Below are 80,956 nucleotides of genomic sequence, written 5' to 3' on the forward strand. Positions count from 1 at the left end.
GTTGAGCGACCATGATGACAACTCACCTCGTATCTATGATTCTATCAGCAGGATAACATTGGTGTGAGTGGTTAATTCAACCATTGTGCACTAGTCACAATTAATTTTTTGGGTAAAGTGGAGTGGAATATTTTTCGAAAAGAAATAAATGATTTTCTATCTAGTCTCGGCGTAAGGGAAGATAAGTTAATAGGACCTTTTTTTATAAAACCTAAAATTTTAGAGGATCAAAGCGTTTTTGACCAAACTTTTAAAAATAAATTACTCATGTACCTTTATGAAGATGTAGAAAAATATGCTTCCGGCAAAGTATTTTCTGATAATGTTTCAAGATTTTCTGACCTCCTAAAAATGTATGAAAAAGGGATTAACATCTTTGATTCAGTATTTGAAATCAAGAACGAAGCATTATATGATAGGTTAAATATAGCAGAAGAATCGGAGGAATATCGTTCATAAATTATAGAGAAGGTGTTTGATATGGGCCCTATTTATATAAAGGAGCTTCTTCCTTATACAATGAGAGAACTACAAGCCAAGTTAAATGTAACTGAAAGTGATTTAAAAAGAATAATAGCTAATTTGATGGAGAAGAACATTATAGATAGAAAAAATATGATATATGTTTTTAAATATGTAGGTTTGATCGAATCTTTCGGTAGAGTCATGTTTGTTTATCCAAAATACATTGGACATATAAATGAAAATCAAGCTGTCCAGTTAATTCGTTTATTCAGAGAGTATTCTCGAAGTGAAAAGTTAGAACATGAAGAATTTGAAACTTTAGGCATCCAAAGAACAAGTGGTCAATCATCTAACCTAATACCACTTATAGATTTCTTCATACAAGACTATTTAGAAAGCGGCTTATATAGTAATGATATAACCATACATGAACTAAACGGGGTAAACGAAATTGATTGGGAAAAAACTGTTAATGAAAGCACAGCTTATAAAGTTGGAAATCAATTTGTTCACTTAGATTATTATTCTATTGATAGGATGCAGGATACTTATGATCTTATTACAAAGATGCATAAGATTATACTAGCTGAATGCTCTGACTATCTAATAAAAACAGGTCTCAATTATTTTTTAGGATACTCAAAGATTGTATTTGATGATTATAACCAGTCTATAGAATTAGATGAAGTAGCAATAACAGCACTTGATAATGAACTGAATAATCAGTTCAATGATAGAAATATTACCCTTTTAAAAAACATGATTACTTATATTAGTCGAAGAAACTATGTAAGTCCTAATGATAACGTTAGCTTTTTTGGGACGAAACATTTTCATAAGATCTGGGAAAAAGTTTGCATTTATATTTTTACAAACATGCCTCAATTATACAAGGAAATTGATAGGCCAATATGGGAAGACAACCTTGGCAATAAGTTATCAGCAAGATCCTTATCTCCTGATATAATAACCGAAGCAAATATAGGCAGTGATACTTTCTTTTTATTGTTGGATGCAAAATACTACAATATATCATTTAACGAAAACAATTTTGAGAATAAAAACCCTAAATTGGAGGATATCACGAAACAATATCTATATGATTTAGCACTTGAAGACTATTACAAGAGAATGGAGTACAATAATAAAATAAATGCTTTTTTGGTTCCAAACGAAAGCGAAGAGTTTAAGTTACTCGGTAAAGTGTATATAAACTTTCTTAAACAATTACCGCTGAAGGATATATTGATTGTTAGCTTACCTGCTGAAATCGTGTATAAATATTACATTTTTAAAAGAAAATTATCAAACGAAATAATCAGTGAACTATTTATAGACGGATATCCAAGTTAACGACATTTTTTCTTCCAGATTTAACTAGCACTGTGGCGAACTTTTTGGATTCCCGTGATAATTATACGAAGTGCCTACTTTGAGAAATCTAATGGTTTCCACTAATGGGGGAGTGGGGTCCTTAAATTTACATTTTATTTCAATATTAACTTTTCTTCAGTGAAATAAAGTTCTGCTGCATGGACTTCTTCACCCATGATAACTTCCCAAATAATTTTATAATAGTCAAGTTGATCTTGGTAAAAAGCTTCGAGCTTTTCTTTTTCCTCCTCTTTTTCATACCTGTCCGTTTTGTAATCAATAATCTTCCACCCGTCTTCAGTCAAATACACTAAGTCTATATATCCCTTCAATCGCTTATTAGTTTGATCACTTCCAAATAGATCTGAATACCCTTCATCGTGAGGTGTTAGTTCCAAATTAAACGGCCATTCTGTATAAACAGCTTGAGCATTTTGTAATTCATGGTAAACTGTTGAATTTTGAAATTGTTCTACTATCTTAAATGCCTGTTTGATTTGTTTTTCTGTAAAACCTTGTTGATGTGCCAGGTTGGGAATGAATCTTTGCACATTCCGTCCCTTAACGACTTGCTCCAACACTTGGTGAATAAACGTCCCCCGTTCCGTTCCTCCTCCTTCTTCCCTTGCAATGGCTGGAAGAGGTTGCTCTTTATCTTTTGTTGGCGACCACTCTTCTGTGATTAATTCACGCATTGCTTTATCCGCATCGTGTTCGTTGTTTCTGGCATTTTCAATGCGCTGTTTGTGAATAATAGTATTTGTTCTGACTTCACTTTGGGTTGGCTCCTGCAAATGAAATATCTCTGTTTCTTGTATATCCAATAACGGCTGCCAACAATTTTTACTGTTATCACTCGAAGAGGAAATAATAAGCATTCGCTCTGCTCGTGTAGCAGCTACATAAAGAAGCCTGAATTCTTCTTTATCTTGAAAGGTTATCTCTTCTGATTTCGCCTCAGCCCAGTTCAAAGGACGACCAATGGTCTTTTTTTGATAAGGACCGTGTGGTTTTTCAAACAAAACATAACCTTCCGCTGCCTGATTTTTTCTTTGAATGTGGACATTGATCTTATCTTCATTATTCTGATAACCGCTAGGATTGGCTAGAAAAACAACGGGCGCTTCCAACCCTTTTGCTTTATGAACATTCATCACACGGACAGCGTCTTTCTCTACGTTTTGCTCGAGCGATCGTTGTTTTTGTTCCAGCCATGTTTTGTACCACGTCTCACCTTCGGATAGAGTAGAAAATGACTGCTCTGCAAGTGTTTCAATTAAATGATCGTACCCTTGCTTAGCTTCTTTTCCCCTATGATTTAAAGCTATATGACGAAGCATGCCTAAATCTTTAATGACATGAATCATAGCGACTGCAACAGAGGTGCGTCGAGCTATTTTTTGGTAGGTATGTAATTGTGCCAATGATTCTTCCAAATCGTTTTTTCCCGCCAATGGCGAATCGCTGTAGCTAAAGAAACCTCCGCCGGCATGCTTCCATTCATAAAGGTCGACATCAGAGACCCCAAAGTAGACATTTTTAAGTGCAGCTGTGGTTGCTCTTTCGTCATTGCCGTCCGCGATGGCTTCAAAAACAGAAGCCAAATCTTTAAATTCCGGAATATCCTTACAATATATTTCCCCGCTTACGTTGACGGGAATGTTGTGTTGTTCAAGGATCGCAGCGTATTTAGTGAGTGGTTTATTATATCTTTGCAAAATCAATATATCTTCGAACTTATAACCTTCATTTAGCAAATGCTTAATATGGAAAGCGATTTGTTCAGCATCATTTTCTTCTACCACAGCCGTGGTTTTATTATGGGCAACTTCCGAGATATATACGCCTTGCATCGCTCCATCTTCACCGTTGTTAACGGGGTTCAGGGGCTGAAAAGCAGCCTGGTATTTATCAGGCTCGGAAGGAAAGACGTTTTCCAACCAACGGTTAAGTGGCGTTGTCACTTCCGAAATCGTTCGGAAATTGGTAGTGAAAGTCAGAACCGCACCACCATAAGAATGGATTTTCTTTTTCACTTCAAGGTACATGTCTATATCAGCTCGCCGAAATCGATAAATGGATTGTTTAGGATCACCGACAATGAATAGAGCCCCATTTCTGGGACGACATTGTCGCCAGTCATTCATTGAGGGATCTTCAGCGGTTAACAAAAACATGATCTCTGCCTGGATAGGGTCGGTATCCTGAAATTCATCTACGAATAGAAAACGATATTTTCTTTGTAAGTCGATGCGCACATGCACGTGAGATTGTAACAGTTTTTTCGTTTTTAAAAGTAAATCTTGATAGTTCAACATAGCTTTTTTTTGCTTCGCTCGTTCATACCACTCCATAGCTCCTTGTAAAAACGTGAGGATATGAAAATGGGTGTACTCGTGCCATTGTTGTAAAACAAGTTCAATTTCTTCTGTTTTTAAGTTTTGGAACTGATCTTTAAAATATTTAGCATCCTCTTTGGTATGCCAATTTTTATGAGTAACTTTTATCTGTTTTTGAAAACCTTCAAGAGCAAGGATTTTATCCGCATCAGACTCTACTACGTTGCCAGCCATTAGTATTTGTGAAATGATTTCTTCAAGTGGATCTGCTTTCTTCCGATCGGTTCTCAGCATCTTTTCAGCTTCTCTACATAGGGTTATTGTACGATTCCACACTTCCTCAATGTTAGGTGGATTTATTCGCGCTGCCTTCCACTCTACTTCCGGATAGCGAACCAGTTCCTGAAGATTCGGGTAAAGATCCGACATGGATAGCCCTAAGCTTTGGAGAAAGTGATAGTATTCAGGGTATCTTAGCCGTTGTTCATGATAATAATCAACCCATGCCTCGTAAAGAATCTCTTCATCCTCTGATTCCTCGATTTCCCGAAAAGCAAGATCCACACCTGCTTCGATTGGACGTTCTCTAAGTAGACGTGCACAAAACGAATGCACCGTTCCTATGAAGCATTCCTCTATCTTTCCAAGGGCTTGGCGACACCTATCTCTTTCTATTGATGGCGCCTCACTCTCCCTTTCCTTACGCTCTAATATATGTCGAAAACGAAACCGCAGTTCGTCTGCAGCTTTTTTGGTGAAAGTGATAGCAGTAATATTCTCAACGTTCGCTTTTCCGGAAGTAATGAGGGCTGCCATTCGTTCCAACATGCTTGTCGTCTTCCCGGAACCTGCCCCAGCTTCTATAAGCATGTTTCTGTCCAAGTCGCTAACGATTATTTCTCGTTCCGATGCATCCATGAGTTCATTAATCAATGCTTCTCACCCCATTAAAAGCTTCGGTTCCCAGCGAACCCCCGTTTTGTCTTTTCTGATTGAGCATATCATTAGAATACTGTGTGCGTTTACAAACATCCGTAAAATCACAGTAAGTACAGTCCATCTTATCATCAGTCATAAAGAATTCTCCGTATTTAATGATATCAAGCAAACGGTTTAAGACACGGTCGCCTCTCTCTTCATAGTTGTGATTCACTTCATGAATGGCTATTGAACCATAACCCCGGTCGCTGGGGAAATAATATCCCGTTTCAACAACCGGCTGCTCGAATGTCCCCGTATCTTTGAGAGCTTTCATATACAAATAATGCTGTAACATCCTCCCTCCATGAAAAGGTTTATTCGAAGAATAACGACTGGACGGCTTTCCGGTCTTATAATCCAATACTCGTAATTCTTGTTCTCCGCTTTCCTCTATGCGATCAATCTTGCCCCGCAGTTGGAGTGCAGCATCTCCTGAAAGGTTAATACTGGCTAAAGAATCTTCAAACCCAAATTCGTATTCTACTTCTTGTACTCTATGAGCATCATTTTCCTGTTCATTCTGATAAAAAATCCGACAGGATCGTAATATTTTTTGCTTCGTTTCCTCATATATGTGCTCACTCGGCGGGGGGTTCTCTTCTTTCCAGACAGCCAATTCTTTTTCTGCATAGCTTTCAAATTCCTTTAATGTCATAGGGTTTTTACGGTGCATTGCTTCTCTTCCATAATGCTCGTACAACTTATGTAACAACGTTCCCCTTTCCGCTTCATCAAGCCAATTTTCTGGATCGTAGTCTCTCATTTCTTTTTTTCGAAGGTTTAGGACCTTATCGAAAAAGTAGGCATAGGGGCATTTACCGAGAAGCTCCAGGCTACCAGCCGACATTACCAGGTCATGATTCAAACGAGGATCGTAAACACCCTCTGCAATCGGCACATATCCTTCATATTCGGTTATTTTTTCCTCTTGTCTTGCCCTTCGATATTCGTCTTTTGGCATTTCCAGCTGATACAGATTTTTCGCATCCTCCGCAAGTTGTACGCCCCGACCCTTCTCTAAAGATTGACGCCATACATCTTCTTCTGTCCAGTTTTCTTCCGACAACCCATCAATGATCGGTAAAACTTTTTCTATTTCTGTTAAAGACGCCCTGGTTTGATCATATACTTTTCGAAAAGCCTGTATAAAAAATGATGATGGGAAAACCGAACGGTTAGCCATGATGTCAAAAGCTGTGTAACTTATGGATAACCGTTTTCCTTCCTGTTGTACGATGAGTTGGGTCAGCCAAAACCATTGTTCTTTCATTTTATCCCCGGATGCAAGTAGTCTTCGTTCCATTGCCCTTCTTTCCTTATCAAGAAGTAAGGGATCTTCTCGCACCTGACTGGGCGCTCTGTCTTGCGCCATACCGAAAATATGAACGTTCTTCTTTGGAACAAAAACCCCTTTGGACAAAGGTGCAAGATGGATCCTGTTGGGTTTAGAGCCAGTGGCTACTACGCGCAGTTGGCCAAGAGATTCTGTAATGCGTTCGAACATGTCGTTCAAGGATAGATGGCTTGCACTGAATATACTTATCTGTTCGAAATACTCGAATATTTTTTGCTGCGCGGCTTCATCAACCGGACTTTCTATAACACTGTATTTTTGCATGAAATTTGTCAGCTTACGAAGCAGATCAGGAAGATCCAGGTTTTCCTCTGATACCGGAAGGTAACGGAAAAATGAACGCACCAAACGCCTCGTTTCTCGAATCCGTTCAATTTGTTTTTCTTCTGTCGTTTCGTTCAAGAGTTGGCTCAACTTTTTCTCATATTGAAAGCTTTCCCAACGAATATCTGCTCTTTCTATGTATTTAGCTATTATCTGCGGGTTCTCCACATCAAGAAGATTTTCTCTTAGTAGAGCGCACAACTTACTTGCACTGTAACGGCTTTGTGCCCATTTAATGAGTCCTTGTAATAATCTCCCCGGTTTACTGTTGAGAACCGGGACTCCATTCGCACACGTAAAGGGGATATTTTTTTCCTCCAAAACGCGTTGAATCGCTGGCTCATAAGAACCATCATCCGGGTATAGCCAAGCTGTTTCTTCAAGTGTAAATGTATTACGATGAATCTGGTGAAAAGCTTCCTGAATCTCCAATTCTTTTGTAGTGCTTCGATATAAGTATGCGTCCATTTGCATGGGGTTATCTCTCCAAAAATTTATCCAAGGGGAGCTTTCTTCCCATTTTATGTATTCATGTAAGGAGCTTGGTATTTCCAAGTTAGCTATCTGGTATAGTGGTAATCCCTCCAGGTTCTCTACCGGAAGCCTCTCTACAAATTGCATTCCCAAGTAACTGAGTGTGAGAGTCGGTGCTAGACAATAAGTGTTCTCTTCCGGTTCAATAACTGGAATGCTTTCTTTATATAACCGAGCTTCGTCAAACCATTCGTGTTCAACCAATGTTTCTTCATAGGCTTGGAGCAATTGCTGAATATCCATTGCTTTTTCTTTAGATACAAATGCGTTAAATGGAAAATGATTGCTCTCCCATCCGTCCAGACGCAAGTTACTAATCATTTGTTGCATAGCATCGATAAAACCATGAGTCACATCAGTGTTTTTAAAATAAAGAAATTTATTATCCAATTTCCTCTCAACCACTATTTTTTCCACCAGAGATTGATTAGCTGGAACAGAAAGCACTTCAAAAGAAGTATCTCTGTATAAAAGTAACAGTTCCAGAGCTATATCATAGACTCGTTTCACTTGATAGTTAATGTTTCGTTGATGTTGAACCCCTATACATGCTAATAACGAATCGGCTTCCGTAAACGAATTAACGAGAAGAGTATTAACCTGAGGAATTTGAACCATAGAAAGACCACTCCTATTACGTGTTCTTCATTTATTTTATTCAATAAAGAAATATTTTACAACTGGTATCTTTGTATTTCGTATCCAATGATTCACCAGTCGTCCGCCTCTCCAACAACAATAGTAACGCTTAAGCGATCATTGGAATCTTGATCTGTGAAACGAAAAAAGTCATAATTATCTTTATCCAATTTTTGTGACATCCCATTTTGTTTTAGATATTTCGTAAGCTGCTCGCCTGAATAATTTTCTATGCCTTTTGCCGAAAAAGAATAGGTGATAAATGTGTAACCATCTTCTGCCCAGACGTCAGCCCTAATATACCGTCCATCATCAAGATAAGTTGTTTGCTTACCCAGAGTAATTGAGTCATCCCAATCTGCAAAGGGCTCATACGATTGATTTTTCTCCATTTCTTTTTGCACATCTACCTTAGAAGCATCAGCTGTATTAACAATGCTATGATAATGCTGATAACTATCAGTAATTTCTGTCAGTCCATCTATAGAGAAATAAATTTTATCATTTCCAATGGTTGAAACAACAATCGGCATACCTTTAAATAATAAAGTTGTTTCAATTGAGGCAGCGTTGTCTATAAAATAGCCATTTTCATCTTTTTCATTAAAGCCAAAGGAATGATTGTCCAAAAAATCAACTATTTCATGAACATTATAGGTTTTAGGAAAGAGTAAGGCAATCATCAGATAATTCTTTCCTGATTCCAGAATTGATACAAAATAATCATCAATTTTAATGGATTCCACTTTGAACTTATCAAATATCGATTCGTAATCATCAATTAAGCAATACTCAAAGTAATCATCAAATTCCCATAACTTATTTTCTTTTTCAATTGAAGAATTCTTCATTCGTAAATCTTTGATATTAATCACTTTCATAATACCTACCTCCCTTTATTTTTTCATCTACACGATCGACCAATTCATGCAAATCTCAAGGCATCGATTTTTGCCTTCTTTACTTAGCCGTCAACCACGCCGGCAAATCTTCTGGCCTGCTCGTTCGGCACTGTTCCTGCCATAATTCGTCGAGTTCCTCTTCGTAGATCCGTTCAAAAATCCGTTTGCGCCGTAAAAGTAGCCCGCTAATGAACCGCGCAAACGGCCGGTTTTTTTCATAAATATCGCGCCTTTAAACGCCTGCACAATTGAATGTACAATGGCTTCTTCCGTGAGATCGGCATCGGTATTGATATATTTATATGCGTATACCGCGCGACCCCAGAGTTTATAAATGTCCTTAGCATCATAAAACGGTTTAGCCTCTGTGACGAAAAGGGGAGGTACATGAGCCGGGATGAAAGAAGCGTCTAATTTTTCATTCGCAACGGCTTTACGTGTATTACGAATGGGTTCTTTTTTCTCTGAAAGAGAGCTTGCTTCAAAAGACAAAGCTTCGTTATCTTTTTGCTTGGCCTGAACGTTTGCTGCATCAGTATTTTCCGGGTTTGATCGATGGTTCATTTCCGACGGCTCAGCCGATAGATCAACGATGACAAATACGTTATGGCCGTACCCGCCGCGCACCTTCCCGCGCTGTCTCATCGTGCGATAAACGTCGATCATCTGCCGCTCTTTAAGCACACGAATGATCCGCTTGACCGTTGAGGACGAAACGCCAACTTGCGCGGCAATGACATCATATTTTAAAAAAGCCACACCGATCGTTTTCACCGCATGACGAGCAATCAATTTGAAAACAGCGACGGCGTTTTCCGTTAATTCGTGTGAATTAGCGTATAAGTGCTTACGAATCGCCCTGTTAAGTTCGTCTACATTCGTGAATGGCGACAGCGATTTGTATGAACAGAGATCGGCATTGCTGAGAATTGGATGCATCATATAGCCCCCTATTTTTTTCTTCTCAATAGAAATATCGACGCTTTCGAAACAAAAAAGGGGGGGTTATATATAACACCAGGGTATGTACAGATGCTAAAAATAAACAAACTTTTCATAAAACATTCTTTACAATTGTAAATTTTTAAACCATAATAAAAGTAAACATGAGTTTCACTCACCGCATATGCGCGTGCGTGAAACTTGCATCGATTGGCAGGAACTCTTCGCACAAGCGAAAGCGTCCTGCTTTCTTTGTTAAAAAGATGCGTTAGCTTTCTTTGACAGTTCGTTTTTGACTCACACTTAGTATGACTTATTGTTATTGTCTAAATGACAAATTTATGTATCATAACTAAATATCTATTTCTATATATTTAAAAAGCTATCCTGCTATGGGATAGCTTTATTTGCGTTGTATATTTGTATTTTTGATATAATTTATAACCAAATCCCTAAGGATTAATGTTATACTACAATCACAACAGATTTGTGCTCGGGGTGCCGTTCACCTGCCTTTTTCCCATCTTCTTATGGGTGAAAGGAGGTGATCGCTTATGACAGTATATGAAGCGCTGATGCTTTGCACAGCAATTTCTACACTTGTCTATTTCATTGCCAAAAAAGAAGACAATGAAAAAAAGAAGTGACACCCCCGAGCGGCACAAGCTTAGAGGGGTAGTCACCTTACCGAGGTGAACTGCACTTTAAGTGAGTGCAAGTTCTGTTTGGCCGTTGGTGTAGCACCACCAACGGTCTTTTTCAGTTTATTCTTCCTTTGGTGATATTATACTACGCACAGGAGTCAAAAGTAAACATTCTTATTGTGAATTGCAGCACCATTTATGGCAGGAACTTTTCGCACAAGGTGTACGGGTCTGATTATATGTACACGTAATGTTTCAATTCCTCCATGACTTCTTTGATAAAAAAATATAATCACTCAACTGTCATTATAGCTGCCAAGGGGATAACTCCTGTCAGGGAACATTAAGTCTTTTTGTTTTTTCTTCTTACCGGAATTCTCAACAACGAGGGAGTATATGCAGGGAAGCAATATAGAGGAATCAATATTAAATAATAGAATTTTATCTCCAAGCCACTAGAAAACAATGGTATACTACAATCACAACAGAATGTGCTCGGGGTGCAGTTCACCTTCCTTTCTTCCCATCTCTTATGGGTGAGAGGAGGTGAACACTTATGACAGTGTATGAAGCGCTGATGCTCTGCACAGCTATTTCGACGCTCGTCTATTTCATTGCAAAAAAAAGAACAATGAAAAAAAGTGACACCCCCGAGCAGGACAAGCTTGAAGGGGTGGTCACCTTTCCCGGTGAACTGCACTTTAAGTGAGTACAAGTTCTGTTTGGCCGTTGGCGTTCCCACACCAACGGTCTTTTCAGTTTATTCTTCCCTTTGGTGATATTATACTACGCACAGAAGTCAAAAGTAAACATTCTTATTGTGAAAAAATTAAGTTGGGGGCGCTTTTCCAAACGAACTGAGCTGAGCACATGGTAGATCCTGTAACTCCGGTCAAGTACATTAACCTTTGCTTTCCCGGTATTTCGGAAAATATCCCAAAATAAACGCAATACCCGAGAAAACGGCAGCTAAAATAATGGTTGGCTGCGTTAACCATTCGCTACTCTGAATCATCAATTGACCATCTCCAATGACTAAACCAATCATTTGCAACATGATCATAATGAATGCAAGGGTTAGAGAGGACACCAAGCTAATGGTAAACAGTCTTTCCAATATCTTTTGCATTTTCATCACCTTCCTTACTGACCTGGTATTGGCAATATACCCATAGCAATCAACCAGCCGATTAAAATAACCGGTAAGGCATAATAGAGTATAAGCCGTACAAATATCAATTCAGGCTTCGCTCCAACGATTCCAGATGCAATATAAATAGAACCGGATGCCGGCGGCATTTGCGCTGAAGTGGATGCAAAAGTCAGTACAACGACAGCCGAAATTAAAGGCGAAAAGCCAGCCGCTACTAATATTTCATAAGAAACCAATCCTACCGCGGTTAAAGTACCGGTTGAAGTCAATGGACCTGCGATTATTGTAATTCCTATACCTAAGATAAAGACTGTCAACCAAGCGGGTGTGTTCACAGTATCCATGATTTGGGCAATATTATCCGATAACCCCAATTGCGTTAATACTTCACTTGAGGCAACCGCGAAAAATATTAAGGCACCAATGGTCGTAAAACGTGGAATTGATTTTCTGATAAATGCCGAGAATTCATGGGGTGATTTTGGTAAAGATTTTCTTCCAATTATAAAGGCAAGGATAATCATTAATGTAGGAATCCACATCACGATATCAATACTATCTAAGGCCTCTTCACCAAGGGTTGGAATTCCACTCAGCCAATCTGCTAAAGGACCAATCGTAATAACTAAAGGAATAATTGCCCCGACATAAAGGAGCAGAGACGTCCATCCGTTCTTGAATGATACACTTAAAGGCGACAAGGATTCTGAAGTGAACGCTTTTATATTTTGTTTTTTTACAAAGAATCCAATCACTATTAAACGATGCAGAAGCTGATATGCACCTGCGACTAATAAAGCTAAAAAGTATTCTCCAGTGGAAACTGCCGCGGCCACAGGCGCAAACCCTAATACGATAAACATTGAGGTCGTTGGCGGGAAAGCAGAAGCCAATCCACCGTTCCCTACCATCGTCATCGCCGCATTGTCTTTTTTCCACTTACTTCGAAGCATCCATGGTCCTGTAATAGAGCCTGTAGCTGCAGTGTTTCCAGAGTCTCCGCCTGATAAAGTCCCTAATGCAGTGGACCCTAACATATCCATAATCGCCGGTGCCCCGGGAAGTTTTCCTACTAATGAATTTAAAATAGCTAATAGCCGATCGACAATTCCAAATTTGTCAATCACATAAGCCATAAACACAAAGGCAATAGCAGCATACAAAACGGAAAATGTAGATGCAAACGTAAGTCCTTGAAAAAATAAGGATGGTGCTTCTAATCCTCCCAATGGAACAATGGCCAGAAATCCGACTAAGGCTCCTTCACCTAAGTTTCTTCTTAATTTGACGCTCCAAATAATTAATGCGCTTACAAAAATGATCAGAGCAATAATCCCCATAATTCCCCTCCTTTTTTTCAGATTTTATCAAGTACTATTGGACGTTCGTATGACAGATTTCCAATCTCGTGGAGCTTCGCCATTAAATTGATTTTTTAAATTCTTATTCGAAAGAGCTGCTAACTTATTGCGTGTTGCTTCTGTCATAAGTGGTTCTTGATTGTGGGAATTTATAAAGTCTATGACATTATCCATTTCTTTTACCCGTCGTTCAGCGTGTAGTACATTCCCCGTAATTAATCTATTCATTATTTTTTCGAAGGGTTCTTTATCCATTGTTTTTGCGATCGATTCCAATATAGTGTCTTCTAACTGATTTAACTCTGCTATTTCCATAACTTCATGTAAGAGCGTTGATAATCCTTTTGTAAAAATACTTCGTATGAATTTTATATTTGTAGCATCCCCAATATTTTTACTAACGAATGTAAGATTCATGCCAAGGTCATTACCCCAATGAGCAAATTCCTCGGCTTTGTAACCGCTCACGTTTGTAAAAACTTTGTGTTGCCCTTCCTTTAACGGCCCCATAATGGCTCCGTCAATAAACGATTGAATTCCCTTTTCCATCATCCCTGTACTAATCTTCTGCTTAGTAGCCGCACTAGCTGTGGAGAGATCCACATAAAAAGTTTTATTGTTTAAATGTGACCACACTGTTTCCCACGCTTCAACTGCATAGGAAGCCGGTACCGCGACGAACAATACGTCAAGGGGTTTTTGTACAACTTTTCTAGTGTCATCAAACAAAGTAGTGTGTGTTTCTTCCGCTCGTTGGATGGTTTCTTTTCTATCAAATAAGGGATCATAAACATAAATCTTGTGATTTTGCTGGTGATTGAAGCCTTTTGACATTTCATATCCAACTTCTCCAAATCCTATAAAACCAATATTCATTTCCAAACCTCTTTTCTTTTCATCTGAGCATTACAAATTATATTTTTCCATTTTCTGTTGTAACCAATCGGGTTCAATTGTTCCAATCATTTCGTCCTCTTTCGAATATGATTGGATTTTTTGTAAACGGGCTTTTTCATATTCTAATTTTTTTTCTGCCTTCTCTAAGGTGCTTTCCACAACAGATTCAGGTATAACCACTACGCCATCCTCATCTGCTACCAAATAGTCATTGGGGGAAACAACCACTCCACCACAAGAAATGGTTTCATCAAATAATCCAGGACCCTCTTTAGTTGGGCCGGCTGATACGAAACCTTTTGCATAGATTTGAATATCCATTTCTCCAAGGTCTTTTTTATCTCGCACAAGCCCATCGATAACAATGCCCTTTAAGCCCAACTTCTGTGCAGCGCCAGCCATTAGTTCCCCTAAATAAGCTGCCTCCGTATGTCCCTTCCCATCGACTACAAGGATGTCCCCAGGGGCTGATTTATAAATAGCATGATGTAAAAATAAATTATCGCCCGGGTGCAAAAAAACCGTTCGTACTTGACCCACCAATGGCTCTTTGAAATTTACGGGTTTTACGTTATAATCCATCCCGTTACTGGCATCAATAACATCAGCATAGACTGTAGAGCCAATTTTTTTCATTCTTTCTAGCAAATGATGTTTCCACTGTCGATTCATAATAACCACCTTAGTAATTTTTATTACTTTTTATTTTAAGTAGTAAATTTTATTACTGTTACATTATCACCTAACAGATATTTTGTAAACCCTTACAACATATTTATTTTCGAGACATAAAAAAACACCTTCAAAGGTGATTTGAAAGTGTTTCTACATGCCCTGCATTATAAGTTTAGTCACTATGATAGGGTTTGTTATGATGATAGTTAATATTTGTTAATATTTTATTTACCTCATTTAAGCGTTGCTTTGTTTTTTCGGATCCTTTTATAGCTGTTGCGTTAATGAGATAGTCAGCCACTACCATTGCTGTTATAGGGGAATTATGAAACGCGAGACTGTTCGAATCACATGGCAAAATAATATCTGCATCCTCCACAATAGGCGCAGAATAATTATCTGTAATCGCTACAATTTGTACCCCCTGTGCCTTTGCTGTTTTTACAAAATCAATGATCCGTTTCGCATACCGCGGAAAACTAGTGGCAATGATTAAGTCTGTGGATTCCATGGAAATAACGTCATCGACCCAATCACTTGAATCTGCCATAATCAGCTTGCAATTCCCTAATGTTCGATTCAAACCATGAGTCAAATATTGGCCTACCGGAAGACCGCTTCGCACACTGGTGCAAAAGATCTGTCTAGCTGAAATAATGTTTTGGGTTACCTTATCAAGTTGTTCTCTGGATATTTGTTCCGTCATTTGTTGAACCTGATTAATATGGTGATTTATTGTGTTCATCCACAGGTCATCTTTTTCAATATTTTTTAAGTTACTCTCAAGACGAGTGTGCGGAGCTGTTTGACTCCTTAGAATCTCCTGCAACCCTTTTTGAAACTCGGAATATCCCGAGTAACCCAAATTAAATGCCAGTCTCATTATTGTAGTCGTGCTAGTGCCGACGTGAAGAGCTAATTGATCAACGGTGAAAAAGGCCACTTCATAAGGGTTTTTTAAAATATAATCTGCGACACTTCTTTGAGCAGTGGTTAGACCTGATATATTTTCTTTTATATTCGTGATGGGATTATCCATTTTTATTACTCCAACTGTGTCGATAATAATATCAAACAAAGGCGCCCGAGATGCAGTCAGGTGTGAATTACTAATGCTTTGCACAGCAATCTCGTCGCTTGGCTATTTCATTCCCAAAAAAAGATAATGAAAAAAGTGACAACCCCCGAGCAACGTTTTGAGCTTGAAGGGGTAGTCACCTTATCTAGATGAACTGCACCTTAAGTGAGTACAAGTTCTGTTGGGATCGATGATGTAGTCACACCAACGGTCTTTTTAAATTTGTTCTTCCCTTTCGATAGTATACTACGCACAGAGAGTAATGTGCAAGGCGCTTCTCATGCCCCGAACTCATTTTTCACACATCGATTCATGGAAATACCTTATTCAAGGTCACTACAAAACCCGGGAAAGACTCACATTCGAAAGCTGCAGGCTAATTTTCTCGTGTTTTAATCGGATGATGTTAGCTATACTCTTTCATTAAAATTTTAATAATTTTAAATCTTAAAAGCAGGATCAGAGTCTATTGTATTTGCAGCCATTCTGCAACAAATTGTTCAAAAAGATGGGCCATATTGAAGACAAACGGGATCATCGTACGATCGCCGCCGGTATGATGTGCGCCGATATGCTCCAGAAAAAAGTGGCATAAGGCGTGCATCGGAGCGTAATCCTGGTTTAGGCGATTATAAGTTCTTCCTGTACAGGTTTCAGCACTCACTGGAACCAAAATTGCCGCATCTTTGATACCACGATAAGCACGGCGCACCGTCTGCAAAGACGATTCCCGACATATCCCGCTTTGCATAATTTTATATAACGTCCATATAAGGATCTGGTTATCCTCGACGTCTGCCTCGTGCTCCTCGTATTGACTGCGAAGGTTGACGTGCCGGACATTCCGCATCTGGTGCTGTACGTCCATTTTCCCGCGCAAAAAAGGACCCTCGTCGCTTTTTTGCATATATCTCCGATATAATCCTTTTCGCGAGCGTCTGGATACGAGTTTCGCCAAATGGACGGCTAACCGCTCAAACACCTGTTGAACCGTTTTGCTTTGGATTGATCCTTCCAGAAAGTGAAAGCTTTTGAGCTGATACGCGTACTCCAGCATTTTAAACAGGTTGGTTAGAGGGACTTTCGAGCGAAGCTGAATCCCTTCATCTTTGGATAGCGGCAGATAGCCGACCCGTCCTTCTGGTGTATTTTATCCCCATATGTGCTCCAAATGTTTTCTCCGGTAGCATAGGGCATATTGTCAAAATAATCCGGATCGTACTCCGTGAGTTGATACCATTGCATAATCTACACCTGCAGTCTATTTTTCACTTGCTCCCCCCGGAAGATTTCCATTTTCTCCGGCCGGTCAAAGAAGCATTCTTCGAGATAAGGTTCAATTTCCATTTGCCAGATATCTTCCAATTCCTCATCCAGGTTTTCCAATAGAAAAAAAGAAATACCGACGTCAAGATTGGAATCGCCAATCTCTCGATTGATCGCCTCTAAGGTGGAAATAAGTCCCTCGACATCCGTGTTTGTACTCTGATGATAGTTTCGATCGTAGCCACCGGGAAACTTGTACCAAATCCATTCCCGTTTCTGACTGCAAGTCTTCGATGGTATATTGCCGATTCAATTCATGATCAATAATGCCATTCTGCAGTAAATACCCTCTCTTACTCGGCGCAGAATCTCATAATTCGGCCGCAAAGGCAGAAAAGCAAAGCGTCGACGCAGGGCATGGTCCATTAATGCGATCGAGCGGTCTGCCGTATTCATCGTCCCGATGATGCGTACATTGTTGGGAATGCTGAGTATACCGCCGCCTGCCAATGGCACCTCTTGATCCCGGTATTCCAGCAAATACATCAGTTCACCAAACACACGAGATAGATTGGCGCGATTAATCTCATCAATGATCAGGACACATTCGCCCTGTTTTCTTCTCGCCCTTTGGCAAAACTCCAGGAAACGGCCTTCCTGAAGTGGATAATCCAGCATCCCGTCCCTTTGTTGCGGGCGAATGGAAGTCTTCATATTTCTGAAACAGTGGGATTCGAATTTCACCTGAAGGATACAAACCTAAAATTATCCAATTGCAAAAATTAACGTGTAGCCCATCCATATTTCTTCTATAAGTGATCGCTAAACGCTCATCATCCTGGTTTTCAACGCCCAGCTTTTTAAATACATCAGCAACAAAGTCAAAAGCCCATTCCGCTTCGCTTTTATTGGAAAATGTTTCGGAAAATGGAAATGCCAAAGCGGCATCCGAGTTTGTTTGTACCCACGTATATAAGAAATAATCCAGTTCCAGGAAATCTTCCATATGTAAGTCTGCTTTTAATTGCTGCATGTATTGTTGAAACTCTTCCCCATTACCGGCTTCCTGCTTTAACAGGCGATAGGCTTCTTTTGATTTTTCATTGAAAATCATGAATGCCCTAGGATGAAAAACCATGACCAACCCTGTGGCAATATTAGGCCCGAAGCCTTTGATTTCTTGAATATTTTTGGCCTTTTCCTCAGGTGTATATTCTTCCGATGTCAAGATATCCAAAGCTGTACGGATCAATTCGATTTTCTCATTTTCATTCTTAATCATCGGAGCGAATACTCGTGTACCTGACCCCCACATCGAGTTTCCCTTATAGACCAAGGTATCGTTCTGAAGCGCGTCTTCCAATTTGTTAATCGTAGCAGAATTTTTTAGTTGATAGACATCGATCTTTTCATCATCGGATAAATAAGCATGCCCGAGCGGCCACACTTCCCGATTAAATGTCTGCACATCCATCTCTTCCGGATGGGATAACAGCTTTTGTAATTGTTCCGACCGAAAGCGCCTGATATTCAGGATCAACCGATACAACCGATCATTTTTAAACGCTTGCTCGTGTTCGCGAAGCTTCCCCACAGCATTCACTAGTGATCCCCCTCTTCCTTTTTTCCTATATTGTAAAGGATGCTAACTGTTAAAAACAGCAGCGTCTATTGTAACCGCCAAAGTGACAACTTCTGTCAGGGAACATCAATTCTTTGCAATTCGACCAATATATCAAAAATAGACTCCACGCGAATGGAGTCTATTTTCCTAAAATTACTATAGGGGTATATGCGTTCCCTGTTTTTCGTGTTATAATGCTAGCAGTACCCTGATTCCAGCAGTGACACCCGCCTTGCGAGAGGCAGGTGAAGATATCCATTCTTTACACAATAGCGATAAAAACACTAGGTTAGGGCGCCTTAAAGACAAACGGGCCAAGCGTTCTCGCAAATGGAGAAAAGCTGGCCGTTGTCTGTCCTTTTGCATCGATGTGATCCTTAGGCTATTGATGATTAGTCACATCATGCGATAAATCTCTCATTTTGGGTTCTTCCTGTGATGACCGATGCTTGCATACAGCCCTAACTGTCAGCAAGTAGTCACTGGGGGTAACTTGGGTTCAGTTCTCAGGTTGAGCCCTCTTTTTTATTTTATGCCGATTTCAATTTAAGATATATTAGAAAACTTGGCTTTTCGCCAAGCTTTTCTGGCGAAAAGCCTTAGTTGCACTTATGCAGGTAAGAAAGTTGTTTTATACTTTCTTACCTGCCAAAGAAAACGTCCAGCTCCCTAAAACCGGACGTTTTTTATTGGTGTTTCCCTTGCGAAAGGGTAGGTGAATAACACCAATACACAATAGCACCGAGACACTAACTCGGCTCAACCATCTATACTCTTATTATATGCCTTTATTTGTGTTAATGCAAGGTCAGGTGCTGTGATATCTTTTATTTTGAGGTCATTTCGTTTATTTTCATCCGTTCTTATTTTTCCCCACTTAACTCGACCAAAATTTTTGCCTGTGATTTATCGTTGCTCAATGCTTAAAAACCTTTTTCCACAACATCATCCAGCTGGATATGGTCCGTGATGATGCCTTGTGGCTGTCCTCCCTGGTGTATAATCTGAAACAACAAATCTAGCCGCACACATTAATTTTATACCCTAAATTATTAAATTCGACATATAAGTGCAGTTCTTATTACATATATTATAAATCTAAAAGCCGTCCCTAGACTTCCTCTTCTAACGAACGACTATATGGGATAGGTACATCCGGAATCGCCATGCGTTTAATGGGGCACGACGGCACTCCTCCTCGCTTTACGTGAAAGTTAGCTTATTAAAAATGTCCGAAGTAGTATCTACTTCGGACAAATGGAGATCTATATTTAACGTGAATCGGTATAATAAGAAAGCCCAATGGCACCTTCCCCGGTATGGGTGCTGATGATGGGAGTCGTCGTTTGAATCATGATGTCCTTAAATCGGCTTTCTTGTGTGGCTGCGTTTTTGAGTTTATGGGCAAGATCGGACGCATTGGCGTGGGAAATGCTGATACCTTTAACTTTTCGATCCTCTGAATCTTGTTTAAAATATTTCATAAGTGTCTGGATCATTTGCGATTGTGTTCGGACTTTGGCCACTGGTGTATACACCCCTTCTTCCAGTGCCGCTATGGGCTTTAGCTTCAGGAGTGAACCTAGCAGAGCTTTTCCTTTGCCGATCCGCCCTCCTTTCACAAGGTTATCAAACGTTTCAACAACGACGTATAAGCGTGAATTTTGTTTGATGGTTTTCAAGCGATCTAATATGTCATCAATTGAGGCCTCAGCCGCAGCCATTTTAGCAGCTTCAACAACTTGGAAACCTAGTGCTGACGAAATATACATGGAATCGACTACAGTCACCTCTGCATTCGCCTCTTCTGCTGCCATACGGGCTGTTTCATATGTGCCGCTCAAGGTGGAAGCGAGGTGGATCGATAAAACGTGTTCGCCATGTTTCCCCAACTCTTCATACTTTGCGATCAGTTCCCCAACTGCCGGTTGAGACGTTTTCGGAAGATTGCTGGATTGAGCCATCTCGGTAATAAAATCATCCGGTGTGATATCGACCTGGTCAACAAATGTCTTACCGTCAATGTGTATGGATAATGGCACGACATGGATGGAATATTCATCTAAAACATCTTCGGATAAGTCTGTCGTTGAGTCTGTGACAATTTTTATTTTTTCCATATATACGCTCCAATCGATTCTAAGCGTATCATTAATCGCGCCAAGATTAAAGAACGTAGTCATCTGGCTTCCAGGCCGGCAAAAGTAATGGAAAATCACATCCGATGTGACCCCCATTACTCACTTTTTCACAAATTAATAATGATCCTCAGCGGCCATTGCAATTTCTTTCGTTTCATGCACGGTACCGAAAGGGTGCTCGGGCGGCGCGTAGATCGAGTAAAGCTTCAGTGGCCTATTCCCCACGTTGGTGAGATTATGCCATTTGCCCGCGGGGACCATAATGGCATAATCAGCATATACTCTTCTTTCAAAATCCAGATGATCTTCACGATCTCCCATTTGTACAAGCCCTTGACCTGCTTCAATCCGTAAAAATTGATCATGGTCATGGTGCACTTCTAGACCAATGTCATCTCCGACATCGATACTCATTAGAGTCACCTGTAAATATTCACCCGTCCATAAAGCGGTGCGAAAGTTATGATTTTGTTTGGCAGCTTCTTCGATGTTAACGACAAACGGCTGTGAACCATGATCTTTTGGCTGTTCCTTTTTTCCATACGAATGTCTAGGCATATAAGCTGGTGAATACGTGCCATAAGCATAGGGATAAATCGTTGGGATTGGAAGATAGTACAACTTGCTCATTCCCTTCATCATTTTAAAATTACCCTATGCAAATACCCAGGGAATGTTCAGGATTATATGGACTGCACCGAATAGCCCTTAATTTTGTCCGAATGAATGTTCAGTTTTTACCAATCATCTAGTTGCTTTGTCCATATTCGCCTGTTTCACCCCAACAATGTGGGCTGGGTGCTACACTATGACTCTCCTATTCTTTAATAAACCATTTTTTATTTTACAGGACATGTTATGATAAAATAAACCTTTTTCAGGGGAGTTTGCAGTATGGACCAATGGTACAAAATCGACAATGCGGGGAAGGTTTTTCACGCGGTTTCTAATCCCGCGAACTCTTCTGTGTTTCGAATTGCGATGATCATGAAAACAACGGTTGAAGAAGACAAGCTCCAAAACGCGCTGGATGATGTGATGAAGCGGCTGCCGATGTTCGCGGTCAAGCTTGGAAAGGGGATTTTCTGGGACTTTCTCGTAGAAAATGATAAAAAGCTGTTCGTACAAAAAGAAACGCATTATCCTTGTGCACCGATTGATCCGATTGAAACGAATGGCTTCTTATTCCGGGTGATCTATTACAAAAAACGAATCGCGGTTGAATTCTTTCATTCTGTCACTGACGGCACGGGAGCCCTTGCATTTCTCAAAGCACTCGTTTACCGCTATTTGCGCGAACAACAGGTTCAGATCGAAAATGACGGCTCGATTCTTGATATTGAGGATCAACCGAGCACTTACGAACTGGATGACAGCTATTATAATTATAAATCCACTCATACGGTTAAAAAGCCGCGCGAAGGTCATGCATTCCAAATGAAAGGGACACAGACCGAAGAGACGACAGTCGTTCATGGCGTCATGAGCGCAGGCGATATTAGTAAAGCCGCAAAGGCCCATGGCGTAAGTATAACCGCTTATATTACGTCGATATTGATCGTGGCTATTTATCATGAAAAATTGCTCTATCGTTCACGAAAAGAAAACATTAAAATCGCGATCCCTGTTAATTTACGGCAAATGTTTCCGTCAAAATCACTCCGAAATTTTTTCGCTGTCATAAACGTAGGGATACACGTCGAGGAACAGACCACGCTCGCGGACATCATTAAAGACATCTCGAAACAGTTGCAAAATAAGGCAGAGAAAGAAGCCTTGCAACTCGGCTTAAACCATCATGTAAAATTACAAACGATGCTCACCGCACGTTTTGTACCAAATTTTATAAAATACTACGCCATCCGCTATGGGTATAAAAACTATGGTGAACGCACGAAGACGATGACACTCACCAATTTAGGCAACGTGCAATTGCCGCCACAAATGATGCCTCACATTGAACGTATGGAAATGGTCATGTATCCAACGAAAAAAAGCCCGGTGAACGGCGGCATTTGTTCCATCAATGATCAATTTGTCATTTCATTTGCAAGAACGATCGAAGAAGCCGACGTTATTCGTTCATTCTTCCAGGAGCTTACAAAAACAGCAGGCATTGACATTGAAGTGTATGCCAATGACGGAGGGTGATGCCATATGCATCGATGCTCGAACTGCAGCGTGTGGACTGCCCACCAGTATTGTCCGCTATGTAAACGCCAACTAACTGCAGAAAAAACAGCCCTGGAGACGTACCCACCCTATCACTCGGACGCCAAGCGCCGTAACCTAAAACAGCGAGTGTTCTTGTTTATTGCGATTTTAATCATTAGTTCAAGTCTACTCATTAATTTGCTCACGACACCGGATCAGCTTTGGGTGTTTTACATCGTGGGCCCGGTTTTATATGCCCTGTTATTCATTAACCATACAATCCTTTCAAAAGCACATGCCGGATCAAAAATAATCTTTCAGGTTCTCGCCCTTTCGGCGATGCTCGTCGTGATCGACGTTACGGCCGGGGCGACACGTTGGTCCGTCCATTATGTGATCCCTTTTCTCGTGATTCTGGCGACATTGACGGTTACGATCATCATATTACGCAAGCCGATGAAATGGAGAGAGTACCTCGGATATATGATGACGATGATCATCCTCGGTTTTTTGCCTGTCCTTTTGTTTTTAAGTGCCTTATCCTACGTCTTGTGGCCAGGTGCAGCAACCGCACTGTATGCACTGTTAACATTCATCGGCATGGTATTGTTTGCGAATAAAACGATGAAAAACGAAATCGTACGACGGTTTCATTTTTAAAAAGGGGGAATCGCCCAGTTTATCGGCGAAATCTTAAATATATCGCGAACTCGCAATTTTATGATGAACGTTTATTCGGACAAAAACGGAGCTGATCAGTAAAGATTAGTCCGTATGGGAGGATCATTCGGACACACCCGGGAGCGATCGGGCATGAAAATGTCCGAAAGGAGCGTTCATTCGGACAAATCGAGTGGACAAAATTTCAAAAATTGGCCGTAAAAAAGCGCCCTTACACGAGGAATGCCCTTGACCCGATGCACTCTGCAAGGGCTGAGCTTCGAAAAATAAAAGAAGAGCGTTATCTTATTTAAGATAAGCACCCTCCTCGGTACCTTAATGCTCGTTATCGTCATGATCGTCCATGAGGTCACTTTCGTGCTCAATGTCGTCTTCATCAAACGTGTCTATCTCTTCCTGATCGACGTCACCGACGACGATAGAGTGGACAGGCATCGAATGCAAGCCGCGGGCCGTCACATGGGGTTGTACAAGATAAATGCCGTCATCGTCAAATGTATAGTCGGCACTGTATACGCCGCCATCTTCCGTTTCATTTTCGATCATGTCACTGTCTTCCTTGCTTCCATCTTCCCAGACTTCAAAAACAACTTCGTCCGCATCCGTAACCGCCTCATCCTCTTGGGTTACTTCTGTCTCCAGCGTGTGATCGCCTGTATCCATTTCTTCGGGCATGGTCACTTCTACGTCGATGGGTTCGGTCGAACCCGGATCCCCTGCAGATTGATCTTCTTCTGCTCCGCAGGCGGCCGCGAGGAAAATTAACAGACCGCTGCCAAGCATTTTTATTTTCATACCGGAAATCTCTCCTTTTTTAAATCGTTCTTTTGAAAACCCAAAGGTTTTGGACAAAAAAGGCTGCTTGTTTTCCACCGAGCTTGATGATTTCTTTTGCGTCTTTTCTATACTCTTCGTTTGCCTTAACCTTGTCATCTGATAAATAAAGTGCGTATAACCCTTTCTTTATCAATAGATGAAATTTCTCATCGGGTAATCCTTTCAATCTTTTTGTCGCTTCATGATCGATATATTTAAATCTCTCAAGCATATCTTTTTTATTTTCATAGTATGCAACAAAATTCATTTCATTCTCCCGGCGATCTTCTTCCTGATCGATAAAATAATCAAGCATAATATGCAAACCCTGGACCCACGGGAAATAGGTTTCTTTAATACGTTTGGACTCTTCTTTCGTTCTCGCGCCACTTGCCGCATAGGCCGCGAGGCAGTACAAAGCAAGGGTTGAAGCAACGGCACAGGAAAACTCGTACCAGCGCATGCCCGGGACCAGATCCTTGTTGTCGCTGTAGTACTTGAATAATAAATCTTCGCGACGGTCTTCGTCTACATGTTTATAAACCTGGAAATCTATATAGTATTGGGATACTTCTTTCATATCCTCTTTCATGGCAGAGAAACCCGGAAACTTAACAATGGCCTCTCGACAGCTCGTAACCATTTTTTCAAGGTATCCATCGTCTGCAAAGCCCGGTCTGTATTGGTAATAGTTGCCGAGCTGGCCCCTGGGTTCCAGGCTGTCCAGTAACGCCTGGTGGATGGAACGAAAATCATCAGGGTTGCGCGCATCGTTTTTATCACAAAGGGTGTCCAAATAATCACAGATGGATTGATAAGCGACCATAAATTTAATGTAAGCATCCTGGTTATCCCCGGCCAGCAAGGCTAATATGCTTCCGCCTTCACAATGGAATGTTTTATCGCTGACCGTCCATGTCGCCTGTTCACGGATTTCCTTATCTTTTATGTCCTCTCCTTCTCTTTTCCAGAATTCAAGTTGTTGACGTGCTTTTGGCAGCGTTTCCTTTTTTGCTCTTTGTATAATCTTTACTGGGTTTGCAGGTATAGATTTAGGCAATATTTACACGACCTTTTCTTTTTCTGCATTAACCTTAACATAGAGTGGATGGCATATTTCACGATGACTAATATATTCACACAAAGTTCACTGGCTAGTGCGAGTTGGCCCAAATTGGAATAATCGACACGGCTCAGGGCAGAGTAAGCAATAACGGGGTGAACTTTGTGAACTGGAAAAAATGGCTGCTACGGTCAGGCATCGTAGGAATAGTTGTTGCTGCCTTATCCATCGGTTTGTTATATAACTTTCAGGAGCGAATCATCTTTCAGCAGCCATCGATGAGTCACGCGGAAGCAGAAAAAGTAACCGATCGCTACGATCATGTGAAAGAAATAACTTTTCAGAGCGAGGGCGGCGAATGGTTACATGGCTGGTTGCTGGATCCGGAAAAAGGGGAGAGCGAGGCAAAGCGGCTGCTCATTTTTTATGGCGGCAACAACGGGGAGCTCTCCAGGGAAATTCGGAAGATGTCCAGGTATCTTCAAGACTGGTCGGTGCTGCTCGTAAATTATCGAGGGTACGGTATGAGTGAGGGCAGCCCCGGAGAAGAGGCATTGTATGCCGACGCGCTTATGATTTACGATGAGCTCCAGGATCAACTGGAAGGTGAAATCACGTCTACCTTTCTCATGGGCCGCAGCCTCGGGACCGCCGTAGCTACAAAAGTAGCCAGCGAGCGCCAGGTAGATGGTCTGGTTCTCATCTCCCCGTTTGATACGTTGACGGAGGTGGCTCGCCTTCATCTTCCGTTCTTGCCGGTTTCATGGATTTTGCGTCATCATTTTGACTCCCAGGCCCATATCGGTAACACTTCAGTGCCGCTTTTAGTGATCACAGGTGAAGATGACCAGATTGTCCCCGCGGAACGATCGCAGGCGTTGTTTGCCGACTATAAAGGGCCTAAGCAATACGAAATACTTACTGACAGAGACCACAAAAATCTTCATATGGATGATCGTTTCTGGCCTGCGATCCAACAATTTTTAGACTCGGAATAGGAAAAGCAGCAAAAACCTATCAAGGTTTATTTTCCCAGCACCCCTTTTATGACCAAGTTGGTCAAGTTCGGCACCATCTCAAACGAATAAGTCATTTCCACCCGCTCCAGTCGTTTATGGGCATCCATCCCATATGGGCCGATATTAATGACCGGCACGTTGATATCACGGATATCCTGATATTGCACATAATGCTTCGTGCCCCATCCGGGATTATTGTTCTCGATGGCTTCAATACCGGCATCATCGTCACTTAACGCGATAAAACTGGCATCCGAAATATACGGGAAAAAGTTCCGCACAGCAATCGGGCGCTCGTATAGGGGCTGAACAGATTTGACCGCAAAGTCAAGGGCATCGATAAGATGTCGCTCATCTTCCGTTTTTCCCGTTAATTCAATCCGCGGCGAGTATAGAGATGAATAGAAAAGAATGATGGCGGGACTTTTATCTTCCATCCATGCCCACGCTTCCTCGACGACGCGCGCAGCAAACATGCGTGTGTCCAATGAGTCATCATGCAATAATGACTGCTTAAAATCATCCATATGGCGAATAAATGGATCGCCATGTGCTTCAATCAGTAGTTCCTCCATTTCCTCATACAGAAAAACACGCGGTTGCCACGGTATTGTTTTGTAAGGCTGCCGGCTGATTTCGCAGAATGCCCGGTATTTTTCCGCAAATGTATCAAGCGCATTTGTAAAAGCGATATGCGCTTGCCCCTTCAGTTTTTCCAATACCTCTTTCGGCGACCAGGAATGGATGAAAAAATTGTAATAAACATAGGCGGATAATGCCGTTTGCACGGTATAGCTCGGTTTCAGGTCTGTCTGCTTTAATGATACCGGCGGGGTGGTTATCTCCCCCAAAGCTTCATTACAAAGCTCCGGATTATAGCTGATTTGCCTGGTCAGTTCCGCCGCGATAAAGTTGGGATCAAGTCCGTCAAACGCATCCCCGACATGCGTCTCGGCACCGGTTATCAAAAAGGATGGCAGGAGTTTACCGGCCGCTCCTTTATATATGTAACGTTTCTCATCTCCCTCGGATCGCGGTGAGACAAAATCACTGTTCACAGCAGCGACATAATCAAAATGATGTGTTTCTTTCCAGCTTTTCAACGTTTTGAGAGCGGAGAGAATCCCATGGGAGCCGTCCTCCTCATCACACTCGGCGACAAATACGAGGTTTCCTTCCAATTCTTCGGGATGCGCGGCGTAATATTTCAACAGATAGAGATGACTGGCGAGACCGCTTTTCATATCGAGGGCACCCCTGCCGAACAACCAGTCTCCGGATTGCAACTGCTCGCTCACGGAAGTCGGGATATCTTCTTTTTGCAAATGCTCCATCCATTCATCCGGCATAAATGCATAGTCGTGTAATTGATTAAAATCATCGACGCCGACCGTATCCATATGCCCCATCAGGATAACGGTCCGATGGCTCTCACACTTCGTCCCTTTCACAAAAGCCAGGACATTATACCGCTCCAACTCATCATTCGTCGTCTGCTCAATCGTCACTTGAGACGGATTGTCTGTAAAATAAGGAAAAGAAGAAAGCAACGTATACAACGAATGGGCCATCACCTTTTCCCCTTCTGTTTTAACAATACTTTGGATAGCGACGAGCTGCTTCGTCAAGGCAAGGACTTCTTCGCGACTATCCATCATTTCAGCTTGTGAGCGCATTTCGTGACCCCCTACTATTGATTCCATACGATTCTATTATATACACCTCACTCCGCAAGCATCCACCTCGGCACATTTTCCTCGTCCATGTCTTCGAAAAGTTTCTGCCATGCGTGCTCGATTTAAAAATGCGACACCTACCGCTCTTACTGCGTAGCGGGATATCAGTTTGAACACCGCCACCGTGGTTTCAGTCAATGCATGCGAATGAGCGTACAAGTGTACACGAATGGCATAGTTAAGCTCATCTGTGTTTGCAAACGGCGACAGCGCTTGCTATGTACAAAGATCGGCATTGCTAAAGATTGGATTCATGAAAAAAGCCCCGCCCCCTATTTTTTTTCTCGTTATAAATATCGAGCGTTTGAGAAAAAAGGGGGCGGGAACGAATATTTTTAAAGTATCCAGCCCAGGGGGCCATCCTCATTGATCAAATCCATGATCGCATAGACCGAGATGGGAAAATACGGTATGCCATATACATAGGGCATAAGTTCATATAAGTCAAAATAAATAACAAGGGTTTTGTCTGCTACATAAAACGGCTGCTCTGTAGTGATCCCTTCATACGGTCCCAGAATATGTTCGAACCAACCTCGTTCCTCCAATTGTGCCTGGATGATGGCATTCAGCCTCGGAATAAAATCCACACCTGGCGCAAATAACTCCGTAAGAGTGTACGCCCTTCCCGTTCGCGAATCAAACGTCAACGCCCGTTCTACCGTCATGCCGTGTGCGCCGCCGGCAAACGAATACACAGTATGAGTCAAACTCAATACATGCCGTTGATTGTTTTTCAGATCAAAGCCACCCGTTAGTTCTGAAACACCGTCGCCATATCCCTGATCATAAAGCAGCTGCTGCACCTGTTGCTGGATGGCGACATTCATACCAGCCTCTGCCTGCGGATTCGTCCAACCGGCCACCTCTGCATAATACATATCCACCCATGGTTGCAGGATATGCCAGGGCACAATCCCTACCGGTAAAGCCGAAACATTCACATTATCACTCTCCCTTAATGTATACATATGAGCCGGCAACGTAAAACAGACATACAGAGCTGTGATGCGAAATTGGTGGTTGTCATCTTGCATATTTATCATTGAAATATACAAGCGTATCAACTGAAACCCGCAACGCTTTGGCTAACAGGAAAATCGAATAGACCTCCGTTTCTCCCGGAAAGCCCCTTTCCTCAAAAGCTTGCAATGTTTCCAGATCCAGTTCTGCTAAATCGGCCAGTTCTTCGCGTGTCATTTTTAACGCCAACCGAAAATCCTTGATCATGAAAAAAGCCCCCCTTGAAGTATTCGTGTTGATTTTGCCGTTTCTGAGTTGTCTTATCATCTATTCTAAAGCTCAAAGTGACAACTACTGTCAGCGAACAACAATTCTTTCTTTACAGAGGGAAAAAATCGAATAAAGTTGAGCATATTAAATGTCCGATGGGTACTCCCCACCGGACACTTCTTTTGCAAAGTCAATTTTTCGTAAAAACAAAACAACCTCCCTGCTAATGTTTAGCAAGGAGGCTGCTATTGGGTTATTAATCCAAAACTGTTACTTCAACGTCTTGCCGACCGAAGTTCATTGCTTCGTCTTGAGTAGGAACATGAAGGTCGATTTTTTCGCCATTGATCGCTCCACCAGTATCGGCAGCAACGGCTTCACCATAGCCTTCAACATGAACGGTGGATCCGAGAGGAATAACATTAGGGTCAACGGCTACAACGTTTGCGTTGCGATCATTGTTAAGATCTTTGCCTGTGGCTGTTACCCCCGAGCACCCGTCACAATCTGCCGTGTAGGCTGTTGCTTCCATTGTAAAGCTATCGCCTTCCGCTTCGGAAGTAGAACCTTCGGAACCTGTGCCTTCTTCAGCTCCTGATTGTTCTTCAGTGCCTTGTTCTTCGGTTGCTGCTTCTTCTTCAGTTCCTTCTTCAGCCGTTTCGTTATTTCCATCGGAACTACCGGTAGATTCGCTGGCAACTATGTTATCAAGGGCTTCTTGCGTTGCAGGGCCTGCCACACCATAGAAGTTGCCGGCCGGAGAAGAAATCCCGTTATCCAGTTGAAAGTCCTGAACGGCACTTAACGTTCTTGGCCCAAAGGTATGCCCCGTTGAACCATTAAAATAACCCAGTTCCTTTAACGTGACCTGAAGCTCGTTGACATCGTCACTTACATCTCCACTCATCATTTGATATGATTCAGTGAAGGAAGCGTCTGCCGCGTTTGGCGCTGAAAGCATACCGACTGTACCTACTGCTGCTACTACGCTTAAGATATATTTTCTCATAAAAGATTCATTCACCCATCTGTATGATGAAGTAAATGGTCACCTCCGTAATTATTATTTGTTCCAAGTCTAGATTGTAGCTGCAGTCATTTAAGCTTTCAACAGCTTTAATCGTTTTGTTGTCAAGGTGTAATATCAGACTTGTGTCCCGGATGCCGGGAAATAAATAATAAATATATGGAAATGACTATCAAAAGCGTACAAACATGTTCTATGTCGATATAAAGATAGCGATAACTGTAATATTTTTGTAACTATTATAAAATGGGAATATGCTACTTCCTTAAATCTTTAAGGGTAGTATATCGGCGAATTTGGCCCCAATTCCCAACCGAAAAATACCCATACGAACAAGAGCAACGACCAGGCGATCATAAAGAAAATCGAGAACGGCAGCATCACGGAAATGAGCGTCCCGATGCCCATTTTGCGGTCATATTGCTGGGCAAAGGCAATAATGACGGCAAAATAGGTCATCAGCGGCGTGATGATATTCGTCGTCGAATCCGCCACGCGATAAGTAGCCTGGGTGATTTCCGGGGAGAAGCCGATCTGCATCATAATCGGCACGAAAACCGGTGCCAACATTGCCCATTTAGCAGAGGCACTACCGACGAACAGGTTGATGAAGGCCGTGACCAACAGGAAGCCGATGAGAACCGGGAAGCCACCCAGATCGAGATTATTCAGGAATTCACCGCCGTAAATGCCGAGAATCAAGCCTAAGTTGGTTTCGTCAAAGTAAGCGATAAATTGCCCGGCGGTAAAAGCAAGCACGATGAACATCGCCATGGAGGCCATTGTATCGGACATTTGCCTCACCACATCGGCATCGTTTCGCGTTTCTTTCGTAACAATGCCGTAGACGAGACCGGGGATGAAAAATAAAATAAGTAAAACGACGACGAGCGATTCCATAAACGGGGATTCTACGATCGCTTGCGGTTCTTCCCCGCGCATCGGCCCCCATTCCGGTACGACGAGTAAACTCATTAAGCCGGCTGCGATGAGCACAGACACGACCGCCCACATAATGCCTCTTTTCTCCGTGGCGGTGATCTGCTCAAGCTCTCCTCTAAATTCACCATCCCAGGCACCAAGCCGGGGTTCTACAATTTTTTCCGACACCCACGTGCCGACAATCGTCAATAAAAATGTCGAAACGATGATAAACCAATAGTTCATTGCGATGTTCATCGTTTCCGCGTATTCCGGATCAATCGTTGCCGCTGCGTCCCGCGTCAGTTCAGCAAGCATCGGATCCGTGGCCGACAGTAACAAATTGGCGCTAAAGCCGCCGGAAACCCCGGCAAAAGCGGTCGCCAAACCTGCGAGAGGATGACGGTTGAGCGCGGAATAAATCAGCGCCCCTAACGGTGGAAGCACGACATAACCCGCGTCGGAAGCGACGCTGGACATAATGGCCGCGAACACCAGCCCCGCTGTAATCAGACGATTGGGAATGGCAAGGACGAACCCGCGCAAACAGGCACTGATCAGCCCACTCTGTTCGCATACGCCGATCCCGAGCATCGTCGCCAGCACGACGCCGAGCGGAGCGAAGCCGATGAAATTATCGACCATACTCGTGAATATGTACTCGATCCCCTCGCCGGAAAGCAAATTCAAGACCTCCAGCGTCTCGCCCGGTTCCGCGGGATCTTCCACGCTTATATCAAAACTGGCGACAATCGCGGAAACAATGATGACGATAACCGCCAAAATCGCGAATAGTGTAACCGGATGGGGCAACCTGTTGCCTGTTTTTTCGATAAAATCAAGAAAGCGTTGGAAAAATCCTTTTTTTTCCGCCGTTTCTGCCATACGAATGACCTCCTGTTTTTGGTATTGTTACCAAAATAGGCCTTTCTATGTATGGCCGAATCGGGGTTTGGTTGATAAATCAAAGCATAAAAAAAGCTGACCTCAATTAATCGTTTGAAATCAGCAGATCTTCGTGCATTAATTAACGGTCGCCTTGAACCTATGGATTTCCATGTCGTGCTTGGCGACTTGACTGCGCAAATAGTCAATATCGATATTTTGGCTTCTTGATTCTTTTAACAGCTCTTTGTGCAGTTGCTGGGATTCTTCATGGCGCTGGCGGTTCAATTGCTGTTCTTCGGCGAATCCAGTTTCCAGCTTGTAATGCGATTCTATCTCTCTACCATTCATTATACTACGATGATCTTTCGTTACGTGACATCCTCCGCCAACCACGGCAACAGCCCTTCCTGATAGCCGGCTTTTTTCTTTTCCTGCAGGTCACGAACGACCGGCAAAAGCGCATCGCTGGTCACATTCAATAGTTTTGCCAGACGTTCCTCCTCCAGATCATTATCCGATCGGGATTGATGATACGACTGCACATCCATTCGCCACAAGCGCGCATGACGAGGGTAACGTGCGAGCAGTCTGTTAGCCATAACGACACCTTCGGGATCAATATCGCCGGCATAAAAAAGCGTGACACCGGCATCCACCAGCATGTCCATCAATTTTAACGCCGCCAGCTTAAATTGTCCGTGGGTGCAAATAAGCGGCGCGTCGGGAACGGCATCGAGAAGGCTCGAGTAGACACCGGAATTTTCCACGACCCAGACGCGATCCCCTCTTGCCGGATAAACAGCGTTCACCTGCTGCAATTCACGAAGAGGAACATTGAGCACCGAACGCGTTTCCACTGCTGCCTGCCAGAGAGGATGAACCGATTCCCCGACCTCTGCCAGCAGATTCGCAACCGTGACATCGTTGGTAATGTCATCCCGTAGTAAATAAAAAGATTCCAGAAGCGTTGTGGCCTCTTCACTGCCATGAATGGCAGATACCCCGCTCTTCACTTGCAGGGCGTGCATAAATAGCTTTCCCGTATCATGATGCAAATCAAGGGTGTGCGGATCGCCACTCACCTTCTGACTAAATACCGGCAACCGGATCGGTTCTACGGGTAGCGCCCGGATCGCTTCATGTAGAACCGGCACCAACGCTGGCAACCTTCCACTTTCAAGCAAGCGGTATATCCAATGGGTATCCGGACCGCGTTCGCGTAAATAATCGAACCAGAACGCGAGGGCCGGATACTGCTCTTGCCACTGGGCAAGCGTGCGCTCCTCGGATGCACGCTTTTGTTCGTGGCTTTCTTTTTTGGAGATGATTTTCTCACCGTAATACGCTTCCAGCAACTCACGAACGGCTATGCCCACAAAACGCGTATCGGCCAGTTTCTTTTCAAAGCGAAGGAGAGAGACTTTCTTTTTTTGCAAAAGAACTTCTTTCGTACTACCAAAAAAAGCGGCAATCTCCGCGAGTTCGTCGTCTTTGAAATCGGTAATATCGACAGACCCGCCGACGCGTCCGAGGGATTCCATTTTTTTGCGAAAAAGAGGAAAGAGCCGTCGAAAACCGCTCTTTCCGCGAAAATGGGTTAAGGCTTCCTCGATCATCTGTTACACCTCGACCGGCTCAGGCATTTGCATAGCAATTTTTTCTCCATTCCAGCGATAACGAACCGTCGTTACGAAATCGGCATTTTTCGCCCGCAGCAGTTCATAAATGGACAAAGACGGCACAGTATCATAGTCACCCCAGAGCACCTGCGAGTTCATAATGTAATCGAACCCGAGCTGTTCAACGACTTCAAACATTTCCCGGATATTGTTCTCATCCACACCGGCAAAGGCCTCGTCCAGCGAAATGATGTAAGGCGCTTGCGCGGACGCTTCCTGGTAACGGGAATAACAAGCTGTTAACAGGGGAATGTACATCGCCAATGCTTTTTCGCCGCCGCTAAATTTATAAAATTGGTTATCGGAGAGTTCCCGAACCGGTTCGTTCGTGCGTTGAAAATAAATTTTAAACGAGAACCACTTTCGGTAATCCAGTACTTCTTTAAGGACTTGCAAAAGGGTTTCTCCATCCCCTTCGTCCTGAATCTGTTGTTTCGCACGAGTGATTTTCGAACGGAAATGATTGGTAATACGTTCCAAATCTTCATCTTTGAGCAGCGCTGCATCTTGTTTTAAATAATGAACAAGGTCCCTTGTGTCCATCTCATCCTCTGATTCCGCCGTTCGCGGCTTCCACTTGATCGAAAAAGTAAGGCCGGAGGAGATATCGCGGCTGCCCATGATTTTGTTCATTTCCTGCGTCCATGTCTCTGCGCGGCGAATGCGGCTGCGCAGCTTCATGCCGACAGACTTGAATAGGATCTCTTCGTATAGTTCTTTATCCGCTTCATTTAACACATCTTGCTGACGTTCCTGTTCTTCTTTTACAAATGCTTCCACGGTATACGGGCTCACGAACTGCCCGCGCATATATAATTCAATCATGCGCCGTTCCGATTTTCTCTTCCACGTCGCGAGCAACGTCTGCTCCTGCTCCGCATGGTAAGCCGCCAATGCTTCGGGAAGGTCTTCGGCTACCGTGTAATCCTTCATGCGATATTCCATTAGATCCGTTTGTTGCTCATGAAACTGGTTGGTTAATTGTCGTTCAAACGTAGCGGCATTTTGGTCTTTCACGAGCGTGCCATACTGTTTCATCGTCTCCGACACAAGCTCGTCGAGAGATTGCGGGCCATCCTGGCCAAAAACAAACCCGCGTTTCCATTCCTTTTCAACAGTCGACTGCCACAGATCCCGCAACTGTGTCGTGAACGCGATGTCTCGTTCTTTGTCCCGGATCTCTTTATCGCCATTTTCCGCATGTACGCGCTTGGCGGGCACGTCTTGCTTTTTCTCATCGAGCCTCGCGCGCACTTCCCGCAAACGCGTTTGCACTTGTTGGATTTCCGCGCGTAAATCCTTAACACCTGCGGATGCGAGCTGCGTCTCCAGTTGTTCAATATTCAGGCGAATGGCCCTGAGCTCTGCGTCTTCGTGATTGTACTCCCCTTTTAACTCATCGACGTCTGCCTGCAATTCTTCAAGTCGCTCATTCAGCTCCAACAGTCGCTCGCCCGATCTTTGTTTACGGTCATGCAAGCGCTGGAGCGTGAGGAGACCCTGGGTGTAGGTCGTCATGTCTTCTTTGGCACGGCGGTAGATGTTCCAATCCGCTTGCAGATTTATATCCCTTGTCTTCTCTTCGACTTCCTGCTTTTTCACCCGTAATTCCCGGTCCAGTCTTTTCGATGTCTCCACTAACCGCTCGACGCGCTGATTCATTTGACTGAGGTTCGCTCTCGTCGTCTCGAGTTGGCGCCAAATGTCCCGCATGTCATTGTCTTCCGGAAACCTTTGCAAGTTTGCTTCCAACGCTTCGATACGCTCTTGCGAAGCCATCTTCTTTTGCTCCACGCGTTCGCGTTCCACTTCGACATTCGCGATTTCCTGCTTGAGTTGCTCGATTTGTTCTTCACGATACCTTGCACGAGCCGTACGGCCCACATAACGAACGCTATCAAGGGGGCGTGCGTGTCCTTTCAACAACCCGAGCCGGTAACTGCCATCCAGGTCAAACACAGCTCCTTCTCCCCCTTCGTTGCCGACGACGATGCTTCGCAAAGCATCATCCACCGTTTCCGCACGCAACGAGCTTTCGGCAGGCAGCTCCGGACGAAGGTAATCGGCAAGGGTCGGCATCATCCATTGCGGCTGCGGCACGAGTACACGGTCATGGATCAGTGATAGATCGTTCGTCTCTGTCACCAATGCGTCCAACAAACCGGCGTCAATGAGCGCGGATTCAATCCGAATCCGTGTATCTTCCGGAACATCGTCCAAAAATTCAACGGAAGCATACAGAGACTCAAAAGCAATGCCTTTCTCCTTCAGTTGCCGGCGAGCTTCGATTGTCGCCTCCTGCGTGTCCGGCTCGGGATCCTTCTTCGTTTTCCAGTCGTTTAACGCGTCTTCAAGCTGGGCTTTTTGTTTATCCAGCTCCCCAAGCTCCACTTGACGCTCGGCGACGAGCGTTTTTTGTTCGCTTGTCAATTGCTCGGTTAACGCGCGAAAAGGGGTACGTACATCCTCGTAATTGCTGTTGTCGTATAAGTGATAAATCATGCGCGTTGACTGCTGAAATGCAGCTTCTCCGCCCGCTTCCAGAATTTCGGAGGCCTCGAGCCAGGCGCGGATCGCTTCCACCGTTGCAGCTCTTCCAATGAGTATTCGGCGAAAGTTGCATCTTCCTGCAAATGGGCGTGAATCTCTTCGGCAAACAAAAATTGCCGCATCCGCTCGTGCTGTATATAACAATAACGCAAAATTACGCGATAACTCGAAGCCTTCTCGGCAGCCAGATATGTCGCTTCTTTTACTCGTTTTTTGACACTGTCCTGCATGGTGGAGGGCCTCCTCCTGCCTTTTCCTGTGACTTGATTGTAACATGTTTAGGAGATTAATAGAAAAAAATCGGAGGATGTCGAAGGTACAGGGCTGAAGTGCTATATTTTAGGGAGGTGCTCCATTGCCACACCCCCTAATCAAATAGTGGTTTAAGAGACCCCTTCCAACTTTGCAGCTTGGGCTAAATGACGGTGCAAACTTTTAGGCATCCGGAGATGAAGATGGTCGCTGAAATTTTCATCCTCTATTGGTTCTGGAATGGGCTCACCCTCATCCAACATGTCTTCAATAAACCCTTCTCTATTTCCCTACTGCTGCTTTTTACTTTTCGGATCCTTCGCCGACAGCTTCGCGTACATATCTTCGCCGTACTCGGTTTGCAAATCCCTGGTCGATCGCTCCTGCTGCTCCTCATCCTCGGGCGGAGCGGAAGTGGATTGATTCTCCTCATCTGCGGACGGTTGATTAAAAAACTGTCGCCTCATATACATATGATAGAAAATTTCCGCTGCCGTGAGCACGATCGCGGTAAAAAATGAGGCAAAGCCTAACGCCATCGGCGCCTCAATGAACCAGGCACCAAGGAGCCACACCCCCGCCCAGGCGATGAAAAAGTCAGCGATCGCGGCGGTTACATCTTTAATTCCCGGCAGGATGAAAACATCGCCCAAAAAGGAAATGACCGTCAAGACAACACTTATGGCTAAAACGTTCGCAAATTCGACCCCGAAAAATCCACCTAGAACGATCCAAATGATGCCAAGCATCATGATAAATTTTATCCCTATTCCTGCAAGATACTTCATGGCGTCCTCCTTCTTTGCTGATATAGCGCTTATTTTTTCCTCATTTTTTGTCTTTATCCATGGATTGAATCGTGGTTTTAAATGGAATCTTTTCGGGTATACACTCATGATGAACTGATGAAAAGGAGTCGATGTTATGCGCAACTATACGAAGCACTACATTAATGGCGAATGGGTAGAATCGACCGGCTCAGAAACGATGGATGTGATTAACCCGGCTACCGAAGAACCGGCGGGACGCATCAGCCTCGGCACCCAGGAAGATCTGGACCGCGCGGTCAAGGCAGCGCGTGCCGCTTTCCCTTCATTTTCAACAACCTCGAAAGCATATCGGGTGGAATTGCTTGAAAATATCGCCAAAGAATACGAAAAGCGCAAAGATGGCCTTATCGACGCCATAACGGAGGAATTAGGTTCACCTCGGGGCATGACCGAAAATGTCCATTACAAAATGGGCCTCGTTCACTTTCAAACTGCTGCTGAGCAGCTTAAAGATTTTGAATTTAACGAAAGACGCGGTGACACCCTGATTAAAAAAGAACCGATCGGGGTCAGCGGACTCATTACCCCGTGGAACTTCCCGACGAATCAAACGTCGACCAAGCTGGCAAGCGCATTCGCGGCCGGAAGCCCGGTCGTCCTTAAACCGGCGGAACTCACACCGTTTGCTGCCGTTATTTTAGCAGAAATTTTTGAAGCGGCCGATGTTCCCAAAGGAGTCTTTAACCTCGTTAACGGCACGGGCGAAACGATCGGCAACGGTATCAGCTCCCACCCGGACATCGATTTTGTTTCCTTCACCGGTTCCGGAGCCGTCGGCCAAAAAATCTCCGAGAATGCCGCGAAAAATGTGAAGAAAGTCGCGCTTGAACTCGGCGGGAAATCCCCAATGGTGATTCTCGATGACGCCGATGTGAAAAAGGCAGCCAAGGCAGCGGTCAACAACGTGGTTATGAATTCAGGGCAAGTATGTAGCGCCGCCACGCGCACGCTGGTCCCCAATTCGATGCACGATGACTTCATTGCAGCCGTACAGGAAGTATTGCCCGGCTATCCCGTCGGCGATCCCAATGGCCCCAATATGATGGGACCGCTTGTCGCCGAGAAACAATGGGATCGTGTCCAGGGCTATATTGAAAAAGGTGTCGAGGAAGGCGCGACCCTCGTTGCCGGCGGCACAGGCAAACCGGAAGGTCTGGAAAAGGGCTATTACGTCAAGCCTACCGTTTTTACCGATGTCGATAACGACATGGTCATTGCCCAGGAAGAAATTTTCGGTCCGGTGATGTCGGTGATTCGATACGAAGGCCTTGACGAAGCCGTCGACACAGCCAACGACACCATCTACGGCCTGGCCGGCTACGTATTCGGCGAAGACGAAGAAAAGCTGCAGGATGTCGCTTCCCGCCTGCAGGCCGGTCGCATCACCGTCAACAATGCGAAAGCAGACTTCACCGCGCCATTCGGCGGTTACAAACAGTCCGGTGTCGGTCGCGAATGGGGCGATTACGGCATTGAAGAATATCTCGAAGTTAAAACCGTGCTGGGAATGCCTTCCTGAACAACCGCATAAAGAAAACTTGCCTAACCTGGGGTTGGGCAAGTTTTTGCTTTTAGCAGATACAAAAGTATAACTTTCTTATCATGCATAAGTGCAATTAAGGCTTTCGCCAGGCTTGGCGATAAAGTTTTCTTTATTACAAGGATAGAGGTGAATCGATGTTAGACAAACTGCGCAACCCTTTCAGGAAAAAGCGTTGTCATTTTTGTAAAATGTCTACCCCATACATGCGCGACTATTACGATGAACACGATAACAGAGTAGTCGTCTGTGAGAAATGTTTAGAGTATGCCGAAAGACGGGCATTCAGAAGAATATAAGGAGGAATGGGAATGATCAGCCAAGACGAGATGCACACGCTGAAAAAGCGACTGCTGGAAATGAAACAAGATATAGAAACGCAATTCGAACACGCCGACCGCCCTGAAGAAACCGGCGAACTGTCCCAATCAGACAATCACCCCGGCGATCAGGCGACCGAACTCCACGAACAGCAAAAAAACGTCGCTCTCCACAATCAGTCACGGCAGCAACTGGCCGATATCCACCATGCTTTACAAGCCATCGAGGATGGCCATTATGGACGTTGTGAAGTGTGTGACGAACCGATCCCCTATGAACGGCTGGAACTGGTTCCGGAAACGATGCGATGCGTCAGGCACGCCGATCAGGAAGCGACTGACACCGAGCGACCGGCAGAAGAAGATTCTCTGGATGCTTCGTTACAAGAGAAAAATTTCGATCGCGCGAATACGTGGGAAACGGCAAGCGAGCACGGCACCTCGCGCTCGCCGTCAGATATGTAAACGAAGCGGAGCCCCTCTTTTGGAAGGGCTCCGCTTATTGCTTTATTTAGAACGAAATCACGCCGAATCCCAAGAGCACGACGATCACAAGCGTAACGACAACGAGGGTGAAACTGACGGCCGCGCTTTCGCCCCGCTTCGTTTTGCCGAGCGCCATCTCCATGAAACCGATGAGAAGAAGCGCCAAAATGCCTTTGACCACAAACATAGCCGGAAAGCCTAATTCAAATAACAGCCCAACGCCGGATACGATCATGATGAGATAAAAAATGCCAAGAATGATGCGCAAAATTCTTCCGCCTGTATTCTTGCCTGCCCTGTATAGGAAAAAAGCGATCAGAAACAGTATCGGCAAAAAAGCCCACGATCCTTGGTGTGAGGCGAATAACATATCGTACATGTGTCTCGTTCATCCTTTCTAATAGATCTCCAGGTTCTTATACCCTATCCATGCCCATGTTACACGAGATTTCTCCATTAGGATAGGAAAGTTTTGTGAACGCCGTATGAACAATGGGTATTTAAGGGCACGGTTGGGACGCAGCCCCCTCCAGAGTGCCTCAAATTGGGCATTTTTTCCATTTTGATGAACGCGGCGCTCTGCACAGCTATTAAAGAAAACTTGGCTTATCGCCAAGCATGGCGAAAGCCTTAGTTGCACTTATGCAAGATAAGAAACCATCATGGCGGCTGAGCATACCGCCACCATCTATCATGAAAACAACTGATTTAGCGCAAAAAGTATAATCGTGACATATGTTGGTTATACTGATTGGTTTGCGCTGCTCCAATAATGGTTGTTTTCATACAAAAGTTTTATACTTTTTTATCTGCCAAAAAAAGAACAAGCCCTGACAGCCTGTTCTTCTTAGCGCCCTATTCATTTTCCGTCAACTGTCGCAAATCCTCCATAATCGGCTCGGTGTCGACTTCGAGGCCATCATAACGTTGAATGACCTGGCCACTGTCATCCACTAGAAAAATATCGGTGGAATGGATGATATCCTCGTCATCGTCAGCCGGTGCGACCACACTGTGAAATGTACTTTCGGCAAATTCCTCTACCTCGCCGAGACTATAGCCGGTGAGAAAGTTCCAGTTCGAATAATCTGCCTCGTATTGATCCCCGTATTCTTTTAGTATTTCCGGTGAGTCATACTCGGGATCGACCGTAAATGAAACAAGGTTGGCAGCAATGTCTTCTGTGGCCAGATCCTCTTGCAACTGGGACATATTCGGGGTCATTAAATTACAGACCGTCGGACAACGTGTAAAAATCATGTTAACGAGCGTATACTCCCCTTCCAGGTCCTCATTCGTCACCACCTCATCGGATTGATTCGTGTAGGAAAAATCATGAAGATCCAGGCCGTATGCCTGCAAGTCTTCCCCGTTCTCCGCCGAAGTGTTACTCACATTATCGAACCACCCACACCCTGAAAGTGCGAAAAGCAGGACGAAACCGCCCATCAACAACCATTTTTTTGTTCGCAAAAGATTTCCCCCTTCCTTATTCACCTACTCTGAGGAATATGCAAAAGCTTGGCAACTATGTCCAATGGGGATAAAAAAATACCGCTGTCAATGTTTTCTTCCGACAGCGGTTCAGACGGTTATTTTAATGCTTCCTTGAGGTCAGCTTCAATCTTTTCCGGATGCGTGCGTGGCGAGTAACGATATAATACCGTTCCTTCACGACCGACGAGAAATTTTGTAAAATTCCATTTGATGTTATTTGAGCCTAAGCCTTTCGTTTCCTGTGTAAGATGCGCAAATAAGGGATCAACGTCTTCGCCGCGCACCTCCGTTTTTTTAAACAATGGAAAAGTCACGCCGTATTTTTCCTGTAAATGATCGGGAATGTCTTCATCGGCCAGCGGTTCCTGGTTCATGAACTGATTGCTCGGGAACCCTAACACATAGAAACCTTTGTCCTTATATTGCTCATAGAGCTTTTGCAGCTCTTTCAGTTGTGAGGCAAAGCCACATTTGCTGGCTGTATTCACAATGAGCAAAACGTTGCCTTCATACGCTTGCAAAGTATGCTCCCCATCAACAACCGATTCAACTTTCGTGTCAAAGATACTCATCCGCATCCACTCCTTTTTAAACCATACCCGCTATAGCCTGTAGCCAATCATTTGTTTACAACCTGAAGGTGGGCTTATAATGTAGTCATACAAGGGAGGAAAATAAAAATGTCCATTCAAAAAGCGTTAACGATCGCCGGTTCCGACTCCAGCGGCGGTGCCGGCATTCAGGCTGATCTTAAAACATTTCAGGATTTAGGTGTATATGGCATGAACGCGCTAACGACCGTGGTAGCCATGAATCCTGACAATTGGGAACATCGCGTGTTTCCCCAGGATGTAAAAACCGTGGAAGCCCAGTTGGAAACGATTCTTTCCATCGGGGTCGATGCCATGAAAACAGGCATGCTCGCTTCGGTTGATGTGATTGAGCTCGCCGCCCGCACCATCGAGGAACATGGCCTGGAGCAAACCGTCATTGACCCCGTGCTCGTATGTAAAGGCGAGGATGAAGTCCTGCACCCGGAAACCGCCGATGCACTTAGAGAGGTTCTCGTTCCGAAAGCATTAGTGGCGACACCGAATTTATTCGAAGCATCCCAGCTGGCCCAGATGAAAACGATCACCACCATCGAAGGCATGAAAGAAGCTGCGAAGCGCATCCACGACAACGGAACCAAATACGTCGTTGTTAAAGGGGGCAAGCAACTCGAGCATGACCTCGCGATCGACATCGTCTACGACGGCCATGAGTTTAAGCTTCTGGAAACAGAAAAAATCGACACCTCTTACAATCATGGTGCCGGCTGTACGTTTGCGGCTGCGATCACGGCCGAGCTTGCCAAAGGCAGCGACGTTCACGAGGCCATCGCGACTGCCAAGCAATTCGTCACCGCCGCGATCACCCATGGCTGGCGCATGAACGAACACGTCGGTGCCGTCCTCCACGGCGCGTACCGACAATACGGCAATGAAACGAAGATACAAAAACAGCAAATGTAACTAATGGAAGGCTTTCGCAATGATAGCGAAAGCCTTAGCATTTCCGGACTATGGGGCCCCGTTATTTTTGCTTGTGATCGATCCATTCGGTAAAGGCGCGTAAGAAGGAAGCGATTTGGGCATTTGTATCGTCATCTGTAATCGCGCCGTTTTCGGCGATTTTTTTATTCGCACGTGAGATAAAGACCTCGGGCTTTTGCATCACCGACGCCCCGGCAGCCACGAGGGATTGCTTCATCTGTTGCTGGGAAAAAGCGGTGCCGAACATCGTCGGTGACGCGCCGATCATCGCCGCGGGCATATCCGTAAGCACGTTATGATTGGCATCGCTTCCCGCCCAATCGATCGCATTTTTCAAAACGCCGGGCATGCCGTGATGATATTCCGGGGTTACGATGAAAAGGCCGTCGCTATCCAGGATCGCACGTTTAAACCGCGCAACGCTTTCCGGGTCGCCACCGGCTTCCAAATCGCCGTTGAAAAGCGGCAATTCCGCCAAATCATACGTATGTATCGTTACGTTGTCTTCGGTCATCCGCGTGGCAGCCGATAACACATGTCGATTAAAAGACCCACGACGCAAACTTCCGCTAATGCCTAAAATGTTGTATGGTTTTGCCACCTTGATCACTCCTCTAGTGTAGCGTCACTTTATTTATTTTATCCCCGCTCTTCCCTCAATTTAAACGTTTCCTTTTTTCCGGATCAAAAGTGGTTTATCATAGAAAAAGATCAGTCAATCAAGGAGAGATGCCAAATGGAATATCGAACGGAAAAAGACACCCTCGGCGAAATGCAGGTGCCGGCGGACAAGTACTGGGGAGCGCAAACCGAGCGAAGTTTACGCAATTTCCCGATCGGCAAGGAGCATATGCCCCGGGAAGTCGTGCACGGTTTCGCCACCCTGAAAAAAGCTGCCGCACGGGCGAACGAAAGCCTTGGCAAGATGGAGAGTGACAAGGCAGACGCCATTGCCCAGGCCGCCGATGAAGTGATCGCCGGTGAGTGGGACAGTCATTTTCCCCTGGTCGTCTGGCAAACCGGCAGCGGCACGCAATCCAACATGAACATGAATGAAGTACTCGCGCGCCGGGGCACGGAAATCCTCAAGGAGCAGGGCAAGGATGCCTCCATCCACCCCAATGACGATGTGAACCAGTCGCAAAGCTCCAACGACACCTTCCCAACCGCGATGCACATTGCCGCCGTTTCCGAAGTTAAAAATGAACTGCTGCCGACATTGCAAACATTGAAAAATACGATCGCGAAAAAAGTCGAAGATTTTAACGACATCATAAAAATCGGCCGCACCCATCTGCAGGACGCCACCCCTCTCACCGTCGGCCAGGAATTCAGCGGCTGGCAGGAAATGCTGCGCAAAAGTGAAAACATGATCGCGGAAAGCATCGACTACTTAAACGACCTCGCCATCGGCGGCACGGCTGTCGGGACAGGCATTAACGCCCATCCCGATTTTGGGGAAAAAACCGCAGCGGTCATCAGTGAAGAAACCGGCTTGCCTTTTCGGTCCGCGCCGAATAAATTTCACGCGCTCACAAGCCATGATGATACCACTCATGCGCATGGCGCGCTCAAAGGCCTGGCGGCCGACTTAATGAAAATCGCCAACGACGTCCGCTGGCTATCGAGCGGTCCCCGCTCAGGCATCGGCGAGCTGACGATCCCGGCCAATGAACCGGGAAGCTCGATTATGCCCGGCAAAGTGAATCCGACCCAAAGTGAAGCACTCACGATGGTGTGTGCCCAGGTCATGGGCAATGACGCGACAATTGGCTTCTCCGCCAGCCAGGGAAATTTCGAGCTGAACGTCTTTAAGCCGGTCATCATTTACAATTTCCTGCAATCGGCGCAATTGCTCACCGACGCCATGCAATCGTTCCATGACCGTTGTATCGTCGGCATCGAGCCTGAAAAAGAAAACATCGACGCGCACGTGGAAAATTCACTCATGCTCGTCACCGCGTTAAACCCCCATATTGGCTATGAAAAAGCGGCAGCGATCGCGAAAAAAGCGCATGCCGAAGGCTCAACGTTGAAAGAAGCCGCCATCAACAGCGGGGAGTTAAGCGAAGCGCAATTTAATGAATGGGTCGATCCGGCGAAGATGGTACGTCCATCGGAATGAGATAATAGAAAACTGCCCTGGCCGTAAGGTTCGAGGGCAGTTTTTATTCGTCATAAGTAAAGCGGACGACATATTTTTCATTTTTTAACTGAATGACTTCCACGAGGGGCGAGAGTTCGTATCCATTATGCCAGTTGTCTTCCAGTTTGGCCTTGACGCAACCGGCCTGGAATTTTGACCGAAAGGTTTGTTTCCAGTAGATCCAGCGAGGTCCATACATATATAATTGCTCCTTATACTTTCCAACTATTTTACGACCCTCTGTCGACATTATGCAAGATCTTTGATTGATGTTCAGGCATGATACAGACATTCCACAGTGAATGTCTTGTTTGTGTCCGGCTCCCCGATTCGGACAATTTTGGTGGTGCATCACTTGTTTGTAGCCGAATCTGGCCCCCTTTTGGACAATTCCAGCGGCCCTTCATGGATTAATGGCCGAATCCGAGAACCTTTCGTACAATTCCAGCGGCCCTTCTCCCATTTATGTCCGAATTCCTGGCCCATTCGGACATTTTCGCAGGCCCTCCTCCCTTTCGTGGCCGAATCCGCTCCCTCCCATTTAATGTCACTGCCCCATTAGCCCAATGCCCAAACCTTCCTTTTAGCGATTGGGCATAAGACATGATACAATGCTTCCAGGTTAATTTTCTTGACAGAAATGAGGTTTTGACCATGGATGGAGATATTCGTTCACTCCCTTTTAAGAGCGATATTCTTAACACAGAATTTGACCTTCACGTCTACCTTCCGCCCAATTATCACGAGAGTATATCTTATCATTTGGCGGTCGCGCAAGACGGTCAGGATTTTTTTCGGCTCGGAAAAATCGGTCGTAAAATTGAAGACATGATTCTGGAGGAAGCCGGTCCGGAAACGATCGTCGTCGGGGTTCCCTATCCGCGCGTGGCTGCACGACGCAAGTGGTATCACCCTGATGGCGAAGAACTTCCGCAATACTTACAGTTTTTAACCGCGGAACTTCTGCCCTTTTTAGCCCAGGAATATTCCCTGCACGAGGACCCGGAAGGGCGGGTGCTCATGGGTGATTCACTGGCGGGCACGCTGGCTTTGCTCGCTTGCCTGGAGCATCCGGACACATTCTCGCGTGCCATTATGTATTCCCCTTACGTCAATGACACCCTGCTTTCCAAAATTGATGAGAGCTCGCATCTGGGCACGCTTACGCTCTACCATACCGTCGGATCCGAAGAAAGGGAAGTGAAAGGAACAGACGGTACGATTATGGATTTTATTTCGATGAACAACGATCTTCATGAGCGACTGAACGCCAACGTGTCCAACTATCGCTTCAAAACATTGGACAAAGGGGATCATACGTGGTACACGTGGGAGCCCGATTTGCATAAAGCCTTACATTTTATGTATATTTTCAACGCTTAAAGGAGCGGAAAGTATGAACGTTCACATGGCCAACACGGAAGAAGACATGCAAAAAGTACGCGAGATCCGCTCGACGGTTTTCATCGACGAGCAAAACGTCCCTCCCGAGGAGGAATGGGATCAATATGAAAAAGAAAGTGTCCATCTCCTCGCCCAAATGTCAGGTGAATGGGCCGGGGCCGGACGGGTACGCTTCCACGAAGGCGTGGGAAAAGCAGAGCGCATCTGCGTGCTCAAGGCGTTCCGGGGCACCGGCCTCGGCAAGGAACTGATGCACGCGGTGGAAGATTACGTGGCTGAGCAAGGCGGGCGATCGGTAATTCTGAACGCGCAAACCCGTGCCAAAAACTTCTATGAACGACTCGGCTACAAAGTTACTTCCGGTGAATTTTTGGACGCGGGTATCCCCCACGTCGCGATGGAAAAAGTTCTATAACGAAATGAGGCATCATCTCTCGACGGATGATGCCCCTTTTTATTTTTACGCCTGCGCATCGAAATGATAGCCTTTTTCGTGCTTGTCTCTCTTCTCTTTCCTATGCCTATCCGTACGCGTGAGCTTGACGGGTTCAACGGGAGCACTCGCCTTGATCAATGGTTGCACTGATTGCACGCGGTTTCCATATTGTATAACCGTGTCATTCCTTTGCATGGAAATATAGCCCATCACGAGATCCCCTTTCGCCTTGGTCGCTACTTTCCTATACCCCAACGTCCACATCATTACGCCTATTTCGCGTGATTTTCCACAAGGGCTATACACGCATTAGGTTAAACGTACATAAGATGTAACGAACATGAAGGAAAAGGAGTGATGAACGTGAGTTGCGGATGCAAAGATTACGCATCAGGCCACTGCGTCTGTGATGCGGTGCTTTCGATCAAGGAAGCGCAGGATGCCGTTGACAAAAAGTTTGACGACTGTGTCAACAGTTGTTTCACCAACTTGTTAGGTCCGAAAAGACCCGGGAAGGTTCAGGACACCATTCCATTTATGCTAAAAGATAAAAAGAGCAACCTGTTCTGGGCCACCGGCGGGCTGACAGCGGACTATAACGACGTGTTCGAGACCGTATTTTTCCGGGTTGAAAACGTCGATGAAAAAACGTGCTGCGCTACTTTATCGCTACTTCGTCCGATCAAAGACATCAAGTTTACCCATAACTGCTGTGTCGATCCAACGTCTCTTTCAGATGTGTATTGTCTGGAAAAAACACACTTCTGTATCGAAGTTGATCTAAACTGCTTCTGTGCCATCCAGTGTTTGGATCCCGATTTGGTAGATAATCATGCCAAAAGACCGGACGACAGAGACAAAAAGCATCATCATCACGAGAAGTGATCGACTGATAGTGCCGTGACATCATCGTAGTTGATGGTTACCAGGTAAGGAGATTGTTGGGTCTGCATCGTGAAATGCTGCTCCTCGGCAGCAGTAACGGTGCCGACCCATACTTGTTCTTTCGTTTTACATACACACGTGAGCGGTGTACGCTTGCGCATTTTTAAAAGAAATTCTGCTTTCTCCTTGACCGACTTATCGGCGAACGTCTGTGGTTTGTCTTCTGCTTTTTTATTTTCTTCCTCAGGTGCCGGACGGCCTAAATGTTCGCCTGCAGGTGCCCGCCCGGAATCGGAACCGGATAGGTCGGAGCTTAATCGCTCCCGTGACCGCTTCGTATAATGTGATGGCGCGCTTCTTACCTGCCAGTCGTACCCCAGGTGCCTGGATAAATTAAACGAACGCCGCTTTCTTTCCTCCTCTTCATGATTGGAGTCAGGCTCCTCCTCGCCCGGTTCTTCTACTTCTGCTTTTACATTTATGCCATCGCGCTTATATAAGATTTCCACTTCTGTCCTACCCTGTTCTATCGGTTCATGTGCGGGATTATCAATATATAGGAGCGGCTGGTCTTGTTTCTGCTGTTTGCGTGTGCCCATCTCTTCTCCTCCCCTCGGAAAACGTCATGTTACATTGTATTCACAGGACAACGAGCTATGATTGAATGAGAAGGAAAAAAGATCTTTCTTCTTTCATATGTAATAAAAGAAAAAAAGAGAGGGCAGATGCTTTGAGAGCGCTAAAATACAGCTAACACCCATTCCGCTCTAACGCGTAGGCGTCAGCCTGTTTTACGCTGAAACAACACACCTGTACAGATGCCTGAATAACGTATACGGAGAACGATTTTTTCGTTCTTTAAACCGACATTTGGGGAGGAATGAGCATGTCTGCCGGATACGGACATGGTGGCGGCTTTGCATTGATCGTCGTACTTTTCATTCTGCTTATCATCGTAGGGACCGCTTACTGTTAGGCTGAAGTTGATAAATCTGCTAAAAAAATCATCCCGTCCGAGGGATGATTTTTTTTACCTTTTTATTCGTTCCCGACTTCTTCCGGTAATGTCGGTGTCGTGCCATATTGGGCAACGATCTCCTCCATATGGTGACAAGCGGCCTGATGGTCATCGGCCATATCACCGGTCTTGCGGAGTTCCGGATCTTCCTGTTTGCAAATGTCCGTGGCAAACGGGCAACGCGTATGGAAACGGCAACCACTTGGAGGGTCCATAGGTGATGGCACGTCCCCTTCTATGACGATGCGTTCACTTTTCTCGTCAGGATCCGGCACCGGGATCGCGGAAAGCAAGGCGCGCGTGTACGGATGGCGCGGCGAATCGAACAATGATTTTTTGTCGGCGATTTCCACGATTTTACCGAGATACATAACGGCGACGCGATCGGAAATGTGGCGAACGACGCCGAGGTCGTGAGAGATGAACAAATACGTGAGATCGTACTTGCGCTGCAAATCCCGGAGCAGGTTCAGCACCTGGGCCTGGGTGGAGACGTCCAGGGCCGAAACGGCTTCGTCACAAACGATCAGTTTCGGATCCACGGAAAGGGCCCGCGCGATCCCGATCCTTTGTCGCTGACCGCCGCTGAATTCATGGGGGTAGCGCTCGGCTTGGTGCGGACGCATCCCGACGACATCCATCAGCTCACGAATCCGTGCCGGGCGATCTTTTTTCGGTACGACGCCCTGGATCGCCATCGCTTCATCGAGGATTTGCTTGACCTTCTGACGGGGATTCAAGGAAGCGTACGGATCCTGGAAGATAATCTGCATATCTTTTCGTTTATCGCGAAGTTCGGACTTGCTTAGACTGCGAAAATCTTCTCCGTTAAAGGTGATTTCTCCATCCGTGGGCTCTTCCAGGCGCAAAACGGCCCGACCGGTCGTGGACTTCCCACACCCTGATTCGCCGACGAGACTAAGGGTTTCTCCCGGATTAATGGCAAAAGAAATGTCATCCACCGCTTTGACTTCCGCTTTTGTCCGGTTCAAAATCCCGCCTTTGACCGGAAAATATTTTTTCAGGTTTTTCGTTTCAAAAAGAGGTGTTGTTGTCATGACCCCTGCTGCACCTCCTCATTTTTCATCGGGTTGCCCTCGGCATCCCATTCATCGGTATAAATCCAGCAGCGTACCGCCCCTGCATCCGTATGTCCGTCAATATTGTTGCTTGGCGCCGCAAGGGACGGATGGGTGTTACAAATCTCAGAGGCGTACGGGCAACGCTGGGCAAACCGGCAGCCGCTCGGCATTTCCGCCGGACTCGGCACGGTCCCTCTGATGACTTCCAATTCGTCTACGTCAACGTCATGACGCGGAATCGAATTCATGAGTCCTTGCGTATAAGGGTGCAAAGGGCGATTGAAAAGCGTTTTGACATCCGCTTGCTCCACGACTTCACCGGCATACATAACGGCGACTTGATCGGCCGTTTCGGCGATGACCCCAAGGTCATGGGTAATGATCATAACCGCCATGCCCGTTGACTCCTGAAGACGTTTAATCAGTTCAAGAATCTGCGCCTGGATGGTGACATCAAGCGCCGTTGTCGGTTCATCGGCGATTAATAGTTCCGGTTCACACGCGAGTGCCATCGCAATCATCACCCGCTGGCGCATACCTCCGGACAGTTCATGGGGATAACTCTTCGCCCGGGATTCCGGCGCGGGAATGCCGACGAGTTTGAGCATGCGAATCACTTCCTGGTGTGCTTCGCGTTTGCCCATCTTTTTGTGAATCTTTACGGTTTCCGCCACTTGATGACCGACGGTAAACACGGGGTTCAATGAGGTCATCGGTTCCTGGAATATCATGGAAAGGCGGTTGCCGCGATATTTTGCGAACTGGGCTTTTGATTTTTGCAGTAAATCATCCCCGTTCAGCTCGATTTTACCGCCAATAATCTCTCCGGGGGATTGAATGAGCTGCATGACCGACAACGAAGTAATGCTCTTTCCGGAACCGCTTTCGCCGACGATGCCCAGCGTTTCATTCTCGCGTACTTCAAAATCAACACCGTCAACAGCCTTTACTTCCCCGTCATAAGTGAAAAAAGATGTCTGCAGGTTTTCTACTTTTAAAACAGGGGTATGATCCTTTGTAGTCACCGTACATGACCTCCTTTCTAGTTCAATTCTATTCGTTTATTCAAGACGCGATACAGGACATCGACGACGAAGTTGACAAATACGAACGTTAACGCGAGAACGATCACCGTTCCCTGCACGACAGGAAAGTCCCGTTGCGCAATTGCATCGACGACGAGGCGTCCCAGCCCGTTGATGCTAAAGACGCTTTCTGTGAGAACCGCTCCGCTTAAGAAGTATCCAAACTGCAGCCCGATGACGGTGACGACCGGGATTAAAGCGTTTCTAAGCGCGTGCTTGTAGATGACGAATCGTTCTTTGACGCCTTTGGCGCGCGCCGTTCGCACGTAATCTTCACCGATGACTTCCAGCATCGCCGAGCGCGTCATCCGGGCGATAATCGCGGCCCCTGCCGTACCCATCGTAATCGCGGGCAAGAAAATCTGCTGCCAATCGCCCCACCCGGAGGTCGGCAACCAGCCAAGCTGATTGGCAAATACGTACATGAGCATAAGGCCCAGCCAGAAGTTTGGCATCGAAAGACCGATAACCGCGGCCGCCATCGTTCCGAAATCACGGAAGGAATTTTGCTTGTTCGCGGCGAGAATACCGAGAAAAAGGCCGACACTAACCGCGACCACAAGACCCCAAAAAGCGAGTTCCAGCGTAATCCAAAAGCGGGGAGCCACCAGTTCCATCACCGGCTGCCCGGTACGCACGGATTCGCCGAGATCAAACTGGGCGAGGTCAGCTAGGAATAATCCATACTGGACATATAAAGGCTCGTTTAAGCCCAGGTTTTCTCGCACTTGTTCCAATTGTTCTTCCGAAGCCGCCTCTCCGGCCATAACCTGTGCCGCATCCCCGGGGATTAATTGAATGATCAGAAAGGCAACGAGGGTTACGCCGATAATGACCGGGATAAGTTGTAACAAGCGGCGGATGATAAAAATATGCACGCGAAACGCCTCCTTACTTTTTTGACCTTGGATCTAGCGCATCCCGTAAACCGTCACCCAGCATGTTGAAGCCGAGCACGACGAGGACGAGCGCGATCCCCGGAAATAGGGTGAGGTGGGGATTGTCCCACATATAGCTTCTTCCCGAGTTAAGCATGGCTCCCCATTCGGGGGTCGGCGGTTGGACGCCGAGGCCAAGGAAGGAGAGGCCGGCGGCACTCAGTATCGATGTGGCCACTTGCAGGGAAGCTTGTACGATAATCGGTGAACTCACATTCGGCAGCAAGTGTTGAAAAAGAATTTTGGCGTCTTTGGCGCCGAGGGCGCGCACGGCCTGAATGTATTCCACATCCTTGACTTCCAGCACCGATCCGCGGGTAATTCTTGCGAACACCGGAATGTTGTAAATCGCCAGGGCAATGATGACATTGTTCAGGCTCGGTCCGAGCGCACTTACGATGGCAAGCGCTAACAAAATGCCCGGGAACGCGAGCAATACGTCAGCGACCCTCATTATGATGGAATCCAAGATGCGGCCGTAGTAACCGGCAAGCAAGCCCAGAACAATCCCAAACACGGCCCCGACAGCAACGGATACCGTCCCTACATATAACGTCAAATGCGTCCCATAAATGATCCGACTGAATATGTCCCTGCCGTTATGGTCGGTACCAAACCAATTTTCCGACGATGGACCTTGAAAATCATTAAGTACGTCCGTGGAATTCGGATCATGTGTCATCAGAAATGGTGCAAATGCGGCGATCAATAAAAAGAATATAAGAATGCACGCGCCAATCAATGAAGACTTATTACGAATCATTCGTTTCAGCAATGACTTAAAGCGCGACTCCGGCTTGGCAAATTCCTCCCGCTCCGGAGATTGGTTTACGGTTGACCCCATCCTCGCTTCAACCCTTTCTCTTAATCTCAAAGATCAAACTATTTTCTTATTATAGCAATCATATTGTGTTTTACAATAGACAATAAAAACATATTCGGCAAGTATCTATTTTAAAGTTTTAAAGGATTCGTTTCCAGACCGTGAGGACACGTGCTCAATTTATTTTACTTTACATCACTGCATAATTGTTGTAAATCGTAATCTTTTGGCGTATTCATCTTAATTTTTCCATAAAAATAGTATTGCAAGTTTCTGATTCGTAAGATATAGTGACAATAGCTCAATAAAAGGGGGAGACGAAGTGAAACGTTACAAACGTTCTGGTTATCTTTTCTCAGCAGCGCTGGCAACCACTCTTTTGCTTGCGGCCTGCACGGATGATTCAGATGTAGAGGATGGGGCAGACGAAGGCGACAACGGGGAAGAGGCCGAAGATGATGAAGAAGCGGAAGGAGAGCCGCAGGAAGGCGGCGATCTCTCCATTGCCCTGGCTGGGGAACCGGATACGGTCGACCCGCATGGGACCAATGACAACCAATCCGCTAAAGCTCGTTCCCTTATATATGAAACACTCGTCAATCATGACCCGGAAACTTTAGATTTGGAGACGACCGGTTTGGCCGAATCCTATGAACAAGTCGATGAAACGACATGGGAATTCGAGTTGCACGAAGGTGTAAACTTTCATAATGGCGAAGAGTTGACGGCCGATGATGTCGTCGCCACGTTTGACCGTGTTCTCGATGAAGATTTCGCATCAGAGGCGCTTGTTCTATTTGAAATGATCGAAGACGTGGAAGCCCTTGATGATTATACTGTGCAGTTCACGACCGAATTTCCGTTTGCTCCGTTAGACTCGCATCTTGCCCATAACGCGGCTGGTATCATTAGTGAGACAGCGATCGAGGAAGATGAAGCCGACGAGCAAAACCTGGATATTGAAACAGATGGCGGAACAGGCCCATTTGAATTCGAGGAATGGGAACAGGGTAATTCGATGTCCTTTACAAAAAATGAAGATTATTGGGGCGAAGAAGCCTACCTTGATAGCGTTACCTATGATATGGTTGACGAAGACCTTACGCGTGTAAGTATGCTTGAGAATGAAGAGACACACGTCGCTGATTTAATCCAGCCTAATCTGGTGGATCAGGTAGAAAGTCTTGACAATGCAAACCTGCTTAACGTACCGAGCTTGAGTATGACATATGTCGGCCTTAACACTGATTCAGAACCGTTGGATGATCCCCAGGTACGTCAAGCCATCACCTTGGCGATCGATAACGATGAATTAGTAGAGGGTATTTATTCCGGCTATGCCGATCCGGCTTATGGTCCCATCAATGAGATTGTATTCGGTTATGATGAGGATATCGATGAACTCGGATATGACCCTGAAGAGGCGCAAGAATTACTCGAGGATGCCGGTCATGAGGATGGCATTGAATTGACGCTTGCCGCCAATGATGATAATCCGCTTCGTGAACAAACGGCGGAATACGTGCAGGACCAACTGTCCGAAGTCGGCATTGACCTTTCCATCGAGAACGTTGAATGGGGAGCTTTCCTCGAACAATCCGGTGAAGGTGAATTTGACATGTTCGTTCTCGGCTGGGGTACCGTTACCGGAGATGCGGATTACACGATGTACTCCCTCTTCCACTCCGATAACCTCGGCGCAGCCGGAAACCGTTCCTTCTATGAGAACGATGAAGTGGACGAATTGATCATGGACGCACGCCAAGAGGAAGATGAGGAGACGCGCGAAGAGCTTTACACTGAAATCCAGGATATTCTCGTCAAAGACGCTCCCATTATCTATACAGCCTTTGATGATCATCGCGTTGGCGTTGCCGACTCCGTGGAAAATTTTGTGCATCATACGAATGGCACCTTTGAACTCGATGAAACGTATATCACCGAAGAAACAGAGGGCGGTTATTAAACGGGCCAAGATAGGATGAACCACGTGCGGGTGTGCCGCGCGTGGTTTTTCTTTTGGCAGGTAAGAAAGTATAAACCACTTTCTTATCCTGCATAGTGCAACTAAGGCTTATCGCCTTAAAGGCTTGGCGATAAGCCAAGTTTTCTTTACGTCCAAAAATTTTTGTGTTAATTTTTTTACTAGTATTGAAAATTTCTCGTTCCTGGGATATAGTTAGCTTAGTATTTAAAGGGGGGATACAGTGAAACGTTACAAAAGGTCAGGGTATATTGTAGGGGTCACGCTTGCAGCCAGTCTGGTGCTTGCAGCATGTACAGATGATTCAGATGTAGAGGAAGGGGCAGAGGCGGACGAGAGCGAAGAAGAGGCTGAAGAGGAAGACGATGAGGACGATGGGGACAGTGACGGTGGCGAAGAAGCCGATGGGGAGCCGCAAGAAGGCGGGGACTTTCTGATTTCCATGTCAGGCGAGCCTGTGTCAATGGACCCGCATGCCTCGAATGACAATCAGTCCGCGAAGGCGCGTACGTTAATGTATGAAACACTGTTAAATCACAATTCGGACACACTGGATCTGGAAACGACCGGCCTGGCGGAATCATACGAGCAAACCGATGATGACACCTGGGTTTTTGAACTGCATGAAGGCGTGCATTTTCATAATGGTGAAGAGTTGACCGCTGACGACGTAGCGGCTACCTTCGATCGTGTCCTGGAAGAAGACCGCGGGTCCGAAGCTGCTTTCCTTTTCGAAATGATCGAGAGTACGGAAGCGGTCGATGATTATACCGTAGAAATCACGACCGAATTTCCATTCGCGCCATTGCCTGCCCATCTCGCGCATAATGCAGCCGGCATTATGAGCGAAGCCGCCATTGAAGAAGACGAAGCGGGCGATATTAACCTGGAAATCGAAGGTGTTGGCACTGGGCCATTCATATTCGAGGAATGGAACCAGGGAGATTCTCTGACAGTGACAAAAAATGAGGATTACTGGGGTGAGGAAGCCTACCTCGACAGTGTCACATTTGAAATCGTCGGCGAGGACCTCACCCGTGTAAGTATGCTGGAAAACAACGAAACACATGTGGCGGACCTAATCCAACCGAACTTGGTGGAACAGGTGGAAGCCCTCGACAATGCCCACCTGATTGCCGAACCGAGCTTGAGTTTAACGTATGTCGGGTTTAATACGGAAAAAGAACCATTTGATGACGTGCGTGTTCGTCAGGCAATTTCGTTAGCTGTAGATAACGAGCTGCTCGTCGACGGCGTTTATGATGGTTATGGCGAAGCGGCTTACGGGCCGATTAACGAACTCGTCTTCGGATACGACGACGATTTGGAAGACATCGGCTATGATCCGGAAGAGGCCGAAGAATTGCTCGCCGAAGCCGGTTACGAAGATGGGTTCGAGACGACCCTTTGGATGAACGACGATAACCCCGTGCGCGAACAAACGTCTGAATTGATTCAGGACCAGCTCGCGGACATTGGGGTCGACGTTTCTCTGGAAAACGTTGAGTGGGGGGCTTACCTCGATCAGACTGCTGAAGGTGAACACGACATGTTTGTACTTGGCTGGGTAACCGTAACCGGGGACGCTGATTACGGCATGTATTCCTTGTTCCACTCCGACAATTTCGGAGCCCCAGGGAACCGTTCTTTCTATGAAAACGAAGAAGTCGATGACCTTCTCGATGAAGCCCGTGAGGAAGAAGACGAAGAGACACGGGAAGAACTCTATTCCGAAATCCAGCAAATCCTCGTCGATGAAGCGCCCATGATCTACACGGTCTTTGATGAATTACGCGTCGGCGTTGCCGATTCTGCCGAAAATTTCATTCAGCATCCAAACGGAACATGGGATCTCAGTGAAACGTATATTACCGAGGAAGCCGAGGTCGACGGTTACTAAACGGTTGACTAGATAAAACACCCACGTGCCAGAGGTTGGTACGTGGGTGTTTATTATTATGTCACCTTTCTCGGGGTGGTCGGTCATCTTACCTTTTATGGTGTCACTCCAACTTTGGCTATTTTTTTGTGTATTTTACTCCTATTGAATATTTTTGCTTAGTAAGATATATTTGTCCCAACTTCATTATTAGGGGGAAATGAAATGAAACGTTACAAACGTTCCGGTTACCTCACGGGTGCCGCGCTCGCAACCGCCTTTTTACTTGCTGCGTGTACGGACGATTCAGAGGTAGATGAAGGCGAAAACGGGGAAGAGACTGAAAATGGCGAAGAGGAGGAAGAAGCGACCGGTGAACCGCAGGAAGGCGGAGACTTGTCAATTGCTATACAAGGTGAGCCCGTTTCAATGGACCCACACGGCTCCAACGATGTTCCATCTGCAAAGGCGCGTTCCCTGATGTATGAAACGCTCGTAACCCAGGACCCTGAAAATTTTGATCTTGAAACCGAAGGTTTGGCGGAATCCTACGAACAAACCGATGATAACACTTGGGTATTTGAGCTGCATGAAGGAGTGACTTTCCATAACGGCGAAGAGCTCACCGCCGATGACGTCGTGGCAACATTTGAACGCGTTCTTGATGAAGAGATGGCTTCAGAAGCGGCATTTCTGTTTGAAATGATTGAAAATATTGAAGCGATTGATGATTATACCGTCGAGTTCACCACGGAATTTCCCTTTGCTCCTTTACCCTCTCATCTCGCCCATGACGCTGCCGGCATTATAAGTGAAACAGCCATTGAAGAAGATGAAGCCGGAGAGCTTAACCTCGATATAGAGGCTGTAGGCACGGGCGCATTTGAATTTGAGGAATGGGAAGAGGGAAGCTCCCTTACCGTTAGCAAAAATGACGATTACTGGGGCGAAGAGGCTAACCTTGATAGTGTCACATATGAAATTGTGGGTGAAGACCTCACCCGTATCGGCATGCTTGAAAATAATGAAACACACGTAGCCGATGAAATTGAACCCACGTTAACGGATCAGGTTGAGGGGCTTGAGGACGCTACCCTTTTAAATGAACCGAGCTTGAATATGTCCTATATCAGCTTTAATACGCAGGAAGAACCGTTCGATGATCCCCTCGTACGCCAAGCGATTACAATGGCCGTCGATAACGAGGTGCTCGTAGAAGGTGTGTACGAAGGGTATGGAGAACCGGCATATGGACCGATAAACGAGCTCGTTTTCGGTTATGACGATAGTTTGGATGATCTCGGCTATGACCCTGATGAAGCCGAAGCATTGCTCGCCGAAGCCGGTTACGAAGATGGCTTTGAGACGACCTTATGGATGAATGATGAAAGCGCTGTACGTGAACAAACCGCAGAACTCGTGCAGGACCAACTCTCAGATATCGGTATCGACGTTTCTATCGAAAACGTTGAATGGGGCGCCTACCTTGATCAGACGGCTGAAGGCGAACATGAAATGTTTATCCTCGGCTGGAATACGGTCACCGCAGATGCCGATTACGGCATGTACTCACTCTTCCACTCCGATAACTTTGGAGCGCCGGGGAACCGTGCTTTCTACGAAAATGAAGAAGTCGATGAGCTTCTCGATGAAGCACGCCAGGAAACCGATGAACAGACACGGGAAGAATTATATGCCGAGCTCCAGCAAATCCTCGTAGATGACGCACCGATGATTTATACCGTCTTTGATGATCATCGCGTCGGTGTATCTGATTCAGTCGAGAATTTTGTACAACTTCCCGACGGGCGCTTTGATTTAGCGGATACGTATATTACTGAAGAGACCGAGGGAGACGGTTACTAGAGCAGGATGGTCAACTTACCCGGTTTCACACCGGGCCAACATCGAAATAAGCAACAACAGTCCTCCGTTATGGGTGTATGGTAGAAAGAACGTTTTTCGGACAATTTTTTGCCGATCGATCCTGGTTGTGTCCGAATGACCTTCCCATTCGGACAATTTTAACTGATCATTCCCTTCTTTTGACCAAATGAATGCTCGATACGGACAGTTCTCACCGATCTTCCAGTAGATTTGTCCGAATGGCGACTTGCGAACAGTTTGGAAGGTTGTCCGAGGTCATCATCCGACTGTTTTGCTCCTCCAATGGGCGGGGACTGGTAAAAACGGCGTGGCGAACGAACTTACCTTGATGAACAATGTCATTTCCAGATATGATCGCTTATTTCAGCCGTTCTGCATCAGGCTAACCACCAACCCCCCACGTGTCTATCAACCGCGCGTGGGGTTATTCCCCTTTTAATTTCTCCACCTCCGAACAGATTTCATGTTGCCATTCATAGTCTTCTGTCGTGTAAGCTATATAAGACATCGCGGAAAGTTTTTCTTTTTCCCAGTAAAAGTTTTTTAAGTACTGCTTGCTTTCGTTAACCTCCGCTTGTTCATGATCCGTAAGTGGGCGATAATCTGCTTCCAGGATCAAACGCACGAGTCTTTCTGCCACGACGGAGTACAAATGTCATCACTCTCTTCCATTTATCTTCTCCTCGTAGCTTCTCCCGGTATATGTAAAATTATAGCTTTCACCTTAAAAAATTCCATAAAAAAGACTGCCCGTAGACAGCCTCGCCTGTGTCATCCCATGCCCACGATATGATAACCGCCGTCGACGTGGAGTATTTCACCGGTCATTCCTCTTGATAAATCACTCAGTAAAAAAAGCGCAGTGTCACCGACTTCTGCCTGGCTGACGGTTCTTCTCAGTGGAGCTTTTTCTTTGATTTCATTTAACACGGTATTAAAACCGGAGACGCCTTTGGCGGACAGCGTACGGATCGGTCCGGCGGAAATGGTGTTCACGCGAATGTTGTAAGGACCAAGATCATTGGCAAGGTAGCGAACACTTGCCTCGAGGGCAGCTTTTGCGACACCCATAACGTTATAGTTTTTCACGACTTTTTCTCCCCCGAGGTACGATAAGGTTATAATCGATCCACCCTCTGTCATCATCTCGTGCTTTTGCAGCGTATGGGCGACGGCCGTTAGCGAGTATGCACTTATATCGTGGGCCATGGCGAACCCGTCCCGGGACGTATCCACGAACGTACCCGCGAGATCTTCGGTTTTTGCAAACGCGATGCAATGGGCCAGCCCATGAATGGTGCCCACTTCTTCCTTAATCTTTCGAAATGTTGCTTCGATCTCTTCGTCGCTCGTAATATCGCACTGATAAACGAACGTTTCCGTTTCCAATGTGTCCGCGAGCTCCTGGACATTTTTACCCGAGCGCTCGGCTCCATATGTAAAAACAATGCGGGCACCGGCATGGGCAAGACTCCGGGAGATACCCCAGGCGATGCTTCTTTTGTTCGCTACACCCATCACAACATAGGTGCGCCCTTCCAAAGATAAACTCATGCTTATCAATCTCCTTTCTTCATCTGCTAACCCTGAGTATAGCATTTTTTCGCAAATCATTCATTTCAATTTTAAGCTAACTTCTGCTATGATTCCAGAAGGTGATGTGTATGACTACAGGCTTGGATTTTATCGGTGATGTTCATGGTTGCAGGAGTGAACTGTTACAGCTGCTGCAACGTTTGGAGTATAAAAAAACCCGCCCAGACAGACGAAAACTTGTCTTTATTGGCGATCTCACTGACCGGGGACCGGATTCCGTCGGCGTTATTGAAGATGTCGCCGCTTTGGTCGCTCAAGATAAAGCGTACTATATCCCCGGTAATCACTGTGATAAACTTTACCGGTATTTTCTTGGTCGGCCGGTACAAATACGACACGGACTGGAGACGACAGTTGCGGAGCTTGCGGCGCTTTCGAGATCATCCTACGACCGCACACGCCAGACGTTTATGCGCCTATTCGAGAACGCCCCCTTGTATCTTCCTTTATATAATGGGGAAGTGATTGCCGCCCATGCCGGCATTCGCCGAAAGGACATCGGTGCCTCCGGCAAAGCTGTACGCGAATTCGTCCTTTACGGGGATGTCGATCGTGAGCAACAACAACCGGGAAAGCTGCCGAAACGACGGGATTGGGTATTGCAGGAAAAAAATCAACGGGATGCCCCCTGGATTGTGTACGGCCATACACCAGTACGAAAGCCGAGGGTGTACCGACGCACGATCAATATCGACACCGGCTGTGTTTTCGGGGGAGCGCTCACCGCCTTTCGCTACCCAGAACTTACGACCGTTGACGTGCCGTCACGACAAGCAGAACAGCCGGAAAAATTTCGCGTCTTTGAGCCTGATGAGCCACTCGATTCATATCGTTAGCGTCCGCTATCACATTTATTATTTGCAAAAGAAAGGATCTCGCCAATGACAAGGAATTTATGCATCAGTTTGACGAGCATTTTATTTTTATTATCGGCTTGCGCGCCGGATGCAGATATCGGCCATGTTGAAGATGAATCGGAGATTATGATATTTAGCGAAGAAGAGGAAACGTCGATCGCTTTTAACGCCTTAATGACCAACCACTCCGAACGACCTTCGGATGAATTAACCATCAATTGGGAAATAGACGATGAAGCATTGCTGGATATGTTCAGTGAACCTGAAGTCACGGAATCTGCGAGCGAGTCCTTTTCCGTAGGCGGCGGGGAACGTTTTATGATCAGCGAGTCTTTCTTCCTTGATGAAACACCGGATCCCGAGGATGTGAGCGGTGCCGTCGGCGGGATTGTTACGAATGAAGACGATGAAGAAGTTTACCGCTTCACATTTGAAAACGTTGAAGAGGTTTAAGGCCAAACAGCCTCCGGGAGCACTCGCTTCGACCATCATCATCGGTATGGCCTTTCCCGGCGGCCGATGACAGCTTCTTCGGCCACTCTCTCGCATTACTCCCCGATAAACGACTCCTTCACGCGTTTCCAGAATGGAAAAGGGCGAAAACGGGCAAAGCGCACATTTTCACTCGCGACCCGGTATTGAATCGAAGCGATATCCGAATGAATAAATGACTTATGGTCAACGGTGAGCTGGAGATTGATGTCATTCAGTGGTTTCAATAAGCACGTATGATGCTCGGGCAATACGAGTGGTGAGCCAATGGTCCGGTACACGCGATTGTTGATGGAAGCCATTTCGGCGATTTGCATGGACGCCAGGGACGGATGCAAAATCGCCCCGCCCAGCGCCTTGTTATAGGCGGTACTGCCCGAAGGCGTGGAAATACATAGTCCATCTCCCCGGAACGTCTCAAAGACCTCGCCCTTTATTTCGATATTGCAGACGAGGGAGCCTTCCGTTGCTTTGACCGTACATTCATTTAAGGGAAGATAACGATCCGGTCCTCGCCCTTCTCCCTGATAGCGAACAACGACTTCAAGGAGCGGATATTCGACGACCTGGAAAGGCGTTTTGGCAATGTGAATGATTAATTTATCCACCTCTTCCGGCATCCAGTCGGCATAAAACCCCAAATGCCCGGTATGAACACCGACAAAACAAGTATCTTCCAGTCGATGTTTATGGTCGTGAAACGCTTCCAGCAGCGTGCCGTCTCCGCCGACAGAGATGACGATTTCCGGCTCATCTTCATCATGGGTGAGCCCGTGTGCGGTCAATGCCTCCTGAATATGAGCGGCGATCCTGTTTGACTGTTCGTCCCGTCGTGACGTTACGTCATACTTCATCGTCTTCTCCCCCCTTTTACTTGTAAGTGCCTCTATTCTCTTCCTGGCGTTTCGTAATAATCGTTTGCGCTTCCCGGACTTCATCCTGGATTTTGGACATCTCTTCATCCAGGTTGTAAGCGGCTTCAGCCGCGCGAACGAGACGGCGCTTAATATGCTGCGGGATTTCTCCGCTATATTTATAATTTAGGGTGTGTTCAATCGTCGCCCAAAAATTCATCGCCATCGTGCGGACCTGGATTTCAACGAGGATATGCTTGGTGCCTTCCACCGTATGAACCGGATAATCGATAACCATATGATAAGACCGGTAACCGCTGGCTTTTCTTTCTTTAATATAGTCTCTCTCGCTGATCACCGTAATATCATCGCGCTCCCGCAGCATGTTTACAATGGTATCAATATCGGTGACAAATTGACAGACTATACGGACACCGGCAATATCCTGCATTTCCGTTTCCAGTTTATCGAGCGCGATATTTTTACGCCTGGCTTTTTCCTGGACACTCGTGATAGGTTTCACGCGTCCGGTGACAAACTCGATCGGCGTGTGTTTGGACGCGCGGCGATATTGATCACGTAAACTTTTAAATTTCACCTTTAATTCTTCAACAGCCTGTTGGTAAGGTGACAAAAATACTGCCCACTTGCTCATACAAACGCCCTCCTCACTCGTTAGCAAAAAAATGCTTTTCTACGGCGCTCACCATCTCGGCTCCGTAATTATTGTTCCCCTGAATGATATCAAGAAACATGTCCAACTCCTCGTGAATTGCCTCAAATAGGACGTCATGTTTATCGAGATAAATGGGCGTCCGCTTCCGATGGCTTTTATAAAGATCCGACCAGAATGCCTCGTGGATATGCACCTGGACAAACGTCCCTTCCCGATCAAAAATATAGACGAGGGCAAAATTGTCCGAATCAGCCAGCAGGCGAGCGGTCGGTATTAACTTCTCATCGGGATGACGGTCGCTTTCCAGATAAAGACCGTCGCCCTTATGTTGCGCACCAATTACATTGATCACGGTCACGGCTATTCGACTCCTTTACATATCGTTGTCGCACTACGATCTCTGTGCCATAATACCTGCAGGAGGCGGTTTTTATGAATCATGAATTCGACGAAATTGAAAGGGAAGGCAAGCGTCTGCTTACCGAAAATGAATTCGAAAACATACAGAACTATTTTCAGTTGCGGACCGATGATTTTCACATCCAGCACAATCACTATTTTGACACATCCGATTTTCAATTAAAAGCACGAAACGCTGCTTTGCGGATCCGATATAAGGACGAAGCGTACGTCCTGACTTTGAAAGTGCAAACTGACGAGGGCATATTGGAAAAACACCAGCCCCTTGCCGAAGGGGATTGGTCCGGAGACAACCCGCTTACACAAATTCCCGACGGGGGTGCCGTTCAAACTTACATAGAAGGCGAATGGGGTATTCCTTTTCACACCTTGCAGTATTTGGGACGGTTATCGACATGGCGGGCCGAGTTCTCGTATGAACAAGGTTTGTTCGCGCTTGATAAAAGTTATTATCTCGATAAGGTGGACTACGAACTCGAATTTGAAGGGCATTCCCAGGGACATGCCCAGAAAGTCTTATCACAAGTCACAACTCGGGTTGGGCTCAGAGAGAGCGCTTTCCAGCCTCCTCCGAAAATTCAACGTTTTTTTAATGCTCATATAGGACCTTGATCTTTTTTCGAACGGATCCTTGTATTTTCAAGCGCCTTTGATATAGTCGAGTTAAAACAAAAGGAGGCACAGCCATGAACGAATCGCATCCGTTGCAGTTTAACCGTATAAATGCGTCACCTTTTTCGGAAACACAAACGAATCGCGTGGCAGAACCGCCTTCACGCGATTTTGCTTCTATTCTCGCCAGTATTGAAGCAAGAAAAGCCCAGGATCATTCTTCTCCGTTTGGTTTTTCACATGAACGATCACTGTATTTGGATTCCGGCATGTCTGTCGCGGAAGGATCTCAAACGTCTGGCCCGGCTGAAAGCGTGGCTGCTGAAGGAACCACCACCGGAACCTTACCGGAGTCGCCTTACAATCATTTAATCGAGGCCTCTGCTGACGAACACGGCGTTGATCCCGCCTTGATCTATGCCATCATTGAGCATGAATCAGGTTTCAATCCGGAAGCCGAAAGTCATGCCGGCGCCACCGGCCTGATGCAACTGATGCCGGGGACCGCCAACGGTTTAGGGGTCACGGATGTGCGAGACCCAGCCCAGAACATCGATGGCGGTACCCGTTATATAAGTGAGATGCTTAATCGCTATAGTGGGGATATCCAACATGCCCTTGCCGCCTACAATGCCGGCCCCGGTAATGTTGACAAATTCGGAGACGTCCCTCCCTTTGCGGAAACAACGGCCTATGTACCAAGGGTTATGGACACTTACGAAAACCTGGCGTAATAGCGGCGTAACGTCGACTTTGTTTAGCAGATAAGAAAGTATAACTTTCTTATCTTACATAAGTGCAACTAAGGCTTTCGCCAGGCTTGGCGATAAGCCTAGTTTTCTTTATGTTTCCCGGTCAGCAAGCAAACCATTTGAACGTTTCATGAACCCTTGCTAAAATATAGTGTACTTCAAACCGAAGCTGTTCCCATGGGGCAACGCACAGGTCTGATAAGGGAAGGAGCGTAAACATTGGTGAATGCAAATCAGCGAGGCTGTGATGATACTTTAGGTGTTTGTGGCGTTGAATCCGATGAACGTAGACAAACGGAAAGCCAGCAAAAGCTGGAAATCTATATTTTTACAGACCCTCTTTGTCCGGATTGCTGGGGATTTGAGCCGAAAATAAAGAAAATCAGGCTGGAGTACGGCCATTTGTTCAAGATGCGCTTTTTTATCGTTCCCGAAGCCGCGAGTGGGCGTGTGAATGAACAGAATCGCCAATCGTTGGCCGACCTCTGGGAAAAGACGGCCACGCGCACGGGGATGTGTTGCGATGGTGACATATGGCACGAAAATCCACTCAGCCATTCTGACGCTCCCGCCATCGCGGTGAAAGCGGCCGAAATGCAGGGTCGTCAATATGGCTTGCGATATTTACGGCGACTGCGTGAAGCCCTCTTCCTCAAAAAAGAGAATGTCTCAAAGGAAGATGTCCTGCTGCGTTGTGCCCAACGCTCGGAGCTTGACCTTCACGAATTTCACAAGGATCTCCATTCTGATTTGGCCCGTAAAGCACTGGCTTCTGACGTAAACACCACGCATGAGATGGAGGCCGAAAGCGTTCCGACGATGATTTTTTTCAACGATTGCATTGAAGATGCCGGTATCAAAATCTCGGGTTTGCACAACTATGACGTTTACGTTGATATCTTAACGAATATGCTGGGCGAGATACCGGAACCGCGCCCAAAAATGAGCCTCGGAGACTTTATGAACACGTATCAGTTCGTCGCCACCCAGGAAGTGGCGGAAGTCTACGACTTATCCATGAAAGAAGCGACGTCTCATTTAAAAGCATTACAACTGCAACAGAAGGTTGAACGCGTCCCTGTGAAAAAAGGCGCGTTCTGGCAGCCGGTGGCGGCACGCTAACTTTTTCAGCGCCCTCCCATTGACCTCTTTTTCATTTTCAAGTGATGAAAAGAGACGAGTTCCTCATAGACTGTTGAAGAGAGGCAAGTTTAACGGGAGGGTCGCCGGCGATGCAAAAAATTTTCATCAGTATCTTCGCGGTATTGATTGGCTACATTTTATTTCTCGTTGGTGTTCTGGGTTTATTTCCGCTGGTCATCGCTGTTCCCCTATTTTTCATATCGATATTAATCAGCGTCCATTTTCTGAACGAACGCGGGCGTTTTAAAGGTTTCTCTTCTTCTCGCCTTAAACGGTAGGGGCTGTCCTTTTCGGACAGCCCCTGCTTTATGCTTCCAACAAGTCATCAGCCAATTGTTCGGCTTCATCCAACAGCTTCTCGAATTGTGTCATCGCTGCTTCGATCGGTGCCGGTTCGGTCATATCCACGCCCGCTTTCTTTAATATTTCAATCGGGTAGTCGGAACTTCCGGCTTTCAGAAAAGATAAATACCGTTCCACAGCCGGCGCTCCTTCCTCGAGTATACGCGCGCTTAGGGCCACCGCGGCACTGTATCCCGTGGCATACTGATACACATAGAAATTCATATAGAAATGGGGAATTCTCGACCATTCAAGGGCGATGTCATCATCATAGGTGATTTCTTCACCGAAATATTTTCGATTCAAGTCAAGGTATGCCGCCTTTAGACTCTCCGGGGTCAGCGCTTCACCGGCTGCATTTTTTTGATGAATCAGCTGCTCGAATTCGGCAAACATCGTCTGGCGAAACACGGTTCCCTTAAAGCCTTCCAGTTGTTGGTTGAGCAAATAGAGTCTGTTTCTTTTGCTTTCAGCTTTTTGTTCCAACGCGTGGGAGAGCAACAGTTCATTGACCGTGGAAGCCACTTCCGCGACGAATATCACGTAGTCACCGTAAGGGTAAGGCTGATGCTTATGGGTGTAATAACTGTGCATGGAATGGCCAAGCTCATGAGCAAGGGTGTACATCTCACCTATATTGTCTTGCCAATTCATCAAAATGTAAGGCTGCGTTAAGTAAGCGCCGGAGGAGTATGCCCCACTCGACTTGCCCTTGTTCTCATGAACGTCAACCCAGCCGTTTTGTAACCCCGATGTCATGGCATCGATGTAATCCTGGCCTAACGGTTTTAAGGCGTTTGTAATTTCTGCTTTTGCTCCCTCATAGTCGAAGTCGAAATCGTTGCTTTCCACGAGAGGAACGTATAAATCATAGAAATGAAGATCGTCGAGCTCGAGAAGTTTTTTCCGTAACCGTAAGTAACGTTGAAAAAGATGCAGATGGTCATTAACGACGGTAACGAGTTGATCATAGACTTTCTCGGGGATATGATTGTCATGCAGCGCCTGGGCGCGGGCGGATGAATAATGTCTCGCCTCCGTGTAGAATTGATTACGCTTCACCTGGCTGCTCAGTAAACTGGCCAGCGTATTCTCGTGCCCGCGATATGAGCGGTACAACGACTGAAAGGCGTCTTTTCGCACCCGGCGGTTGTTATTTTGCAAAAGTTGGATGAAGCGGCCATTGCTCACAGCCGTTTCGTTTCCCTTTTCATCTTCGATCGAGTCAAAGGTGAGATCGGCATCCGAAAGCATCGAAAAGGCTTGTCCGGCCTGATTAATCACTTCCGATCCCTTGGCGAGAAGCGCCTCTTCTTTCTCCGGTAATATATGAGGTCTGCGCTCGTTTAACAAGGCCAGCTCATGGGCGTACAACTGCAGGGGCTCGTGTTCGTTCACCCATTGGGCGATCGTTTCCTCCGAGGCTGATAAGATTTCCGGTTCATAAAAGGCGACCGTCGCCCCAAAACGGGAAACCAATCCACGGGCACGGTCAAATAAGCCCTGGTAAAAGCTATCGGACGTGTCTTCATCGCTTTTCAGGTGCGCATAGACGATCACCTTTTCCAGCTCCATACTGACTTCATCACGGCGTGTTAACCCTTCATACAAACGTTCAGCCGATTCCGTCAATATTCCCTGAAAAGCCTGAAGATCCGGTAACTGTTGCTCCACATGCGCGTACGCCTCTTCCCACTCCTCCGCGTTTTTAAAAATGGCTTCGACATCCCATTTTCGATCAGCGGGTATTTCTGCACGCTCCGGAACTTTTGTGCTGCTATTTGACATGGGTATCCCTCCTACTTCTTCCATCTTAAGGGAATCAGCTTCCTAAGGCAACGGAAGTGATCTGAAAACAAGCTGCTTCTGCGTACCGTTGATCCATCGCAAAACCTTCGTCGGCCGAGCCGGGAAAATGACTGATGCGAAATAAGGAAAACGTATCATCAGGATGCCACAGTAAAACCCGTAAGCGTACGAGTAACCGTAAATACTCTTCGACCAAAAGCTGTACACGTTCTATCGGCAGCTGCAGATCGTTGGCAAGCTCGTGCTCATCTGCTTGAAGGGTTTGCCGGGAAATGAAGGTCTGCTGTTCGAAATGTTGAAGGAGTTGAACATATAGCCAGGACTGCCAGAGGAGCGGAGATTCACTCACCCATGTTTGACACGGGAGAAACCAGCCGGCTTCGGAAGGATGCAAATGGATAGGCATTTTATGGCGGAGGAGCCTCTCCTGGACAATGGTTGAAAACGGCGTCAAAGGCGGGCGTTTTCCGTAACGGCAGTTTTCCTTGTAAGCGAGAAGTGCTTGGCGTTGGGTAGGATCCTGAGTGAGAGTGCTTTTGTGAGCGAGGATCTTTTCAAGGGTGGATGAAGTTAGGGGATGCGTTGCAAAATGGGCATGAGCTTTTTGCGGGGAAAGATAAGCGTTTAAATGGGCTTCCCACAGGCGGGAAGGAGCCTGTAAATAGAAAAGTCTGAGATCCCCTTCGGCATGCCAAGTAGCTTCCCACTCCCAGGTCTGCAGATGGAGTGTTTTGCCTTTTCGCCGCAAGCGTTCATACGGGAGAACCCAGATGACCTGAATGCCAAGAGCTCGATAATCCTCGGTACGAGCACGGATTTGTTCGCGACTGACCGCGGAACATTGATATTCAATCGCGAAAGTACCACTTTTCGTTTTAACAAGGATATCCGCCCGTTGCTGACTGGCAGGCAGAAAAACTTCCAGCTGAACATCTGCCCCCTGCTCGCGCAGCCATTGATAAAGAACGGCCTTGCCTTCGAGGTGACGTTGTGATTCGGCATGAGATGAGGGACACTTTGAGTGGGCAAGATGGGAAAAATGCGGCCGACGCTTATGCCCTTTTTTCAGTTGCAGGCGCTCCTGACATACCGGGCAATACCAATGGGCCTGAGCGTCGATATAGGCGTGATCCGTACTCATTAACAGCGAAACCGTGCGTCCGGAGGGGGAGGTAGCGGTAAACAATCTTGATCATCCTTTCGCGAGGGGGTTGATATGGGGAAACTGTATCTTCTTTTACATTATACACCACTGATCGCCGAATTTCCTTCTTTTTTGATAAAAAAATAAAGAAAACTTGGCTTATCGCCAAGCCTGGCGAAAGCCTTAGTTGCACTTATGCATGATAAGAAAGTTACTTTCTTATCTCTAAAAAAAGCGCTGGTCCTTCATGAATAAGGGCAGCGCTCGTTCCATCCGTTATGAGAAGTAAGAAGCCAATACTTCAACGCCATTTTCCGAAACAACCGTATGGCCGTATTCGCGAATACGATGGATGGAGACATCCGATTCCTCCCCGTATTCCAATACACGGCTTAAAATGTTGTCCTGTTCTTCTTCATCATAAAAGTCATCGAACTCGATGTGAAGATAATACACGTTTTCAAGGGCATAAACTTCATTTTGCACGTAATCCAACTTGACAGCCTTGCTTAGCGTGATCAAGTCTTCCAAGTCCGCAAAAGCAATCACAATGCTGAGCGGGTCAGTGGTGTTCGCTCCATCTCTATCCTTTTGCCGTGAACGCAACTGATCATCCAACATGTCAATGATGTTATCATCAACATCATTGTCATCTTTATCCTTGCCGACAGGTATTTCCAGTTTCACATTGCCATCATTCATCTGCCCACGGGTAATGACGATCTCCAGACCGTTATTAAAGGCCTGAACCTGGATCCATAAAGGTCCTTCAATTTCAAAATCCTCATGATCATACGCTTCGTTAATCATTTCAAAGAAGAATTCTTCTCCCCGCTCACGGTTATACCAGATTTCATCGCTATCGAAGCCTCTGTCCTCGATATCCGCGTAAGTGACATAGAATTTGATGGTTGTATCATTAATTCTTTCGATTTCCACGATTTCTCCCTCCTCGGGTTAAAGTGGACTCGCTTTTTTATTTCCCTGGGTCCATGCACATCTTGTTTACCATTCTATACAAAATCCTTATTCCTGTTAAGGGAATTGTATCATTTCACACGCCCGGAATGCTATCCTTAAGCCTGTAAAAAAAGCAACTTTTCATCCCCGTTACTTTTACTTTATAAGGCATAACAATCCTTTATGAGCGTCAAGTCGGTTTTAAAGAAAAAAACTTCTACCTTTTTGGGGATAGAAGTTTGATTGTTGGCGAATTAATTCACGAGCTTTTGCGCTTCCTGCAAAAAGTAGGTGCGTATTTTTCTCGGTAAGAACCGACGAATTTCCGCTTCATTATACCCGACTTGCAAGCGTTTGTCATCAAATATGATCGGTCTTCTCAACAACCCGGGATGTTCGCTTATGAGCTCAAACAGACGCTGGAGAGACAACGTATCGACATCGATGTCCAATTCCTGAAAAATCTTCGAGCGCTTCGATACGATTTCATCCGTCCCATCCTCTGTCATCCGGATCACATCCTTGACCTCCTCGACAGAAAGGGGCTCTGCGAAAACATTCCGCTCCTTAAAGGGGATATCGTGTTCTTCCAACCACCCTTTAGCCTTTCGACAAGAAGTACAGCTCGGTGAAGTTAATAACGTCACCACGTTGACCCTCTCCTTTCAACCAATTGACGTTCATCCTATGCAATACTTAAAATACATTTATGCTAAAAGTGTTCGACAAATATTTCCCGTGATAGACAAGTGTCACCGATATATCCACATTTATAATTATACAATAATGGTTCTAATGTAGCAAGTGTTCATTTGCTTTTTAACAGAATTATACTCGTTGCATTACATCCTCAATTCCCGCAATCGTAACCATTTAAACATATCAATTGGTCTCATCTTTTTTCTCAGTTACATTTTGTGACATTTCAATGACTTTTATCAGTCATCCGGCGCATAATTGACTCCTTCTGTATAGGTGTTCCCGGCATTCCAAAGTAAGTATTCATCGATGCCGTTATCATTTAAAGCGCGAATTTGCGCTTCCACTTCTTCCGCTCCATAAGGAATATAATTACCCTTGCCCAACCAGGAAGCGGTAAAATCCTGTATCCACGGCCTTGTCACCGGCGCTTCATCGAGAGACGCCAATACCTCATGTTCGACTTCGGCATAAGCATTCGTTAGCGCGTAAGGTTCTTTATCAGGGGTCTCTATGCCAAAATGCGACGTCCAGTGACTCGGATAAATCATCGCGGAAATGACATCGACATTTTCCGCGATCATGGAAAAGTTTTGGCCGATCCCCGGGGCTTCGTCGATCGTTGCCGCATACCCGAAAATATCGACGGAAATGTCCACATCATAAGCGGACAGCTCCTCCCGTGCATAAGTAACAAAGTCCGAGACGGCATCTACACGCACCCGTGCCCCTTTACTCTCGGAAGCCGCGTAATCCCCCAGGCTATAATCCAGATCGTCAGCACGGGTTTCAAACCCTTCCGGAAAACGAACGTAGTCGAATTGTATGTCCTGAAAACCTAGCTCGGCCGCTTGTTTGGCAACCTCAACATTGTAGTCCCATACGTCTTTTTCAAAGGGATTGACAAAAGAATCTCCCTGTCGATTCGACCATAAAGAACCGTTCTCGAGAAAAGACCAATCAGGACGGGCTTGAGACAGAAGACTATCCTTGAACGTCACAATTCGCGCGATCGGATAAATATCATGCTCAGCCAATGTTTCCATTAACGCTTCAACATCGCCAAGCTTATCCCGGGAGACGGATTCATATCGAGGATCGTCAGATGTAAAAGTCAGAAAGCCCTGGTCATCCTTAACATCGATGACCATGGCATTTAAATCCGAATGATCAACAAAATCGATGAGACTGTCCATCTTGTTTCCGCCGGCAGTATGTCCTGTTATGTAAATGCCTCTTACAGCATCCGGAGATTCGAAGTCATAGCTGTATCCACATGTGATTAAAGCGACCGCCAGAAGACAAGTCGCGCCCATTTTCCATTTCCCCATCGGTGTCCAGCCACCCTCCTTTATGTCTTCTCAGGATGTTCATCCTGGCCTTATATTATTTAAGTGCATTATAATTAACAGATAATGGAATAAAAAAACCCTTTCTATGCAAACTAGACATGAACGTCCCGATAAAGAAAACTTGGCTTATCGCCAAGCCTTTAAGGCGATAATCCTTAGTTGCACTTATGCAGGATAAGAAAGTGGTTTATACTTTCTTACCTGCTAATAAAGGATGATGACAGTGGTTTTTGTTGTATTCATCGTCGCGGCCATTATCACCTTCGCTGCCGCGACGAAACTCTCTACATATGCGGATGCCCTTAGCCGTTTATCGGGCCTGGGCTCTCTTTTGATCGGCACCTTTCTTTTAGCGGTGGCCACGGCCCTGCCGGAAGTAACCACGACGGTGACCGCGGTGTTTTTGGATAATCCCGACATGGCTGTCGGCAACATTCTCGGCAGTAATCATTTTAACCTCTTGATTCTTGCTGTTTTCGATATCATATACAGAAAAAGAAAAATGCTCGCGCACATCTATAAGCAACAGCGTTACACGGCGTTGTTCGGCGTTTTCATGACGCTCGTCATAGCCTTGGCCATATTTATGAGGCTCGACATCCCCATCCTTACCATTGGTATCGATGCCCTTATTATCGTCGCTCTTTATTTACTCAGTTTGTGGATCATCCAGCGTACTCCTGTTCCCGAGCAAGAGAAAAACCATTCGTCGCAAGAAGAGGAATACAGCCTCAAACATGCGCTGATGGGTTTTATCATTATGGCAATCATCATTTTTATCTCCGGGACGGCCCTCACCCTTTCGGGTGACCAAATCGCGCTCATTACCGGGCTCGGTTCGAGTTTTGTCGGCAGCTTTCTGATCGCGGGTTCAACATCTCTTCCGGAAGTCGTTACGGTATTAACGGCCATGCGCTTGAATAACGAAAATTTGGCGGCTGCCTCCATATACGGAAGCAATTTATTCAACATGTTGCTGCTGGTGGTATGCGACCTGATCTACCGGGGGCCTATCCTGCAGTCTATATCGCTGAGCCATGCGGTTACCGCAATCTTCCTGCTCATTAACAGCTCCCTCGTCTGTTATGCGATGTTTGCCAGGAAAAACCGCAGATTTTATACATGGCCGTCTCTCGTTATGATATTGTTCTACATATTGACGATGGTCTGGCTCTATTATTCATCCTGACCCGCAAACGCCTGCAGCACTTCTTCTTTATTCAATGGCCCATAAAAAGGTTTAATGATCTCCTGCTGTTCATCGATGGCGTATGTCGTCGGGATGCCCTGGACACCGTAGCTTTTCGCAATCCGTCCATCATGGTCTATCACGACCGGCATATTTAATTCGTCGGCAAATGCTTCGATATCCGTTTCTTTTCGTTCTGAAGTCGCCATGTTCACCGCCAGCACTTCAATGCCGTCCGACTGCAGAGACTCATAATGGTCGGAGAGCTCCGGCAATTCCTGCTGGCACACTTCGCACCAGGTGGTGAAAAAAAGGAGCAATACATTTTTCCCGGCATAATCCTGGATGGAGACGGCGTTACCCTCCGTGTCCTTGGCGTCAAAGTTCACCGCCTGCATGACCGGAAGCGCGTCTTCTTCAGCCATTGCATCCTTTGGTACCGTAGCGACCATACATAACACTAAAACGATCATACCGATATTGAGTTTTCGCACACGTCTCCCCCCAATTTTGTTATAATCGTCCCGTAAGGGTGATGAAAAATGAGCGTAAGGGCAATGACGATCTTCCTTGCCATCGTGCTTGCTGTCTTGATCCTGTTTGAAAACCGTACAGGGTCTAACACAGGGTTTTTCCCTTATATAATACTGCTGCTTGTCACACCGTTGTTCATCTATGACATTTGGCGGCGCCGAAAGACAGGGAGACCATCATAAATTTACTCTTTTTATATCATGCTCTAAAATAAGAGCTAACATTCAGGAACAGAGAGGAAGGGAAGGCTGTCAGAAGGCCACAGACCATGAAGAAAATTTTTTCGGGAATCCAGCCAAGTGGTATCGTCACATTTGGCAATTACTTAGGGGCCATGAAACATTTCGTGGAGCTCCAGCAAGATTATGACTGTATGTTTTGCATCGTCGACCAACACGCCATCACCGTTCCCCAGGACCCGGCCACTTTAAGGGAGCAAAAACGGAAACTGGCCGCGCTTTACATGGCTGTAGGTATTGACCCGAAGCAGTCGACGATTTTCGTGCAATCCGAAGTGCCCGCTCATGCCCAGTTGTCATGGATCATGCAATGCATCTCCTATATCGGGGAGTTGGAGCGGATGACCCAGTTTAAAGACAAGTCCGAAGGGAAAAGCGGCGTGTCGGCCGCGTTGTTAACATACCCGCCTTTAATGGCCGCCGATATCCTCCTTTATGGCACGGATATCGTCCCCGTCGGAGAAGACCAACGTCAGCATCTGGAGCTGACCCGGACGCTTGCCGAGCGCTTTAATAGCCAGTACGCGGACATATTTATAATCCCGGAAGCAAAAATTCTCGGGCGCAGAATTATGTCGCTCCAGGACCCGGAAAAGAAAATGAGCAAGTCCGATGCCAATACAAAAGCGTTTATTTCCATGCTCGATGATGAGAAAACGATGACGAAAAAAATAAAAAGCGCGGTCACCGATTCCGATCAGGACGTGCGCTTCGACGAGGAAAACAAGCCGGCGATCAGCAATTTGCTGCAGATCTACTCGTTGCTTGGCGATGAAGAGATCTCTGCCATAGAAGCAAAATACGAAGGCAAAGGCTACGGCGCCTTTAAAACCGATCTCGCAGAATTGGCCGTCACGGTGCTCAACCCGATTCAAAAGCGTTTTTACGACATTTATGAGTCTGATGAAGTAGACAACGTGCTGGATGCCGGAAGCGACAAAGCCAACGAGCAAGTACAGCCGCTCCTGCAAAAGGCGGAGGAAGCGATGGGACTGCAACGGCATTAACGTTTAGGTGCGCAGAGGGCGGTGCTGGCGCGTGGGTTCGGGGTGGCGCCTTTTTAACGGCATCTTCCGCGTTTGTCCACTGTGCGGGCAACAACCCGGACCCCGAGCCGCGCCCAAATAAAAAGCACTGCCCCGCTTATATCGGTTCAGTGCTCCTTCGTCAATATTCTTTTCCTCTTTTTCTCCAGGTTTTTCCAACGAAAATGAAACCGCCAACGGTTCCGACAACCAATAACACCGTAAAGATTTGCATGATCAAGTAAGCCAGTCCATCCATGATGTCCCCTCCCTTTCATCCATACGTTTACTATTATAAAAGAGAAACGTATAACTGTAAATGAGGGAATAGTATAACCTACAGACGATTATTTATGCATTTCACTTTCATGTTGCATATCCCAGAGCTTCTCAAAGAAGGGTTGCCCTTTGGCCATCGCTTCACAAAGCTCGTAATGATCTTTGCTCCATCCCAAGCACACTTCATTGTAAAGGGCCTGTAAGGCCTCCTCCCCGCTCATCATCTGGATATCCATGTATCTGGCCGGGGACCATTCGGTATACCAATAGCGAATTTCCGCATCTTGACCCGATGTGTCCAATTGGTCGATAATCATAAACAACAACTGCTTTAATTGTCGTTCCTTGCGTGTTAACCCTTTCATATACTCCGGGTGCGGAGAGAGAATATGGTATTCTTTTTCCGTCGGCTCCCCTTCTTCCCCGAAACCAGGTTCTTCAGATTGTTCGATGGCCTCAAGGGCCAGTTTTTCCTGGCGAGGGGTCATGCGACTTTTGCGAATCGGGGTTTCATACCCGAGGGTGTCGACGACCAGGGTAGCCTCCCCATTCGTTGCAATAAAACAATAATCGAGCGGAAGCTTGGACATATTTTTACGAAGGGCACTCTTTCGGTGCACAGCATCAAGCAACGGTTGCGGAATCGTGTCCAGACTATTCTCCAGTTGGTCGTATAGATGGTCGGTGACCCTGACAACCTCCGCGATATCGAGCACTTCTATGCGATCTTCACTTCGCCATTCATGAAACGGACAAATATTGTATCCATTTTCTTCGCCTTCAAACCAATTGACCCACACATCACGAATCCGGGCCATCTGGAAGCCCCCTTCCTATACGAGAAATCGTACCTACAGTATAGTCGGGGATGAGAGAATTTATTCTGCGTCGTCTTTATCAATTTATTTTTTCCTGGTGCGCGACAGACAAATAAGGCCGATCACCGCGAGCAGCAAACCACCGGCGAATAGATACAGTTCAGGTATCAGGATAATGAAATGCCAGTACTCGTACAGGCTAAAGCCGGAGACGGTTAAATTCAAATAACCGATGAGGCCAATGCCTCCCACTACGGCAAGCAGTATCCCCAGGAGCGCCACTGATACCCAGAATGCAATGATGATCACCCTTTCTGATTGAACGCCTATAATATTGTATATGACTGGATCACACACGTATGCCAGGCTTAGGAGGAAAAGATGAAAATTATCGCCGCCCATAAACATACGGATTTTGACGCCCTCGCCTCCCTCGTCGCCGCGAAAAAATTGCATCCGGAGGCGGACGTTTTCCTGCCGGAAACGCTGAGCCCGAATGTCAAACAATATATGGCCATCTACCGCGATCAGTTCCCGTATATTGATAAGCAGCAAGAAATAAAACAAGACATCGACGAGCTGATCCTGGTGGATACGAGCAGCCAAACGAGGACGGGCGATGAGCTCAAGGACGTACACGCGAAAACCTTAAAGATCTATGATCACCACCCGGAGAGTTTTCACCTCTCCTATCCCGGGGAAACGGCAGCCGTGGGAGCGACGATTACGATTCTCATAGAACACATACGCGAACAGGAACTTACACTCAGCGACTGGGAACGTACGTTATTCGCCCTCGGTTTATATACGGATACCGGATCCTTCACTTATGAGCATACGACGAGCCGGGATGTGCAAGCGCTTCTGTTTTTATTTCAGGAAGGGATCTCCCTTGAGGTCGTTCATCGTTTTTCCCATGCTTCTTTTTCCGACGAGCAAACCGATCTTCTGCTGCAACTTCTGCAAAATGGGAAGGCGCACGATGTGGGCGGCGTCTCCATCATGATCGGGAACATCTCGAGTGCATCCTTCATCGATCATCTCAACCTTATCGTGGAAAAGTGGCTCGATGTCGCGAACGCCGACGCTTGCATCGCGATCGCGCACATGAAAAAAACGATTTTTATAACGGCACGGAGTCAGCATCAACGCATCGATGTTTCCCGGGCCTTGCAGATTTTCGACGGTGGAGGCCATGAGAATGCAGCGGCGGCGACCGTAAAGGACAAAGAGCCCTCAGAAGTGGAAGCAAACCTTCTCGACCAACTGTCAACGGCGGTTAAACCGGCCCTTGTCGCCAAGCAAATAATGAGTCATCCGGTCAAATCCGTCAGCCCGGACACATCCATTGAAACCGTCAGGGAGGAGATCGTGCGCTACGGCCATTCCGGTTTTCCCGTCGTAAGGGACAACCAACTGGCCGGGATGATCTCCCGCCGGGACGTGGACAAAGCCTTTCATCACGGTCTTGGGCATGCCCCGGTCAAAGGGCACATGAGCGAGCAGCTGATTACTTGTGAGGCGGGCACGACCTCCGAAGATGTCCAGCGCATCATGATCGGGCACGATATCGGACGATTGCCTGTCATAGCCAACGACGAATTGATCGGCATCATTTCCCGTTCGGATCTTTTAAAATTGAATCACGATAAAACTTATGAGAAAGAGCAAACACGAAAACGCAATCTCATCGATACGATGATCCACTCCCTGTCTACGGACAATTATCATTTGCTTAAGACCATTGGCCAAATCGCTGATGAAGAGCACGTTGACGCTTATTTAATCGGCGGGATCGTACGTGACTTTTTGCTTCAGCGCGAAAATGAAGACATCGACATCATGATCGAAGGAGACGGTATCGCCTTTGCGGAAGCAGCGGCGCGCCGGTTAGGCGGAAAACTGTATACCCATGAAAGCTTTCAGACGGCTAAAATTCTGCTCGAAAGCGGTAAGTCCATCGATATCGCCTCTGCACGGGCGGAATATTATGATGCACCTTCCAGCCTCCCGAGCGTCACGTTTTCAAACTTGCATGAAGACCTTTACAGGCGGGATTTCACGTTTAACGCGCTGGCCATTCAGCTTAATGAAGTTTCTTTCGGCAGACTCATCGACCCTTTCGGGGGCGAAGAAGATCTGCAGAAAGGGAACATACGGGTGCTTCACAATCTCAGCTTTATCGAGGATCCTACGCGCATTTTACGTGCCATTCGGTTTGAATTAAAATTCGACTATACACTTGCTGCCGACACGAGGCGGTTTGCCGTACAGGCAACATCGGCTATCGCCCGCTTATCCGCGGATCGAATCAAGGCTGAATTTAACCGGTTGTTTCCGGAAGTTACAGCAGCTGCTTCGTTCAAACGGCTGGAAGAGCTCGAGCTGCTGGCTGCTTTTATTCCCTTTGCTTCCTGGTCCGAACAGAGCAGACGAATGTTACAAAAGATAGAAAACGAACAGCTACCGGAAAACGTTCAGACCATCTCACGACTGCTCCCTCTATTTATTTTTGATGGGAACCTGCAACATCTTGCCCGTTTTGCCTTGACGAAACCTGAAAAACAGCTGTTAAATGATTTTGCACAATGGCTCGCCCTGGATGAGGCGGCGTTTGCATCGCTGGGTACGCTTCACGAAAGCATTCACGGGATGGAGGAAACGGCCCTTTTTATTTTTGAAACATATGCGGAGGTAGCCGAACAACAAAGGAGAGCATTGCTGATCCGGCAATACCGTAAACAACGGCAGCACATCCCTCTTTTAGTCACAGGCGAGGATTTAAAGGCATTGCCCATCGCACCGGGGCCGCAGTACAAACATTTTCTTTTAAAAGTGGAAAGCTTATGGCTGGAGGACAAGATTAAAACCCGCGATGAAGCGCTTCAGTGGCTGAGATCCGAAGCGAATTAAGGAGGAAAAAATATGTCTCTTGATCCACAAGCAAGAAACGTTTTAGATTTTCTGGGCCAGGGCCCTCCGCTGGAGACATTGCCGATTGAACAGGCACGTGCCTCTTTTGAAAAGATCAGTGTGAACCCGCAGCCACAGCCTATCGAACAGGTCGAAGACCGTACCATTCCGGGTCCGAATGGAGACATTCCTATTCGCATTTACAATCCCTTTCAGGAAGGGGTGCACCCGGCGCTTGTCTTCTACCACGGGGAGGTTGGGTCGTCGGAAGCATAAACACCCATGACTCTTTATGCCGCTCATTATCGTATCTCGCCGAATGCATCGTCATATCAGTTGACTACCGTCTGGCCCCTGAACATAAGTTTCCGAAAGCGGTGGAAGATGCGTATGCTGCCGTCGAATGGGTGGCTCAAAATGGCGAAGAGGTGAATGTTAATACAGAGCAAATAGCCGTTGGCGGCGACAGCGCCGGCGGCAATCTCGCAACAGTAGCAGCTTTGATCGCGAAGGAAAAAGGGACACCTGCACTTGCCTATCAATTGCTCATTTACCCGTCAACGGGCGCGGGCATGGCCACCGAGTCACAGCGTGAAAATGGGAAAGGTTATTTTTTAACGACCGACATGATGACCTGGTTCGCCGATAAGTATTTCAACAGCTTTGATGAGCTGCAAAACCCTTACGCTGTCCCTTTAAAAGCGGAGGATTTGAGCGGCCTGCCTCCGGCCCTTGTCATTACAGCAGAGTTCGATCCCCTGCGGGATGAGGGAAAAATGTACGCTGAGGAGCTGAAAAAAGCGGGCGTTGATGTTACGTATACATGCTACGACGGGATGATTCACGGCTTTGTAAGCATGGATGCGTTTATATCAAAAGGCAAAGACGCGATTGCACAGGCAGCGAACGCTTTACGGGATGTGTTTCAATATTGAACCAGCCGAACGGCTGGCCTTTTTTAATTGACACATTACTACGCGGAGATTATAGTCAAAAATAATAGATTAAAAGCTGCGGCTTTAGTCAAAGTCAACCCTCGCACAATGACGCCCCCCTCTTTTGGCTTATCGTACCTTGCGGCGCGCCCCCGCCACCGCTGGTCTTTAATTTTTCCTTGAAAAAAATGCGGAGGAAACTACTCATCTATGAAAAGTCTATTTTTATTTTCCATCTTCATCCTTTTCGCTTTTATCATGTTTACATACGTGGATATTCAGGATCCTCAGCATGGCGAACAACAAGTCATGGCCGAAGACATCGTCTCCAGTGACGAAGAGTTGCACCCCTATGTCAAAGAGCAAAAAGAGGCATTGATCGAGCGTGCGGATGATATCGGCATCACGGTGGTCATTACTGACGGGTATCGTTCGAGTGAAGAACAGGACGAGCTTTATGCCCAGGGGCGAACGACGTCCGGGGAGGTCGTGACGAATGCCGAGGGTGGCGAGTCCTACCATAATTACGGCTTAGCCGTCGATTTCGCGATTGAAAATGAGGACGGGGAGCTCATCTGGGATATCGAATACGACGGAACCGGCAGCGGGGAACCGGACTGGCTGGAAGTGGCAGATATCGCCGAGGAACTAGGTTTTGATTGGGGCGGGCACTGGAACGACTACCCCCATTTGCAAATGGACTTCGGTCTATCAGTTGAAGAGCTGCAAGAGGCTAAACGACACTGAGACGATCCCGCACACCCTAAAATCAGAGAATCACCAAAATGGGGGGCGATGGATGGCTCCGCGCACCCCAAAATCAGAGAAT

The 80,956-nt window shown here is 46.1% G+C and carries 80 protein-coding genes and 1 pseudogene; 30 read left to right on the plus strand and 51 right to left on the minus strand.

Going from position 1 to position 80,956, the window contains the following annotated elements:
• The first annotated feature begins 117 nt into the window (after nucleotides 1-117).
• Nucleotides 118-459 (plus strand): hypothetical protein, encoded by a 342-nt coding sequence (locus BLS58_RS04405; protein WP_090396420.1) that lies wholly within the window; start codon nucleotides 118-120, stop codon nucleotides 457-459.
• 21 nt (nucleotides 460-480) lie between these two features.
• On the plus strand, nucleotides 481-1,818 hold the full coding sequence (locus tag BLS58_RS04410) for an LlaJI family restriction endonuclease (RefSeq protein ID WP_090396421.1): 1,338 nt from the start codon (nucleotides 481-483) through the stop codon (nucleotides 1,816-1,818).
• Between the two features lie 134 nt (nucleotides 1,819-1,952).
• On the opposite strand, the gene BLS58_RS04415 is transcribed toward BLS58_RS04410, so the two are convergent.
• The 4 genes from BLS58_RS04415 to BLS58_RS04430 form a co-directional block, all read right to left on the minus strand.
• Nucleotides 1,953-5,111, minus strand: a complete 3,159-nt coding sequence (locus tag BLS58_RS04415; protein ID WP_090396422.1) for a UvrD-helicase domain-containing protein — start codon at nucleotides 5,109-5,111, stop codon at nucleotides 1,953-1,955.
• The gene (locus tag BLS58_RS04420) at nucleotides 5,104-7,989 is read right to left on the minus strand and encodes a PD-(D/E)XK nuclease family protein (protein ID WP_090396423.1); all 2,886 of its coding nucleotides are present in this window, start codon (nucleotides 7,987-7,989) and stop codon (nucleotides 5,104-5,106) included. Before BLS58_RS04420 ends, BLS58_RS04415 begins: the two co-directional genes overlap by 8 nt.
• Nucleotides 7,990-8,081: 92 nt before the next feature.
• A complete protein-coding gene (locus BLS58_RS04425) occupies nucleotides 8,082-8,891 on the minus strand; it encodes a hypothetical protein (protein WP_090396425.1) in 810 nt (269 codons plus the stop codon).
• Between the two features lie 90 nt (nucleotides 8,892-8,981).
• Nucleotides 8,982-9,851 carry a helix-turn-helix domain-containing protein gene (locus BLS58_RS04430; protein WP_176764603.1) on the minus strand — a complete coding sequence of 290 codons (870 nt, stop codon included), beginning with the start codon at nucleotides 9,849-9,851 and terminating at the stop codon, nucleotides 8,982-8,984.
• Nucleotides 9,852-11,054: 1,203 nt separating this feature from the next.
• Here BLS58_RS04430 and BLS58_RS17430 point away from each other — a divergent pair.
• Nucleotides 11,055-11,207, plus strand: coding sequence for a hypothetical protein (locus BLS58_RS17430; protein ID WP_176764604.1), 153 nt, complete (start codon nucleotides 11,055-11,057; stop codon nucleotides 11,205-11,207).
• 192 nt (nucleotides 11,208-11,399) lie between these two features.
• Here BLS58_RS17430 and BLS58_RS04435 read toward each other — a convergent pair whose 3' ends face one another.
• From BLS58_RS04435 to BLS58_RS04480, 10 genes and pseudogenes are all read right to left on the minus strand, one after another.
• Complete coding sequence (locus BLS58_RS04435; protein ID WP_090396432.1) at nucleotides 11,400-11,627, minus strand: hypothetical protein; 228 nt, start codon at nucleotides 11,625-11,627, stop codon at nucleotides 11,400-11,402.
• A gap of 14 nt (nucleotides 11,628-11,641) precedes the next feature.
• Entirely contained in the window at nucleotides 11,642-12,991 is a 1,350-nt protein-coding gene (locus BLS58_RS04440) for a TRAP transporter large permease subunit (RefSeq protein WP_090396434.1), read from the minus strand.
• A 27-nt stretch (nucleotides 12,992-13,018) separates the two neighbouring features.
• Complete coding sequence (locus BLS58_RS04445; protein WP_090396436.1) at nucleotides 13,019-13,888, minus strand: DUF1932 domain-containing protein; 870 nt, start codon at nucleotides 13,886-13,888, stop codon at nucleotides 13,019-13,021.
• Between the two features lie 30 nt (nucleotides 13,889-13,918).
• On the minus strand, nucleotides 13,919-14,581 hold the full coding sequence (locus BLS58_RS04450) for an RraA family protein (protein WP_090396437.1): 663 nt from the start codon (nucleotides 14,579-14,581) through the stop codon (nucleotides 13,919-13,921).
• A gap of 175 nt (nucleotides 14,582-14,756) precedes the next feature.
• Entirely contained in the window at nucleotides 14,757-15,623 is an 867-nt protein-coding gene (locus BLS58_RS04455; RefSeq protein ID WP_090396438.1) for a MurR/RpiR family transcriptional regulator, read from the minus strand.
• Between the two features lie 505 nt (nucleotides 15,624-16,128).
• Nucleotides 16,129-16,788 (minus strand): annotated as a pseudogene (locus BLS58_RS04460) (McrC family protein); the annotation flags it as partial.
• 449 nt (nucleotides 16,789-17,237) lie between these two features.
• A complete protein-coding gene (locus tag BLS58_RS04465; RefSeq protein WP_090396440.1) occupies nucleotides 17,238-17,606 on the minus strand; it encodes an AAA family ATPase in 369 nt (122 codons plus the stop codon).
• The gene (locus tag BLS58_RS04470) at nucleotides 17,518-18,531 is read right to left on the minus strand and encodes a hypothetical protein (protein WP_090396441.1); all 1,014 of its coding nucleotides are present in this window, start codon (nucleotides 18,529-18,531) and stop codon (nucleotides 17,518-17,520) included. The genes BLS58_RS04465 and BLS58_RS04470 overlap by 89 nt, the downstream gene beginning before the upstream one ends.
• Before the next feature lie 1,292 nt (nucleotides 18,532-19,823).
• Nucleotides 19,824-20,672 carry a DegV family protein gene (locus tag BLS58_RS04475; protein ID WP_090396443.1) on the minus strand — a complete coding sequence of 283 codons (849 nt, stop codon included), beginning with the start codon at nucleotides 20,670-20,672 and terminating at the stop codon, nucleotides 19,824-19,826.
• A gap of 135 nt (nucleotides 20,673-20,807) precedes the next feature.
• On the minus strand, nucleotides 20,808-21,335 hold the full coding sequence (locus BLS58_RS04480) for a cupin domain-containing protein (protein WP_245723051.1): 528 nt from the start codon (nucleotides 21,333-21,335) through the stop codon (nucleotides 20,808-20,810).
• 252 nt (nucleotides 21,336-21,587) lie between these two features.
• On the opposite strand from BLS58_RS04480, the gene BLS58_RS04485 reads away from it, so the two are divergent.
• Together BLS58_RS04485 and BLS58_RS04490 are read left to right on the plus strand one after the other, a co-directional pair.
• A complete protein-coding gene (locus BLS58_RS04485) occupies nucleotides 21,588-22,844 on the plus strand; it encodes a condensation domain-containing protein (RefSeq protein ID WP_090396445.1) in 1,257 nt (418 codons plus the stop codon).
• Between the two features lie 6 nt (nucleotides 22,845-22,850).
• The gene (locus BLS58_RS04490) at nucleotides 22,851-23,507 is read left to right on the plus strand and encodes a DUF6320 domain-containing protein (protein ID WP_176764607.1); all 657 of its coding nucleotides are present in this window, start codon (nucleotides 22,851-22,853) and stop codon (nucleotides 23,505-23,507) included.
• Nucleotides 23,508-23,843: 336 nt separating this feature from the next.
• On the opposite strand, the gene BLS58_RS04495 is transcribed toward BLS58_RS04490, so the two are convergent.
• Both BLS58_RS04495 and BLS58_RS04500 read right to left on the minus strand, forming a co-directional pair.
• On the minus strand, nucleotides 23,844-24,323 hold the full coding sequence (locus BLS58_RS04495) for a FixH family protein (RefSeq protein WP_090396447.1): 480 nt from the start codon (nucleotides 24,321-24,323) through the stop codon (nucleotides 23,844-23,846).
• A gap of 19 nt (nucleotides 24,324-24,342) precedes the next feature.
• The gene (locus BLS58_RS04500) at nucleotides 24,343-25,404 is read right to left on the minus strand and encodes a tetraprenyl-beta-curcumene synthase family protein (protein WP_090396449.1); all 1,062 of its coding nucleotides are present in this window, start codon (nucleotides 25,402-25,404) and stop codon (nucleotides 24,343-24,345) included.
• Nucleotides 25,405-25,571: 167 nt separating this feature from the next.
• Between BLS58_RS04500 and BLS58_RS04505 the strand changes: the two genes are divergently transcribed.
• The gene (locus tag BLS58_RS04505) at nucleotides 25,572-26,405 is read left to right on the plus strand and encodes an alpha/beta hydrolase (RefSeq protein ID WP_090396451.1); all 834 of its coding nucleotides are present in this window, start codon (nucleotides 25,572-25,574) and stop codon (nucleotides 26,403-26,405) included.
• 26 nt (nucleotides 26,406-26,431) lie between these two features.
• On the opposite strand, the gene BLS58_RS04510 is transcribed toward BLS58_RS04505, so the two are convergent.
• The 11 genes from BLS58_RS04510 to BLS58_RS04560 form a co-directional block, all read right to left on the minus strand.
• Nucleotides 26,432-28,084, minus strand: coding sequence for a M20/M25/M40 family metallo-hydrolase (locus BLS58_RS04510; protein ID WP_090397034.1), 1,653 nt, complete (start codon nucleotides 28,082-28,084; stop codon nucleotides 26,432-26,434).
• Between the two features lie 413 nt (nucleotides 28,085-28,497).
• Complete coding sequence (locus tag BLS58_RS04515; RefSeq protein WP_090396453.1) at nucleotides 28,498-29,106, minus strand: DUF3298 and DUF4163 domain-containing protein; 609 nt, start codon at nucleotides 29,104-29,106, stop codon at nucleotides 28,498-28,500.
• Nucleotides 29,107-29,188: 82 nt separating this feature from the next.
• On the minus strand, nucleotides 29,189-29,392 hold the full coding sequence (locus BLS58_RS04520) for a helix-turn-helix domain-containing protein (RefSeq protein ID WP_090396455.1): 204 nt from the start codon (nucleotides 29,390-29,392) through the stop codon (nucleotides 29,189-29,191).
• A 259-nt stretch (nucleotides 29,393-29,651) separates the two neighbouring features.
• Entirely contained in the window at nucleotides 29,652-30,404 is a 753-nt protein-coding gene (locus BLS58_RS04525) for a 3D domain-containing protein (protein ID WP_143018866.1), read from the minus strand.
• A gap of 291 nt (nucleotides 30,405-30,695) precedes the next feature.
• Nucleotides 30,696-32,228 (minus strand): AbgT family transporter, encoded by a 1,533-nt coding sequence (locus BLS58_RS04530; RefSeq protein ID WP_090396459.1) that lies wholly within the window; start codon nucleotides 32,226-32,228, stop codon nucleotides 30,696-30,698.
• Between the two features lie 138 nt (nucleotides 32,229-32,366).
• Nucleotides 32,367-32,579 carry a hypothetical protein gene (locus BLS58_RS04535; RefSeq protein ID WP_090396461.1) on the minus strand — a complete coding sequence of 71 codons (213 nt, stop codon included), beginning with the start codon at nucleotides 32,577-32,579 and terminating at the stop codon, nucleotides 32,367-32,369.
• Nucleotides 32,580-32,599: 20 nt separating this feature from the next.
• On the minus strand, nucleotides 32,600-33,847 hold the full coding sequence (locus BLS58_RS04540) for a TIGR02679 family protein (protein WP_090396463.1): 1,248 nt from the start codon (nucleotides 33,845-33,847) through the stop codon (nucleotides 32,600-32,602).
• 3 nt (nucleotides 33,848-33,850) lie between these two features.
• The gene (locus BLS58_RS04545) at nucleotides 33,851-36,493 is read right to left on the minus strand and encodes a TIGR02680 family protein (protein WP_176764608.1); all 2,643 of its coding nucleotides are present in this window, start codon (nucleotides 36,491-36,493) and stop codon (nucleotides 33,851-33,853) included.
• Nucleotides 36,409-36,690 carry a DUF2397 family protein gene (locus BLS58_RS04550; RefSeq protein ID WP_090396467.1) on the minus strand — a complete coding sequence of 94 codons (282 nt, stop codon included), beginning with the start codon at nucleotides 36,688-36,690 and terminating at the stop codon, nucleotides 36,409-36,411. The genes BLS58_RS04545 and BLS58_RS04550 overlap by 85 nt, the downstream gene beginning before the upstream one ends.
• A gap of 153 nt (nucleotides 36,691-36,843) precedes the next feature.
• Nucleotides 36,844-36,975: a toxin-antitoxin system HicB family antitoxin gene (locus BLS58_RS04555; protein WP_090396469.1), complete on the minus strand. Its 132-nt coding sequence runs from the start codon at nucleotides 36,973-36,975 to the stop codon at nucleotides 36,844-36,846.
• Between the two features lie 27 nt (nucleotides 36,976-37,002).
• On the minus strand, nucleotides 37,003-37,500 hold the full coding sequence (locus tag BLS58_RS04560; RefSeq protein ID WP_176764609.1) for a YndM family protein: 498 nt from the start codon (nucleotides 37,498-37,500) through the stop codon (nucleotides 37,003-37,005).
• Nucleotides 37,501-37,636: 136 nt separating this feature from the next.
• Here BLS58_RS04560 and BLS58_RS04565 point away from each other — a divergent pair, with 136 nt between their 5' ends.
• Nucleotides 37,637-39,061 carry an aldehyde dehydrogenase family protein gene (locus tag BLS58_RS04565; protein WP_090396473.1) on the plus strand — a complete coding sequence of 475 codons (1,425 nt, stop codon included), beginning with the start codon at nucleotides 37,637-37,639 and terminating at the stop codon, nucleotides 39,059-39,061.
• 332 nt (nucleotides 39,062-39,393) lie between these two features.
• Nucleotides 39,394-39,867, plus strand: coding sequence for a TraR/DksA C4-type zinc finger protein (locus tag BLS58_RS04570; protein WP_176764610.1), 474 nt, complete (start codon nucleotides 39,394-39,396; stop codon nucleotides 39,865-39,867).
• Between the two features lie 46 nt (nucleotides 39,868-39,913).
• On the opposite strand, the gene BLS58_RS04575 is transcribed toward BLS58_RS04570, so the two are convergent.
• The 3 genes from BLS58_RS04575 to BLS58_RS04585 all read right to left on the minus strand — a co-directional run bounded on the left by BLS58_RS04575 (nucleotide 39,914) and on the right by BLS58_RS04585 (nucleotide 41,957).
• Complete coding sequence (locus tag BLS58_RS04575; protein ID WP_090396477.1) at nucleotides 39,914-40,267, minus strand: DUF1516 family protein; 354 nt, start codon at nucleotides 40,265-40,267, stop codon at nucleotides 39,914-39,916.
• A 476-nt stretch (nucleotides 40,268-40,743) separates the two neighbouring features.
• Nucleotides 40,744-41,361, minus strand: a complete 618-nt coding sequence (locus BLS58_RS04580; protein WP_090396479.1) for an SCO family protein — start codon at nucleotides 41,359-41,361, stop codon at nucleotides 40,744-40,746.
• A 119-nt stretch (nucleotides 41,362-41,480) separates the two neighbouring features.
• On the minus strand, nucleotides 41,481-41,957 hold the full coding sequence (locus BLS58_RS04585) for a glutathione peroxidase (protein ID WP_090396480.1): 477 nt from the start codon (nucleotides 41,955-41,957) through the stop codon (nucleotides 41,481-41,483).
• A 108-nt stretch (nucleotides 41,958-42,065) separates the two neighbouring features.
• Between BLS58_RS04585 and pdxK the strand changes: the two genes are divergently transcribed.
• Entirely contained in the window at nucleotides 42,066-42,899 is an 834-nt protein-coding gene (gene pdxK / locus BLS58_RS04590; protein WP_090396482.1) for a pyridoxine/pyridoxal/pyridoxamine kinase, read from the plus strand.
• Between the two features lie 61 nt (nucleotides 42,900-42,960).
• Here the strand turns inward: pdxK and BLS58_RS04595 are convergent, their stop codons facing one another.
• The gene (locus BLS58_RS04595) at nucleotides 42,961-43,521 is read right to left on the minus strand and encodes an NADPH-dependent FMN reductase (RefSeq protein WP_176764612.1); all 561 of its coding nucleotides are present in this window, start codon (nucleotides 43,519-43,521) and stop codon (nucleotides 42,961-42,963) included.
• A gap of 135 nt (nucleotides 43,522-43,656) precedes the next feature.
• Here BLS58_RS04595 and fumC point away from each other — a divergent pair, with 135 nt between their 5' ends.
• Nucleotides 43,657-45,045, plus strand: coding sequence for a class II fumarate hydratase (gene fumC, locus BLS58_RS04600; protein WP_090396486.1), 1,389 nt, complete (start codon nucleotides 43,657-43,659; stop codon nucleotides 45,043-45,045).
• 43 nt (nucleotides 45,046-45,088) lie between these two features.
• Here fumC and BLS58_RS17440 read toward each other — a convergent pair whose 3' ends face one another.
• Entirely contained in the window at nucleotides 45,089-45,265 is a 177-nt protein-coding gene (locus BLS58_RS17440; RefSeq protein ID WP_176764613.1) for a hypothetical protein, read from the minus strand.
• 455 nt (nucleotides 45,266-45,720) lie between these two features.
• On the opposite strand from BLS58_RS17440, the gene BLS58_RS04610 reads away from it, so the two are divergent.
• Complete coding sequence (locus BLS58_RS04610; protein WP_176764614.1) at nucleotides 45,721-46,449, plus strand: alpha/beta hydrolase; 729 nt, start codon at nucleotides 45,721-45,723, stop codon at nucleotides 46,447-46,449.
• A 13-nt stretch (nucleotides 46,450-46,462) separates the two neighbouring features.
• A complete protein-coding gene (locus BLS58_RS04615) occupies nucleotides 46,463-46,885 on the plus strand; it encodes a GNAT family N-acetyltransferase (RefSeq protein ID WP_090396492.1) in 423 nt (140 codons plus the stop codon).
• 45 nt (nucleotides 46,886-46,930) lie between these two features.
• Here the strand turns inward: BLS58_RS04615 and BLS58_RS04620 are convergent, their stop codons facing one another.
• Nucleotides 46,931-47,173, minus strand: coding sequence for a hypothetical protein (locus BLS58_RS04620; protein ID WP_176764615.1), 243 nt, complete (start codon nucleotides 47,171-47,173; stop codon nucleotides 46,931-46,933).
• 96 nt (nucleotides 47,174-47,269) lie between these two features.
• On the opposite strand from BLS58_RS04620, the gene BLS58_RS04625 reads away from it, so the two are divergent.
• Nucleotides 47,270-47,791 carry a CotY/CotZ family spore coat protein gene (locus BLS58_RS04625; protein WP_245723052.1) on the plus strand — a complete coding sequence of 174 codons (522 nt, stop codon included), beginning with the start codon at nucleotides 47,270-47,272 and terminating at the stop codon, nucleotides 47,789-47,791.
• Here the strand turns inward: BLS58_RS04625 and BLS58_RS04630 are convergent.
• Nucleotides 47,779-48,390 carry a CotO family spore coat protein gene (locus BLS58_RS04630; protein WP_090396497.1) on the minus strand — a complete coding sequence of 204 codons (612 nt, stop codon included), beginning with the start codon at nucleotides 48,388-48,390 and terminating at the stop codon, nucleotides 47,779-47,781. The two genes, BLS58_RS04625 and BLS58_RS04630, sit on opposite strands and share 13 nt — an antisense overlap.
• 287 nt (nucleotides 48,391-48,677) lie before the next feature.
• On the opposite strand from BLS58_RS04630, the gene BLS58_RS04635 reads away from it, so the two are divergent.
• Nucleotides 48,678-48,767, plus strand: a complete 90-nt coding sequence (locus BLS58_RS04635) for a YjcZ family sporulation protein (protein WP_143018867.1) — start codon at nucleotides 48,678-48,680, stop codon at nucleotides 48,765-48,767.
• A 62-nt stretch (nucleotides 48,768-48,829) separates the two neighbouring features.
• Here the strand turns inward: BLS58_RS04635 and BLS58_RS04640 are convergent, their stop codons facing one another.
• Genes BLS58_RS04640 through nikC form a run of 4 tightly spaced genes read right to left on the minus strand, consistent with a single transcriptional unit; the run spans nucleotide 48,830 to nucleotide 52,758 of the window.
• Nucleotides 48,830-49,867, minus strand: a complete 1,038-nt coding sequence (locus tag BLS58_RS04640; protein ID WP_090396500.1) for an ABC transporter ATP-binding protein — start codon at nucleotides 49,865-49,867, stop codon at nucleotides 48,830-48,832.
• Nucleotides 49,864-50,916 carry an ABC transporter ATP-binding protein gene (locus BLS58_RS04645; protein ID WP_090396501.1) on the minus strand — a complete coding sequence of 351 codons (1,053 nt, stop codon included), beginning with the start codon at nucleotides 50,914-50,916 and terminating at the stop codon, nucleotides 49,864-49,866. Before BLS58_RS04645 ends, BLS58_RS04640 begins: the two co-directional genes overlap by 4 nt.
• Nucleotides 50,917-50,933: 17 nt before the next feature.
• Nucleotides 50,934-51,854 carry an ABC transporter permease gene (locus BLS58_RS04650; RefSeq protein ID WP_090396503.1) on the minus strand — a complete coding sequence of 307 codons (921 nt, stop codon included), beginning with the start codon at nucleotides 51,852-51,854 and terminating at the stop codon, nucleotides 50,934-50,936.
• Nucleotides 51,855-51,867: 13 nt separating this feature from the next.
• Nucleotides 51,868-52,758, minus strand: a complete 891-nt coding sequence (gene nikC / locus BLS58_RS04655; protein WP_090396505.1) for a nickel transporter permease — start codon at nucleotides 52,756-52,758, stop codon at nucleotides 51,868-51,870.
• A gap of 301 nt (nucleotides 52,759-53,059) precedes the next feature.
• On the opposite strand from nikC, the gene BLS58_RS04660 reads away from it, so the two are divergent.
• The 3 genes from BLS58_RS04660 (at nucleotide 53,060) to BLS58_RS04670 (ending at nucleotide 58,466) form a co-directional block, all read left to right on the plus strand.
• Complete coding sequence (locus BLS58_RS04660; protein ID WP_090396507.1) at nucleotides 53,060-54,703, plus strand: ABC transporter substrate-binding protein; 1,644 nt, start codon at nucleotides 53,060-53,062, stop codon at nucleotides 54,701-54,703.
• Between the two features lie 241 nt (nucleotides 54,704-54,944).
• A complete protein-coding gene (locus tag BLS58_RS04665; RefSeq protein WP_090396509.1) occupies nucleotides 54,945-56,621 on the plus strand; it encodes a glutathione ABC transporter substrate-binding protein in 1,677 nt (558 codons plus the stop codon).
• A gap of 204 nt (nucleotides 56,622-56,825) precedes the next feature.
• Nucleotides 56,826-58,466, plus strand: coding sequence for a glutathione ABC transporter substrate-binding protein (locus BLS58_RS04670; protein WP_090396511.1), 1,641 nt, complete (start codon nucleotides 56,826-56,828; stop codon nucleotides 58,464-58,466).
• Between the two features lie 445 nt (nucleotides 58,467-58,911).
• On the opposite strand, the gene BLS58_RS04675 is transcribed toward BLS58_RS04670, so the two are convergent.
• Nucleotides 58,912-59,139: a DUF7667 family protein gene (locus BLS58_RS04675; protein WP_090396513.1), complete on the minus strand. Its 228-nt coding sequence runs from the start codon at nucleotides 59,137-59,139 to the stop codon at nucleotides 58,912-58,914.
• Nucleotides 59,140-59,258: 119 nt separating this feature from the next.
• On the minus strand, nucleotides 59,259-60,041 hold the full coding sequence (gene fabI, locus BLS58_RS04680) for an enoyl-ACP reductase FabI (RefSeq protein ID WP_090396515.1): 783 nt from the start codon (nucleotides 60,039-60,041) through the stop codon (nucleotides 59,259-59,261).
• 110 nt (nucleotides 60,042-60,151) lie between these two features.
• Here fabI and BLS58_RS04685 point away from each other — a divergent pair, with 110 nt between their 5' ends.
• Both BLS58_RS04685 and BLS58_RS04690 read left to right on the plus strand, forming a co-directional pair.
• A complete protein-coding gene (locus tag BLS58_RS04685; protein ID WP_176764617.1) occupies nucleotides 60,152-60,919 on the plus strand; it encodes a metallophosphoesterase in 768 nt (255 codons plus the stop codon).
• Nucleotides 60,920-60,964: 45 nt separating this feature from the next.
• Nucleotides 60,965-61,393, plus strand: a complete 429-nt coding sequence (locus tag BLS58_RS04690; RefSeq protein ID WP_090396518.1) for a hypothetical protein — start codon at nucleotides 60,965-60,967, stop codon at nucleotides 61,391-61,393.
• Nucleotides 61,394-61,488: 95 nt separating this feature from the next.
• Here the strand turns inward: BLS58_RS04690 and BLS58_RS04695 are convergent, their stop codons facing one another.
• From BLS58_RS04695 to BLS58_RS04705, 3 genes are read right to left on the minus strand one after another with little or no spacing between them, the layout of a single operon-like run.
• On the minus strand, nucleotides 61,489-62,286 hold the full coding sequence (locus BLS58_RS04695) for an NAD kinase (protein ID WP_245723053.1): 798 nt from the start codon (nucleotides 62,284-62,286) through the stop codon (nucleotides 61,489-61,491).
• Nucleotides 62,287-62,302: 16 nt separating this feature from the next.
• Entirely contained in the window at nucleotides 62,303-62,941 is a 639-nt protein-coding gene (gene yjbM, locus BLS58_RS04700) for a GTP diphosphokinase (RefSeq protein WP_090396522.1), read from the minus strand.
• 13 nt (nucleotides 62,942-62,954) lie between these two features.
• Nucleotides 62,955-63,320 carry a UPF0738 family protein gene (locus tag BLS58_RS04705; RefSeq protein WP_090396524.1) on the minus strand — a complete coding sequence of 122 codons (366 nt, stop codon included), beginning with the start codon at nucleotides 63,318-63,320 and terminating at the stop codon, nucleotides 62,955-62,957.
• A 74-nt stretch (nucleotides 63,321-63,394) separates the two neighbouring features.
• Here BLS58_RS04705 and BLS58_RS04710 point away from each other — a divergent pair, with 74 nt between their 5' ends.
• The 4 genes from BLS58_RS04710 to BLS58_RS04725 all read left to right on the plus strand — a co-directional run bounded on the left by BLS58_RS04710 (nucleotide 63,395) and on the right by BLS58_RS04725 (nucleotide 66,167).
• Complete coding sequence (locus BLS58_RS04710) at nucleotides 63,395-63,994, plus strand: CYTH domain-containing protein (protein WP_090396525.1); 600 nt, start codon at nucleotides 63,395-63,397, stop codon at nucleotides 63,992-63,994.
• A 74-nt stretch (nucleotides 63,995-64,068) separates the two neighbouring features.
• Entirely contained in the window at nucleotides 64,069-64,728 is a 660-nt protein-coding gene (locus BLS58_RS04715; RefSeq protein WP_245723054.1) for a lytic transglycosylase domain-containing protein, read from the plus strand.
• Nucleotides 64,729-64,968: 240 nt separating this feature from the next.
• Nucleotides 64,969-65,868 carry a DsbA family protein gene (locus tag BLS58_RS04720; RefSeq protein WP_245723070.1) on the plus strand — a complete coding sequence of 300 codons (900 nt, stop codon included), beginning with the start codon at nucleotides 64,969-64,971 and terminating at the stop codon, nucleotides 65,866-65,868.
• A gap of 110 nt (nucleotides 65,869-65,978) precedes the next feature.
• The gene (locus BLS58_RS04725; protein WP_090396529.1) at nucleotides 65,979-66,167 is read left to right on the plus strand and encodes a hypothetical protein; all 189 of its coding nucleotides are present in this window, start codon (nucleotides 65,979-65,981) and stop codon (nucleotides 66,165-66,167) included.
• 28 nt (nucleotides 66,168-66,195) lie between these two features.
• Here the strand turns inward: BLS58_RS04725 and pepF are convergent, their stop codons facing one another.
• The 5 genes from pepF to BLS58_RS04750 all read right to left on the minus strand — a co-directional run bounded on the left by pepF (nucleotide 66,196) and on the right by BLS58_RS04750 (nucleotide 72,174).
• Nucleotides 66,196-68,019, minus strand: coding sequence for an oligoendopeptidase F (gene pepF / locus BLS58_RS04730; protein WP_090396531.1), 1,824 nt, complete (start codon nucleotides 68,017-68,019; stop codon nucleotides 66,196-66,198).
• Nucleotides 68,020-68,053: 34 nt separating this feature from the next.
• On the minus strand, nucleotides 68,054-69,226 hold the full coding sequence (locus BLS58_RS04735) for a competence protein CoiA (RefSeq protein ID WP_090396533.1): 1,173 nt from the start codon (nucleotides 69,224-69,226) through the stop codon (nucleotides 68,054-68,056).
• Nucleotides 69,227-69,460: 234 nt separating this feature from the next.
• Nucleotides 69,461-70,123, minus strand: a complete 663-nt coding sequence (gene mecA / locus BLS58_RS04740; RefSeq protein WP_090396535.1) for an adaptor protein MecA — start codon at nucleotides 70,121-70,123, stop codon at nucleotides 69,461-69,463.
• Between the two features lie 275 nt (nucleotides 70,124-70,398).
• Nucleotides 70,399-70,794, minus strand: a complete 396-nt coding sequence (spxA, locus tag BLS58_RS04745) for a transcriptional regulator SpxA (protein WP_090396538.1) — start codon at nucleotides 70,792-70,794, stop codon at nucleotides 70,399-70,401.
• Nucleotides 70,795-71,082: 288 nt separating this feature from the next.
• Complete coding sequence (locus tag BLS58_RS04750) at nucleotides 71,083-72,174, minus strand: putative glycoside hydrolase (RefSeq protein ID WP_090396540.1); 1,092 nt, start codon at nucleotides 72,172-72,174, stop codon at nucleotides 71,083-71,085.
• A gap of 244 nt (nucleotides 72,175-72,418) precedes the next feature.
• Between BLS58_RS04750 and BLS58_RS04755 the strand changes: the two genes are divergently transcribed.
• Nucleotides 72,419-73,384, plus strand: coding sequence for a sodium:calcium antiporter (locus BLS58_RS04755; protein WP_090396542.1), 966 nt, complete (start codon nucleotides 72,419-72,421; stop codon nucleotides 73,382-73,384).
• Here BLS58_RS04755 and BLS58_RS04760 read toward each other — a convergent pair.
• Nucleotides 73,372-73,878: a peroxiredoxin family protein gene (locus BLS58_RS04760; RefSeq protein WP_090396544.1), complete on the minus strand. Its 507-nt coding sequence runs from the start codon at nucleotides 73,876-73,878 to the stop codon at nucleotides 73,372-73,374. The two genes, BLS58_RS04755 and BLS58_RS04760, sit on opposite strands and share 13 nt — an antisense overlap.
• Nucleotides 73,879-73,926: 48 nt before the next feature.
• Between BLS58_RS04760 and BLS58_RS17445 the strand changes: the two genes are divergently transcribed.
• Together BLS58_RS17445 and trpS are read left to right on the plus strand one after the other, a co-directional pair.
• Entirely contained in the window at nucleotides 73,927-74,100 is a 174-nt protein-coding gene (locus BLS58_RS17445; protein ID WP_176764618.1) for a hypothetical protein, read from the plus strand.
• 86 nt (nucleotides 74,101-74,186) lie between these two features.
• Complete coding sequence (trpS, locus tag BLS58_RS04765) at nucleotides 74,187-75,164, plus strand: tryptophan--tRNA ligase (protein WP_090396546.1); 978 nt, start codon at nucleotides 74,187-74,189, stop codon at nucleotides 75,162-75,164.
• 365 nt (nucleotides 75,165-75,529) lie between these two features.
• On the opposite strand, the gene BLS58_RS04770 is transcribed toward trpS, so the two are convergent.
• Both BLS58_RS04770 and BLS58_RS04775 read right to left on the minus strand, forming a co-directional pair.
• Nucleotides 75,530-76,279, minus strand: a complete 750-nt coding sequence (locus BLS58_RS04770; RefSeq protein ID WP_090396548.1) for a DUF3603 family protein — start codon at nucleotides 76,277-76,279, stop codon at nucleotides 75,530-75,532.
• 84 nt (nucleotides 76,280-76,363) lie between these two features.
• The gene (locus BLS58_RS04775; RefSeq protein WP_143018868.1) at nucleotides 76,364-76,636 is read right to left on the minus strand and encodes a YuzI family membrane protein; all 273 of its coding nucleotides are present in this window, start codon (nucleotides 76,634-76,636) and stop codon (nucleotides 76,364-76,366) included.
• Between the two features lie 24 nt (nucleotides 76,637-76,660).
• On the opposite strand from BLS58_RS04775, the gene BLS58_RS04780 reads away from it, so the two are divergent.
• The 4 genes from BLS58_RS04780 to BLS58_RS04790 all read left to right on the plus strand — a co-directional run bounded on the left by BLS58_RS04780 (nucleotide 76,661) and on the right by BLS58_RS04790 (nucleotide 80,874).
• Nucleotides 76,661-79,192, plus strand: a complete 2,532-nt coding sequence (locus BLS58_RS04780; RefSeq protein WP_090396552.1) for a CBS domain-containing protein — start codon at nucleotides 76,661-76,663, stop codon at nucleotides 79,190-79,192.
• Nucleotides 79,193-79,204: 12 nt separating this feature from the next.
• Entirely contained in the window at nucleotides 79,205-79,468 is a 264-nt protein-coding gene (locus BLS58_RS17920) for an alpha/beta hydrolase family protein (RefSeq protein ID WP_245723055.1), read from the plus strand.
• Nucleotides 79,465-80,127, plus strand: coding sequence for an alpha/beta hydrolase (locus tag BLS58_RS04785; RefSeq protein WP_245723071.1), 663 nt, complete (start codon nucleotides 79,465-79,467; stop codon nucleotides 80,125-80,127). The genes BLS58_RS17920 and BLS58_RS04785 overlap by 4 nt, the downstream gene beginning before the upstream one ends.
• A 210-nt stretch (nucleotides 80,128-80,337) precedes the next feature.
• A complete protein-coding gene (locus tag BLS58_RS04790) occupies nucleotides 80,338-80,874 on the plus strand; it encodes a M15 family metallopeptidase (RefSeq protein WP_176764619.1) in 537 nt (178 codons plus the stop codon).
• Nucleotides 80,875-80,956 lie beyond the last annotated feature (82 nt).

It is taken from the genome of Natribacillus halophilus (assembly GCF_900100185.1).
In the GTDB taxonomy this organism is placed as follows: Bacteria; Bacillota; Bacilli; order Bacillales; family Marinococcaceae; genus Natribacillus; species Natribacillus halophilus.

Bases quoted from the DNA above. Each gene is read 5' to 3' on its own strand.
- BLS58_RS04750 (WP_090396540.1), bottom strand. From the start codon at position 72,174: ATGGGGAAATGGAAAATGGGCGCGACTTGTCTTCTGGCGGTCGCTTTA.
- BLS58_RS04610 (WP_176764614.1), top strand. From the start codon at position 45,721: ATGGATGGAGATATTCGTTCACTCCCTTTTAAGAGCGATATTCTTAAC.
- BLS58_RS04510 (WP_090397034.1), bottom strand. From the start codon at position 28,084: ATGATGGATAGTCGCGAAGAAGTCCTTGCCTTGACGAAGCAGCTCGTC.
- BLS58_RS04520 (WP_090396455.1), bottom strand. From the start codon at position 29,392: ATGATCAAGGATTTTCGGTTGGCGTTAAAAATGACACGCGAAGAACTG.
- BLS58_RS04550 (WP_090396467.1), bottom strand. From the start codon at position 36,690: ATGCAGGACAGTGTCAAAAAACGAGTAAAAGAAGCGACATATCTGGCT.
- BLS58_RS04685 (WP_176764617.1), top strand. From the start codon at position 60,152: ATGACTACAGGCTTGGATTTTATCGGTGATGTTCATGGTTGCAGGAGT.
- BLS58_RS04480 (WP_245723051.1), bottom strand. From the start codon at position 21,335: ATGATGAAGGGAATGAGCAAGTTGTACTATCTTCCAATCCCAACGATT.
- fabI (WP_090396515.1), bottom strand. From the start codon at position 60,041: ATGAGTTTATCTTTGGAAGGGCGCACCTATGTTGTGATGGGTGTAGCG.
- BLS58_RS04555 (WP_090396469.1), bottom strand. From the start codon at position 36,975: ATGTTGGATGAGGGTGAGCCCATTCCAGAACCAATAGAGGATGAAAAT.
- BLS58_RS17430 (WP_176764604.1), top strand. From the start codon at position 11,055: ATGACAGTGTATGAAGCGCTGATGCTCTGCACAGCTATTTCGACGCTC.
- BLS58_RS04420 (WP_090396423.1), bottom strand. From the start codon at position 7,989: ATGGTTCAAATTCCTCAGGTTAATACTCTTCTCGTTAATTCGTTTACG.
- BLS58_RS04585 (WP_090396480.1), bottom strand. From the start codon at position 41,957: ATGAGTATCTTTGACACGAAAGTTGAATCGGTTGTTGATGGGGAGCAT.
- trpS (WP_090396546.1), top strand. From the start codon at position 74,187: ATGAAGAAAATTTTTTCGGGAATCCAGCCAAGTGGTATCGTCACATTT.
- nikC (WP_090396505.1), bottom strand. From the start codon at position 52,758: ATGGGGTCAACCGTAAACCAATCTCCGGAGCGGGAGGAATTTGCCAAG.
- BLS58_RS04630 (WP_090396497.1), bottom strand. From the start codon at position 48,390: ATGGGCACACGCAAACAGCAGAAACAAGACCAGCCGCTCCTATATATT.
- BLS58_RS17920 (WP_245723055.1), top strand. From the start codon at position 79,205: ATGTCTCTTGATCCACAAGCAAGAAACGTTTTAGATTTTCTGGGCCAG.
- BLS58_RS04485 (WP_090396445.1), top strand. From the start codon at position 21,588: ATGGACCAATGGTACAAAATCGACAATGCGGGGAAGGTTTTTCACGCG.
- BLS58_RS04465 (WP_090396440.1), bottom strand. From the start codon at position 17,606: ATGCTGGATTATCCACTTCAGGAAGGCCGTTTCCTGGAGTTTTGCCAA.
- BLS58_RS04770 (WP_090396548.1), bottom strand. From the start codon at position 76,279: ATGGCCCGGATTCGTGATGTGTGGGTCAATTGGTTTGAAGGCGAAGAA.
- BLS58_RS04495 (WP_090396447.1), bottom strand. From the start codon at position 24,323: ATGAAAATAAAAATGCTTGGCAGCGGTCTGTTAATTTTCCTCGCGGCC.
- BLS58_RS04725 (WP_090396529.1), top strand. From the start codon at position 65,979: ATGCAAAAAATTTTCATCAGTATCTTCGCGGTATTGATTGGCTACATT.
- BLS58_RS04575 (WP_090396477.1), bottom strand. From the start codon at position 40,267: ATGTACGATATGTTATTCGCCTCACACCAAGGATCGTGGGCTTTTTTG.
- BLS58_RS04635 (WP_143018867.1), top strand. From the start codon at position 48,678: ATGTCTGCCGGATACGGACATGGTGGCGGCTTTGCATTGATCGTCGTA.
- BLS58_RS04455 (WP_090396438.1), bottom strand. From the start codon at position 15,623: ATGGATAATCCCATCACGAATATAAAAGAAAATATATCAGGTCTAACC.
- BLS58_RS04475 (WP_090396443.1), bottom strand. From the start codon at position 20,672: ATGGAAAAAATAAAAATTGTCACAGACTCAACGACAGACTTATCCGAA.
- BLS58_RS04425 (WP_090396425.1), bottom strand. From the start codon at position 8,891: ATGAAAGTGATTAATATCAAAGATTTACGAATGAAGAATTCTTCAATT.
- BLS58_RS04540 (WP_090396463.1), bottom strand. From the start codon at position 33,847: ATGATCGAGGAAGCCTTAACCCATTTTCGCGGAAAGAGCGGTTTTCGA.
- BLS58_RS17440 (WP_176764613.1), bottom strand. From the start codon at position 45,265: ATGTATGGACCTCGCTGGATCTACTGGAAACAAACCTTTCGGTCAAAA.
- BLS58_RS04640 (WP_090396500.1), bottom strand. From the start codon at position 49,867: ATGACAACAACACCTCTTTTTGAAACGAAAAACCTGAAAAAATATTTT.
- BLS58_RS04560 (WP_176764609.1), bottom strand. From the start codon at position 37,500: ATGAAGTATCTTGCAGGAATAGGGATAAAATTTATCATGATGCTTGGC.
- BLS58_RS04715 (WP_245723054.1), top strand. From the start codon at position 64,069: ATGAACGAATCGCATCCGTTGCAGTTTAACCGTATAAATGCGTCACCT.
- BLS58_RS04695 (WP_245723053.1), bottom strand. From the start codon at position 62,286: ATGAAGTATGACGTAACGTCACGACGGGACGAACAGTCAAACAGGATC.
- BLS58_RS04570 (WP_176764610.1), top strand. From the start codon at position 39,394: ATGATCAGCCAAGACGAGATGCACACGCTGAAAAAGCGACTGCTGGAA.
- BLS58_RS04535 (WP_090396461.1), bottom strand. From the start codon at position 32,579: ATGAATGGTAGAGAGATAGAATCGCATTACAAGCTGGAAACTGGATTC.
- BLS58_RS04490 (WP_176764607.1), top strand. From the start codon at position 22,851: ATGCATCGATGCTCGAACTGCAGCGTGTGGACTGCCCACCAGTATTGT.
- BLS58_RS04565 (WP_090396473.1), top strand. From the start codon at position 37,637: ATGCGCAACTATACGAAGCACTACATTAATGGCGAATGGGTAGAATCG.
- BLS58_RS04435 (WP_090396432.1), bottom strand. From the start codon at position 11,627: ATGCAAAAGATATTGGAAAGACTGTTTACCATTAGCTTGGTGTCCTCT.
- BLS58_RS04710 (WP_090396525.1), top strand. From the start codon at position 63,395: ATGAATCATGAATTCGACGAAATTGAAAGGGAAGGCAAGCGTCTGCTT.
- pepF (WP_090396531.1), bottom strand. From the start codon at position 68,019: ATGTCAAATAGCAGCACAAAAGTTCCGGAGCGTGCAGAAATACCCGCT.
- BLS58_RS04615 (WP_090396492.1), top strand. From the start codon at position 46,463: ATGAACGTTCACATGGCCAACACGGAAGAAGACATGCAAAAAGTACGC.
- BLS58_RS04530 (WP_090396459.1), bottom strand. From the start codon at position 32,228: ATGGCAGAAACGGCGGAAAAAAAAGGATTTTTCCAACGCTTTCTTGAT.
- BLS58_RS04670 (WP_090396511.1), top strand. From the start codon at position 56,826: ATGAAACGTTACAAACGTTCCGGTTACCTCACGGGTGCCGCGCTCGCA.
- BLS58_RS04690 (WP_090396518.1), top strand. From the start codon at position 60,965: ATGACAAGGAATTTATGCATCAGTTTGACGAGCATTTTATTTTTATTA.
- pdxK (WP_090396482.1), top strand. From the start codon at position 42,066: ATGTCCATTCAAAAAGCGTTAACGATCGCCGGTTCCGACTCCAGCGGC.
- BLS58_RS04410 (WP_090396421.1), top strand. From the start codon at position 481: ATGGGCCCTATTTATATAAAGGAGCTTCTTCCTTATACAATGAGAGAA.
- BLS58_RS04445 (WP_090396436.1), bottom strand. From the start codon at position 13,888: ATGAATATTGGTTTTATAGGATTTGGAGAAGTTGGATATGAAATGTCA.
- BLS58_RS04790 (WP_176764619.1), top strand. From the start codon at position 80,338: ATGAAAAGTCTATTTTTATTTTCCATCTTCATCCTTTTCGCTTTTATC.
- BLS58_RS04440 (WP_090396434.1), bottom strand. From the start codon at position 12,991: ATGGGGATTATTGCTCTGATCATTTTTGTAAGCGCATTAATTATTTGG.
- fumC (WP_090396486.1), top strand. From the start codon at position 43,657: ATGGAATATCGAACGGAAAAAGACACCCTCGGCGAAATGCAGGTGCCG.
- BLS58_RS04620 (WP_176764615.1), bottom strand. From the start codon at position 47,173: ATGATGTGGACGTTGGGGTATAGGAAAGTAGCGACCAAGGCGAAAGGG.
- BLS58_RS04525 (WP_143018866.1), bottom strand. From the start codon at position 30,404: ATGAGAAAATATATCTTAAGCGTAGTAGCAGCAGTAGGTACAGTCGGT.
- BLS58_RS04450 (WP_090396437.1), bottom strand. From the start codon at position 14,581: ATGAATCGACAGTGGAAACATCATTTGCTAGAAAGAATGAAAAAAATT.
- yjbM (WP_090396522.1), bottom strand. From the start codon at position 62,941: ATGAGCAAGTGGGCAGTATTTTTGTCACCTTACCAACAGGCTGTTGAA.
- BLS58_RS04780 (WP_090396552.1), top strand. From the start codon at position 76,661: ATGAAAATTATCGCCGCCCATAAACATACGGATTTTGACGCCCTCGCC.
- BLS58_RS04430 (WP_176764603.1), bottom strand. From the start codon at position 9,851: ATGCATCCAATTCTCAGCAATGCCGATCTCTGTTCATACAAATCGCTG.
- BLS58_RS17445 (WP_176764618.1), top strand. From the start codon at position 73,927: ATGAGCGTAAGGGCAATGACGATCTTCCTTGCCATCGTGCTTGCTGTC.